Annotated in this window: 105 protein-coding genes, 4 tRNA genes and 1 other RNA gene (2 of these 110 cut by a window edge); 43 read left to right on the plus strand and 67 right to left on the minus strand. The window is 72.2% G+C overall.

Translation table 11 applies throughout. The features are described from left to right. The 7 genes from ACFQ53_RS03435 to ACFQ53_RS03465 form a co-directional block, all read right to left on the minus strand. Positions 1-687 carry the 5' portion of an FKBP-type peptidyl-prolyl cis-trans isomerase gene (locus tag ACFQ53_RS03435; protein WP_249480160.1) on the minus strand. It extends 318 nt beyond the left edge of the window, so the window shows 687 of its 1005 coding nt (coding positions 1-687); it begins with the start codon at positions 685-687; its stop codon lies beyond the left edge, outside the window. 108 nt (positions 688-795) lie between these two features. Beyond that, positions 796-2181: a Pup--protein ligase gene (pafA, locus tag ACFQ53_RS03440; RefSeq protein WP_377855357.1), complete on the minus strand. Its 1386-nt coding sequence runs from the start codon at positions 2179-2181 to the stop codon at positions 796-798. Between the two features lie 4 nt (positions 2182-2185). Further along, positions 2186-2374, minus strand: a complete 189-nt coding sequence (locus ACFQ53_RS03445; protein ID WP_249480158.1) for a ubiquitin-like protein Pup — start codon at positions 2372-2374, stop codon at positions 2186-2188. Then, complete coding sequence (dop, locus tag ACFQ53_RS03450; protein WP_377855362.1) at positions 2371-4155, minus strand: depupylase/deamidase Dop; 1785 nt, start codon at positions 4153-4155, stop codon at positions 2371-2373. The genes ACFQ53_RS03445 and dop overlap by 4 nt, the downstream gene beginning before the upstream one ends. Then, entirely contained in the window at positions 4148-5740 is a 1593-nt protein-coding gene (gene arc / locus ACFQ53_RS03455; RefSeq protein ID WP_377855365.1) for a proteasome ATPase, read from the minus strand. Before arc ends, dop begins: the two co-directional genes overlap by 8 nt. Before the next feature lie 2 nt (positions 5741-5742). Further along, positions 5743-6849: a tRNA (adenine-N1)-methyltransferase gene (locus ACFQ53_RS03460; protein ID WP_377855368.1), complete on the minus strand. Its 1107-nt coding sequence runs from the start codon at positions 6847-6849 to the stop codon at positions 5743-5745. A 17-nt stretch (positions 6850-6866) separates the two neighbouring features. Further along, positions 6867-8000, minus strand: a complete 1134-nt coding sequence (locus ACFQ53_RS03465) for a M50 family metallopeptidase (RefSeq protein WP_377855371.1) — start codon at positions 7998-8000, stop codon at positions 6867-6869. 131 nt (positions 8001-8131) lie between these two features. Between ACFQ53_RS03465 and ACFQ53_RS03470 the strand changes: the two genes are divergently transcribed. Further along, a complete protein-coding gene (locus ACFQ53_RS03470) occupies positions 8132-8938 on the plus strand; it encodes a PAC2 family protein (protein ID WP_377855374.1) in 807 nt (268 codons plus the stop codon). A 73-nt stretch (positions 8939-9011) separates the two neighbouring features. Here ACFQ53_RS03470 and mshC read toward each other — a convergent pair whose 3' ends face one another. The 3 genes from mshC to ACFQ53_RS03485 form a co-directional block, all read right to left on the minus strand. Further along, positions 9012-10352 (minus strand): cysteine--1-D-myo-inosityl 2-amino-2-deoxy-alpha-D-glucopyranoside ligase, encoded by a 1341-nt coding sequence (gene mshC, locus ACFQ53_RS03475; protein WP_377855377.1) that lies wholly within the window; start codon positions 10350-10352, stop codon positions 9012-9014. Positions 10353-10455: 103 nt separating this feature from the next. Continuing rightward, positions 10456-11334: an undecaprenyl-diphosphate phosphatase gene (locus tag ACFQ53_RS03480; protein WP_377855380.1), complete on the minus strand. Its 879-nt coding sequence runs from the start codon at positions 11332-11334 to the stop codon at positions 10456-10458. Positions 11335-11482: 148 nt separating this feature from the next. After that, positions 11483-11836 carry a DNA primase gene (locus ACFQ53_RS03485; RefSeq protein WP_200500726.1) on the minus strand — a complete coding sequence of 118 codons (354 nt, stop codon included), beginning with the start codon at positions 11834-11836 and terminating at the stop codon, positions 11483-11485. A 124-nt stretch (positions 11837-11960) separates the two neighbouring features. On the opposite strand from ACFQ53_RS03485, the gene ACFQ53_RS03490 reads away from it, so the two are divergent. Continuing rightward, positions 11961-12254, plus strand: coding sequence for a DUF5703 family protein (locus ACFQ53_RS03490; RefSeq protein ID WP_377855384.1), 294 nt, complete (start codon positions 11961-11963; stop codon positions 12252-12254). A 97-nt stretch (positions 12255-12351) separates the two neighbouring features. Further along, the gene (locus ACFQ53_RS03495; protein ID WP_377855387.1) at positions 12352-12852 is read left to right on the plus strand and encodes a prepilin peptidase; all 501 of its coding nucleotides are present in this window, start codon (positions 12352-12354) and stop codon (positions 12850-12852) included. A gap of 20 nt (positions 12853-12872) precedes the next feature. Here the strand turns inward: ACFQ53_RS03495 and ACFQ53_RS03500 are convergent, their stop codons facing one another. Then, complete coding sequence (locus ACFQ53_RS03500) at positions 12873-13337, minus strand: tRNA (cytidine(34)-2'-O)-methyltransferase (protein ID WP_377855390.1); 465 nt, start codon at positions 13335-13337, stop codon at positions 12873-12875. A 195-nt stretch (positions 13338-13532) separates the two neighbouring features. Between ACFQ53_RS03500 and ACFQ53_RS03505 the strand changes: the two genes are divergently transcribed. Both ACFQ53_RS03505 and ACFQ53_RS03510 read left to right on the plus strand, forming a co-directional pair. Further along, positions 13533-14012, plus strand: a complete 480-nt coding sequence (locus ACFQ53_RS03505; RefSeq protein ID WP_377855393.1) for a hypothetical protein — start codon at positions 13533-13535, stop codon at positions 14010-14012. Positions 14013-14106: 94 nt separating this feature from the next. Next, positions 14107-14192 (plus strand) — tRNA-Leu (locus ACFQ53_RS03510). 93 nt (positions 14193-14285) lie between these two features. Here the strand turns inward: ACFQ53_RS03510 and ACFQ53_RS03515 are convergent. From ACFQ53_RS03515 to ACFQ53_RS03555, 9 genes are all read right to left on the minus strand, one after another. Then, on the minus strand, positions 14286-15161 hold the full coding sequence (locus tag ACFQ53_RS03515; RefSeq protein WP_377855396.1) for a shikimate dehydrogenase: 876 nt from the start codon (positions 15159-15161) through the stop codon (positions 14286-14288). After that, the gene (mltG, locus tag ACFQ53_RS03520; protein WP_377855399.1) at positions 15158-16738 is read right to left on the minus strand and encodes an endolytic transglycosylase MltG; all 1581 of its coding nucleotides are present in this window, start codon (positions 16736-16738) and stop codon (positions 15158-15160) included. Before mltG ends, ACFQ53_RS03515 begins: the two co-directional genes overlap by 4 nt. Next, positions 16735-17247 (minus strand): Holliday junction resolvase RuvX, encoded by a 513-nt coding sequence (gene ruvX / locus ACFQ53_RS03525; protein ID WP_377855402.1) that lies wholly within the window; start codon positions 17245-17247, stop codon positions 16735-16737. The genes mltG and ruvX overlap by 4 nt, the downstream gene beginning before the upstream one ends. Beyond that, positions 17247-19946 (minus strand): alanine--tRNA ligase, encoded by a 2700-nt coding sequence (gene alaS, locus ACFQ53_RS03530; protein WP_377855405.1) that lies wholly within the window; start codon positions 19944-19946, stop codon positions 17247-17249. Before alaS ends, ruvX begins: the two co-directional genes overlap by 1 nt. 188 nt (positions 19947-20134) lie before the next feature. Beyond that, positions 20135-20761, minus strand: a complete 627-nt coding sequence (gene rpsD / locus ACFQ53_RS03535; RefSeq protein WP_377855408.1) for a 30S ribosomal protein S4 — start codon at positions 20759-20761, stop codon at positions 20135-20137. A gap of 131 nt (positions 20762-20892) precedes the next feature. Beyond that, positions 20893-22269 (minus strand): replication-associated recombination protein A, encoded by a 1377-nt coding sequence (locus ACFQ53_RS03540; protein WP_377855411.1) that lies wholly within the window; start codon positions 22267-22269, stop codon positions 20893-20895. A 73-nt stretch (positions 22270-22342) separates the two neighbouring features. Continuing rightward, positions 22343-23440 (minus strand): quinone-dependent dihydroorotate dehydrogenase, encoded by a 1098-nt coding sequence (locus ACFQ53_RS03545; RefSeq protein WP_377855645.1) that lies wholly within the window; start codon positions 23438-23440, stop codon positions 22343-22345. Positions 23441-23511: 71 nt separating this feature from the next. After that, complete coding sequence (locus ACFQ53_RS03550) at positions 23512-24051, minus strand: hypothetical protein (RefSeq protein ID WP_377855414.1); 540 nt, start codon at positions 24049-24051, stop codon at positions 23512-23514. Continuing rightward, the gene (locus tag ACFQ53_RS03555) at positions 24048-24410 is read right to left on the minus strand and encodes a hypothetical protein (RefSeq protein ID WP_377855416.1); all 363 of its coding nucleotides are present in this window, start codon (positions 24408-24410) and stop codon (positions 24048-24050) included. The genes ACFQ53_RS03550 and ACFQ53_RS03555 overlap by 4 nt, the downstream gene beginning before the upstream one ends. A gap of 110 nt (positions 24411-24520) precedes the next feature. Here ACFQ53_RS03555 and ACFQ53_RS03560 point away from each other — a divergent pair, with 110 nt between their 5' ends. From ACFQ53_RS03560 to sucB, 3 genes are all read left to right on the plus strand, one after another. Continuing rightward, complete coding sequence (locus ACFQ53_RS03560) at positions 24521-25990, plus strand: leucyl aminopeptidase (protein ID WP_377855418.1); 1470 nt, start codon at positions 24521-24523, stop codon at positions 25988-25990. Positions 25991-26168: 178 nt separating this feature from the next. After that, on the plus strand, positions 26169-27572 hold the full coding sequence (gene lpdA / locus ACFQ53_RS03565; RefSeq protein ID WP_377855421.1) for a dihydrolipoyl dehydrogenase: 1404 nt from the start codon (positions 26169-26171) through the stop codon (positions 27570-27572). Between the two features lie 23 nt (positions 27573-27595). Continuing rightward, positions 27596-29434, plus strand: a complete 1839-nt coding sequence (gene sucB, locus ACFQ53_RS03570) for a 2-oxoglutarate dehydrogenase, E2 component, dihydrolipoamide succinyltransferase (protein ID WP_377855424.1) — start codon at positions 27596-27598, stop codon at positions 29432-29434. 115 nt (positions 29435-29549) lie between these two features. Here the strand turns inward: sucB and ACFQ53_RS03575 are convergent, their stop codons facing one another. After that, a complete protein-coding gene (locus ACFQ53_RS03575) occupies positions 29550-31061 on the minus strand; it encodes a hypothetical protein (RefSeq protein ID WP_377855426.1) in 1512 nt (503 codons plus the stop codon). 147 nt (positions 31062-31208) lie between these two features. On the opposite strand from ACFQ53_RS03575, the gene lipB reads away from it, so the two are divergent. The 3 genes from lipB to ACFQ53_RS03590 all read left to right on the plus strand — a co-directional run bounded on the left by lipB (position 31209) and on the right by ACFQ53_RS03590 (position 33746). Next, entirely contained in the window at positions 31209-31907 is a 699-nt protein-coding gene (gene lipB / locus ACFQ53_RS03580; protein ID WP_377855429.1) for a lipoyl(octanoyl) transferase LipB, read from the plus strand. A gap of 61 nt (positions 31908-31968) precedes the next feature. After that, entirely contained in the window at positions 31969-32991 is a 1023-nt protein-coding gene (gene lipA / locus ACFQ53_RS03585) for a lipoyl synthase (protein ID WP_249480135.1), read from the plus strand. A gap of 20 nt (positions 32992-33011) precedes the next feature. Next, positions 33012-33746, plus strand: coding sequence for a DUF4191 domain-containing protein (locus ACFQ53_RS03590; protein WP_377855432.1), 735 nt, complete (start codon positions 33012-33014; stop codon positions 33744-33746). 446 nt (positions 33747-34192) lie between these two features. Here ACFQ53_RS03590 and ACFQ53_RS03595 read toward each other — a convergent pair whose 3' ends face one another. Further along, positions 34193-34627, minus strand: a complete 435-nt coding sequence (locus ACFQ53_RS03595) for an RDD family protein (RefSeq protein ID WP_377855435.1) — start codon at positions 34625-34627, stop codon at positions 34193-34195. Between the two features lie 315 nt (positions 34628-34942). On the opposite strand from ACFQ53_RS03595, the gene glnA reads away from it, so the two are divergent. The 3 genes from glnA to ACFQ53_RS03610 all read left to right on the plus strand — a co-directional run bounded on the left by glnA (position 34943) and on the right by ACFQ53_RS03610 (position 38396). Continuing rightward, positions 34943-36373 (plus strand): type I glutamate--ammonia ligase, encoded by a 1431-nt coding sequence (gene glnA, locus ACFQ53_RS03600; RefSeq protein WP_377855438.1) that lies wholly within the window; start codon positions 34943-34945, stop codon positions 36371-36373. A gap of 116 nt (positions 36374-36489) precedes the next feature. Beyond that, positions 36490-37776: a sensor histidine kinase gene (locus tag ACFQ53_RS03605; RefSeq protein WP_377855441.1), complete on the plus strand. Its 1287-nt coding sequence runs from the start codon at positions 36490-36492 to the stop codon at positions 37774-37776. Further along, positions 37773-38396, plus strand: a complete 624-nt coding sequence (locus ACFQ53_RS03610) for a response regulator transcription factor (protein ID WP_249480131.1) — start codon at positions 37773-37775, stop codon at positions 38394-38396. The genes ACFQ53_RS03605 and ACFQ53_RS03610 overlap by 4 nt, the downstream gene beginning before the upstream one ends. Before the next feature lie 46 nt (positions 38397-38442). Here the strand turns inward: ACFQ53_RS03610 and ACFQ53_RS03615 are convergent, their stop codons facing one another. From ACFQ53_RS03615 to ACFQ53_RS03630, 4 genes are all read right to left on the minus strand, one after another. Beyond that, on the minus strand, positions 38443-39369 hold the full coding sequence (locus ACFQ53_RS03615) for a PD-(D/E)XK nuclease family protein (RefSeq protein ID WP_377855445.1): 927 nt from the start codon (positions 39367-39369) through the stop codon (positions 38443-38445). A gap of 154 nt (positions 39370-39523) precedes the next feature. Beyond that, entirely contained in the window at positions 39524-42661 is a 3138-nt protein-coding gene (locus ACFQ53_RS03620; protein WP_377855447.1) for a bifunctional [glutamine synthetase] adenylyltransferase/[glutamine synthetase]-adenylyl-L-tyrosine phosphorylase, read from the minus strand. Next, positions 42658-43995 carry a glutamine synthetase family protein gene (locus tag ACFQ53_RS03625; RefSeq protein ID WP_249480128.1) on the minus strand — a complete coding sequence of 446 codons (1338 nt, stop codon included), beginning with the start codon at positions 43993-43995 and terminating at the stop codon, positions 42658-42660. Before ACFQ53_RS03625 ends, ACFQ53_RS03620 begins: the two co-directional genes overlap by 4 nt. A gap of 138 nt (positions 43996-44133) precedes the next feature. Beyond that, entirely contained in the window at positions 44134-44796 is a 663-nt protein-coding gene (locus tag ACFQ53_RS03630) for a hypothetical protein (RefSeq protein WP_377855450.1), read from the minus strand. A gap of 262 nt (positions 44797-45058) precedes the next feature. On the opposite strand from ACFQ53_RS03630, the gene panB reads away from it, so the two are divergent. Beyond that, on the plus strand, positions 45059-45877 hold the full coding sequence (gene panB, locus ACFQ53_RS03635; RefSeq protein ID WP_377855648.1) for a 3-methyl-2-oxobutanoate hydroxymethyltransferase: 819 nt from the start codon (positions 45059-45061) through the stop codon (positions 45875-45877). 33 nt (positions 45878-45910) lie between these two features. On the opposite strand, the gene ACFQ53_RS03640 is transcribed toward panB, so the two are convergent. Next, the gene (locus tag ACFQ53_RS03640; protein WP_377855453.1) at positions 45911-46093 is read right to left on the minus strand and encodes an SPOR domain-containing protein; all 183 of its coding nucleotides are present in this window, start codon (positions 46091-46093) and stop codon (positions 45911-45913) included. A gap of 37 nt (positions 46094-46130) precedes the next feature. Here ACFQ53_RS03640 and map point away from each other — a divergent pair, with 37 nt between their 5' ends. Both map and ppgK read left to right on the plus strand, forming a co-directional pair. After that, positions 46131-47018, plus strand: a complete 888-nt coding sequence (gene map / locus ACFQ53_RS03645) for a type I methionyl aminopeptidase (RefSeq protein WP_377855456.1) — start codon at positions 46131-46133, stop codon at positions 47016-47018. Positions 47019-47191: 173 nt separating this feature from the next. Next, positions 47192-47971, plus strand: a complete 780-nt coding sequence (gene ppgK / locus ACFQ53_RS03650; RefSeq protein WP_377855459.1) for a polyphosphate--glucose phosphotransferase — start codon at positions 47192-47194, stop codon at positions 47969-47971. Between the two features lie 56 nt (positions 47972-48027). On the opposite strand, the gene rnpB is transcribed toward ppgK, so the two are convergent. Next, an RNA gene (gene rnpB, locus ACFQ53_RS03655) (RNase P RNA component class A) lies at positions 48028-48405 on the minus strand. Positions 48406-48499: 94 nt separating this feature from the next. Here rnpB and yaaA point away from each other — a divergent pair. Continuing rightward, the gene (gene yaaA / locus ACFQ53_RS03660) at positions 48500-49273 is read left to right on the plus strand and encodes a peroxide stress protein YaaA (protein ID WP_377855462.1); all 774 of its coding nucleotides are present in this window, start codon (positions 48500-48502) and stop codon (positions 49271-49273) included. A 64-nt stretch (positions 49274-49337) separates the two neighbouring features. On the opposite strand, the gene ACFQ53_RS03665 is transcribed toward yaaA, so the two are convergent. The 4 genes from ACFQ53_RS03665 to ACFQ53_RS03680 are packed head-to-tail and all read right to left on the minus strand — an operon-like array spanning position 49338 to position 52624. Then, positions 49338-49913: an AAA family ATPase gene (locus tag ACFQ53_RS03665; protein WP_377855464.1), complete on the minus strand. Its 576-nt coding sequence runs from the start codon at positions 49911-49913 to the stop codon at positions 49338-49340. Between the two features lie 4 nt (positions 49914-49917). Continuing rightward, the gene (locus ACFQ53_RS03670; protein WP_377855467.1) at positions 49918-50862 is read right to left on the minus strand and encodes a Nif3-like dinuclear metal center hexameric protein; all 945 of its coding nucleotides are present in this window, start codon (positions 50860-50862) and stop codon (positions 49918-49920) included. Beyond that, on the minus strand, positions 50859-51326 hold the full coding sequence (gene sufU / locus ACFQ53_RS03675) for a Fe-S cluster assembly sulfur transfer protein SufU (protein WP_377855470.1): 468 nt from the start codon (positions 51324-51326) through the stop codon (positions 50859-50861). Before sufU ends, ACFQ53_RS03670 begins: the two co-directional genes overlap by 4 nt. Positions 51327-51337: 11 nt before the next feature. Next, positions 51338-52624 carry a cysteine desulfurase gene (locus ACFQ53_RS03680; protein ID WP_377855473.1) on the minus strand — a complete coding sequence of 429 codons (1287 nt, stop codon included), beginning with the start codon at positions 52622-52624 and terminating at the stop codon, positions 51338-51340. 135 nt (positions 52625-52759) lie between these two features. On the opposite strand from ACFQ53_RS03680, the gene ACFQ53_RS03685 reads away from it, so the two are divergent. From ACFQ53_RS03685 to ACFQ53_RS03695, 3 genes are all read left to right on the plus strand, one after another. Beyond that, positions 52760-52990: a hypothetical protein gene (locus ACFQ53_RS03685; RefSeq protein ID WP_377855476.1), complete on the plus strand. Its 231-nt coding sequence runs from the start codon at positions 52760-52762 to the stop codon at positions 52988-52990. Positions 52991-52997: 7 nt separating this feature from the next. After that, a complete protein-coding gene (locus tag ACFQ53_RS03690; RefSeq protein WP_377855479.1) occupies positions 52998-53840 on the plus strand; it encodes a hypothetical protein in 843 nt (280 codons plus the stop codon). 321 nt (positions 53841-54161) lie between these two features. After that, a complete protein-coding gene (locus tag ACFQ53_RS03695; RefSeq protein ID WP_249480116.1) occupies positions 54162-54371 on the plus strand; it encodes a hypothetical protein in 210 nt (69 codons plus the stop codon). A gap of 78 nt (positions 54372-54449) precedes the next feature. Here ACFQ53_RS03695 and ACFQ53_RS03700 read toward each other — a convergent pair. Both ACFQ53_RS03700 and ACFQ53_RS03705 read right to left on the minus strand, forming a co-directional pair. Next, a tRNA-Val gene (locus tag ACFQ53_RS03700) sits at positions 54450-54523 on the minus strand. Between the two features lie 72 nt (positions 54524-54595). Further along, on the minus strand, positions 54596-55015 hold the full coding sequence (locus tag ACFQ53_RS03705) for a DUF3052 domain-containing protein (protein ID WP_249479990.1): 420 nt from the start codon (positions 55013-55015) through the stop codon (positions 54596-54598). Positions 55016-55357: 342 nt separating this feature from the next. On the opposite strand from ACFQ53_RS03705, the gene aceE reads away from it, so the two are divergent. The 6 genes from aceE to ACFQ53_RS03735 all read left to right on the plus strand — a co-directional run bounded on the left by aceE (position 55358) and on the right by ACFQ53_RS03735 (position 62404). Next, the gene (gene aceE, locus ACFQ53_RS03710; RefSeq protein WP_377855482.1) at positions 55358-58105 is read left to right on the plus strand and encodes a pyruvate dehydrogenase (acetyl-transferring), homodimeric type; all 2748 of its coding nucleotides are present in this window, start codon (positions 55358-55360) and stop codon (positions 58103-58105) included. 17 nt (positions 58106-58122) lie between these two features. Then, complete coding sequence (locus tag ACFQ53_RS03715) at positions 58123-58602, plus strand: GntR family transcriptional regulator (protein ID WP_377855485.1); 480 nt, start codon at positions 58123-58125, stop codon at positions 58600-58602. Positions 58603-58685: 83 nt separating this feature from the next. Then, the gene (locus ACFQ53_RS03720; RefSeq protein ID WP_377855488.1) at positions 58686-59708 is read left to right on the plus strand and encodes an ACP S-malonyltransferase; all 1023 of its coding nucleotides are present in this window, start codon (positions 58686-58688) and stop codon (positions 59706-59708) included. 1 nt (position 59709) lies between these two features. Further along, a complete protein-coding gene (locus tag ACFQ53_RS03725; RefSeq protein ID WP_377855491.1) occupies positions 59710-60711 on the plus strand; it encodes a beta-ketoacyl-ACP synthase III in 1002 nt (333 codons plus the stop codon). A 130-nt stretch (positions 60712-60841) separates the two neighbouring features. Continuing rightward, positions 60842-61090, plus strand: a complete 249-nt coding sequence (locus ACFQ53_RS03730) for an acyl carrier protein (protein ID WP_152352887.1) — start codon at positions 60842-60844, stop codon at positions 61088-61090. A gap of 72 nt (positions 61091-61162) precedes the next feature. Further along, the gene (locus ACFQ53_RS03735) at positions 61163-62404 is read left to right on the plus strand and encodes a beta-ketoacyl-[acyl-carrier-protein] synthase family protein (protein ID WP_377855495.1); all 1242 of its coding nucleotides are present in this window, start codon (positions 61163-61165) and stop codon (positions 62402-62404) included. A 190-nt stretch (positions 62405-62594) separates the two neighbouring features. Here ACFQ53_RS03735 and ACFQ53_RS03740 read toward each other — a convergent pair whose 3' ends face one another. From ACFQ53_RS03740 to ACFQ53_RS03755, 4 genes are all read right to left on the minus strand, one after another. Continuing rightward, positions 62595-63086: a DUF3145 domain-containing protein gene (locus tag ACFQ53_RS03740; protein ID WP_200500769.1), complete on the minus strand. Its 492-nt coding sequence runs from the start codon at positions 63084-63086 to the stop codon at positions 62595-62597. Positions 63087-63173: 87 nt separating this feature from the next. After that, positions 63174-63677: a peptide deformylase gene (gene def / locus ACFQ53_RS03745; protein WP_377855499.1), complete on the minus strand. Its 504-nt coding sequence runs from the start codon at positions 63675-63677 to the stop codon at positions 63174-63176. Further along, positions 63674-64165, minus strand: a complete 492-nt coding sequence (locus tag ACFQ53_RS03750; RefSeq protein WP_377855502.1) for an OsmC family protein — start codon at positions 64163-64165, stop codon at positions 63674-63676. Before ACFQ53_RS03750 ends, def begins: the two co-directional genes overlap by 4 nt. 110 nt (positions 64166-64275) lie before the next feature. Next, positions 64276-64351 (minus strand) — tRNA-Asn (locus ACFQ53_RS03755). Between the two features lie 160 nt (positions 64352-64511). Between ACFQ53_RS03755 and ACFQ53_RS03760 the strand changes: the two genes are divergently transcribed. Further along, positions 64512-65741, plus strand: coding sequence for a M20 family metallopeptidase (locus ACFQ53_RS03760; protein WP_377855505.1), 1230 nt, complete (start codon positions 64512-64514; stop codon positions 65739-65741). 31 nt (positions 65742-65772) lie between these two features. Here ACFQ53_RS03760 and ACFQ53_RS03765 read toward each other — a convergent pair whose 3' ends face one another. Further along, entirely contained in the window at positions 65773-66981 is a 1209-nt protein-coding gene (locus ACFQ53_RS03765) for a NupC/NupG family nucleoside CNT transporter (protein WP_377855508.1), read from the minus strand. A gap of 138 nt (positions 66982-67119) precedes the next feature. Here ACFQ53_RS03765 and ACFQ53_RS03770 point away from each other — a divergent pair. Next, positions 67120-67196, plus strand: a tRNA-Ile gene (locus ACFQ53_RS03770). Between the two features lie 208 nt (positions 67197-67404). Here ACFQ53_RS03770 and ACFQ53_RS03775 read toward each other — a convergent pair. Next, a complete protein-coding gene (locus ACFQ53_RS03775) occupies positions 67405-68151 on the minus strand; it encodes a MerR family transcriptional regulator (protein ID WP_377855511.1) in 747 nt (248 codons plus the stop codon). A 137-nt stretch (positions 68152-68288) separates the two neighbouring features. Here ACFQ53_RS03775 and ACFQ53_RS03780 point away from each other — a divergent pair, with 137 nt between their 5' ends. Together ACFQ53_RS03780 and ACFQ53_RS03785 are read left to right on the plus strand one after the other, a co-directional pair. Beyond that, on the plus strand, positions 68289-70181 hold the full coding sequence (locus ACFQ53_RS03780) for a S9 family peptidase (protein WP_377855514.1): 1893 nt from the start codon (positions 68289-68291) through the stop codon (positions 70179-70181). Between the two features lie 127 nt (positions 70182-70308). Continuing rightward, positions 70309-71670 (plus strand): M48 family metallopeptidase, encoded by a 1362-nt coding sequence (locus ACFQ53_RS03785; protein WP_377855516.1) that lies wholly within the window; start codon positions 70309-70311, stop codon positions 71668-71670. Positions 71671-71692: 22 nt separating this feature from the next. Here the strand turns inward: ACFQ53_RS03785 and dnaG are convergent, their stop codons facing one another. Genes dnaG through dusB form a run of 3 tightly spaced genes read right to left on the minus strand, consistent with a single transcriptional unit; the run spans position 71693 to position 76336 of the window. Continuing rightward, entirely contained in the window at positions 71693-73711 is a 2019-nt protein-coding gene (gene dnaG / locus ACFQ53_RS03790) for a DNA primase (RefSeq protein ID WP_377855519.1), read from the minus strand. A 55-nt stretch (positions 73712-73766) separates the two neighbouring features. Beyond that, positions 73767-75110, minus strand: coding sequence for a deoxyguanosinetriphosphate triphosphohydrolase (locus ACFQ53_RS03795; protein WP_377855522.1), 1344 nt, complete (start codon positions 75108-75110; stop codon positions 73767-73769). An 8-nt stretch (positions 75111-75118) separates the two neighbouring features. Continuing rightward, complete coding sequence (dusB, locus tag ACFQ53_RS03800; protein ID WP_377855524.1) at positions 75119-76336, minus strand: tRNA dihydrouridine synthase DusB; 1218 nt, start codon at positions 76334-76336, stop codon at positions 75119-75121. Positions 76337-76532: 196 nt separating this feature from the next. Between dusB and ACFQ53_RS03805 the strand changes: the two genes are divergently transcribed. Then, complete coding sequence (locus ACFQ53_RS03805) at positions 76533-77612, plus strand: LLM class flavin-dependent oxidoreductase (RefSeq protein WP_377855526.1); 1080 nt, start codon at positions 76533-76535, stop codon at positions 77610-77612. A gap of 38 nt (positions 77613-77650) precedes the next feature. Next, positions 77651-78472: a potassium channel family protein gene (locus tag ACFQ53_RS03810; RefSeq protein ID WP_377855529.1), complete on the plus strand. Its 822-nt coding sequence runs from the start codon at positions 77651-77653 to the stop codon at positions 78470-78472. Here the strand turns inward: ACFQ53_RS03810 and ACFQ53_RS03815 are convergent. Further along, positions 78426-79817, minus strand: a complete 1392-nt coding sequence (locus ACFQ53_RS03815) for a glycine--tRNA ligase (RefSeq protein ID WP_377855532.1) — start codon at positions 79815-79817, stop codon at positions 78426-78428. The genes ACFQ53_RS03810 and ACFQ53_RS03815 overlap by 47 nt on opposite strands. Positions 79818-80126: 309 nt before the next feature. Between ACFQ53_RS03815 and ACFQ53_RS03820 the strand changes: the two genes are divergently transcribed. The 4 genes from ACFQ53_RS03820 to ACFQ53_RS03835 are packed head-to-tail and all read left to right on the plus strand — an operon-like array spanning position 80127 to position 83273. Next, complete coding sequence (locus ACFQ53_RS03820; RefSeq protein WP_377855535.1) at positions 80127-81176, plus strand: metal ABC transporter substrate-binding protein; 1050 nt, start codon at positions 80127-80129, stop codon at positions 81174-81176. Further along, positions 81173-81928 carry a metal ABC transporter ATP-binding protein gene (locus ACFQ53_RS03825; RefSeq protein WP_377855538.1) on the plus strand — a complete coding sequence of 252 codons (756 nt, stop codon included), beginning with the start codon at positions 81173-81175 and terminating at the stop codon, positions 81926-81928. Before ACFQ53_RS03820 ends, ACFQ53_RS03825 begins: the two co-directional genes overlap by 4 nt. Further along, positions 81925-82836 carry a metal ABC transporter permease gene (locus ACFQ53_RS03830; RefSeq protein ID WP_377855541.1) on the plus strand — a complete coding sequence of 304 codons (912 nt, stop codon included), beginning with the start codon at positions 81925-81927 and terminating at the stop codon, positions 82834-82836. Before ACFQ53_RS03825 ends, ACFQ53_RS03830 begins: the two co-directional genes overlap by 4 nt. 20 nt (positions 82837-82856) lie before the next feature. Next, positions 82857-83273 (plus strand): Fur family transcriptional regulator, encoded by a 417-nt coding sequence (locus tag ACFQ53_RS03835; protein ID WP_377855544.1) that lies wholly within the window; start codon positions 82857-82859, stop codon positions 83271-83273. Between the two features lie 446 nt (positions 83274-83719). Here the strand turns inward: ACFQ53_RS03835 and ACFQ53_RS03840 are convergent, their stop codons facing one another. From ACFQ53_RS03840 to ACFQ53_RS03855, 4 genes are all read right to left on the minus strand, one after another. Then, the gene (locus ACFQ53_RS03840) at positions 83720-84610 is read right to left on the minus strand and encodes an isoprenyl transferase (protein ID WP_377855651.1); all 891 of its coding nucleotides are present in this window, start codon (positions 84608-84610) and stop codon (positions 83720-83722) included. Between the two features lie 51 nt (positions 84611-84661). After that, entirely contained in the window at positions 84662-85393 is a 732-nt protein-coding gene (gene recO, locus ACFQ53_RS03845; protein ID WP_249479699.1) for a DNA repair protein RecO, read from the minus strand. A 67-nt stretch (positions 85394-85460) separates the two neighbouring features. Continuing rightward, positions 85461-86249, minus strand: a complete 789-nt coding sequence (locus ACFQ53_RS03850) for a methyltransferase domain-containing protein (RefSeq protein ID WP_377855548.1) — start codon at positions 86247-86249, stop codon at positions 85461-85463. Between the two features lie 53 nt (positions 86250-86302). Further along, on the minus strand, positions 86303-87223 hold the full coding sequence (locus ACFQ53_RS03855; RefSeq protein ID WP_377855551.1) for a LysR family transcriptional regulator: 921 nt from the start codon (positions 87221-87223) through the stop codon (positions 86303-86305). Positions 87224-87335: 112 nt separating this feature from the next. Between ACFQ53_RS03855 and ACFQ53_RS03860 the strand changes: the two genes are divergently transcribed. After that, on the plus strand, positions 87336-88466 hold the full coding sequence (locus tag ACFQ53_RS03860) for a DMT family transporter (RefSeq protein WP_377855554.1): 1131 nt from the start codon (positions 87336-87338) through the stop codon (positions 88464-88466). Between the two features lie 27 nt (positions 88467-88493). Here ACFQ53_RS03860 and ACFQ53_RS03865 read toward each other — a convergent pair whose 3' ends face one another. From ACFQ53_RS03865 to ACFQ53_RS03895, 7 genes are all read right to left on the minus strand, one after another. Then, a complete protein-coding gene (locus ACFQ53_RS03865; protein WP_377855557.1) occupies positions 88494-88907 on the minus strand; it encodes a DUF1801 domain-containing protein in 414 nt (137 codons plus the stop codon). 252 nt (positions 88908-89159) lie between these two features. Beyond that, on the minus strand, positions 89160-90869 hold the full coding sequence (gene leuA / locus ACFQ53_RS03870; protein ID WP_377855654.1) for a 2-isopropylmalate synthase: 1710 nt from the start codon (positions 90867-90869) through the stop codon (positions 89160-89162). A 347-nt stretch (positions 90870-91216) separates the two neighbouring features. Then, complete coding sequence (gene era / locus ACFQ53_RS03875) at positions 91217-92191, minus strand: GTPase Era (RefSeq protein WP_249479691.1); 975 nt, start codon at positions 92189-92191, stop codon at positions 91217-91219. Then, positions 92184-93557: a hemolysin family protein gene (locus ACFQ53_RS03880; RefSeq protein WP_377855561.1), complete on the minus strand. Its 1374-nt coding sequence runs from the start codon at positions 93555-93557 to the stop codon at positions 92184-92186. Before ACFQ53_RS03880 ends, era begins: the two co-directional genes overlap by 8 nt. Beyond that, positions 93554-94021 (minus strand): rRNA maturation RNase YbeY, encoded by a 468-nt coding sequence (gene ybeY / locus ACFQ53_RS03885; protein WP_228358367.1) that lies wholly within the window; start codon positions 94019-94021, stop codon positions 93554-93556. The genes ACFQ53_RS03880 and ybeY overlap by 4 nt, the downstream gene beginning before the upstream one ends. Further along, positions 94018-95133, minus strand: coding sequence for a PhoH family protein (locus ACFQ53_RS03890; protein WP_377855566.1), 1116 nt, complete (start codon positions 95131-95133; stop codon positions 94018-94020). Before ACFQ53_RS03890 ends, ybeY begins: the two co-directional genes overlap by 4 nt. Continuing rightward, positions 95130-95522, minus strand: coding sequence for a histidine triad nucleotide-binding protein (locus ACFQ53_RS03895; protein WP_377855657.1), 393 nt, complete (start codon positions 95520-95522; stop codon positions 95130-95132). Before ACFQ53_RS03895 ends, ACFQ53_RS03890 begins: the two co-directional genes overlap by 4 nt. A 148-nt stretch (positions 95523-95670) precedes the next feature. On the opposite strand from ACFQ53_RS03895, the gene ACFQ53_RS03900 reads away from it, so the two are divergent. Continuing rightward, positions 95671-96213: an NADPH-dependent FMN reductase gene (locus ACFQ53_RS03900; protein ID WP_377855569.1), complete on the plus strand. Its 543-nt coding sequence runs from the start codon at positions 95671-95673 to the stop codon at positions 96211-96213. Positions 96214-96345: 132 nt separating this feature from the next. Here the strand turns inward: ACFQ53_RS03900 and ACFQ53_RS03905 are convergent, their stop codons facing one another. The 7 genes from ACFQ53_RS03905 to hrcA form a co-directional block, all read right to left on the minus strand. After that, complete coding sequence (locus ACFQ53_RS03905) at positions 96346-97224, minus strand: ABC transporter permease (RefSeq protein ID WP_377855573.1); 879 nt, start codon at positions 97222-97224, stop codon at positions 96346-96348. Next, positions 97217-98080, minus strand: a complete 864-nt coding sequence (locus tag ACFQ53_RS03910; RefSeq protein ID WP_377855576.1) for an ABC transporter permease — start codon at positions 98078-98080, stop codon at positions 97217-97219. The genes ACFQ53_RS03905 and ACFQ53_RS03910 overlap by 8 nt, the downstream gene beginning before the upstream one ends. Next, positions 98077-99081 (minus strand): ATP-binding cassette domain-containing protein, encoded by a 1005-nt coding sequence (locus ACFQ53_RS03915; protein WP_377855579.1) that lies wholly within the window; start codon positions 99079-99081, stop codon positions 98077-98079. The genes ACFQ53_RS03910 and ACFQ53_RS03915 overlap by 4 nt, the downstream gene beginning before the upstream one ends. Next, positions 99078-99206 (minus strand): hypothetical protein, encoded by a 129-nt coding sequence (locus ACFQ53_RS03920; RefSeq protein WP_377855582.1) that lies wholly within the window; start codon positions 99204-99206, stop codon positions 99078-99080. The genes ACFQ53_RS03915 and ACFQ53_RS03920 overlap by 4 nt, the downstream gene beginning before the upstream one ends. 97 nt (positions 99207-99303) lie before the next feature. Further along, positions 99304-100104, minus strand: coding sequence for a 16S rRNA (uracil(1498)-N(3))-methyltransferase (locus tag ACFQ53_RS03925; protein ID WP_377855585.1), 801 nt, complete (start codon positions 100102-100104; stop codon positions 99304-99306). A gap of 26 nt (positions 100105-100130) precedes the next feature. After that, a complete protein-coding gene (dnaJ, locus tag ACFQ53_RS03930) occupies positions 100131-101261 on the minus strand; it encodes a molecular chaperone DnaJ (protein WP_377855588.1) in 1131 nt (376 codons plus the stop codon). Positions 101262-101337: 76 nt separating this feature from the next. Continuing rightward, positions 101338-102366, minus strand: a complete 1029-nt coding sequence (gene hrcA, locus ACFQ53_RS03935; RefSeq protein WP_377855591.1) for a heat-inducible transcriptional repressor HrcA — start codon at positions 102364-102366, stop codon at positions 101338-101340. A gap of 82 nt (positions 102367-102448) precedes the next feature. Here hrcA and ACFQ53_RS03940 point away from each other — a divergent pair, with 82 nt between their 5' ends. Together ACFQ53_RS03940 and ACFQ53_RS03945 are read left to right on the plus strand one after the other, a co-directional pair. Then, positions 102449-103339 carry a DUF3097 domain-containing protein gene (locus ACFQ53_RS03940; RefSeq protein WP_377855594.1) on the plus strand — a complete coding sequence of 297 codons (891 nt, stop codon included), beginning with the start codon at positions 102449-102451 and terminating at the stop codon, positions 103337-103339. Positions 103340-103489: 150 nt separating this feature from the next. Next, positions 103490-104623 (plus strand): DUF4870 domain-containing protein, encoded by a 1134-nt coding sequence (locus tag ACFQ53_RS03945; RefSeq protein WP_377855597.1) that lies wholly within the window; start codon positions 103490-103492, stop codon positions 104621-104623. 108 nt (positions 104624-104731) lie between these two features. Here the strand turns inward: ACFQ53_RS03945 and ACFQ53_RS03950 are convergent, their stop codons facing one another. The 3 genes from ACFQ53_RS03950 to lepA form a co-directional block, all read right to left on the minus strand. Then, positions 104732-105115 (minus strand): iron chaperone, encoded by a 384-nt coding sequence (locus tag ACFQ53_RS03950; RefSeq protein ID WP_377855600.1) that lies wholly within the window; start codon positions 105113-105115, stop codon positions 104732-104734. Between the two features lie 84 nt (positions 105116-105199). Then, positions 105200-106396 (minus strand): radical SAM family heme chaperone HemW, encoded by a 1197-nt coding sequence (gene hemW / locus ACFQ53_RS03955; protein WP_377855603.1) that lies wholly within the window; start codon positions 106394-106396, stop codon positions 105200-105202. After that, on the minus strand, positions 106393-108279 hold the full coding sequence (gene lepA, locus ACFQ53_RS03960; protein WP_152352850.1) for a translation elongation factor 4: 1887 nt from the start codon (positions 108277-108279) through the stop codon (positions 106393-106395). Before lepA ends, hemW begins: the two co-directional genes overlap by 4 nt. A gap of 242 nt (positions 108280-108521) precedes the next feature. Here lepA and ACFQ53_RS03965 point away from each other — a divergent pair, with 242 nt between their 5' ends. Both ACFQ53_RS03965 and rpsT read left to right on the plus strand, forming a co-directional pair. Further along, positions 108522-109163: a type II toxin-antitoxin system PemK/MazF family toxin gene (locus ACFQ53_RS03965; RefSeq protein ID WP_377855608.1), complete on the plus strand. Its 642-nt coding sequence runs from the start codon at positions 108522-108524 to the stop codon at positions 109161-109163. Positions 109164-109445: 282 nt separating this feature from the next. Next, entirely contained in the window at positions 109446-109712 is a 267-nt protein-coding gene (gene rpsT, locus ACFQ53_RS03970) for a 30S ribosomal protein S20 (protein ID WP_152352848.1), read from the plus strand. A gap of 69 nt (positions 109713-109781) precedes the next feature. Here the strand turns inward: rpsT and holA are convergent, their stop codons facing one another. Both holA and ACFQ53_RS03980 read right to left on the minus strand, forming a co-directional pair. Next, positions 109782-110768, minus strand: a complete 987-nt coding sequence (gene holA, locus ACFQ53_RS03975) for a DNA polymerase III subunit delta (protein WP_377855613.1) — start codon at positions 110766-110768, stop codon at positions 109782-109784. A 125-nt stretch (positions 110769-110893) separates the two neighbouring features. After that, positions 110894-111169, minus strand: partial view of a ComEC/Rec2 family competence protein gene (locus ACFQ53_RS03980; RefSeq protein ID WP_377855616.1) — the end only. The gene runs 2097 nt beyond the window's last position; only the last 276 of its 2373 coding nucleotides appear in the window; the start codon falls outside the window, past its right edge; the stop codon is at positions 110894-110896.

Genomic DNA, 111169 nt, shown 5'->3' on the forward strand with positions numbered 1-111169 from the left:
GATGAGCACCTCGCGGGTGGTCTTCGACGGCGGATCCCCCTCGGGTTTGCCCTCGAGGGACGGGGCGCCGTCCTTGCCGAGCTTCACGGCGGGCAGGTCGCCCGAGGGCTTCTGCTCCTTGCCCTTCGCGCGCAGCGGGGAGACCACGCGGTCGATGTCGGCCACCTGGATGAGCGAGACCATCGAGCCGCTCGCGTCCTGCTGCCAGCCGGCAAGGGCGACGCGAGAGCCCACGGTGGCCGTGACCAGGAAGTCCGCGGCCTTCTCGCCGATCTGGTCGGTGGAGACGGTGACGCTGCCGGCGGGGCCGTCCTCCCACCAGGACTGCTTGGTCTTGCCGCTGCTCGCGTCCACGTAGAGGGGGCGCCAGATGATCGTGTCGCCCTCGGCGATCTGCGCGCCCTTGCCGGCGACGATCGTGCGGGCGTCCGGCTGGTCGATGCTGAGCGGGGTCTTGAACTCGACCTTCGGCGCCTTCTTCAGGTCCTTGCTGACGGTGACGCCGTCGAGCGCGGGCGTCGCGCTGTCGGACGCGCCGCCGCCGTCCGAGGAGCCCGAGCCGTCCTGGTCGTCGGAGCAGGCGGCGAGGCCGATCGCGGCGGATGCCGCGAGGGCGGAGCTGAGCAGGGAGCGGCGAGAGATCACCAGGGGGCCTTTCGTGTCGGGGAGGCCGCGGCGGCGGCCCATGCCCTCAGAGTACGGGGTCGAGGTGGGGCCGGGCTGGAAGAGGAACGGGCCCACGGGCGGTGGGAGAACGGCGTCGATCCGCTGAGCGGGCGCGCTCCCCCGCGGGGTTCAGGCGGGTGGTGCCGCGTCCGTCGATCCGTCTGCGCGGATCTGGGCGATGAGCGCATCCACCTGCTCCGATTCGGTCTGGAACGGGTCCATGACGCTCACGGGCATCGCGCCCTGGCGCACGAGCCGCATCGTGGTCCAGTCGGCGACGTGGTCCACGTGCGCCTCCTCGGACGCGGTGACGAAGCGCCCGCGCAGGTGGGCGCGGGTCGTCGCGGGCGCTGCGGCACGTGCGGACTCGATCGCCGTCTCGGAGAGCACGGAGGGCGCCTGTCCGCGCCGGCGCAGCGAGGCCGCGAGGCCCTGCTCCGGGTCGATGTCGTGGTAGGCGAGGTCGAGGCGCTCGATGCGCGGATCGCCCAGGTCGAGCCCGTGGCGCGCGGCGACCTGGGTGAACAGTCTCTCCTTGATCGCCCAGTCCAGGGTCTGCGCGGCCCAGGAGCGGTCGCCGGTGAGGACCGCGTCCAGGGCGCGCTGCCAGGTCTCCAGGACGTCGTGCTCGTCCTCGCGGGCGACGGGCGCGACGAGGTCGAGATAGCGCTGCTGGATCTGCAGGGCGCTCGCGGTGCGGCCGCTCGCGAGCGGCAGCGGCTCGGTGCCGGGGAGGTCTCGGGCGACGACGCGGATCGCGGAGATCGTGTCCTCGAGCTCGGGGACGTCGACCGCGCGGCCGGACTCGATGAGCCGCAGCACGAGGTCGGTGGTCGCGAAACGCAGCCACGTGGAGACCTCGGACATGGTCGAGTCGCCCACGATCACGTGCAGACGGCGGAAGCGCGTGGGGTCCCCGTGGGGCTCGTCGCGCGTGTTGATCAGCGGGCGGGTGCGGGTCGTCGCCGAGGACACGGCCTCCCACATGTGGTCGCTGCGCCGCGAGAACACGAAGCGGGAGGCGCCGTCCTCCTCGGTGACCACGCCGCCCGCACCGGTGACGATCTGGCGGGTGGCGAGGAAGGGCAGCAGGATCCGCGGCAGCCGGGTGAACTCGCCGCGACGGTCCACGAGGTAGTTCTCGTGGCTGCCGAAGGAGTTGCCCTCGTGGTCCACGTTGTTCTTGAACAGGTGGATGCGGGCGTCCTCGCCGCGCTCGGCGAGGGCCGCGTTCGCGCGCGCCATGAGGTCGGCGAGGATCCGCTCCCCCGCCTTGTCCTGCGCCACCAGCTCCCACCAGTCGTCGCACTCGGCCGTCGCGTACTCGGGGTGCGAGCCGACGTCGAGGTAGAGGCGGGCGGCATTGCGCAGGAACACGTTCGAGGAGCGGCCCTGGGCGACCACGGGCCGGAACAGCTCGCGCGCGGCCGCCTCGGGCTCGAGGGCGCGCGTGCCGTCGGCCCTCACGCACACGAGCCCGAACTCGGTCTCCAGTCCCCCGATGCGGCGCTCCATCAGCTCACTGACCGCCCTTCTGGACGAAGGAGCGCACGAACTCCTCGGAGTTCGACTCGAGAACCGAGTCGATCTCGTCCAGGAGATCGTCCGCGCCCTGCGCGGAGGCGAAGACCTGGCCGCCGGCCAGGGTCTCGTCGTCGCTCTGCTCGTCGTCCGACGGGCCGGATCCGCTGAGGCTCTGCTGTGTCATCTCGTCTCCTCCGGGGGGATGTCCGATGGGGTGGGGGCTGGGGTCGGTGCTGCGGTCGGTCGTGGGGCCGGCTCCGACGGGCCCTCAGCCGCGCGCGCGAGGGCCTGGAGCACCTCGGGCAGCGGAGCGGCGGGGTCGAGCCCGCGGGCCTCGCACCAGGCGCGGGACCCGGCGCGCGGATCGGCGAGCCGCACGCGCGAGGTCGTCGCCGCGTCGCCGCCGGGCGCCTCGCCCGCGAGGGTGATGACGTCCCATCCCGCCGACGGCACCCGCGCCTGGTGGTGGCGCACGAGGCCGCCGCGCAGATGGGCTCGCGTGGAGGCGGGCGGGGCGAGCACGGCGTCCAGCACCTCCTGCTCGCCGACGAGGGTGCGCACGCGACCGGCCGCGCGCAGCTTCGCGAAGAGGCCGCGCTCCGGGCGCAGATCGGTGAACTGGAGGTCGATCGCGCGCAGGCGCGCGTCGTCCCACTCCAGCCCCCCACGGACGCGGTAGCTCTCGAGGAGCTGGTGCTTGGCGACCCATTCGATGCGGTCCGCGGCGCGCGCGGGGTCCGTCTCCAGCGCGTCCAGGAGGTCGCGCCACAGGTCCAGGACCTCGGCGGTCTCGCGGTCCGTGCGGTCCGCGCGCGCCGAGATCGCCTCGAGGTACGCGCGCTGGATCTGCAGCGCCGTGACCTCGTCGCCCTCGGCAGTCATCACCGTGGTGCGCAGGGCGGGGTCGTGGCTGATCGAGCGCAGCGCCTGCACCGGGTCCGCGAGCGCGATCCCGGGCAGGATCCGCTCGCCGCTCGCGTGCTCGGCCTCGAGGGCCGCGAGCACGAGGCTCGTCATGCCCATCTTCAGGAAGGTGGAGACCTCGAGCATGTTCGCGTCGCCGATGATCACGTGCAGCCGGCGATGCCGCGCGGCGTCCGCATGGGGCTCGTCGCGCGTGTTGACGATCGGTCGGTCCAGCGTGGTCTCGAGGCCGACCTCCTCCTCGAAGAAGTCGGCGCGCGAGGAGATCTGGAAGCCCGGCTCGCCGCCGCGGGTGCCCAGGCCCACGCGTCCGGCGCCGACGAGGATCTGGCGGGTCGCGAAGAACGGCAGCAGCGCCTCGACCACGCGGTCGAAGGGCACCGACCTCTCCAGGAGGTAGTTCTCGTGGGTGCCGTAGGAGGCGCCCTTGCCGTCGGTGTTGTTCTTGTACAGGGCGACGTCCGGGACGTCGTCGGCTGCGCGCAGCACGTCCATGGCGCGCTGGGCGACGACCTCCCCCGCGCGGTCCCAGACCACGGCTTCGCGCGCCGTGGTCACCTCGGGAGAGGAGTACTCGGGGTGGGCGTGGTCGACGTAGAGGCGGGCGGCGTTGACCAGCACGCTGTTGCCGATCGACCGGCGTCCCGCCCAGGCGAGGACGTCGGCGTCCGATCCCTCGGGCGCGACCTCGGGCGCGGGCAGCGGCATGTCGAGGTCGATGCTGGGGAGGTGGGCGTCGTGCACCTGGTCGGTGAGCTGGCTGGGGTGCGCGGCGGCGCGACGGATCTCGAAGCCGCGGGCGTCCTGCAGCGGCGACTCGTCGCCGTAGTCCCAGCGCACGCGCCGGCCCCGCGCGCCCTGGTCGGGGTGCAGGAGGGCGTAGGCGCCGACCACGAGATGGCTGAGCGCGATCGAGCTCGAGGCCTCGCCGCTGCGTGCGCCGAGGTCCGCGTGCAGGATGCCGAACTCGGTCTCGATGCCCATCACGCGCTCGGTGACGAGGGGGCGGGCGGCTCCGGTGGGGTCGGTGGCCTCATGCATCGCGAGGCTCCTCCCCCGTCGGCCCGTCGGCCTCGTCCTGCGCGGCGGGCACCCCGCCCGCGCGCAGCGGCACGACGTGCTCCACGCGGCGGCCGCGGCGACCGGAGATGCGGGCCCAGTCATCGGGGTGCGCGCCGGAGGGCAGGTCCTCGTTCTCCGCGAACTCCTGGGCGACCGCGGCGCTGAGGTGCGCGCCGGCGATCCCGGGCACGCCCGTCTCCAGGTAGTCCTTGACGGCGTACTTCTTCGCGCGGTCCACGATGTTGCGCAGGGTCGCGCCGGAGACGAAGTCGCGGAAGTGGAGGGTCTCCGCGGTGCCGTCGGAGTACTCCAGGCGCACGAAGGCGGTGTGCTCGCCCTCGGCGTAGATCTCGGAGACCGTGAGGTCCAGCAGCGCGTCGCGGTCCTCGCGCAGGGGCACGCCCGCATCGAGGTAGAGCCCGAGGATCTCGCGGGCGGCGTCCGCATCCGGCCGGCGGATGCGGATCTTCACGTCCAGGCGGCCGGGGCGCAGGATCGCCGGATCGATCATGTCCTCGCGGTTCGAGGCGCCGATGACGATGACGTTCTCGAGGGATTCGACGCCGTCGATCTCGGCGAGCAGCTGGGGGACGATCGTGGTCTCGACGTCGCTCGAGAGCCCGGTGCCGCGGGTGCGGAACAGGGACTCCATCTCGTCGAAGAAGACGACCACGGGGTGCCCGGACTCGGCGTGCTCGCGGGCGCGCTCGAAGACCAGGCGGATCGAGCGCTCGGTCTCGCCGACGTACTTGTTCAGGAGCTCGGGGCCCTTGACGTTGAGGAAGAAGGAGCGCTGCAGAGCCTCCTGGACGCTCACCCCGCGGGCCTCGGCCGAGCGCACGGCGAGCTCGTGGGCGACGGCCTTGGCGATCATCGTCTTGCCGCAGCCGGGAGGGCCGTACAGCAGCACGCCCTTGGGCGGGCGCAGCCCGTACTCGCGGTAGAGGTCCTGCTGCAGGAAGGGCAGCTCGACGGCGTCCCGGATCGCCTCGATCTGCTCGCCGAGCCCGCCGATGCGGGAGAAGGAGGTGTCGGGCACCTGCTCGAGGACGAGGTCCGTGATCTCCGCACGATCGATGCGCTCGAGGACGAGCTGGGCGCGCAGATCCGCGAGCACGTGGTCGCCCGCGTCCAGGGTGATCTCGGCGACGGCGCCCGAGCGCCGGAAGGCACGCAGGTCGTCGGGCCCGACCTGCACGAGCACACGGCCGTCGGCGAGGGCCTCCTCGACGACGATCACGCTGCCGGTCTCCTGGGCGTCGACCACCTCGACCACCGCGAGGCCCTCGTTCAGCCGCAGCTCCGCGCCGGGGCGGAGCGCCTCGAGGCCGATGTCGGCGCTGGTCGCCACGCGCAGACGGCGACCGTTGTGGAGGACGTCCACGGTGGTGCCCTCGGCACGGCGCAGGAAGGTCGCGTACGAGTTCGGCGGATCGCCCACGCGCTCCAGATCGCTCTTGAGGTCGACGATCTGGGCCCGCGCGGAGCGCAGGCTCGTCACCAGACGGTCGTTCTGGGCCGCGAAGCGCTCGAGCTCCTCGGTCATCTCCTGGTAGGTCTTCATCCTCACCGGTCCCTGCCCTGGCGGATGTCCCGCAGGGCTCGCTTGATCTTGCGGGGCGCGACGCCGCGCTCCCCCAGGTCCTCGCCGCCCCACTCGGTGGTGGAGCCGCCGAAGCCCTCGTTGTCCGGATGGTTCACCTCGGCCTCGTCCTGCGAGCCCGGCGCGGGCCGACGCGTGCGCCGCAGGGCCTGGGTGCCGTGGGCGGTGCGGCGCGCAGTGAGCAGGAAGCCCGTGTGGGCGTTCATGCGGTGCTCTGGACGCACGGCGAGGCCCTCGAGGTGCCAGGGCCTCACGAAGCTCTCCCAGGCGGAGGGCTCGGTGAACTCGCCGTGGTCCCGCAGCGCCTCCGCAGTGCGTGAGAGCTGGGTGACGGTCGCGACGTAGGCGAGGTACACGCCTCCCGAGACGAGGACCTCGGCCGCGGCGTCCACGCACTCCCAGGGCGCGAGCATGTCCAGGACCACGCGGTCCGCGCTCTCCCCCTCGCGGGCCATCTGCGCGGCGACGTCCTGGAAGTCCCCGATCCGCAGGTCCCAGGTCGAGGGCGCGCCGCCGAAGAAGGTCTCGACGTTCTCGCGGGCGACCTGCGCGAACTCCTCGCGGCGCTCGATCGAGCGCAGGCTCCCGTGCTCGCCGATCGCACGCAGCAGCGCCGTGGTGAGCCCGCCCGACCCCACGCCCGCCTCGAGCACGCGGGCGCCGGGGAAGATGTCGCCCCACATGAGGATCTGCGCGGAGTCCTTGGGGTAGATGATCGCGGCGCCGCGGGGCATCGAGAGCATGTAGTCCGCATAGAGGGGCCGGAGCGCCTGGAAGGGGTTGCCCTGCGAGTCCTCGACGATCACGCCGTCCTCCGCGCCGAGCAGATCGGCGTGGCGCAGGACGCCGCGATGACTGTGGAACTCGCCGCCCTCGCGCAGGGTGATCGTGTGCAGACGGTTCTTGGAGTCGGCCAGCTGGACCTTGTCGCCGAGGACGAAGGGCCCCGTGCGGTCCAGTCCCGGCCGCTCCGCCCGCGGGGCGGGCTGGGGCGACTGCGGCTGCGGGGTGCTCTGCGGAGTCTCCTGCGGAGCCCTGTGCAGGGGGGTCTCATCGGCGGCTGAGGTCATGCACACCAGTCTAGGCGTCAGCCCTGCTGGAGGGCGCGATCGATCATCGCCGTGGTGACGACGCCGACGATCTCCCCGCTGTCCCCGATCACGAGGTGCACGGCCCGGCGCTGGGTCTGCACCGCCTCCACGAGGTCCTCTCCCGAGAGGTCCTCGGAGAGTCGCCCGGGGGCGCCGAGCCAGGTGGTCACCGCGCCCGTCGGGACGGCAGGGCGCTGGGCCTCGGGCACGGAGGCGAGGGCCTGCTCGTCGAGGACGCCGACGCCGTGCGACGGGTCCAGCACGAGAAGGTGCGGGACCCCGCGCTCGGTGGCGTCCGCGGGCTGCGCGGCCGCGTAAGGATCCTCGGCCCCGGAGGGCAGCGAGGTGAGCGGTGCGTCGGCCCGCACGAGGGGGATGCGGACCATGAGATCTCCTGCGCGCAGCGCGAGCACGCGCTCGCGCAGACCCGCCTCGCGCAGGGCGTCGCCGGCGCCGCGCCAGAGCATCATCCCGATCATCACGCCCCACAGCACGAGGATCAGGCTCGTGCTGCCGGGGAACCGGAGCGCGGCGAGCAGCGGGCCGGCGACGACCACGATCGCGATCACCCGTCCGATCCAGGCGGTGATGCGGGTGGCCGTGCGGGGGCTGCGCAGGAGCGCGCCGAGCAGGGACTCGAGCGCCCGGCCGCCGTCCATCGGCAGCCCGGGCAGCACGTTGAACACCGCGAGCGCCCAGTTCAGGCTCGAGATCATCGTGAGCAGGTGGGAGCTGCCGGCACCGGGGGCCGCGCGCTCGGCCAGCGCCGCCGCGACGGCGATGACGAGGTTCACGGCGGGACCGGCGAGGGAGATCAGGACCGAGGGCAGGGATCCCACCCGTCGGGCCCGGTAGGTGGTGTGGCCTCCCCACAGGGTGAGCGCGATGTGGTCGACGTGCGCGCCGGAGGCCCGCGCGACGAGGGCATGGCCGATCTCGTGCAGGGCCACGGAGACGACGAGCGAGACGCCGACGGCGAGGGAGAGCACCAGCACCTCGGCCGAGGTGATGCCGGGGATGATGCGGAAGCCCGGGGCGGCGAGCAGGGTGATCACGGCGACCATCACCAGTGTCGCGCCGGAGATCCGGATCGGCGGCAGTCCGGGCAGGCGCAGGCTGGGCGCGGGCATCGATCCTCCGGCGTGGTCGCAGGCGGGCGGCGGACGGACCGTGCGGGCGGTCGGCATCCGGGTGGCGTCGCAGGTGACGGCCACGTCACCGCACCCTACGCGGGCGACCTGGAGGGTCCTAGACTGCGGGGATGACCCGCATCGCGATCTGTGCCTTCAGCGGCTGGAACGACGCCGGCGAAGCGGCGACCGGGGCCATCGAGCACCTGCTGTCGGCCTGGCCCTCCCGCACCATCGCCCGGATCCCGGCCGAGGAGTTCGTCGACTTCCAGGTGCACCGCCCCGAGCTGCGCCTGGACGCCGACGGCCGCAAGGTCATCGACTGGCCGGACACCCGGATCGAGCTGGTGACCCCTCCCCGCGGACCCGAGCTGCTGCTCGTCCACGGCGCCGAGCCGTCCCTGCGCTGGGGCGCGTTCTGCCGTCGGGTCCTCGACCGCCTGCTGGGGGCCGACGCCACCCGGCTGATCTCCCTGGGCGCGCTCCTGGCCGACGCCCCGCACACGCGGCCGCTCCCGGTGAGCGACCAGATCGAGCCGGGCACCGCCGAGCAGGCCGACGCCGAGTCGTACGAGGGGCCGATCGGCATCCCCACCGTGCTCGCGCGCGCGGCCGTGAGCCTGGGCGTGCGGACCTCGAGCATCTGGGTGCAGGTCCCCCATTACGTCTCGCAGAACGCCTCGCCCAAGGCCGTGCTCGCCCTGGTGCGAGCGCTCCAGGACCATGTCAGCGCGCCGCTGCCGATGCAGGAGCTCGAGGAGGACGCCGAGGCCTGGGAGCGCGGGGTCGAGGAGCTCTCGCGCAACGACCCGGACATCTCCGAGTACGTCGCGCGGCTCGAGGAGGCGCAGGACGCCGAGGACCTCCCGGAGGCCTCGGGCGATGCGATCGCCAAGGAGTTCGAGCGCTTCCTGCGCCGCCGCGAGGGCGAGGACTGAAGGCCCAGGGCGCACCCGGAGGAGCGGAGCCCCGCAGGATCGACCGGGAGGCTCCCTCCGAGCGCGGCGGCGGTCAGTCCAGGACGATCCCGAACAGCGCGTCGAGCGCCGCGGGGACGTCGGACGGCTGCTCGGAAGCCCGATCGCCCTCGTCCACCGAGCGCGCCGGGGCGGCCTCGGCGTCCTCGGCAGGCGCGGCCAGGCGGGCGTCGAGGGGGCGGCCGGCGGCCCAGTCGTCGAGCACCGCGAGCGCGGTCGGGGTGTCGAGGTCCTCCCGCAGGGCGTGGCGCAGCGCGGCGACGATCTCCGTGCGGGGCGACCCGGCCTCCCCGTCGGCCGCGGAACCGCTGCGCTCGGCGTCGTGGGCGGCGGCGCGGTAGGCGGCCAGGCGCTCCTCGGCCGCGGCCAGCTCGGCGTCGGTCCACTCCCAGTCGGAGCGGTAGTGGTGGGCCATGAGGACCAGGCGGATCGCCATCGGATCCGTTCCCGCCCCGACGAGCTTGGAGACGAAGACGAGGTTGCCCAGCGACTTGCTCATCTTCTCGCCCTCATAGGCGACCATCCCGGTGTGCGGGTAGACGGCCGCGAAGGGGCGGCCGAGCGCCGTGGCGTGCGCGGCGCACATGTCGTGATGGGGGAAGACGAGATCGCGCCCTCCGGTCTGTACGTCGACGGGCAGGCCCAGGGCGTCGCGGGAGATGCACACGCACTCCACGTGCCAGCCCGGGCGGCCGCGGCCCAGCTCGCCTGCGTCCCAGGCGGGCTCGCCCTCGCGCTCCGCGCGCCACAGCAGAGGGTCGAAGATGCCGCGCTTGCCGGGCCGCTCGGGGTCTCCCCCGCGGTCGGCGAAGACCTCGAGCATCTGCTCCTCGCTCCACCCGCAGACCGCGCCGAGGGAGCCGTCCATCGCCAGATCGAGGTACCAGTCCTCGCCCGCGGCGTCGGGGGTGGGGACCTGGTAGGCGCGGCCCGCGCGCCGGATCCCGTCGACGAGGCCGATGATCCCGTCCATCGACTCGCTCACCGAGCGGTAGGTCTGCGGGGCGAGGATGCGCAGGTGCGCCATGTCCTCGCGGAAGAGGTCGGTCTCCCGCTGGGCGAGGTCGCGCCAGTCGATGCCGTCGCGGTCGGCGCGCTCGAGCAGCGGGTCGTCGACGTCGGTGACGTTCTGGGCGAGCTCGACCTCGAGTCCCTGATCGAGGAAGGCGCGGCGCATGAGGTCCGCCGCGTGGTAGGTCGCGGCGTGGCCCAGGTGGGTCGCGTCGTACGGGGTGATGCCGCAGACGTACAGGCGCGCGCGCCCCGGGGTCAGCACGGGCACGGGCTCGATGCGACCGGTGCGGGAGTCGTGTAGCCGCGGCGGGAGCCCGGAAGCGGGAAGCGGGCTGATCAGGGGCGAGTTCCAGGAGCGCACCCGATGATCATACGGACCCCGTCCCCCGGCCCGGCGGGGCGGGAGGGATGGACCACACGACGCGTCCGCGGCACGGGCCGCCGACGGCGGGAGCCGCCGTGCGTCAGGCGGTCGAGCCCGCGAGCGGGTCGAGCACGCCCGTGGTCAGCAGCACCAGCAGCAGCGCGCCGGCGGCGATGCGGTAGGCCACGAAGGGCAGGTAGGAGCGGTTCTCGATGAGCTTCATGAACCAGACGATGACCGCGTAGCCGATGCCGAAGGCGACCACGGTCGCGATGATGATCGCGAGCAGCGAGGGCTGTCCCGAGGCGGCCGCCGCGGCGCGGCCGTCCGCGCTCAGCAGCGGCGGCACCTCCTTGGCCGCCTTGTAGAGGCCCGAGGCGAAGACCGCGGGGACCGCGAGCAGGAAGGCGTAGCGCGCGGAGGCCTTGCGGGTGTAGCCCATCGCGAGACCGGCGGTGATGGTGCCGCCCGAGCGGGAGACGCCGGGGATCAGCGCGAGGGCCTGGGCGAGGCCGAACAGGATGCCGTCCCTCCAGCTGAGCTCGGTGAGCTGCTTGCGCTGGGGCCCGAGGCGGTCCGCGGCGGCGAGGAGCACGCCGAACAGGATGAGCATCGCGGCGGTGATGTACAGGTTCCGCAGACCGCTGTCGATCTGCTCCTCGAAGGCCAGCCCGAGCACGCCGATCGGGATCGAGCCGATGATCACCAGCCACCCCATGCGCACGTCGGGGTCCGACTGCGGGACCCTGCCGACCAGCGCCCGGAACCAGCGGCCGATGATCCGCGTGATGTCCTTCCAGAAGTACAGCAGGACGGCGGTCTCGGTGCCCAGCTGCACGATCGCCGTGAAGGCCGCGCCGGGATCCTGGCCGGGCATGAGCAGCTCGCCGACCACGCGCAGATGCGCGCTCGAGGAGACGGGCAGGAACTCGGTGAGCCCCTGGACGATGCCGAGGATGATCGCATCGAGGATGGACACGCGTTCTCCTGCAGTGCTCGGGGACGGAGGCCGGGCGCTCAGCGCCCCGCACACAGTACGCGGCGCCCGCCTGTGGGGCGGGCGCCGCGCGCCGTGGAAGCCGGAGGAGTAGGGAAGGTCTCCCCGTCAGCCGGTCGGGAAGGTGCTCTCAGCGCTCCAGGTCCTGGGCGCCGTCGAACTCGCCCTCACCGTCGGGACCCTCCTCGCCATCCTCGTCGTCCTCGAAGCCGTCGTCGTCCAGATCGTCGTCATCGAGGTCGTCGTAGTCGTCGTCGTCCTCGTAGTCGTCGTCCTCGTCGTCCCCGTCGAAGACGATGAGCGGCGTCGCCACGTCGTAGGCGTCGAACAGGGCATCGTCGTACGCGTCGAAGGCCGTGGTCAGGCCCTCAGTTGCCGCCTCGAGGGCGGGGTCGTCGTCGCCGCGCGAGGAGGCGGCGGCCTCGTAGTGTCGTTCCAGAGCGGCGATGAGTGCGGCGAGGGCCGAACGCGGGTCCGTGTTCATGGTTGGACCGTACCCCGTCGCCGGGCAGAATGGACAGTCCCCGTCGACACCGGACGGCACCCGGACGCGAGCCGCGCCCTGCCGCTCGGCGCCGCGCCGATCCGCTCCTGTGAGGAGAGTGCTCGTGCCCCGTCCGCAGGGTCCCCCGCCGTTCCGCCGCCTGCCCGTGCCCTCCCTGATCGGGGGCCGCGATCTCCCCGTCGAGAAGGGCCGCTCCCCCGACGACTACGAGTTCCAGGTCCTCGCCGTCCCGCGGGGGACCTCGATCCGCAGCGTGCGCACGGCGCTCGCGGCCGAGTCCGAGTACGGGCGCTGGGACCTCGTGCGCACGCGCCACTACTACGGCGGCGAGAAGCGGGTGTGGATGCGACGCCGGATCATCCGCGTCTCCTCGACGCTCCCCGTCCCCGTGCGCTGACCCGCCGCGCAGGGCCGACGGCCCTCCCCAGGGGGCGTCGTCCACAGCGCGGCGATGAGTCGGTGCCCGCGCGCCGCGCATCTGCTGGAATGAGCGCGTGAGCCCCGTCCCCGAGATCCTCCTGGTCCCGCTGCTCGCGGTGTACCTCCCCCACGCCGTCGTGCTCAGCGCGATCGACGGCGCCCAGCACCGCCTGCCCAACCGCTGGGTCGCCTCGCTCACGGTCCTGCTCGCGCTCGTCCTGGGCGTGCTCGCGCTTCTCGAGCCGGCGCTGCGTCCCCGGCTCGGCGCGGCCGCGGTCTTCTCACTCGTGGTGGCCGCGGCGGGGATCGGGATCGCCCTGCTCGCGCCGCAGCTGATCGGCATGGGGGATGCGAAGACGGCGCCGGCCGTCGTGCTCATGAGCACGGCGCTGGGACCCGAGGTGCTCATCGCGGGCGCGCTCGGCACCGCTCTGCTGGGCGGGATCATCGGGGTCGCGGTGATGATCGCGACCGGCTCGGGCGGATCGCGCTTCGCCTTCGGCCCGGTGCTGCTCGCGGGTCCCTTCCTGGGGCTCCTGGGCGCGCCGCTCGTGCGGTCCGCGCTCGGGATGTGAGCCGCCGGCGAGGGTCAGGGTCAGGCGCCGCCGGGATACCCCTGCTGTCGCCACGCCTCGTAGACCGCGATCGACGCGGCGGCCGCCAGGTTGAGCGAGCGCCGGGCGGGGAGCATGGGGATGCGCACCTGGGCGGTGATGCGCGGATGGGCCAGGACCTCCTCGGGCAGGCCCGTCGGCTCCGCACCGAACAGCAGCACGTCCTCGTCCCGGTACTCGACGTCCGCGAAGGAGTGCTCGATGTGGGAGGTGAAGGCGAAGACGCGGGACTCCGGGAGCGCCGCGAGGGCCTCCTCGATGTCAGGGTGCACCGTCGTCGTGGCGAGATCGTGGTAATCGAGTCCCGCGCGACGCAGCTTGGAGTCCTCGAGGTCGAAGCCGAGGGGCTCGATGAGGTGCAGAGGCGCGCCGGTGACCGCGGAGAGCCGGATCGCGCTGCCCGTGTTGCCCGCGATGCGCGGCTCGTGGAAGAAGACATGGACCATGAGCAGAATCCTTCCACCCTTGCGGACTCGTCACCGACACGCGGCCGTGGCGCGCCGCGTGGTCCCCCACTCATGGACTTCCCAGTAAAGGATGAGTAAAGTTCTGTTCTGGTGGCGATGCCCGGCGTCCACCGCAGCGCCCCGGAGAGGGGTCGGCGGACAGCGGGCACACCGAGGACCCACATGGAGGTGGACATGTCCGCGATCGCGACGACCCACGAGGGCTCGTTCCGACCCGTCGCCCCTGCCCTCGCTGAGCAGGATGTGCTCGACGCAGGCGCTCTGCTGCCCGGGGAGTCGACCATCGAGGCCGCTGAGGTCGCCGCGGTCCCCGAGATCGCCTCCCCGATCGTCGCCCGGCCGCGCCCCGCGCGGACCGACGAGCTGCTGCGCCGCTGCGCGTCCCTCGCGGCTCGTGCGCGCGTCGACGCGATCACGGATCTCGAGGCGACGAGCCTGCACGAGCTGCGGGCGGTGCTGGCCGAGATCCATGTCGCCGTCGAGTCCGGGGAGGCTCCTCCCCGCGCTCCGCTGCCCTGCCTGGCTGCGGCGGCGCTCGAGGACCTCCGCCACCAGCTCGACCAGCAACGCGAGGATCCGTCGGCGGCTCGGGCGCTCGACGAGATCGACCCCGTGCTCAGCCTCCTCGAGGGCATCCGCGCTGCCGCCGAGTGACTCTGTTCACGAACGGGCCGGATGGGCGTATGCGGAGGTGGCACGGCCCTTTCTCCGTGCTAGAGTCTCCATGTCGCCGACACGGTGACCACCTGTCCGGGTGGCGGAATTGGTAGACGCGCTAGCTTGAGGTGCTAGTGGCCGTATTAGGTCGTGGGGGTTCAAGTCCCCCCTCGGACACCCGCACGAAGGCCCCTGATCTGCACTGCAGATCGGGGGCCTTCGCCGTGCGAGGAGCCGGACCGTCGCGCGCCCGGACCGCCGTGCGTCGGGTCAGGACTGCGCGGGATCGGCCTGCTGCGCGAGCGCGCTCCGTGCGGCCTCCCGCATCGCCTCCAGCGGTGCGCCGGAGATACCCAGCATCGAGCGCAGCTGCATGCCCGCCTGGTGCACGAGCATCTCGAGGCCGCTGGCGACCTCTCCCCCGTGCTCGACGACGATCGCCGCGAGCGGGGCCGGCCAGGGATCGTAGAGAGCGTCGAGGAACACCGGCGGCACGGAGTCGATGCCCTGCCTCCGCCAGTCCTCGGCGATGCGCCGGGCGCCGTCGATCGCGAGGGCGCTGACCACCGCGTCGGCGCCGAGCACCTCGCGGCTGCGGGAGAAGGGCACCTCGCGGCTGCCCATGCCGAGGTCGCGGGCGAGGGTGCGCAGGGGCGCGAGCTTCTCTGGGCTGCGGGCCGTCAGCAGCACCTCGGAGGCGCCGAGGCGTGAGGCCGCCGCGAGCGCCGAGACCGCCGTCGCCCCCGACCCCAGGACGCCCACCGTGCGACAGGCGCTCAGGGAGTGGTCCCCGAGGGCCGCGACGATCCCGTGGACGTCGTGGTTCTCCGCCCGCCAGTCGCCGGACGGCGTGCGCACCAGGGTGTTCGCGATCCCCAGCATCCGCGCCGTCGTGTCGCGGGAGGACGCGAGATCATGCGCCTCGGCCTTGCCGGGCATGGTCACGCTCAGCCCCTGCAGGCGCGCGCCCTCCTCGGTGCTCAGGAAGTCCCGCAGTTGCCCGGAGGGGACCTCGAAGCGGCCGTACTGCGCGTCCTCGATGCCCAGCGCGCGGTAGGCGGCCGTGTGGAGCACCGGCGAGAGCGAGTGAGCGATCGGCGAGCCGACCACGGCGAAGCGTCGGGGCCCGTGCTCGGGCGCGCTCATCCGTCCGCGTCCTTCGTCGCCGCCCGCTTTTTCCACTCGGCCACGTTCTTCTCGTGCTCGGCATAGGTGTCGGCGAACTTCGTCTCGCCCGTGCTGGTGTCGACGGTCACCCAGTACAGCCACTTGCCCTGGGGCGGATCGGCCGCCGCCTCGAGGGTCGCCTTCCCGGGGTTCGAGATCGGGCCGGCCGGCAGCCCCTCGTGCAGATAGGTGTTGTACGGGCTGTCGGTCTCGCGCTGCTTCGGCGTGGTGGAGATCGAGTCGCTGCCCGAGAAGTAGGCGACCGTGGAGTCGAGCTGCAGCTTCATGGGCTTGCCGTGGGCGTCGCCCGCCCCCTCGAGGCGGTTCTCGAGAGTGCGCACCACACGGCCGTAGTCGTCGGGGTCGCGCGCCTCCTTCTCCGCGATCGACGCGAGGGTGAGCACCTTCTCGCGGTCCTCGGGGGCGACGTCGAGGTCGTCGAGCTCGGTCTCCATCCGCTCCCACATCATGGTGAGGACGTCGCCCGCGGAGGCATCCTCGGGGATGTCGTAGCGCCCCGGCCACAGGTACCCCTCGGGGCTGTCCGCCTTGTTCTTCGGGATGCCGTAGTCGGTGTAGTTCTTCGCGGCCTTCTCGAAGTCCTTCTCCGGGATCCCGGTGGTCTTGGAGACGCGCTCGAAGATGTCCTTCATGCGCATGCCCTCGGGGATGGTGACGCGCAGACCGGTCTGGCTGGAGGGATCCAGGAGCGCCTCGAGCGCCGAGGCGGAGGACATCTTCGTGTTCACCCGGTACGAGCCCGGCTGGATCTTGCTGGCCTCCTGGCTGGTGCCGAACAGGCGCACGAAGGGGGGCGCGGACTTGATGACGCCCTTGTCCGTGAGGGTCTCGGCGATGTCGGACCCGGTGTCGCCCTCGGAGATCTCGATGACGACCTCCTCGTCGCTGCCCGTGCCCGTGAAGTCGTCGTCCTGCGCCTGGCCCACGCTCACGTTCCCGCGCAGCCAGGAGTAGCCGTACACCGCGCCGGCCCCCACGGCCAGGACGACCACGAGCACCAGCAGGACGGGCAGGATGTGCAGGGGCGAGCGGCGCTTCTGCTCGTGCGCGAAGCCGTCGAAGGGGTGGGCATCGCCCTCGTGGTCCTCGACCTCCTCGTCGGACTCGTCGTCGTCCTCGTGGTGCGCATCGACGGACTCGTGGTCGTCGCGGTGGTCGTGGTCCGGCTCCGGGCCGAGGTCCTCGTGCGGGTGCGCATCCCCGTGCGCCTGCGGCGCGGGCGTGAGCGCAGGCTCGAGCTCGGGCCGGGCCGCGGCCGCGCGATGGCCGCGCGGGAGGTCGCCGCTCGCCGCGGGCGGGGTCTCGGGGGCGGCGTCCTCGCCCCGGCGCACGCGCAGCGCGTGACGGGCCTCCTCGAGCGCGCGCCGCTGCTCGTCCGAGCGGCCCGGGGCGACATCCGGGGTCGAGCCGTCGGGGTCGGCGCCGGGCTCGGCGGCGGGATCGATCCGGCGGGCGCGTCGGCCATGGGGGCGAGGCCGACGCACATGGCGCGAGCCCGCGGGCTGCTCCGGCGACTCGCGGTCGTCCTCGCTCATAGGCCCTCTCCCTCGGTGTCCGGCGCGGCCTCGAGCAGCTCGCCGGGGGCGCGCCCCGTGCTGCGCTCGACCTCCAGCGCCTGCTGCAGGATCATCACCGCCGCCACCTGGTCCACGACGGACCTGTGCCGGCGGCCCTTCCGCCCGGAGCGATGGAGGGCCTGGTGGGCCGTGACCGTCGTCAGACGCTCGTCGACGAAGCGGATCTCGGCCTCGACGCCCTGCGTTTGCAGTGCATCGGCGAGCTCGTCCGCGAACGCACGCGCCTTCGCGGCGGCCGGCCCCTCCTGCCCGCTCAGCGAGCGCGGAAGCCCGACCATGATGGCACGGGCCTCGAGCTCGCGGGCCTGCGACACGACGCCCGCGACCGCGCCGTCCCGCGGCAGGGTCTCGACCGGCGTGGCGAGCAGCCCGTCCAGATCGCTCCGGGCGAGGCCCACCCGCACGTCTCCGACGTCGACCCCGAGCCGTACGAACCGCCGGGAGGTCTCCTGCGGATCCTCGGGCATCAGGCGTCGGCGCCCAGCGCGGCGGTGATCGCGTCCAGGGCCTGCGAGGTGCGCTGCGGATCGCCGCCGCCGCCCTGGGCCATGTCGTCCTTGCCGCCGCCGCGGCCGCCCATCGCCTCCGCGCCGGCCTTCAGCAGCGCACCGGCGCGACGGCCGCCCTCGCGCGCGGCCGCGTTCGTCGCGACCACGAGCGCCGCCTTCGGCCCGTCGGCCCCGACGACCGCGACCACGGCCGGGGAGTCCTCGCCGAGACGGTTGCGCAGATCCTGGACCAGGGTGCGCAGGTCGCCCGCGGCGATGCCCTCCCCCGCATCGTGCAGGAGCACGCGGGTGCCGTTGATCGTGCGGGCGCTCTCCACGAGCCGCCCGGCCTCGGCCTGCAGCTGGGCGCCGCGCATGGCGGCGAGCTGCTTCTCGGTGTCCCGCAGGCGCTGGGTCAGCGAGCGGACGCGCTCGGGCAGGTCGTCGGCGCCCACGTTCATGATCTCCGAGAGCTGGGAGACCAGCGCCTTCTCCTTGGCCTGGTGGCGGTAGGCGTTCAGGCCCACGAGGGCGTCGACGCGGCGCACGCCCGACCCGATCGAGGACTCCCCGACCAGGTGGACGGAGCCGAGAGCACCGGTGGTGGGCACGTGCGTGCCGCCGCAGAGCTCTCGCGACCAGTCCCCGCCGATCGAGACCACGCGCACGATGTCGCCGTACTTCTCGCCGAACAGGGCCTGAGCGCCCAGCGCCTTCGCCTCGTCGATGGGCATCTGGGCGTCGGTGACCTCGAGCTCCTGCTGCAGCAGGGTGTTCACGCGGCCCTCGACCTCCTCGAGGCTGGACTTCGGGACGGCCTGGCCGAAGCGGAAGTCGAAGCGCATGCGCCCGGGCGAGTTCTCGGAGCCGGCCTGGGTCGCGCCCTCGCCGAGCTCCTCGCGCAGCGCCTGGTGGACCATGTGCGTCGCGGTGTGCGCGCGGGCGATCGCGCCGCGTCGCTCGAGGTCGATCGTCGCGATCGCGCTCTCCCCGGGGTGCGCCTCGCCCTCGACGAGGCGGCCGCGATGCACGGGCAGTCCCTTGACGGGCGCCTGCACGTCGTCGACCTCGATGATCCCGCCGCCGGTGAGGGAGATGCGGCCCTGGTCGGCGAGCTGGCCGCCCATCTCCGCGTAGAACGGGGTGGAGGCGAGCACGACCTCGACGTCGGCCGGGGCCCGGACGGTGTCGACGAGCGCCCCGTCGACCAGGACGGACTCGAGCGTCGTGGCGACCGAGGACTCGGTGTAGCCGAGGAAGGGCACGGCCTCCCCGCGCTGGCCGAGCAGCCTGTTGTAGAGCGCTGTGTCGGTGTGGCCGGTCTTCTTCGCCGCGGCGTCGGCGCGAGCGCGCTCGCGCTGCTCGGACATGGCCGAGCGGAAGCCGTCCTCGTCCACGCTGAGGCCCACCTCCTGCGCCATCTCGAGGGTCAGGTCGATGGGGAAGCCGAAGGTGTCGTGGAGGCGGAAGGCGTCCTCGCCCGCGATGCTGCGGCCGCCCTGCTCGCGGACCCCACCCACCAGCTGGTCGAAGATCGTGGTGCCCGAGGCGAGGGTGCGGCGGAACGCCTCCTCCTCCGCGTAGACGACGTCGCTGATGCGCGAGAAGTCGCTCTCCAGCTGCGGGTAGGACTCCTTCATGACGTCCTTGGAGACCGGCAGCAGCGCGGGCATGGAGGGATCGTCGTAGCCGAGCAGGCGCATCGAGCGCACCGCGCGGCGGATGAGGCGGCGCAGCACGTAGCCGCGGCCCTCGTTGCCGGGCTTCACGCCGTCGGCCACGAGCATGAGGGCGCTGCGCACATGGTCGGCGACCACGCGCAGGCGCACGTCGTCCTCGCCGTCGGCGCCGTAGACGCGGCCCGAGAGCTCCTGCGCCTTCTCGATGACGGGGAACACCTGGTCGATCTCGTACATGTTGTTCCTGCCCTGCAGGATGTACGCGAGACGCTCGACGCCGAGGCCGGTGTCGATGGACTTCTGCTCGAGCTCGCCCAGCAGCGGGTAGTCCTTGCCCTTGCCCTCGCCGCGCAGGAACTGGTCGAACACCAGGTTCCAGATCTCGATGTAGCGGTCCTCGGCCTCCGGGGACCCGGGCCACTCGGGAAGGACGCCGCGCGGCGCGTCGGGCCCGAACTCCGGGCCGCGGTCGTAGTGCCACTCCCCCGTCGATCCCGCCGGGCCGGGCTGGCCGGTGTCCCAGCAGCTCTCCTCCCAGGGCAGGCGCACGATGCGCTCGGCGGGGAAGCCGACGACCTCCACCAGGTGGTCGAAGGACTCCTGGTCCTGCTCCCACAGGGTGATCCACAGGCGCTCGGGATCGAGCCCGTACCCGCCCTCGTCCTGCGAGCCGGTCAGCAGTTCCCAGGAGAAGTCGATCGCGCCCTTCTTGAAGTAGTCGCCGAAGGAGAAGTTCCCGGCCATCTGGAAGAAGGTGCCATGGCGGGTGGTGCGCCCGACGTTCTCGATGTCATTGGTGCGGATGCACTTCTGCACGCTCACGGCCCGTGCGTACGGGGCCTTCTCGGTCCCGACGATGTACGGGATGAACGGGACCATGCCGGCGATCGTGAAAAGGATCGACGGATCGGAGGAGACCAGCGATGCGCTGGGCACGACCTCGTGCTGCTTCTTCGCGAAGAAGTCGAGCCAGCGGCGATGGATCTCGGAGGTGCGCATGGAGGTCGGGGTCCTTCCTGGGCCGCCGCGGGGGCGGAGTGGGCATGGGGCGCGGGATGTCGTGCGGGCAGGATCGTCGGGATCCTGCCCGAGGACGACGAAGCCCCGGTCAGGGTACGTGAAGCACACCTGCCGGGGCACGTTCCGGACGGGCCAGGGCCCGCCCGGGACGACGTCGTCGCGAAGGGTCAGCGAGCGTAGTACTCGACGACCATCTGGACCTCGCAGGTCACGGGGACCTCGGAGCGCTTGGGGCGCGCCACGAGCTTCGACTTGAGCTGGTCCAGCTCGACCGACAGGTAGGAGGGCGTGGCGGCGAGGACGTCGCTGTTGCCCCCCTCCGCGGCGATCTGGAAGCCCTCGACGGCCTGCGAGCGCGGCTTGACCTGGATGGTCTGCCCGACCTTCACGCGGTAGGAGGGGCGGTCCACGATCTTGCCGTCCACGAGGATGTGGCGGTGGGTGACGGCCTGGCGGGCCTGCAGGGTGGTGCGGGCGAAGCCGGAGCGCAGGACGAGCGCGTCCAGGCGCATCTCGAGCAGCTCGACCATGCTCTCACCGGTCAGGCCGGCCTCCTTGCGCGCATCGAGGTAGATGCGGTGCAGCTGCTTCTCGCGCAGCGCGTACTGAGCGCGCAGACGCTGCTTCTCCTTCAGACGCACCGCGTAGTCGGACTCGGTGCGGCGGCGGGCACGGCCGTGCTCGCCCGGCGGGTAGGGGCGCTTCTCGAAGTACTTGACGGACTTCGGGGTCAGCGGGAGCCCGAGGGCTCGGGACAGGCGCGCCTGGCGACGCGCGCGGGTGACGTTGGTCACGAGGTATACCTCTGTTCGCGTGGTGTGAATCCAGTAAGGCAGCCGCGGATTCAGCGGCCCAGTCTATCCGCGCCCCGACCCGCCCTCAACTCACCTGCGCCGATGTCACGCCGTCAGGGCTGTGGAGTCGGTCACGAGGAGGGGCCCTCCCCGCGGACGATGCGCCGCAGCTCGGGGAGGCTGCGGGCGATAGGGCCCTCCGCCCCGCGCGAGGTCGGCTCGTAGTAGTGGGAGTCGGCGAGGTCGTCGGGAAGGTACTGCTGCCGCGCCACGCCGTGCGGGGCGTCGTGCGCGTACCGGTAGCCCTCGCCGTGGCCCAGGGATTCCGCTCCTCCGTAGTGGGCGTCGCGCAGGTGCGCGGGGACCGAGGCCCCCTTGCCCGCCCGCACGTCGGCGATCGCGGCGTCGAGTGCCTGGTAGGAGCGGTTGGACTTCGGGGCGGTCGCGATGTGGACGACGGCCTGGGCGAGGGGGATGCGACCCTCGGGCATGCCGAGCATCTGCACCGCCTGCATCGCCGCGACGGCGACCTGCAGGGCCTGGGGGTCGGCCATGCCGACCTCCTCGCTCGCGGCGATCACCACGCGCCGGGCGATGAAGCGCGGGTCCTCCCCCGCCTCGATCATCCGCGCCAGGTAGTGCAGTGCGGCGTCGGGATCCGAGCCGCGCATGGACTTGATGAAGGCGCTGGTGACGTCGTAGTGCTGGTCGCCGTCGCGGTCGTAGCGCAGGGCCGCGCGATCGACGGCCTGGGCGAGGGTGTCGGCGTCGACCTCGTGGGCGCCCTTCATGAGGGCCGCGCCGGCCGCCGCCTCCAGCGAGGTGAGGATCTTGCGGGCATCGCCCCCGCCGAGGCGCAGCAGGGAGGAGCGGGCGTCGTCGGTCAGCCTGATCTCGCCGCCGAGCCCGCGCTCGTCGGTGAGAGCCCGTTCGACGAGCTCCTCGAGGTCCTCGGTCTCCAGCGACTCGAGCGTCAGCACGATCGAGCGGGACAGCAGCGGAGAGATCACCGAGAAGAAGGGGTTCTCCGTGGTCGCGGCGATCAGGGTGACCCAGCGGTTCTCGACGCTCGGCAGCAGCGCGTCCTGCTGGGACTTCGAGAAGCGGTGCACCTCGTCGACGAACAGGACGGTCTCGCGTCCCGTGGTGCGCAGGCGCGAGCGCGCCCGGTCGATCACCTCGCGCAGATCCTTGACGCCCGCGAGCACGGCGCTGACCTCAACGAACTCGCGGTCACCGGAGGTTGCGACGACATAGGCGAGGGTGGTCTTGCCGGTGCCGGGCGGGCCCCAGAGGATCACCGAGGCGGGGGCGGTGCGGGCGTCGTCGGCCGCGACGAGCCGCCGCAGCGGACTCCCGGGATCGAGCACCTTGTGCTGGCCGACGACCTCCTCGAGGCTGCGCGGCCGCATGCGCACGGCGAGCGGCGCCCGATGGTCCCGGTTGCCCTCGGAGAGCGTGCGCGGCGCGGGCGCATCGCCCGAGAGCGTGAAGAGATCCTCCTCCATCGCTCCGCTCCCTCCTCTCCAGGATGCTGATCTGCTCCGCGCCGTCGCGCCCGGGCCGTCGGGGCCCGCGGGCTCAGTCGCGGCGGTCCCGCCGCCCGCGCCCGAGGGCGCGGGCGATCCGTCCCGGCCAGGCCGGGCCCTCGTAGATGAGGGACGTGTAGCCCTGGACGAGGTCGGCGCCGGCGTCGAGGCGCTCCTGCACGTCCTCGGCGGTGACGACGCCTCCGCAGCTGATGATCGTCATCTCCGCGGGCAGCTGCTCGCGGAGGATCGCGAGGACCTCCCGCGAGCGGTGGGCGAGGACGGGCCCCGAGAGCCCGCCGGCGCCGATGCGCTCGATCCGGTGACGGGCCGTGCGCAGGTCCCGAGGCCGGTCGATGGTCGTGTTGGTCGCGATCACGCCCGCGAGTCCCAGGTCGCGCGCGAGGGCGGCGACCGCGCGCACGTCCTCGTCGTGCAGGTCGGGGGCGATCTTCACGAGCACCGGCACCTCGCGGCCGAGCCGCGAGCCCACGGCCCCGGCCTCCTCGAGGACAGCGGCGAGGATCGGGCGCAGCGCGTCGGTCGACTGCAGGTCGCGCAGCCCCGGCGTGTTGGGACTGGACACGTTGATCGCGAGGTACGAGGCGTAGGGCGCGAGCGTGCGCGCGCTGAAGCGGTAGTCCTCGGCCGCGTCGGCGAGCAGCGTCGCCTTGGTCTTGCCGATGTTCACGCCGATCACGGCGCGCTGTCCGCGCTCGGTGCGGCGCACCAGGGCGAGCCGCTTGGCGGCGGCCGCCGCTCCGTGGTTGTTGAAGCCCATGCGGTTGACCAGAGCGCGGTCGGCGAGCAGGCGGAAGGAGCGCGGACGCGGATTGCCCGGCTGCGGCTTCGCCGTGACGGTCCCGACCTCGACGTGCCCGAAGCCCAGGTCCAGCAGGCCGAGCGGGACCTCGGCGTCCTTGTCGAAGCCGGCGGCGAGGCCGAAGGGCGTCGGATGCTCGTGCCCGAGCGCATGCACGGGTGCGTGCCCGCGGCCCAGAGGGCGCGGGGTGCCGAACAGGGTGCGCAGCGCGAGATGCCCGCCGGGGACCGCCTGCGCGAGGCGCAGCGCCTGCACCGTGAGGCGGTGCGCGCGCTCGGGGTCCAGGCGCGTCAGCACGTGGTCGAAGAGCACCGCGTAGGGCCGCACGGCGCGGGGCGGTGCGCCGGCCGGGACCGGGCGGGCCGACGTGCGGGAGCGGGGGTCCGGGGTCGAGGAGGTCACGCGCTCACCGTACGTCCTGCGCCGGACGTCCCGCGCGCGGCCGCGCGGCGGTGCACGAGCAGGTAGACGATCGCGACGATCGGCAGCAGCAGCGGCACGAAGCCGTAGCCCGAGCCGAAGTGCGACCAGACCGTCGAGACCTCGAAGAGGCCCGGGGCGAAGGTCGTCAGCGAGCCGACCACGAGGATGCCGACAAGCTCGATGCCGCACACCCAGAGCGCCGCACGGGAGCGTGCGCCCCGTCGCACCAGCAGGACCGTCACCACGACGTACGTGAGCGCCGAGACCAGCGAGAGGGCGTACGGCAGAGGGGCCTCGGTGAACTTCGTGGCGAGCTCGTAGGTCGCGCGGCCCGTCGCCGCGAGGGCGAGGATGCCGTAGACGACGATGAGCAGCGTCGCGAAGCCCCGCTCGCGTCGGCGCACCGACCCCGTGGGGTCGACGGCGTCCCGGCGGGACGCGTCGCGGCGGTCCGGACCCCCGGCGGGCGCGGGGCCGGCGGATGCGGGACCGGTGGACGTGGGATCGGAACTCATGCGGGGCCTCCGGGCCAGATCTGGGGCAGACGCATCTGCAGGACGAGCTGGGTGATCGCGGCCAGGGCGATCCCGGCGCTGCCCCAGCGGGTGCGCTCGGTCGCTCCCAGCCAGGCGGCCCCCAGCGGCATCACGAGACCGGTCAGCAGGTAGCCGTACAGGGTGATCCGATCCGGCGCGGGGCCGACCGTCATGTCCCGGTAGGCCCACACCAGCCCCTCGATCAGCCAGACGAGCATGATCGCGGCGGGGCCGGCGAGCAGCAGGAAGTCCGCGGCGAGCGACTTGGCGACGTACAGGAGGGCCAGCGCGGCGGTGAGGCCGGAGAGCGCGTACACCGCGACGGCGAGCACGCCCACGCCCACTCCTGTTCCGCGATCGCATGGTGCGCGATCGCCTGCCGCCGACGGATCCGAGGTCCGGGCGCCGACCGGTCGAAGGGCCGCGGACCTCCGCATACGATAGTGGAATGGTCTCCATCACCACATCCCCCAGCACAGTTCAGTCCGTCACGGCCGACGTCCTGATCCTCCCGGTCCTCACGGGCGAGGAGGGCGCGGGCCCCGCCGTCGTCGGCCTTCCCGAGCTCTCCCCCGTCCTCGTCGCCGTCGGCGCGTCCGGCGCGCAGGACGAGCTCACGCGCCTGCCCGCGCCCGAGGGCGTCGCCGCGTCTACGGTCCTGCTCGCGGGCCTGGGCACGCGCAGCCTCGCCGACGCCGACGCGGTGGTCCTGCGCCGCGCCTTCGGCGGCGCGACCCGCTCGCTGAGCGGCGTGGGCAGCGCGGCCGTGGCCGTGCCGGGCGGGACGGGCGAGCAGCTCGCCGCCGCGGCCGAGGGAGCGGCGCTCGGCGCCTACTCCTTCACCGCGCACAAGTCGGACGCGTCCTCGTCGTCCGCTCCCCTGCAGCAGATCGTGCTCGTCGCGGACGAGGGGACGGCGGACGACTGCGCGGCAGCGGCCTCCGAGCGCGCCGGGATCCTCGCCGACGTCGTGAACGTGACCCGCGACCTCGTCAACACTCCCCCGAACCTGCTGTACCCCGAGTCCTTCGCGCAGCGGGTCGGCGAGATCTCCGAGAGACTGCCCCTCGAGGTCACCGTGCTCGACGAGGAGCAGCTCGCCGCCGGCGGCTACGGCGGCATCGTCGGCGTGGGCCAGGGCTCGGCCCGTCCGCCGCGGCTCGTGCGCGTCCAGTACGCGCCCGAGGGCGCGACGGGCCACGTGGCGCTCGTGGGCAAGGGCATCACCTTCGACACCGGCGGCATCTCCCTCAAGCCCGCTCCCGGGATGGACGACATGACGTCCGACATGACCGGCGCCGCGACCGTGCTCGCCGCGACCGTCGGCGCCGCCCGCCTCGGGCTCCCCGTGAAGGTTACGGCCTTCCTCGCCATCGCCGAGAACATGCCCGGCGGCGGAGCGCAGCGTCCGGGCGACGTGGTCACCATGCGCAACGGCCGCACCGTCGAGGTGCTGAACACCGACGCCGAGGGCCGTATGGTGATGGCCGACGCCCTCGTCGACGCCGTCGCCGAGGAGCCCGACCTGGTGATGGACGTCGCGACCCTCACGGGCGCGGCCGTGGTCGCGCTCGGAGACCGGACCGCCGCCGTGATGGGCACGGACGAGGCGCGCACGGAGGTGCTCGCCGCCGCCGACGCCGCCGGCGAGCCGTTCTGGCCGCTGCCCTTCCCCGAGGAGCTGCGGGCGGGCATCGACGGTCGCGTCGCCGACCTGCGGAACATCGGCGCGGGCCGCGCCGGCGGCGCGCTCACCGCAGGCATCTTCCTGCGCGAGTTCGTGGGCGGCACGCCGTGGGGCCATCTGGACATCGCCGGCCCCGGCTTCGCCGACTCCCCGCAGGGGTACATGGGCAAGGGCGCGACCGGCATGAGCGTGCGGACCGTGCTCGCGGTGCTCGAGGCGCGCGCCCGCTGATCCCCGCCCCGACGCATCCGGCGCCGGGCGGCGCCCGCCGCCGGTGAGACGTGCCCGACCCCACCGTGCTCGGCCCCGAATCATGCCCACCCCGGGCTGTGAGGTGGCCTAGCATGGTGGGGTATGGGCACGGCCGCCACGGCCCGTGCCGGTTCGGACGACCCGAGGGAGCTCACCGGTGACGGAATCACCCACTGACCAGTTCGACATCGTCATCCTCGGAGGCGGCAGCGGCGGCTATGCGGCCGCGCTGCGCGGCGCGGAGCTCGGCAAGAGCGTCGCGCTCGTCGAGAAGGACAAGCTCGGCGGCACCTGCCTGCACCGCGGCTGCGTGCCCACCAAGGCCCTCTTGCACGTCGGCGAGGTCGCCGACAACGCCAAGGAGGGCGGCACCTTCGGTCTCGACATCGACGTCAAGGGCGTGGACGTCCCGCAGATGCTCGGCTTCAAGGACAAGGTCATCGGCCGCCTGTACAAGGGCCTCCAGGGCCTCGTGAAGAGCCGCAAGGTCGAGTACGTCGAGGGCTTCGGCCGCCTCACCGGTCCGAAGACCATCACGGTCGAGACCGAGAACGGCACCCGCACTCTAACCGGCGAGAACATCGTGCTCGCCTCCGGGTCCTACTCCAAGTCGCTTCCCGGCCTCGAGCTCGGCGGGCGCGTGCTGGACTCCGAGGCGGCGCTGCGGCTGCCCGAGATCCCGAAGAACCCGATCATCCTGGGCGGCGGCGTGATCGGCGTCGAGTTCGCCTCGGTGTGGAAGTCCCTCGGGGCCGAGTCCGTGACGATCGTGGAGGGCCTCCCCCACCTCGCCGCCAACGAGGACGAGTCGCTCTCCAAGGCCCTCGAGCGCGCCTTCAAGAAGCGCGGCATCGCCTTCTCGCTCGGCATCTTCTTCGAGAAGTGCGAGCAGACCGACACCGGCGTGAAGGTCACCCTGGCGGACGGCACCGTCTACGAGGGCGACTACCTCCTGGTGGCCGTCGGCCGCGGGCCCAGCACCAAGGACCTCGGCTACGAGGAGCAGGGCATCGAGATGGACCGCGGCTTCGTGCTCGCGAACAAGGAGACCCTCGAGACGAACGTCCCCGGCGTCTTCGCCGTCGGCGACATCGTGCCCGGCCTCCAGCTCGCCCACCGCGGCTTCCAGCAGGGCATCTTCGTGGCCGAGCGCATCGCCGGCCTGAACCCCGCCCCGATCATCGAGTCCGGCATCCCGCGCGTGACCTACTGCGAGCCGCAGCTGGGGTCCGTCGGGCTCTCCGAGAAGCAGGCCAAGGAGGAGTTCGGCGACGAGGGCGTCGAGACCTACGAGTACGGCCTCGGCGGCAACGGCAAGTCCCAGATCCTGGGAACGACGGGCTTCGTCAAGCTCGTCCGGGAGAAGGACGGCCCGGTCGTGGGCGTCCACATGATCGGCACCAACATGTCCGAGCAGATCGGTGAGGCGCAGCTCATCGTCAACTGGGAGGCCTACCCCGAGGACGTCGCCTCCCTCATCCACGCCCACCCGACGCAGAACGAGGCACTGGGCGAGGCGCATCTCGCGCTCGCCGGCAAGCCTCTGCACGCCCACGCCTGAGCCGCCCCCAGGAGGAGAAGAACATGTCCGAAACCGTGAAGATGCCGGCACTCGGCGAGTCCGTCACCGAGGGCACCGTCACCCGGTGGCTCAAGTCCGTCGGTGACACCGTCGAGGTCGACGAGCCCCTGCTCGAGGTCTCGACCGACAAGGTCGACACCGAGATCCCCTCCCCCGTCTCGGGGACGATCGAGAAGATCCTGGTCGAGGAGGACGAGGACGCCGAGGTCGGCGCCGATCTCGTCCTGATCGGCGCCGGCTCGGGCTCCGGCGACTCCGACTCCGGGGACTCGGGTGCGAGCGAGGACGCGTCGCAGGACGGCGGTGAGGACCTCGGCTCCGACGAGACCGCCGCCCCCTCGACCGAGCAGTCCGCCTCCGAGCAGCCCGCCTCCTTCGACGACTCCGACTCCTCCCAGGACGAGGGCTCGGCGGGTGCGGCCCCGGCGGGCGGCTCCGCGAGCGGCACCGAGGTCTCCATGCCCGCGCTCGGCGAGTCCGTCACCGAGGGCACCGTCACCCGCTGGCTCAAGTCGGTCGGCGACAGCATCGACGAGGACGAGCCGCTGCTCGAGGTCTCGACCGACAAGGTCGACACCGAGATCCCCTCGCCCGTCGGCGGCACGCTGCTCGAGATCCGCGTCCAGGAGGACGAGGACGCCGAGGTCGGCTCCGTGATCGCCGTCATCGGCGACGCCTCCGGCGCCTCCTCCGCCCCGGCCGCCCCGGCGGCCGCTCCCCAGGAGGAGCCCGCGCAGAAGGCGGCGGAGGAGCCTGCGGAGAAGGCAGAGCCGAAGCCCGAGGAGAAGGCGGAGTCGAAGCCCGCTGAGAAGGCTCCCGAGTCCGCCCCGGCACCCAATGCCGCGCCCGCCGCGTCGTCGAGCCCGGCCCCGAAGGCCGCTGACGCCGTCTCCGGCGCCGAGGCCTCCGGGTACGTGACGCCCCTCGTGCGGAAGATGGCGGCCGATGCGGGCGTCGACCTGTCCACGGTGACCGGCTCCGGTCTCGGCGGCCGCATCCGCAAGCAGGACGTCCAGAAGGCGATCGACGAGCAGAAGGCGGCGTCCGCCCCGGCCGCGGCGCCCGCCGCCGCTCCGGCGTCGGCGGCCCCGTCCGGCCAGGCTCCCAAGGTCGAGGTCTCCCCGCTGCGCGGCACCGAGGAGAAGATGTCGCGTCTGCGCAAGATCGTCGCCTCGCGGATGGTCGAGTCCCTGCAGACGCAGGCGCAGCTGACCACGGCGGTCGAGGTCGACATGACCCGCATCGCGAAGCTGCGCACGCAGGCCAAGGACTCCTTCGCCCAGCGCGAGGGCGCCAAGCTGACCTTCCTGCCGTTCATCATGCAGGCGGCCGTCGAGGCGCTGAAGACGTACCCGAAGCTGAACGCGGAGATCGACGGCGACGTCATCAAGTACCACGGCTCCGAGAACATCGGCATGGCCGCGGACACCGATCGCGGACTCGTGGTCCCGGTCATCAAGAACGCCGGCGACCTGAACCTAGCGGGCCTCGCGCGCCAGATCGGCGAGCTGGGGTCGAAGGCCAAGGGCAACAAGCTCGGTCCGGACGACCTTCAGGGCGCGACCTTCACGATCACGAACACCGGCTCCGGCGGCGCCCTGTTCGACACCCCGATCGTGCCGAACCCGCAGGTCGGCATCCTGGGCTGCGGCACCATCGTCAAGCGTCCCGCGGTGATCACCACCGAGGAGGGCGACGAGGTGATCGCCGTCCGTTCGATGATGTACCTGTTCCTCTCCTACGACCACCGCCTGGTCGACGGCGGGGACGCGGCGCGCTTCCTGTCCTTCATGAAGCAGCGCCTCGAGGGCGGGGCCTTCGGGTCCGAGCTCGGCCTGTGACGGTCTGATCCGCTGCGGCTGATCCGCCGCAGCGCACCGCACCGCGAGAGCCCGGCACCGTGATCGGTGCCGGGCTCTCGCGCGTCTCGGGGCGTTCCTGCCGGGCGCTCGCGGACTAGGCCTCGACGGGGCCTGCGGCGCGCACCCGCCAGCTGCCGTCCTCGCGGACGAGGTCGAGGACGACCTCCCGCTCACCGGCCGCAGGCCGGACCACGACCGCGCCGTCGCTCGTGGTGAGCCGCAGCTCGCCCTGGTCGAGCGTGGCCCGGACACGCGCGGTCCCGTCCTGTTCGTCGAGCTGCTCGATCTGCGCGCTCGTCACCGCCGGCCCCTCCCCCTCCACCTCGACGTCCTGGTAGGCGCCGCGCAGGGCCTCGTCCTGCGCGGCGGCGGGACTGCCCTGGGCGCACACGGTCGTCTCCGCCCGTCCCGTCACGTAGCGGTGGCGGCCGAGTGCGAGCTCCTGCACGAGCGCACGGGGGTCCTCGACCCCGGTCGCCTCCGCCACGGGCGCATCGGCGGGGGCGTAGGAGGCCGTGTCGGAGGACGCCGAGGTCTCGGTCGCCATCGGAGTCTCGGACGGCACCGGGGACGCGACGGGTGCCGGAGCGTCGCGGTGGACCAGTGCGGTGCCGACTGCTGTCGCGCCGCCTCCGAGCACGAGCACGGCGGCAGCGGCCACGAGCACCATGCCGCGCCGCGGAACCCACCAGCGCGGGCGCCGATGGCGGGTGGGACCGCTCCGTCCGCGGGCCGGGCGCCGCCCGCGGAGGGATCTCGGCGAGAGGCCCCGTGGTGCAGGGTCACGGGCCTCCGGGCCGAGGATCCCCTCGTCGGACACGAAGGCCTGCGTCGGGTCCGTGCCGCGTGCGAGACGCGCCCGCCACCCCTCGGACCACGCCGGGGGCGGGGCAGGGACGGGAGGGTCCGGAGCGGACGGGGACGCAGGAGACGAAGGAACGGGCACGGGAGGAGAAGGGGATGCGGCGGGCGCGGGCGCCGGCGAAGCGGTCTCCTTCGCGGCGTGGGCCGTCGTGTGTCCTGGGAGCGTGTCGAGCCGCCTGCGCAGCGTGCGTCCCTGATCCTCGAGCACGGAATCGAGCCAGTGCTGGTCCTGCATGCGGGCGCCCACCGATCCCTCGCGCCGCAGTGCGCGCAGGTCCGAGATCACCACCGTGCCGTCGGGCCTCGCCCCCAGTCCCGCGCCGGGCGCGAGGCCGACCACCCAGCCGCGCGCATGCAGTGCGCTCACGAGGCCTTCGAGGTCCTCGCGGGCATCGTGCAGCGCATGCCGCTCGAGCGTGGGCGGTGTCGACTCCTCGGGCTGGGCCCGGCGCCTGCCGCCGCCCAGGCGCAGCGGAGCATGCGGCTCCAGGAGCAGCCCGGCCGGGTCCTCGCCCCGCAGCCGCGGCGCCGCCCTCACCCCGTCCGCCCCGAGGGCGTCCAGAAGGCGCGCGACGTCGCGCAGATGCGCCCTCTCCTCGCGCGTGGTGGCACGCACCCGGCACCATCGCCTCCCGTCCCGCTCGACCAGCAGCACCTCCTGGTCGCCGTGCGAGGACACGACGGCGAGCACGGCCTCGGACGGCTCCTCGCCGCCGACCTCGGGCTCCTCATGCGCAGTCATGGGCACAGTGAACACCTGCGCGTGGCCCGCCCCTCCCCGTCATCCACAATCCGCAGGCAGCGGGGCGGGGGCACGGTCCCCGGAGCCGCGCAGGGCGGGTCCTGGACGCGTCCGTCGGCCGGTCCCCTCGGCGGTACGCTGGAGGGCGTGCTCGACGTCATCCGCCTCGGTTTCAGCGAAGACCTCCCCGGAGGGGACCAGCACGACGAGTTCGGGCTCCCCCCGGGCCCCGTCGAGTACCACGCCGCCTGGGACGTGCAGAGGCAGGTCCACGCCGATGTCGTGGCCGGGCGTCGGCCGAACTCGCTGATCCTGCTCGAGCACCAGAGCGTCTTCACCGCCGGCAAGCTCACGTCCGAGAACGAGCGCCCCCGCGACGGCGCCCCCGTGGTCGACATCGATCGCGGCGGCAAGATCACCTGGCACGGCCCCCAGCAGCTCGTCGGATACCCGATCGTCACCCTCCCCGCGCCGATCGACGTCGTCGGCTTCGTGAGGGCGCTCGAGCAGGCGCTCATCGGCGTGGCCGCGGCGTTCTCGCTCGAGACGGCGCCGGTCGAGGGCCGCAGCGGCGTCTGGGTGGTCCGCGAGGGGGAGGAGGACCGCAAGCTCGCAGCGATCGGCATGCGCGTCTCCAAGCGCACGACCATGCACGGCTTCGCCCTGAACTGCGCGAACGACCTCTCCTGGGCCGAGAACGTCATCCCCTGCGGGATCGACGACGCCGGGGTGACGAGCCTGAGTGCGGAGCTCGGCCGGAGGGTTCCGGTCGCCGAGGTCATCGACGTCGCCGAGGCCGCCATGACCGATCTCGTGGCGGAGCGCACGTCGGCGCGCTCACGCTGACGCGGCCGCGCGGCGCGCGCGCCACTAGACTGGACCGACACCGCGAACGGAGGAGGAACGCGTGACGATCGCTCCCGAGGGACGCCGTCTGCTCCGCGTCGAGGCACGCAACGCCGAGACCCCCATCGAGCGCAAGCCCGAGTGGATCAAGACCCGCGCCGTGATGGGCCCGGAGTACACCGCCATGAAGAAGCGGGTGCACGGCCGCGGCCTGCACACCGTGTGCGAGGAGGCGGGCTGTCCCAACATCTTCGAGTGCTGGGAGGACCGCGAGGCCTCGTTCCTCATCGGGGGTGATCGCTGCACGAGGCGCTGCGACTTCTGCGACATCGCGACGGGCAAGCCCGATCCGCTGGATCCGATGGAGCCCTTCAAGGTCGCCGAGTCCGTCAAGGAGATGGGCCTGCGCTACTCGACCATCACGGGCGTGGCCCGCGACGACCTGGCCGACGGCGCCGCCGGGCTGTTCGCCGAGACCTGCACGCAGGTGCACGCCCTGAACCCCGGCTGCGGGGTCGAGCTGCTGATCGACGACATCAAGGGCTCGGACACGGCGCTGCAGAAGGTCTTCGACGCGCGCCCCGAGGTCTTCGCGCACAACCTCGAGACCGTGCCGCGGATCTTCAAGCAGATCCGTCCGGCCTTCCGCTACGAGCGCAGCCTCTCGGTGCTCTCGATGGCGAAGTCGGCCGGCATGATCACGAAGTCGAACCTGATCCTCGGCATGGGCGAGACGCCCGACGAGGTCGTCGACTCCCTGCAGAGCCTGCACGACGCCGGCTGCGACATCATCACGATCACGCAGTACCTGCGCCCCTCGAAGCTGCACCACCCCATCGACCGCTGGCTCAAGCCCCAGGAGTTCGTCGAGCTCTCCGAGATGGCCGAGGAGATGGGATTCCTCGGCGTCATGGCGGGGCCGATGGTGCGCTCCTCGTACCGCTCGGGCCGACTGTGGGCGCAGGCGATGAAGAAGCTCGGCCGCGAGATCCCCGAGAACCTCCGGCACCTCGACCAGGACACCCCCGCCCGGCAGGAGGCGGCGAGCGTGGTCGCTCGCATGTCCGCCGCGCAGGCGGGCTGACACCTCATTTAGGAAGAACCATGGCACGCACCAAGGACACGGACGCCACCGCGGCGAAGCCCAAGAAGCAGGGCCGCATCAAGCAGATGGTGGAGGTCTTCAAGGTCACCCAGGAGGCCGACCGCTCGACCCTGCCCTGGATGATCGGCGCGCTGGTCGTCTCGATCCTCGTGCTGACGATCCTCAGCAAGCTCATCCTGGGCATGGTCTGGTACGGGATCTTCCTGGGCATCGCCGTGGGTCTGCTCGCCGCGATGTTCATCCTCGCGCGCAAGGCGGAGTCCGCCGCGTTCAACCGGATCAAGGGCCAGTCCGGCGCCCCGCTCGCGGCCATGCAGTCCATCCGCCGCGGCTGGAACGTCGAGGAGGAGCCCGTGCAGATGGACCCGCGCTCGCAGAAGATGATCTTCCGCGCCTCCGGCCGCGCAGGCGTCGCGATCGTCGCCGAGGACGGCTCGGGCCCCTCGATGCGGATGCTCGAGAAGGAGACCCGTCGGGTCAAGCGCGTGCTGAACAACGAGCCGATCCCGATCCATCGGATCGTCGTGGGCGACGGCGAGGACCAGACCCCGCTGCACAAGCTCCCCTCGTACCTGACGCGCATGAAGAAGACGCTCACCAAGGACGAGTCCGCTGCCGTGGGCAAGCGCCTCGCGGCCCTCACGCCCTCGCTGCGCACCGCGGTCCCCAAGGGCATCGATCCCACGCGCACCCGCGGCATGAGCAAGAAGGCCATGATGCGCGGAGGGCGCTGAGCCCTCCCGCCCCAGCGCTCACGTCCGAGCGCGTCCCGCGACCACCCGGCGCCCCCGCCGCCCTGCCGTCCACGACGGCACGGACGGCGGGGGCGTTCGCGTGCCGTGAGGGAGCGAGAGGCCGTGAACGCCGTGCCGCGTCGTCCGCCGGGCCCGTCGTGATCGGCTCGCGCCGAGGCCGTTACCGTTCCGTGATATTCGTTATCCAAACGTGATCTGAATGGAAGTGCAGGTCAGAGCATTGATTCCGACGGCTGGTGGACAGCGAGGGGGCCGGGTCGCGAGTGTCGGGAGGACCGCGCCGAGCGCGTGAGGGCGGGGTGAACGGAGGACGGCTGCGCCCTCCCCCGTCCTCGCCGGTGCCGTGACGGACACGCGGGCGTCCACGCCGGTTGCGCGGCATCGCGGTCGCGCCCCCGGGTCGGCACCGGGGGTCGAAGGCTCTGTCAGGCGCGGACGACGGCCGTCGCCGCGGCGACGTCGTGCAGGGGCTGGCGATCGCGGTTCCAGATGATCCCCGGGATCACCAGGAGCAGCAGCGCGGTCCGCAGGAGGGAGCGCACGAGGATCGGCATCCGGCCCGCGGCCGGCGTGACGCGCACGCGCATGACGAGCTGACCGACGGTGAGGCCGAACAGGCTGATGAGCAGGATGTTCTCCGCAGCGAAGAGGGCCAGCGTGGCCATCGGCGCGCCCTTCGCGGTGAACTGCGAGATCAGCAGGCACAGCCCCCAGTCGATCAGCAGCGAGAGCACGCGGCGACCGAACGGCGCGACCGATCCCGAGCCCTCGGCCGGAAGCCCCAGACGGGAGCCGGGGACGTACTCGGCATCCACCGGCGGGCCCTCGAGCCAGGCACCCAGATCCTTGCGTTCGATCACCGCCCCAGCCTACTGAACCCATCTCCGACGGCGGCGCGCGCATGCGCTCGCGAGTCCGTGAGAGCGGCCACGGGGACCGCTGCGAGGGCGCATCGACCCGTCCGCAGGGCCGGTCGGCCGCTGTGCCGACGCCGCTCCGCGGCGCCGTCGGGTCCTCCGGCGGGCGCGGGGACCTCTCGGGCGCGCGTCCTAGACTTCGGGGAGCAGGGTCGCGGTCCGCCGCGATCCAGGACGGCGGTCAGCACCGCGCGCGTCGTCCGGTGACCGCCCCCAGGGGTTCAGCAGCGCATGCGGGAGCATGCGGATGGAGGAGACGTGTTCAGCAATCCCAGTGAGGCCATCAAGTTCATCGAGGAGGAGGGCGTCGAGTTCGTCGACATCCGCTTCTGCGACCTCCCCGGTGTGATGCAGCACTTCAACGTGCCGGCGAGCACCTTCGACCAGGACGCCATCGCGACCGGCCAGCTCTTCGACGGCTCGTCGATCCGCGGCTTCCAGGCGATCCACGAGTCGGACATGAAGCTCGTGCCGGATCTCGACACCGCGTACGTGGATCCCTTCCGCGAGCGCAAGACGCTCGTCATCAACTTCTCGATCGTCGACCCGTTCACCGATGAGCCGTACTCGCGCGACCCGCGCACCGTCGCCACCAAGGCCGAGGAGTACATGCGCTCCACGGGCATCGCCGACACAGCGTTCTTCGCGGCCGAGGCGGAGTTCTACATCTTCGACGACATCCGCTTCAAGACCGAGATGCAGGGCGCGGGCTACCACATCGACTCGGACGAGGCCTCGTGGAACTCCGACCGCGACGAGTCGGACTTCGGCGGCAACCAGGGCTACAAGACCCGCGTCAAGGGCGGGTACTTCCCGGTCTCCCCCAACGACCAGATGGCGGACCTGCGCGACGAGATGGTCGTGCGCCTGCACGAGGTCGGCCTGAACGTCGAGCGCGCGCACCACGAGGTGGGCACCGCCGGCCAGCAGGAGGTCAACTACACCTTCGACACGCTGCGCAAGGCCGCGGACGACGTCATGAAGTTCAAGTACGTCATCAAGAACTCGGCCTGGGAGAACGGCAAGACCGCCACCTTCATGCCCAAGCCCCTGTTCGGCGACAACGGCTCGGGCATGCACACCCACCAGTCGCTGTGGAAGGACGGCGAGCCGCTGTTCTACGACGAGCGCGGCTACGGCGGCCTCTCGGACCTCGCCCGCTGGTACATCGGCGGCCTCATCGAGCACGCCCCCTCGCTCGTGGCCTTCACCAACCCCACGGTGAACTCCTTCAAGCGTCTGGTGCCCGGCTTCGAGGCGCCCGTGAACATGGTCTACTCGGCGCGCAACCGCTCGGCCGCGATCCGCATCCCGGTGACCGGCACCTCCCCGAAGGCGAAGCGCCTGGAGTTCCGCGCGCCCGACCCGTCGGCGAACCCGTACCTGTCCTTCGCCGCGCAGCTGATGGCGGGCCTGGACGGCATCCGCAACCGCATCGAGCCGCCGGAGCCGATCGACAAGGACCTCTACGAGCTGCCCCCGGAGGAGCACGCGCAGATCAAGCAGCTGCCCGAGTCCCTCGGCGCCGCCCTGGACGCCCTCGAGGCGGATCACGAGTACCTCACCGAGGGCGACGTGTTCCCCCAGGACCTCATCGAGACCTGGATCAGCTACAAGCGCGAGAACGAGATCGACCCGTTCCGCTTCCGCCCGCACCCCTTCGAGTTCGAGCTCTACTACGACATCTGAGCCGACCCCTGCGGTGATCTGACGAACCGGCCCTCGACCTGCGGTGACGCGTGTCGGGGGCCGGTTCGTCACGTCCGGGTGCGATGAGCGGGGCGTGCACTGGATACGATCGTTGCATGCCCGAGCGCGCCCTGCCCTCACACACCCCGTACGCGCTCGCCCTGCGCTGGCTCGTGCACGTGCTGCTCTACCTGCTCGTGGTGGTCGTCGCCCTGCGCACCCTGGGCGATCTGCCCTCCGCGAGCGCCCTGGCCCGCCTGGTGCTGCTGATCGTGCTCGTGAGCGTCTACTCGATCGGGGCTCGCCGGACCGCCGGACGCGGCGCCGACCACCGCGGATCGTGGCGCGCGCTCGGCCATCTCCTGCCCGCGGTCCTCGCCTGGGCCGCGTGCCTCGCCCTCACCCCCGATGCGACGTGGATCGCCTTCGGACTCGACTTCGCCGTCCTCTATGCGCTGCCGCTCGCCGGCGGGATCGTGGGCCTCGTCCTGGTCACGGCGATCGCCGTCGGAGGCTTCGCCGCCTGGCAGGGCGCACTTCCGGTCGCGGGCGTCGTGGGCCCGGTGATCGGCGCCCTCGTGGCACTCGCGGTGGTGCTCGCGGTGCGCGCCCTCCAGGAGGAGATCGACGAGCGGACCCGCCTCGCGCGCGATCTCCTCGCCGCGCAGGAGGATCTCGCGCGCACCCAGCGCGAGGCGGCCCGTGCGGAGGAGCGCACGCGCATCGCCCGCGAGCTGCACGACACCGTCGCGCAGTCGGCGCTGTCCATCCAGATGCTGCTGGACGCCTCGCGCACCGCGCTCGAGGGCGGTGACTCCCCCACTGCCCTCGGACACCTGGGCGAGGCCCGGAGGACGGCCGCGCTCACGAGCCGGCAGACCCGCTCCTTCGTCGACCAGGAGGCGGCCGACGAGCGCGAGGGCATGGGCCTCGAGGAGCGCCTGCGCGCCGTGATCGATGAGACGGCGCCCGCGGCAGGAGCCTCTCCCGTCGTCTCCCTCCGCTGCGAGCTCGACCCCGGGACGCCGGGCCTCGTGCCGGAGCGCACGGCGAGCGGCCTCGAGCGGATCCTGCGCTCGCTGCTGGGCAACGTCCTCCAGCACGCCGATGCCGCCCGCGCCGTCGCGACGCTCTCCGTGCAGGACGGCGACCTGGTCCTCGACGTGGTCGACGACGGCGTGGGGATGGCGCCGGGGAGTCCCGAGGGAGCCGCCGAGGGCTTCGGGCTGCGCACGGTGAGGGCGCGCGCCCGGGCGCTCGGAGGCGCCATGGCCCTCGAGAGCGCTCCCGGTGAGGGGACGGCGGTGCAGGTCCGCGTGCCGCTCGGCGCACCGCCGACGCGCGCAGGTGCAGCCGACGGGCACGACGAGCGGACGACGAACGAGGAGGGAGAGCAGCGATGATCCGGATCCTGGTGGCCGACGACCACGCGATCGTCCGCCGCGGCCTGGTCTGGGTGCTCGACGCGCACGAGGACCTGCAGGTGGTCGCCGAGGCCGACTCCCCCGAGGCCGCCCGTGACCGTGCCCGGCGCGGTGACGTCGACGTGGTGCTCCTGGACCTGCAGTTCACGACGAGCCGTCTGCGCGGCAGCGCCGTGATCCCCGATCTGCGGGCGGTGGAGGACCCGCCCGCCGTCGTCGTGCTCACCACCTACGACAACGACCAGGACGTGCTCGAGGCGATGGAGGCGGGAGCCTCCGGCTACCTGCTCAAGGACTCCTCGCCCGAGGAGCTGGCGACCGCGGTGCGGCGCGCCGCGCTCGGCTCCCGGGTGGTCGACGAGCGGGTGCGCTCCCGCCTGGACCCCACGGGGCCCGAGGCGCTCAGCGAGAGGGAGCGGGAGGTGCTGCTGCTGGTGGCCGCGGGCCGCACGAACGCGCAGATCGCCGCCGAGATGTTCCTGTCCCAGGCGACGGTCAAGACGCACCTCGTGCACGTCTTCGACAAGCTCGGGGCGGGCAGCCGCACCGACGCGGTCGCCAGAGCGCGGGCGCGAGGGATCCTGCGGCCCGACGGCTGAGCGGGGGTGAGGGGAGACCGCCGGCCGCCGACCGGGCGCGGGCGGATCAGCCGAGGGCGTCGATCCCGCCGAGCCCGCCCTTGGACTTCAGCAGCGAGACCAGCAGCTGCTGGGGCTGGCTGCAGGTCTCGAGGACGCAGTCGTCGGCCTCGAAGGCCCAGATGCGGCGCAGCGCCGTGAAGGCCTCGAACTCCTCGGGGCCCGTCTTCAGCGGGACGACGGAGTATCCGCCGGCCTCGGGGAGATGGATGATGAACGCACCCGTGAGCTCGGGCATCTCGCGCACGGTGCCGTCCTCGTCGAGCAGCGCCTCGGCGTTGACGACGGCGACGCCCTGCAGCGCGTAGTCACCGCGCACCTTCTTCGAGGTCTTGATGTCGCCGCTCAGCAGTGCGCCGCCGACCCGGACGATGCAGTCCGTGGTGCCCGCGTAGCCCACGGTGTGGTTGACGACCGTCTGCTCGACCTCGACGAACTCGGGCTGGAACTCCTCGAGGAACCTCCCGTAGCCGTCCAGGCGCACTGCCGCGCGCGCGAGGAGGTTCTCGGCGCTGGGCTCCCTCGCGAAGGCGCCGTCCTCACGGCGCATGTCCTCGGCGATCGCGGAGACCTGGTCTGGCGTCGGCCGCTCACCGGCGCGTCCCCATTCCTCGCAGGCGGCATGCACGAGGGTGCCGAACTCGGAGGCGATGCGGGTGTGCTCCTCGGCCGCCGCGGCGATGCGCTTCTGCGTGGCCCAGCGATCGCGCGAGACCCGGGAGATCTCGGAGGCGGCGCGATCGGGGTTGCGGTCCAGCCAGGCGTACATGTCCAGCGCCCGCTTGGAGGCCATGGTCGCGTACCAGCCCTGCAGATGGTCCTTCGCGCGCATCCCGGCGACCGTGGTGATCGAGGGATAGACCGGCTTGCCGTCCGGCTCGATGCGGTACATGCGCCCGCGTGCGGTCTGCTCGCTCAGCTTGGGTGTGGTCATGGCTCCTCGGAGGGACGACGGACGGGACGGCCCTGCTCAGCGTACGGCGATCGGCCGCCTGCGGGCGGGACGCTGTGGACGGGCGAGCGGCGGATGTGTGCTCGCTCTCCGTGCGCGCCCCGTCCCGCTCGCGATCCCGACGGGACGGGTCCGATCAGTCGCCGTCCCCGAAGATGATCTCCTCGGCGACCGTGCGCGCGTGGCGGGTCGCGCGCAGGTAGTTCTCCTCGAGCTCGGAGGCGCTCCCCTCGTCGCCGTCCACGAGCACGGCGACCGCGTACAGGTCGATGCGGTCGGCGGGCAGCACGTCGCCCTCGCGGCCGCGCCACAGGAAGATCGCGCGGCGCATCTGCCAGGCGAGCGTCCAGGCCACCGTGAGGTCCTCCTGCTGCCGCGGGGTGAGCAGCTCCGCGTGCCGGGCCTCCTCGAGGATCCGCAGGGTGGTGGTGCTGCGCAGCTCGGGGACGTCGTGCGCGTGCTCGAGCACGAGCAGCTGGGCGACCCACTCGACGTCGGTCATGCTGCCGCGGCCGAGCTTCAGATGGCGGGCCGGATCCGTGCCGCGGGGCAGGCGCTCGGACTCCACGCGCGCCTTCATGGTCGCGATCTCCCTGCGGGCCGGTTCTCCGAGGCCGCCGCGGGGATAGCGGTGGAGGTCCATGGCGGCCTCGATCTGCTCCTGCAGATCCCGCGAGGCGACCACGACGCGCGCGCGCACGAGGGCTTGCTTCTCCCAGGTCAGGGCGTCGCGCCGGTAGTAGTCGCGCCAGGCGTCGAGGCTGCGGGCGAGCAGTCCGTTGCGCCCCTCGGGGCGCAGGTCGGCGTTGACCTTCATGTCCGCGCCCGCCGAGGGTGCGTTGAGGATCCGCTGCACCTGGGTCGCGATCGCGACCGCGATCGTGCCCGCCTGCTCCCCCGCGCCGCGGTCGACGAAGACGAACTGGACGTCGGCGTCGGAGGCGTAGCCCATCTCCCGGGCCCCGAAGCTGCCCATCGCCACGAGGGCCATCTCCACGCCGAGCGCCCGCGAGGGGTCCGAGCGCCGCTCGCGCAGGTCGCGGGCGCTGAGCTCGAGGTCGTCGCGCACGGGGGCGACGTCCTCGCCGATCGCCCCGCGCTCGCGCGCGACCGCGTGGTAGGAGACCAGGAGGCCCGCCTCGAGGACGGCCTCGGCGAGGTCGGTGAGGCCGCGGGCGGCGGCGCGCGCGTCGAGCAGGCCCAGCAGGTGCGCCATGGAGATCCGCAGCAGCTCGCGCAGTCGGGCGCGTCGCAGCAGGTCCTGCGCGGATTCGATCGAGTCGACGCGGCGGATGACGGCGAGGAACTCCTCGTGCAGCTTCTCGCGGCTCAGCGGCCGCAGGGTGTCGTCGCGGCCCAGCCACCGCACGGCTTCGGGGACCTTCTCGAGCTGCTCGCCGACGAACCGGGAGCTCGAGAGCACGCGGGTCAGGCGCCGGGCGGCGACGCCGCTGTCGCGCAGCAGGGCGAGATACCAGTGCGCGGAGCCGATGGTGTCGGACAGCCGCCGGAAGGCGAGCAGGCCCAGGTCGGGATCGATGCCGTCGGCGAACCATTCGAGCAGCGCCGGCAGCAGCTGGCGCTGGATCGCGGCGCGCCGGGAGATGCCCTCGGTGAGCGCCCGGATGTGGTCCACGGCCCGGCGCGGGTCCCGGTAGCCGATCGCCGCGAGCCGCGCCCGCGCGGACTCGGCCGAGAGCCGCACCTCGTCGTCGCTGAGCTGCGAGGAGGTCAGCAGCAGCGGCCGGTAGAAGATCTCCTCGTGCAGCTGGCGGACGCGACGCCGGGTGCGCTCGTAGACGCCCCGGAAGTCCTGCGGCGCGATGTGGACGCTGCGCGCGAGGCGCCGCAGGTCGGCCTCCGCCGTGGGCAGCACCTGGGTGCGGCGCATCCGATGCAGCTGCAGACGGTGCTCGACGGTGCGCAGGAAGCGGTACGCGCCGTCGAGCTCGACGACGTGGCGACGCGAGATGTAGCCGCCCGCGCCCAGGCGCTCGAGGGCCGGCAGGGTGCCGCGCACGTGCAGGGACTCGTCGGTGCGCCCGTGGACCATCTGCAGGAGCTGCACGGTGAACTCGACGTCGCGCAGCCCCCCCGGGCCGAGCTTGATGTTGCGGTCGGCCTCCGCGTGCGGGATGTGGGCGATGACCCGTCGGCGCATGGCGCGGCTGTCCTCGACGAAGCCGTCGCGGGTGGCGGCCTGCCAGATCCAGGGCTCGACCATCTCCTCGAAGGCGCGGCCGAGCTCCGCGTCGCCGGCGACGAAGCGTGCCTTCAGCAGGGCCTGGAACTCCCAGGACTCCGCCCAGCGCTGGTAGTACCGGCGGTAGGAGTCCAGGGAGCGCACGAGCTCGCCGTCCTTGCCCTCGGGCCGCAGGTTCGCATCGACCTGCCACAGGGACCCCTCGCCGGTGCGGTCCGCGCACACCCGGGCGAGTTCGCGACAGAGTGCGGAGCCGACGGCGGTCATGGTGCGCTCGTCGACGTCCTCGGCGGCGGGCGCCGCGACGTAGACGACGTCCACGTCGGAGATGAAGTTCAGCTCGCGGGCCCCGGTCTTGCCCATCGCGAGGACCGCGAGGCGCACCGACTCCTGGTCGTCGACGGCCGTGCGGGCGATCGCGAGCGCGGCCTCGAGGGACGCCCCCGCGAGGTCGGCGAGGGAGGCGGAGACGAAGGGCTGGATGGCGACGGGGTCGGGCGCGGTGACGTCGGCCGCGGCGATCTGCAGGAGCCGCTCGTGGTAGGCGATGCGCAGGGCGTCGCGGCCCTCGCGGCCGCTGAGCGAGGCGAGCGGGATCTCGGCGCCCGCGACGGCGCCGACCGCGCCGAGCATGCGCGCGCGGACGTCCGCCGCGTCGAGCGTCAGCGTGTCCTCTTCGCTGTGCAGGGCGACGGCCCGATCGGGGTGGCGGGTGAGGAAGTCGCCGAGTGCCGCCGAGGTGCCCAGCACCCGGATCAGCCGCTCCCCCGGGCCGCCGCGCTCCCCGACGCTGCCGAGCAGCTCGCCGAGCTCCCGCTCGCGGCCCGCCTCGAGGGAGGCCTCCGCGAAGCGGAGCAGGCCGAGGACGGCCTCGTCGGGATCGGGGACGCGGCCGATGGCCTCCGCCGCCCGGGGGCCGAGGCCCGCGAGAGCGGGCTCGGCGAGGAAGCGCTGGACGCGGTCGGTGCGGGTGAAGCCGAGGCGCGCGAGCGCTCCGGTCGTGCTCGGCGGCTCGGCCGACGAGGACGCGGCCGACGGCGAGGGGGACGGGGACGGGGGTTGCGGGGTCATCCTGCGAAGAAGGAGGTCTCGAGCTCCCGCGAGGTGACCTGTTCGCGGTAGCGCCGCCACTCGTCGTGCTTGTTGCGCAGGAAGAACTCGAAGACCTGCTCGCCGAGGGTCTCCGCCATCAGCTCGCTGCTCTCGAAGACCTCGAGCGCGCGGTACAGGTCGGTGGGCAACGGCTCGATGCCCATCGTGCGGCGCTCGCGGTCGGTGAGCTCCCAGACGGTGTCCTCCGCGCCCTCCGGCAGCTCGTACTCGTCCTCGACGCCCTTCATGCCCGCGGCGAAGAGCACGGCGAAGGCCAGGTAGGGGTTGCACGACGAGTCGGTGCCGCGGAACTCGACGCGCGAGCTGGTGCCCTTGGTGGGCTTGTGGAACGGCACGCGCACCAGCGCCGAACGGTTGTTGTGCCCCCAGGTGATGAAGCTCGGCGCCTCCTGCGCGCCCCACAGGCGCTTGTAGGAGTTCACGAACTGGTTCGTGACGGCGCAGTACTCGGAGGCGTGCCGCAGCAGACCGGCGATGAACTGGCGGCCCGTGCGCGAGAGGCCGTACTCGGCGCCGGGCTCATGGAAGGCGTTGCGGCCGCCCTGGAACATCGAGAGATGTGTGTGCATGCCCGAGCCGGGATGCTCGATCATCGGCTTCGGCATGAAGGTCGCGACCTGGTCCATGCCCAGGGCGACCTCCTTGACCACGGTGCGGAAGCTGAGGATGTTGTCCGCCGTGGTGAGCGCGTCGGCGTAGCGCAGGTCGATCTCGTTCTGCCCGGGCCCGTTCTCGTGGTGGGAGAACTCGACCTGGATGTTCATCTGCTCGAGGTATTTGATGACCGTGCGGCGGAAGTCCTGGCCCTGCCCCTTGTGGACGTGGTCGAAGTAGCCGGCGTTGTCGACGGGCTGCAGCGGGCGACCCGGCGCCCACGGCTCCTTGAACAGGTAGAACTCGATCTCGGGGTGCGCGTAGAGGTCGAGTCCCTGGGCCGCGGCCCGGTCGGCGACCTGTCGCAGCACGCGCCGCGGGTCCGACGCCGCGGGCTCGCCGTCGGGCGTGAGGACGTCGCACATCATCCTGCCGGTGCCCTCGACCTCGCCGCGCCACGGCAGCATCTGGAAGGTCGCGGGGTCCGGACGCAGCAGCATGTCGGACTCGTAGGCCCGGGTGAAGCCCTCGATCGTGGAGCCGTCGATGCCGATGCCCTCGTCGAAGGCGGTCTCGAGGTCCTCCGGCGAGATCGCGATGGACTTCAGCGTCCCCACCACGTCGCAGAACCAGAGGCGAATGAACCGCACGTCCTTCTCGGCGACCGTGCGCAGGACAGCATCGTGGTGGCGTTCCATGGGTCCAGTGTGCCGCATGGGTGCGCTCCGGCGGCCCGTCCCACGTGGCAGTGGAACCGTGCGGGCGCGCAGACGACGAGAGGGGCGGGCACCGCGCGGTGCCCGCCCCTCTCGTGGTGAGGCTCTCGAGGCTCAGCCTCAGGAGTCCATCCCCGTCTGCAGCAGATCGATGCGGAACTCGCCGTCGTCGTCGCGGGCCATGTAGAGCTTCTGGTCCCCGGCGCCGCTGACGGTCACGACGATCGTGTCGCTGCCCTTGGGCGTGGTCTTGAAGTCGACCTGGTCGATGTACTTGGCGATGTCATCCGGGTAGCTGCCCGATGCCTGCTTCAGGGTGCTCGCACACGTGTCGTCGGTGAGCCCCATGGAGTCTTCCTTCTTGACGTACTTGCACGCCTTCTCGTAGTCGTCGTCGTCCATGGCGACGTAGAAGCTCTTGAGGTTCTTGACGGCGGCCTTCTCGTCGCTCTTCGTGATCTCCTTGCCGGAGGAGTCGTCGGAGGAGGAATCGTCCGAGGCGCTCGAATCATCGCTCGCCGAGTCGTCCGAGGCGGAGGAGTCGTCGGAGGTCGAGGAGTCGTCCGCGGCCTCGTCCGAGCTGGTGTCGTCGGCGGCCGACGAGTCCTCGTCGCTGCTGCTGTCGGAGTCCGTGGGCTCCCCGGCCTTCACCTTGCCACCGCCGTCGTCGCCTGACGCGTCGTCGGAGCTGCTGCCGCCGCACGCGGCGAGCGAGAGCGCCAGCGCGAGCGAGCCGGTCCCCACGGCGAGGCCCTTGGCGATTCCTCGGATCCTGGTCTTCATCGTTCTACCCCTCGTGATTCGGTGAGTGCCGGCCACGGACGTGGCCGCCGAGTGACTGAATACTTGCATGGACCCTGGGAGCCCGCCATGGGGAGAAGTGCCCATGGGACGGGGCACCGGACGTCGGCCCTGCGAGCAGGTCGCACCGGCGCCCGCCGCAGAGCCCCGCGGCGGCTAGGCTGGGACGGCCCTGCCGCCGCCGGCAGGCCCCGCATCCGTCGCCGCCCCGTGGAGGATCCCCGTGAACACGTCTGCCGTCCCGATGCCCTCCGAGCGGTCCCCCCGCCCCGCGAAGGTGCGCCTGCGCCATCTGCAGGAGGCGAAGGAGGCGGGACGCACGTTCTCGATGCTCACCTCGTACGACGCGCTCAGCGCGCAGGTCTTCGAGGAGTCCGGGATCGACGTGCTGCTGGTGGGCGACTCCGCGGGCACCACTGTGCTGGGCTATGACTCGACCGTGCACACCACCCACCAGGACATGCTGACATTCACCGGCGCCGTCTCCCGTGCGGTGCGTCGCCCCCTGGTGGTCGCGGACCTCGCGTTCGGCACCTACCAGGTCGACGCCGCCGAGGCCGTGCGCCACGGCGTGGAGCTCCTGCGCGCGGGCGCCGAGGCCGTGAAGCTCGAGGGTGGGGCCGCGCGCGCCGACACCGTCCGCGCGCTGGTCGACGCCGGGATCCCGGTCATGGGCCACCTGGGCTTCACGCCCCAGTCGGTCAACGCCCTCTCCGGGCACCGCGTGCAGGGTCGCGATCACGCCGCCGCGGACAGCCTCGCCGAGGACGCCCGTGCCCTGCAGGAGGCGGGCGCCTTCGCGGTCGTCCTCGAGCTCGTGCCCAGCGAGGTCGCCGGACGCATCACCGAGTTCCTCGAGATCCCCACGATCGGGATCGGCGCCGGCCCCGACTGCGACGGGCAGGTGCTCGTGTGGCAGGACATGGCGGGTCTCTCCGGGTTCGAGGGCCGCTTCGTCCGCCGCTTCGCCGATCTGCGCGGCGAGCTGCTGCGCGCGGCGAGCGACTACCGCACCGCCGTCGAGAGCAGGGAGTACCCCACGGCCGAGCACTCCTTCGAGTGAGCTCCTCGCTCGGGTGACGGCCGTGGGGACGCCTCACTCCTCGTCCCAGTCCTCGTCCTCGCCCTCCCAGGCCTCGTTCCTCTGGGCGGCGGTCCTCAGCGCGGACGACGCCTTCTCGCGGGTCGCGTAGGGACCCATGAGCTCGCTGCCCGAGGACTGCTTGCCCTCCTCGACCTCGCCGGTGTCCATGTTGTAGTAGAACTCGCTCTGGCTCATCGACTGCTCCTGACGTGTGCGGTGAGAGACTGCCCCCATGACTGTAGAGCAGCGATGGATCCGTCCGGAGGGCCGCGAGGTCCTGGTCCCCGGGAGGGTGGGGCCCTCGCGGGCGGTGCCGGCCTCGATCGAGCGTCCGGAGTACGTGGGCAAGGACGAGGCGGTCTCCGATTCCGGCCCCCGCGTGCAGAGCCCGGAGATCATCGAGCGCATGCGCGAGCCCTCCCGGATCGCCGCTCTCGCGCTGCAGGCCGCGGGCGAGGCCGCCGTCCCCGGCGCCACGACCGACGACATCGACGCCGTCGTCCATGACGTCATGGTCTCCCACGGCGCCTACCCCTCGACGCTCGGCTACCTGGGCTTCCCGAAGTCCTGCTGCACGAGCCTCAACGAGGTCGTCTGCCACGGCATCCCCGACTCGACCGTCATGCAGTCCGGCGACATCCTCAACGTCGACGTCACCGCCTTCAAGAAGGGCGTGCACGGGGACACCAACGCCACCTTCCTCGTCGGCGAGGTCGATCCCCGCGTCGCCGAGCTCGTCGAGCGCAGCCAGGAGTCCATGATGCGCGGGATCCGCGCCGGCCGCGCCGGGAGGCAGGTCAACGTGATCGGCCGCGTGATCGAGAAGTACGTGGGCCGCTTCGGCTACGAGTCCGTGCACGACTTCACGGGCCACGGCGTCGCCGAGGGCTTCCACAACGGCCTGGTGATCCCCCACTACGACTCCGCGCCGATGTTCGACGACGTGATCGAGCAGCGCATGACCTTCACGGTCGAGCCGATGGTCACGCTCGGCTCCCAGGACTGGGAGCAGTGGGACGACGGCTGGACGGTGGTCACGAAGGACCGCTCCTTCACCGCCCAGTTCGAGCACACGCTCGTGATCACCGACGACGGCTACGAGCTGCTGACCGTCGTCTGACCACGCGCGGCACGGCATCTCGGCATCCGCCCCGCGCGTGTCCTGCACGCGGGCGATGTCCGGTTCATCCCGTCCGCTCTGTCACACTGTCCTCAGCTCGCGGGCACCGGCCCGGACGGAGCGCCATCGGAGGGCCCGCATTGCTCGGATCGCGGCCCGTGCGAGGAGAGATCATGAGCAAGGAAGCATTCGGCATCGACATCGGCGGCAGCGGCATCAAGGGCGCCCCGGTCAATCTCAAGAAGGGGAAGCTCGCCGACGACCGGCTGCGCATCCCCACCCCGCAGCCCTCGGTGCCCGACGCGGTCGCCGACACCGTCGCCCAGCTCATCGGCTCCTTCGACATCGACGAGGACATGCCGGTGGGCGTCACGTTCCCCGCCGTCATCCAGCACGGCGTCGCCAAGACCGCGGCGAACGTGGACGACTCCTGGATCGGCACCGACGTGGACGCGCTGCTCACCGAGCGCACGGGCCACGACGTCTTCGTGGTCAACGACGCCGACGCCGCCGGCATCGCCGAGATGGAGTTCGGGGCGGGCGCCGGCCAGAAGGGCGTCGTGCTGATGACCACGCTCGGCACGGGCGTGGGCAGTGCGCTGTTCAACGACGGCGAGCTCGTGCCGAACACCGAACTCGGCCACATCCTGTACAAGGGCGAGAGCTACGAGAAGTACATGGCCGACTCCGCGCGCGAGCGCAGCCACCTGAGCTGGGCGGAGTGGGCCGAAAGGCTGCAGGGCTACTACGAGCTGCTCGAGTTCCTGTTCACGCCCGACCTGATCATCGTCGGCGGCGGGGTCTCGAAGAAGCACGAGAAGTTCCTCCCGCTGCTGGACCTGGAGGCCCCGATCCTCCCCGCGGCGCTGCGCAACGAGGCCGGGATCATCGGCGCGGCCGTGCTCGCCCGCAAGGAGCGCAAGAAGGCCAAGAAGGGCAAGAAGAAGGACTGACCTGTATGTCCGAGGGAAGCAGCCGCACGGGGCATCCGTGCGGTGCGGCGCCGGGGCGGACCAGCCGGCCTGTAAGCCGGGTTCTGTGATCGGCAGTCATCCCTCTCGGATCGCCGTTGCCGACGACCTCCAGCGGCCTACCCGGGGACTCGGTCCGGCGACCTGCGTGCGTCCCCTGTCTGGCCTTGCTCCCGGTGGGGTTTACCGTGCCGGCCCTGTCACCAGGACCGCGGTGGTCTCTTGCACCACCCTTTCACCCTTACCGGCCCGCAGCACGAGGCTGCGGGCAGGCGGTCTGCTCTCTGTGGCACTGTCCCGCGGATCGCTCCGGGTGGGTGTTGCCCACCACCGTGCCAGAAGGAGCCCGGACTTTCCTCGGCTCCGCGGCGCATCCCGGAGGATGCGCACGAAGACGCGACTGCCCGGCCGACTGGTCCGCCCACGATCCTAATGCCCCGCGGGCACTGCCCTGCACCACGGGATCCGCCTCACCCCCACCACCCTCACCACCCCTGGAAGGACCGCCTGGTGCTCATCCTGCTGCCGCCGTCGGAGACCAAGACCCGACCGGAAGCATCCGCTCCTCCCCTGGCTCTCGACGAGCTCGCACATCCCCCGCTCCAGGTCCCTCGCGAGCGCATGCTGCGCGCCGCGCGCGCGACAGCTCGGGGGCGCACGGCCGCGGAGGACCTCGGCGTCCCCGCGAGCGCCCCGGATCTGGTCGAGCGCATGGCCTCGATCGACGAGGAGCCCGCGGCCGCCCCGCTCTCCGTCTACTCCGGGGTGCTCTTCGACCAGCTCGGCGACGCCCGTCCCGGCCCGGACCGTCGCGTGCTCGTACAGAGCGCTCTGCTGGGACTCGTCGACGCGGGAGCCGATCGGATCCCGGCCTACCGGCTCTCCGCCGGCTCTCGCGTGCACCGGCTCGGGAAAGCGTCCTCGTGGTGGCGCGCGCATCTCTCGCCGCTCGTGCCGGGCATCCTCGAGGAGGTCGCGGCCTCGCCCTCGCCCTTCGTGCTGGACTGCCGGTCCGGCTCCTATCGCACGATGATGCCGGTGAAGGCCCGTGCGGGGGTGCACGTCCTCGAGGTCGCGCCCGTGAAGGAGGCGGGCGGGAAGCGCACGGTGATCTCGCACGACGCCAAGCGCTTCCGCGGCCTGCTGACGCGCGCCCTGCTCGAGGATCCGCGGCCCCTGCCCGACGAGGATGCGCTCATCGCGTTCCTCCAGGAGGCCTTCGCCGGACGGCTCGGGATCGAGATCGAGGGCAGTCGTCTGGTGCTCGTGGACCGCGGGCAGTAGCGGCGGAGGCCGGAGCGGCTCGGGCCCGGCGATCGATCCGGGCGGTTCGATCGGGGCTGATCGCTCAGCGCCGCTCGGTGTCCCCTGCGAGGAGTGCGCGCACGGCATCGGCGGTCTCCTCGAGGTCGCCGCGCGCGTCGACGCTCTGCATCTGCGGTCGGGCGCCGCGCATCGCGTCGAGGGACGCGAGCAGGCGCTCGGCGTCCTCCGGGCCGACGAGGCGGGCGTTGACCGCCTGCTCCGGCCTCGCGGGGTCCGCCACACGGGCGGCCAGGCGCGCGGCGAGCGTGCGCTCGTCGACCTCCAGGAGGAGCTCCCGGAACTCGGCGCCCGCGCGGGCGGCCGCCGCCTCGAGCTGCTCGGGGAAGGCGGTGCGGGCGAGGTACTGGCCGAGGATCACGTCCTGCCCCGCACCGAGCTGGACGTCGATGAGGGCGAGCGCGAGCTCCCTGGCACGCATTCCTGAGGCCGCGGTGTCCTCCTCCCAGCCGCCGAGCGCGTGCTTGAGCTGGTCGACGTCCACGGCGAGGGTCAGCGGACGGTCCTCGGCGAGCAGCCGCGCGAGCGTCGACTTGCCGGCGCCGGGCGCTCCGTTGAGCAGGACGAGGCGGGGCGTGCGTCCGGGCGCGGCGGGAGGCATGGGCTCAGTGCGCCCGGCCGGTGGAGGCGCCGCGGGCGCTGGGCGCATCAGGGACGGCGGGGCCGGCGCGGCCGGTCCACGGGTCGGTGGAGAACTCGGAGATGCTCACGGCGATCCCCGGCATCGCGGCGGCGAGGAGCTCTCGGGCGAGCGGCAGCCACAGCGCCTCGCTCGCCGCGTGGGCGACGTCGATGAGGGCGGGCACCGCCCTCTCGTCGGCCGCAGACTCGAGGTGCTCGAGCGCCGGGTGATGGCGCAGGTCGGAGGTGATGAAGACGTCGGCGCCGCTCGCGGCCGCCGTCTCCAGCAGGGAGTCGCCGGCGCCCGGGCAGACGGCCGCGCGGCGCACGGGCCGCTGCGGGTCGCCCGTGAAGCGCACGCCCTGAGCGGTCGCCGGGACCAGGGCGGCGATGCGGTCGGCCAGGGAGGCGACGGTGCTCGCAGCCTCCGTCCCCGCCTCCCCCAGCGAGCCGACGACGCCGAGGCCGATGAGCTCCGAGCCGTGCGCGGCCTGTGCGGCCCCGCCCTCCGTCGGCCCCGCCGCGAGGGGCCGCACGTCCTCGAGGCCGAGCGCGCGGATCCAGGCGCCGACGGTGCCGAGGCTCGAGCGGTCGACGTTGGTGTGCCCGCACCACAGGGACATCCCGGCGCGGACGAGCTCGGCGACCGCCGCGCCCTTGCCGGTGTCTGAGGGCAGGAAGGACGCACCGCGCAGCAGCAGCGGGTGATGGGTCACCAGCAGCTGCGCGCCCGCTGCACGCGCCTCGCGCACGACGGCGACGGTCGGGTCGACGGCCAGGTGCACGCGGTCCACGGAGTGAGCCGGATCCCGGCGGTCGCCGACGACGAGCCCGGGACGGTCCCAGTCCTCCGCCCAGCGCAGCGGATAGGCGCCCTCGAGGACCTCGAGCACCTCGGCGAGGGTGGGGGCGGAGTCGCCGCCGTTCATGCGCGGGCCCCCTCGAGGGGCCCGCCGGCCTCGATGACCGCGGCGTGCAGTGCCTTCCAGGACATGAGGACGCACTTCACGCGGTTGGGGAACTTGGAGGCACCGACCAGGGCGACCGCATCGCCCAGCAGGTCCTCATCGCCCTCTTCGCGTCCGCGTGAGTGCATGACGGCGTCCATGTGCGCGGAGACGGGCTCGATCTCGTGCAGCGTCCGCCCGATCACGAGATCGCTCATCGTCGAGGCCGAGGCGCGGCTCATCGCGCAGCCGGTCGCGTCGTAGGAGACGTCCTCGATGCGAGGGTCCTCGGGGTCGCCCGCGAGGTGCACGCGCAGGGTGATCTCGTCCCCGCAGGTGGGGTTCACGTGATGCACCTCCGCCTCGTAGGGCTCGCGCAGGCCTGCGTGGAGGGGCCGCTTGTCGTGCTCGAAGACGATGTCGGTGTACAGGGAGGTGAGGTCCATGGGAGCTCCTCTCACTCGAAGCGGGCGAAGAAGTCGATGACGGCGCCCATGCCCTCGACCAGCGCGTCGACCTCCGCGAGCGTCGTGTACACGGAGAAGGTCGCGCGGGTGGTCCCGGCGAGGCCGTACCTGCGGTGCAGGGGCCATGCGCAGTGGTGGCCGACGCGCACCTCGACGCCCCGGGCGTCGAGCACCTGGCCGACGTCGTGCGGGTGGCGGCCCGCGAGGTCGAAGGAGACGGCTCCGGCGCGCTCGACGTCGAGCGAGGGTCCGATGATGCGCACGCCGGGCAGCTGCTTGAGGCCCTCGATCGCGCGGCGGGTGAGATCGCGCTCGTGGGCCGCGACGGCCTCCATGCCCAGGGCGTCGAGGTAGTCGCAGGCGGCGGCGAGGCCGACGGCCTGGCTGATCGGCGGGGTGCCGGCCTCGAAGCGCGCGGGCGGCTCGGCGAAGGTGGTGCGCTCCATGGTGACGGTCTCGATCATCGAGCCGCCCGTGAGGACCGGGGGCAGCTGCTCCAGCAGCTCTCCCGCGCCCCAGAGCACGCCGATCCCCGTCGGCCCCAGCATCTTGTGCCCGGAGAAGGCGGCCGCGTCCACACCCAGCGCGGGCAGGTCGGTCGGCATGTGGGGCACCGACTGGCAGGCGTCGAGCACCACGAGCGCGCCGACGGCGTGGGCCTTCGCCGCGAGCTCGGCGACCGGGTTCAGCGTGCCCAGCACGTTCGACTGGTGGGCGAGCGCCAGCACCTTCGTGCGCTCGGTGAGCAGCGACTCGAGCCCGGAGAGGTCCAGGCGGAAGTCCTCGTCCAGCGGGATCCAGCGCAGGGTGGCGCCGGTGCGTCGGGCGAGCTCCTGCCAGGGGACGAGGTTCGCGTGGTGCTCCATCTCGGTCACGAGGATCTCGTCGCCCTCGCGCACGCGCAGGTGCTCGGGGGCGGTGGGGTCGCCGAGCGCGAGGGCGAGCACGTTCAGCGCCTCGGTCGCGTTCTTCGTGAAGGCGATCTGCTCGGGACGGCGGACGCCGACGAACGCGGCGATCCGGTCACGGGCGCCCTCGTAGGCGTCGGTCGCGGCCTCGGCGAGGCGGTGGGCGCCGCGCTTGACGGCGGCGTTGTCCCGGGTGAGGAAGTCGACCTCGGCGTCGATGACCTGCCGGGGGCGCTGGGAGGTCGCTCCCGAGTCGAGATAGACCAGCGGGGTCGTCCCGTCGAGCATCCGGTCGAGGATCGGGAAGTCCCCGCGGATCGCGGCGACGTCGAGCGGTGCAACAGCGGTGGGCGCCTGGGGCGCGGGCATACGGAGCCTTCCGACGCGAAAGGAGCAGCGGGAGGACGGCCCCTCGGAAGGAGCATGCGCGCCCCGCTGCCTGGCCCTTCAGTATAGGAACGCGGGGTGCACCGCGTCAGGGTCGGGCCGTGAGAGGGTGTGGCCGTGCCCACGTTCATGTTCCTGGTCTTCGGCGTCGTCATCCTCGGCGCGCTCGTCGCCGCGATCATCCGCATGGTCCAGCGCCTGCGGTCCGACGCCGCCGCGCCGGAGCGGCCCCGCACTCCGGCCGAGAAGCAGCACGACGCCCGCACGGCCGTCATCTGGGTCGTGGTGCTCGTGGTGCTGATCGCCGTGCTCCTCGCGGCCTACGCGCTCACGCGCCTTCCCAGCTGACCGGCCGATGGACGAGCTGCCCGAGGGCGACGAGCTCGTCGTGCGGCTGCGCGCGGCCGGGAGCGTCTTCGCCGAGGAGGAGGCCGCGCTCCTGCGCTCCCACGCGCGGGACGTCGACCACCTCGAGGAGACGGCGGCCCGGCGCATCGCCGGGGAGATGCTCGAGCACGTGCTCGGGGAGGTCGGCTTCTGCGGGCTGCGGCTGCAGGTGCGCCCCGGGACCTTCGTGCCGCGCCGACGCAGCCGCCTGCTCGCGCGCCTCGCCGTGGCCGCAGCCTGCACCGCCGCACGGCGGTCGGGCCGCGATCCTGTGCTGCTCGAGCTGTGCGCTGGGGTCGCGCCGATCGCGAGCGTGAGCGCCGCGCGCGTGCCCGGGATCCGCCTGCATGCCGCCGACGTCGACCCGCTCCCGCTCGAGAGCGCGCGGGCGAACCTCCCCTCGAGCGCGCAGCTGCACCTCGGGGACCTCTTCGCGGCGATGCCCGTCGTCCTGCGCGGCGCGATCGACGTGATCGCGGCCGTCCCTCCCTATGTCCCGGACGGTGAGCTCGCACTGCTGCCCCGCGAGGCGCGCGAGCACGAGCCGCCGCGAGCCCTGCGCGGCGGGGCCGACGGACTGGACGTGGCGCGCAGGATCCTCTCGGAGGGCCCGTACTGGCTCGCACCGGGAGGGCGGATCCTGCTCGAGATGCATGTGGACCAGGCGCGCACGCTGCGCCGCGAGCATTCGGAGGCCGTGACGGCCGCGACGGCCGGGTCGGTGTTGCGGGTGCATGCCGGGGCCGACGGCCGCACCGCGGTGTGCGAGGTCACGCCGTCACCTGCGGAAACGGGCCTCGAACGGGAATAGACGTGCGCTCGGCGGCGTTGTGAGGGATCGTGGTGGCGCAGCGCCGCCCGATGGACCGTTCCCACGGGGCCGTCACGCAGCGAGCCGTCACCGGCGAGCGAGCGGGACGCGCATGAGGCGCTGCGGCAACGGGCAGATGTGCGAGCTCCGCCTCTCGTGGAGGAGACCACGGAGCACACGCACCGTCCGCGTGCAGCTGACGCGCAGATCGCGTCGCGCACCCGCCACCCGCCGCCGGGCACCCTCGGCGGCGCACCGAACCTCGCGTCGGCTCCGCCGACGCCGTCATGCGTCGGCCCTGCCGGCGCCGAAGGAGAACAGATGCACACCACGACCACCATGCGCCGCATGCCCCGCAGCGCCCAGCGCCCCGTCGTCCTGCGCGACCAGAGCGCCGGCCTGCGCTACCTGAGCCTCTCGGACCGTTCCACCGACCTCTCCACCACGTGGAAGGACGGCAAGGTCTACCCCGTCATCGAGGTGGACCTCTCCTCCGAGCACCGCCCGGAGCCCCAGCCCGAGCTGGTCTGAACGATCGACCGCTGAGCGATCGACCACGAAGGCCCCCGGCCCGCGCATCCGCGCGGGTCGGGGGCCTTCTTCTGCGTGTGGGTCAAGAGGGACTCGAACCCCCGACATCCACGGTGTAAACGTGGCGCTCTGACCAGCTGAGCTATTGACCCGAGGACGGACCCGCAGGCCCGTCGGTGCGGACGCGGGAGCCGTCGGAGCGGACCCGCGGGCCCGTCGGCCGTTCAGGCCTGGCGACTCGCGAGCCGCGTGCCCGACCACTCGGGGGCGAGGTTCTGGTTGCCCATGGTGCGCAGACCCGAGGTGCTCGCCGCCTCGTCGATCTCCGCGGGCAGCACGTGGCCGTCGCGGCCGGCCTTCGGGGTGATCACCCAGATCGGGCCGCCTGGGGACAGCATCCCGAGGCAGTCCACGAGGGCATCGGTGAGATCGCCGTCGCCCTCGCGCCACCACAGCACGACCGCATCGACCATCTCCTGGCTGTCCTCGTCCTCGAGGTCCGCGTCGATGAGGTCCTCGATCGCATCACGCAGCCCGAGGTCGACGTCGTCGTCGTAGCCGAACTCCTGGACCACCTGGCCCTTGCTCAGCCCGAGGCCCTCTGCGGTGGGACCGGACGCGGTGGCGTCTGCCGACGGTGACAACGAAATGCTCCTTCTCAGCTGGGGACAACGATGGGAGGAGGACGTGGGCCCCCTCCTGCTCGCGCCGAGTCTATGCCAGGACATCGCGCCGGTCACATCGTCGTCGCCGAGAACGGCCGATCAGGGGCGATCTGCGCCGATACGGACCGCCCCGCGAGCGCGGCCCCGCCTCGAGCGCGACGTGAGCGAGTCATCAACCACACCCGTCCCACCGGGGCCTTCCGGCCCGCGCCCCGCGGGTACGCTGTCGGAAGACGAGGTCCGGGGTCTGGTCCCCGATTCGCGAATCGCATCGGCGCGACCCCCGGATCCACGCCCTGCTTCGGAAGAGAGAAGGACAGCGTGACCACGAACGACACCCCGCGTCCCATCGGCATCAACCTCCCCGCGCACGCGGAGGATCCGGATCCCGAGGAGACCAGGGAGTGGCTCGACTCGGTCGACGAGCTCATCGAGCATCGCGGCGACGACCGGGCGACCGACGTCCTCCAGCACGTGATCCAGCACGCGCGCCAGGCCGATCTCCATCTTCCCGACTCGCTGATGACGGACTACGTCAACACGATCGAGGTCGAGGACCAGCCGGAGTACCCCGGTGACCTCGCGCTCGAGAAGGAGATCCGCAACATCATCCGCTGGAACGCGGCGATGATCGTGCACCGCGCGCAGCGTCCGGGCGTGGGCGTCGGCGGGCACCTCTCCTCCTACGCGTCGATCGCCTCGATGTACGAGGTCGGCTTCAACCACTTCTTCCGCGGCCGCAAGCACGAGGGCGGCGGCGACCACGTCTTCTTCCAGGGTCACGCCTCCCCCGGCATCTACGCCCGCGCGTTCCTCGAGGGCCGCCTGTCCGAGGAGCAGCTCGACGGCTTCCGCCAGGAGAAGTCCAGCGCCACGGGGATGCCCTCCTACCCGCACCCGCGCGCGATGCCGGACTTCTGGGAGTTCCCGACCGTGTCCATGGGCATCGGCCCGGTCAACGCGATCGAGCAGGCGTCCTTCGACAAGTACATCCAGAACCGCGGCCTCAAGGACACCTCCCAGCAGCACACCTGGGCGTTCCTCGGCGACGGCGAGATGGACGAGGTCGAGTCCCGCGGCGCGCTGCACATCGCCGCCAAGGAGCACCTGGACAACCTCACCTTCGTGGTCAACTGCAACCTTCAGCGCCTGGACGGGCCGGTGCGCGGCAACGGCAAGATCATCCAGGAGCTCGAGGCGCAGTTCCGCGGCGCCGGCTGGAACGTCATCAAGGTGGTGTGGGGCTCCGGCTGGGACCCGCTGTTCTCCTCCGACGACGACGGGGCGCTCGTGGACCTCATGAACGCCACTCCCGACGGCGACTTCCAGACCTATCGCGCCGAGAACGGCGGCTTCATCCGCGACAACTTCTTCGGCCGCGACCCGCGCACGAAGGCGCTCGTGGAGTCGATGAGCGACGACGACATCTGGTGGAAGCTCAACCGCGGCGGCCACGACCCGGAGAAGATCTTCGCCGCCTTCCAGGAGGCGCTGGCGCACAAGGGCCAGCCCACCGTGATCCTCGCGCAGACCATCAAGGGCTACCGCCTGGGCAAGAGCTTCGCGGGCCGCAACGCGACCCACCAGATGAAGAAGTTCACCCTCGAGGACCTCAAGGCGCTCCGCGACACCCTGCAGATCCCGATCGACGACGAGCAGCTCGAGTCGGGCAGCGTCTACGACGCCCCCTTCTACATGCCGCCGGCGGACTCCCCCGCCATGCGCTACCTGGAGAAGCGCCGCGACGTCATGGGCGGCGGGGTCCCCGAGCGCAATAACGTCCACAAGGCCATGGACCTCCCGGGCGACAAGGCCTACGAGGTCGTCAAGCGCGGCTCCGGCAAGCAGGAGATCGCCACCACGATGGCGCTCGTGCGGCTGCTGAAGGACCTCATGCGGGACAAGGAGACCGGCAAGCGCTGGGTCCCGATCATCCCCGACGAGGCCCGCACCTTCGGCATGGACTCGCTGTTCCCGACGGCGAAGATCTACAACCCCGACGGCCAGAACTACATCTCCGTGGACCGCGACCTGCTGCTCGCGTACAAGGAGTCGGCCCAGGGGCAGATCAAGCACATGGGCATCAACGAGATCAGCTCGACCTCGGCCTTCACCGCCGCGGGCACCTCGTACTCCACGCACGACCTGCCGATGATCCCGTTCTACATCTTCTACTCGATGTTCGGGTTCCAGCGCACGGGCGACTTCTTCTGGGCCGCGGGCGACCAGATGGCCAAGGGCTTCGTGATCGGCGCGACCGCCGGCAAGACGACCCTCGCCGGTGAGGGCCTGCAGCACATGGACGGCCACTCGCCGATCCTCGCCTACACGAACCCCGGCACCGTCATCTACGACCCGGCCTACGGGTACGAGATCGGGCACATCATCCGCGACGGCCTCAAGCGCATGTACGGCGAGGACGACCGCCTGCAGGAGGTCTTCTACTACATCACCGTCTACAACGAGCCGATCGTGCAGCCGGCCGAGCCCGAGGGGCTCGACGTCGAGGGCCTGCTGAAGGGCATGTACGAGCTCGAGCCGGTCTCCGAGGGCGACGGGCCCACGGTCCAGCTCCTCGCCTCCGGCGTCGGCGTGCCGTGGGCCCGCCATGCCCGCGAGATCCTGGCCGAGGACTGGGGCGTCCGCGCCGCGGTGTGGTCGGTGACCTCGTGGACGGAGATGCGCAAGGACGCCATCGAGGCGGACGACCACAACTTCCTCCACCCCGAGGAGGAGCCGCAGGTCCCGTGGATCTCGCAGCGCCTGGAGGGGACCGAGGGCCCGTTCGTCGCCACGAGCGACTACGACTACCTCGTGCCCGACATGATCCGCGAGTGGATCCCGGGCCGCTACGGCGTGCTCGGGGCCGACGGCTTCGGCTTCTCGGACACCCGCCCGGCCGCCCGCCGCTTCCTGAAGATCGACGCGCACTCGATGGTCGTCAAGGCCCTCCAGCTGCTCGCCAAGGACGGCAAGGTCGACCCGGCCGTGGTGTCCCAGGCCATCGCCAAGTACGACCTGCTGAACTCCAACGCCGGCGAGTCCGGCTCGTTCGGGGGCGAGTCCTGATCTCCGCCGCCGACACCGTGTCCGACACCCTGTCCGACACCGCCGCAGCGCCCCCGGCGGGAGCGACCGGCCCGGCCGGCGGCGACGTCGGGTCCGCGTCGACGCGGACGGTCCTCACCGGGATCGTCCGCGTCGACCGGACCTCGCTCGACTCCCCCGCCCAGCAGATCTACCAGTGCATCGCACGCGCCATCCAGGACGGAAGGCTCGTCCCCGGCACGCGCCTTCCCACCGTGCGGGCCCTCGCGGCCGACGTCGAGGTCGCGGTCAACACGGTCGCCAAGGCGTTCCGCCGGCTCGGCGAGGCGGGGCTCGTGATCACCCGTGGTCGCGCCGGCACCGTCGTCGCGCCGCTGGACACCGCGGGCTCCCGCGCCGAGCGCGCCGCCCGCGAGTACGCGGCCGCGGTCTCCGAGCTCGGCTACGACGCCGAGGCCGCCGCGAAGCTCCTCGCCGCCGTCTTCGCCGAGACCGCCTCGGCCGTCGGCCGCGACTAGCATCCCCGGGCTCCGCTCGACCGCATCGCCCGCCCGCATCCCGCGCATCCACCATCTTCCATCCGCACCCCGGAGGTCCTCCCGTGCTCGCCATCGTCTGCCCCGGCCAGGGCGCCCAGAAACCCGGATTCCTCAGCCCGTGGCTCGAGCTTCCCGGTGCCCGTGAGGCGCTCGGCGCCCTCAGCGAGGCCGGCGAGGTCGACCTCGCGACCCACGGCACCGTCTCCGACGCCGACACCATCCGCGACACCGCGGTCGCCCAGCCGCTGCTGGTCGCCGCCGGGATCCTCGCGGCCGACGCCCTCGCGGCGCAGGCCGCCGACGGGTCCGCCGCGGGCGGCGTCGTCCCGGGCGCCTTCGCCGCGGCGTCGCCCGCCGACCTTCTGGCCGGGCACAGCGTCGGCGAGGTCACCGCGAGCGCCCTGGCGGGCGTGCTCTCCGCGGCCGATGCCATGCGGCTGGTCGCCGTGCGCTCGCGTGCGATGGCGACCGCGGCCGCTGCGGAGGAGACGTCGATGGCGGCGGTCGTCGGCGGCGTGCGCGAGGAGGTCCTGGCGGCGATCGAGGCCGCGGGCCTCACCCCGGCGAACATCAACTCGGCCGCCCAGGTCGTCGCGGCGGGCAGCGCCGCGGGCGTCGCCGCGCTCGGCGAGAACCCGCCCGCCCGCGCCCGGGTGATCCCGCTGCAGGTCGCCGGCGCCTTCCACACCCCGTACATGGCGGGCGCGCGCGAGGAGCTCGCCGCCTTCGCCCCGCAGCTCTCCCCCGCTGCCCCGTCCGTGCCGCTCGTGACGAACGCCGGCGGAGAGAGCATCACCGACGGTGCGCGCTACCTCGACCTCATCGTCCAGCAGGTCGCCTCCCCCGTGGACTGGCAGGCCTGCATGGCGACCTTCGCCGAGCGCGGCGTCACCGGGATCCTCGAGGTCAACCCCGCCGGCACCCTCACCGGGCTCGCCAAGCGCGAGCTGAAGGGCGTGGGCCTGCAGAACCTCAACTCCCCCGATGACCTCGAGGCCGCGCGCGCGTTCGTCGAGGAGCACGCGGGCGCCGCGTCCGACGCCGCCGTATCCGAGGGCGGTTCGTCCGACGGCGCGGAGCGCTGACGTGACGATCTCCCTGCGCCCGCACCCCACCGTCGCGGGCTCGAAGGTGCTCGCCTACGGCGCTGCTCGCGGCGACCGCACCGTGCCCAACGAGGAGCTCGTCGGCCCCATCGACTCCTCCGACGAGTGGATCCGCCAGCGCACGGGCATCGTCACCCGTCGCCGCGCGAGCGCCGAGGTCGGCGTCGCGGATCTCGCCGAGCAGGCCGGTCGCGAGGCGATCGAGGCCAGCGGCGTGGACGCCTCGCAGATCGACGCGATCATCGTCTCGACGATCAGCTTCCCCTACGCGACGCCCTCGCTCGCGACGCTGCTCGGCGCGAAGCTCGGCTCCCCGGCCGCGATCGCCTACGACATCTCCGCCGCCTGCGCCGGCTTCTGCTACGGCATCGGCCAGGCGGACGCGCTCATCCGCTCCGGCAGCGCCCGTCACGTGCTCGTGATCGGCGCCGAGAAGCTCTCCGACTTCGTGGATCCCGGCGACCGCTCGATCTCGTTCCTGCTCGGGGACGGCGCCGGCGCGGCGGTGCTCGGCGCCTCGGACGTCCCCCTCGTCGGCCCCACCGTGTGGGGCAGCGACGGCGAGAACTGGAGCACGATCCGCATGACCGGCTCCCTCACGGACTTCCGCGACGGCAGGACCCCGTGGCCGACGATGGAGCAGGACGGCCGCACCGTCTTCCGCTGGGCCGTATGGCACACGGCCGAGCGGATCCGGCAGATGCTCTCCGAGGCCGGCCTCACGGTCGACGACATCGACGTGTTCGTCCCCCATCAGGCGAACATGCGGATCATCGACGAGCTCGCCAAGCAGCTGAAGCTGTCCGAGAGCGTCGTCGTCGGACGCGACATCGCCGAGACCGGCAACACCTCGGCCGCCTCCATCCCCCTGGCCACCCACCGGCTCATCCAGGAGGGCGCGGCGCGCAGCGGCGACGTCCTCGTGCAGTTCGGCTTCGGCGCCGGCCTCGCCTTCGCCGGCCAGGTGCTCGTCCTGCCCTGATCCCGTACCCCGGGGCGCCGTGCACGGGTGATCAAGGCCCTGCGCGTCGCATCGTGCAGGTGCGCATGCGCCGACGCCGTCCCGGGTAGTCTTTCCCTGCCAGCAGTACCCAGACCGAAGGAGAACCCCCATGGCTCACACCGAAGACGAGATCCTCGCGGGCCTCGCTGAGATCGTCAACGAGGAGACCGGTGTCGAGACCTCGGACGTCCAGCCCGAGAAGTCGTTCACGGACGACCTCGACATCGACTCGATCTCGATGATGACCATCGTGGTGAACGCCGAGGAGAAGTTCGAGGTGCGCATCCCCGACGAGGAGGTCAAGAACCTCGTCACCGTCGGCGACGCCGTGAAGTACATCGCCGGCGCCCAGGCCTGACCCACCTCGGACGCCCGGAGCAGTTGCTCCGGGCGTCCCTCGTCATCCCCACCTTCCCGGAGGACATCCCGCATGTCAGCTGATCGCACCCGCGTCGCCATCACCGGTCTGGGCACCGTCAACCCGCTGGGCGGGGACGTCGCCTCGACCTGGGAGGCCGCACTCGCGGGCACCTCGACGGCGCACACCCTCGACAACGACTGGAAAGAGCGCTACGGCCTCTCCGTCGACTTCGCCTGCCAGGTCGGGATCGACCCCCTCACGATCCTCTCGCGCCCCGAGGCCAAGAAGCTCGACCCCTCCGGTCAGTACGCCATGATCGCGGCCCGCGAGGCGTGGGCCGACGCGGGGGCGCCCGACGTCGACCCCTACCGCCTCGGCGTGGTCGTCGGCACGGGCATCGGGGGCGTCTGGACGATCCTGGACCAGTGGGACGTCGTCAAGGAGCGCGGCGCGCGCCGCGTGAACCCCTTCACGGTCCCGATGCTGATGGCCAACTCCTCGAGCGCGCACATCGAGATGGACCTGGGCGCCCGTGCCGGCGCCCACACGCCCGTCTCCGCGTGCGCCTCGGGCTCCGAGGCCGTCGCCCAGGCCTTCGACATGATCCGTTCCGGCCGGGCCGACGTGGTCGTCTGCGGCGGCACCGAGGCGTGCGTGCATCCGCTGCCCCTCGCCGGCTTCGCGAACATCCGCGCGCTGTCCACGCGGACCGACGACCCCGAGCACGCCTCGCGGCCCTACGACGTGGACCGCGACGGCTTCGTCCTCGGCGAGGGCGCCGCGATCCTGGTCCTCGAGTCCGAGGAGCACGCGAAAGCGCGCGGGGCGAAGGTCCATGCCTATGTGGCCGGCCGCGGCATGGCCTCGGACGCCCACCACATCTCCGCTCCCCTGCAGGACGGCCAGGCGCACGCGATCAGCGAGGCGGTGGAGGACGCGGGGATCACCGCCGCGGACATCCGCCACGTGAACTCCCACGGCACCTCGACCCCGCTCGGCGACATCGGCGAGCTGCAGGCCGTGCGCCAGGCCCTCGAGGACGAGACCGATCAGATCGTCGTGAGCTCGACGAAGTCGATGACCGGTCACCTGCTGGGCGGCGCCGGCGCGATCGAGTCGCTGTTCAGCGTGCTCGCCCTGCGCGAGCGCCTCGCCCCGCCGACGATCAACATCGAGAACCTCGATCCCGAGACGCCGATGCAGATCGCCCAGAACACCCCTGTGGCCCTCCCCGAGGGCGACATCGCCGTGCTGAACAACGCCTTCGGCTTCGGCGGTCACGACGTCGCGGTGGTGTTCACGAACTCCTGAGCCGACGCGCCCGCGGGTTCGCGCCCCGGAGCGCGAGCGCGCGGACGCAGGCTCCGCGGAACGCACGAGGAAGGGCCCCGCACCACCCGAGGTGGTGCGGGGCCCTTCCTGCATCGGAGAGCGGCGCGGTGTCCGGATGCCGGCCCGGTGCCCGTCGGTGCGGGCGGACGGGACGACGGTCGCGGCGGGGTCAGCTCACGCGGTGGAGCCAGCGCATGGGCACTCCCTCGCCGCCGTAGCGGTAGATCTCGAGGTCCTCGTCCCAGGGCTCGCCGAGGGCGACACCGATCTCGTGGCGCATGCGCTGCGGATCCATGCCCGCACGCTCCATGCATCCGCGCAGATGGTCCTCGGTGAGCACGGTGTTGCCGGCGCGGTCGGTGACGGCGTGGTGGGCGCCGAGGTCCGGGGTGAAGCTCCAACGGGCGCCGTCCGCCTGCGTGGTCGCCTCCTGGGTGACCTCGAAGCGCACGTCGCCCATGCTGCGCAGGGCGCTCACGAGGCGCGCGCCGGTGTCCTCCCGGCCTCGCCAGCCGAGTTCGGCGCGCACGAGGCCGCGATGCGCGGGCTGGTCCTCCCAGCGCAGGCGTGCGGGCACGCCGAGTACTCCCTGCGCGGCCCATTCGATATGCGGTGCGAGGGCTCGCGGAGCGGAGTGGATGAAGAGCACACCCTGGGTCATGACGCCCCTTCCGATGTCCGATGCGTCTTCCCCAACGAATCGGCGCTCAGCAGAAGGTGTGCTGTCCCTGGTCGTGCAGGGTAGAGCCTAGAGCCTCTCGCGGATGTCGCGCAATGCCCGCTTCTTCACAGGACGCTCGAGGCCGTCGATGAACAGGTGCCCGTCGAGGTGCCCGACCTCGTGCTGGATGAGGCGCGCGACGAGGTCCTCGCCCTCGAGGACGACGGGGCGGCCCTCGAGGTCCGTGCCCTCGCAGCGGGCGAAGGCCGCACGGGTGCGGGGGTACCACAGGCCGGGCACAGAGAGGCAGCCCTCCTCGCCGTCCTCCTGGAGCTCCTCGGAGAGCTCGGTGATCTCGGGGTTCAGGACGTAGCCGAGCGTGCTGGTGCCGTCCTCGTCCTCGAGGCGCCAGGAGAAGGCGCGCAGGTCGACGCCGATCTGATTGGCGGCGACGCCGGCGCGGCCCTCGTCGTCCACGGTGTCCAGGAGATCGGCGACCAGGGTGCGCACCCCTTGGGTGATCTCGCGGACGGGATCGCAGACCGTCCGCAGCACGGGGTCACCGATCACGCGGATGGGACGGATGGTCATCGCTGCTGCTCCTCGTCCTCGTCGTCCTCGAGGGCGGAGTCCAGGCCGAGGATCTCGTGGTCAACCCCGACACCCGGGACCACGGTGCGCTGCACGGTGCAGGAGGCCTCGATGGAACGGTCGATGACCGCGCGGAGCCGGCGGAGCTCGTCGGCGGAGAGCCCGTCGAGGTCCAGCTGGATCTGCTCGTGGATGGCCTCGTAGCGGTTGGACGTCTCGTCGGAGGTGCCGTGGGCCCACAGCCGCACAGCGAAATCCTCCCCCAGGCGCCGCGAGGTGGGGATGTCCATGCTCATCCCCGCGCAGCCGATCAGTGCGATCTTCAGCAGCTCTCCCGGGTCGACCTGCCCCTCGCCCTTGCCGATCGGGATCTCGACCCCGCGGCGGTTGCGCCCGACGAGCGAGCGCTCGCCCACGCGGTCCACCCACACGCTGCCCTCGCCGAACTCGTCGGGGAGCGGGAACGTCGCCTCGGGAACGCTGGTCATGATCGCCTCCGGTCTGCCGACGGTGGGGACCGCCGCTGCGCCGGGGGCCGTCCCCGCCGCGCGCAGGAACAGGTCAGCCCCGGCCGTGACCGGGGCTGACCTGTTCCTTCTGGCTCCCGCGACTGGACTTGAACCAGTAACCGTTCGATTAACAGTCGAATGCTCTGCCGATTGAGCTACGCGGGATCGCGACCTGCACGACTCTAGCAAAGCGCGCTCGGGCGCGCACCCCGGAAAGCGGCTCCAGGCGGGGATTATGACGCAGTCCACGTTCGCTCCGGGGCCGTCGGGGCGACCATGCCGAGGCGGTGTGCACGGCGAGGGATCGCGGGCGTAGCGTGCCGCGGTGACCACTTCGGAGAACACCCCCGCACCGATCCCCTCCTACGCGCAGGAGGCGGTCGACCACCTCGACGACCTCGTCGGCCTGCGCCGCGCCCTGCACCAGGACCCCGAGCTGGGACTGGACCTCCCCCGCACCCAGGAGCGCGTGCTCGCGGCCCTGCAGGACCTGGGCCTGCGCATCACGACCGGCAGGGACCTCAGCAGCATCGTGGCCGTCCTCGAGGGCGGACGCCCCGGCCCCGTCGTGCTGCTGCGCGCGGACATGGACGCGCTCCCCCTGCGGGAGCGGACCGGGCTCCCCTACGCGTCCCCCACGGACCGCATGCACGCCTGCGGCCATGATCTGCACACCTCGGCGCTGGTCGGCGCCGCCCGCCTGCTCGCGGCCCACCGCGAGGATCTCCCCGGCCGCATCGTGTTCATGTTCCAGCCCGGCGAGGAGGGCCCCGGGGGCGCCGAGCCGATGATCCGCGAGGGCGTGCTCGACGCCGCGGGCGAGCGACCGATCGCCGCCTACGGCATCCACGTGGGCCCCGGGCCCCGCGGCACCTTCATCACGCGCGCGGGCACCGTCATGGCGGGCGCCGCGAACCTGCGCGTGCGCGTGCACGGCGCCGGAGGCCACGGGTCCCAGCCCATGCGGGCCATCGACCCGGTCGCGCCGCTGGTCGAGATCGCGGGCTCCCTGCAGACGATGATCTCGCGACGCTTCTCCTCCGCGGATCCCGTGGTGGCATCGGTGACCACGCTCGAGGCGTCCAGCGCCATCAACGTCATCCCGGACTCCGCCGCCCTCGGCGCGACGGTGCGCACGATGACGGCGGAGTCCGCCGACCGCTTCGGTGAGCTGGTGCGGCAGTTCGCGGAGAACATCGCCCGCGCCCACGGAGCGCGCGCCGAGGTCGACTGGGAGATCCTCTACCCGGCGACAGTCAACGACGACGCGGAGGAGGCGTTCGCGGTCGCAGAGCTGCGCGAGGCCTTCGGTGAGGAGCGCGTGCACGAGTCGCCCCAGCCGCTGATGGGCTCCGAGGACTTCTCCTACGTGCTGCAGGAGGTGCCCGGCTGCTTCGTGTTCCTGCTGTGCTCCCCCGATGACCTGCCCGAGGGGGAGCTCGCGGTCAACCACTCGGCCGAGGTGCTCTTCGACGACTCGGTGCTGGCCGATCAGGCGGCGGCGCTCGCCTCGCTCGCCCACGGTCGGCTGCGGAAGGCGGCCGCCGGCTCCTGAGCCGAAGAGGAGGGCGCCGCGGCGGTCGGGATCAGACGATGATCCCGACCACCGTGGCGCTCACGAAGGACACCAGGGTCGCGCCGTACAGGAGACGCAGACCGAAGCGGGCGATGGTCTCGCCCTGCTCGGGGGCGAGGGACTTCGCAGCGCCGGCGATGATGCCGATCGAGCTGAAGTTCGCGAAGGAGACGAGGAAGGTCTGGGCGATGGCGGTGGCCCGGGCGGACAGCTCGAGCTTCCCACCGGGGTTCGCGTCGGTGAAGGAGAGCATGGCCACGAACTCGTTGGAGATGAGCTTGGTGGCCATCAGCCGGCCGACGTCGACCGATTCCGAGATCGGCACGCCCGTGAGCACGGCCAGGGGCGCGAACACGTAGCCGAGCAGCTGCTGGAAGCTGATGCCCAGGACGGAGTCGAAGATCCCGTTGAGGATCGCCATCAGCGCCACGAAGCCCACGAGCATCGCGACGACCGACAGCACGACCTTGCCGCCGTCGGTGATGTACTCGCCCAGCACCTGGAAGAAGGACTGCTTCGAGTGCTCGGGCTCGACGATGACGTCCTCCTCCTCGGTGAGCGTGTAGGGGTTCAGGAGCGAGACGACGATGAAGGCCCCGAAGAGGTTCAGCACGATCGCGGCGACCACGTACCGGGGCTCGATCATCGTCATGTACGCGCCGACGATCGACATGGACACCGTGGACATCGCCGAGGCCGCGATCGTGTAGAGCCGGTGCTCGGGCAGCGTGGGCAGGATGCGCTTGATCGCGATCAGGTTCTCCGACTGCCCGATCATCGCCGAGGAGACCGCGTTGAACGACTCGAGCTTGCCCAGGCCCGTCACCTTCGACAGGACCAGGCCGACGCCCCGGATCACCAGGGGCAGGATCCGCAGGTACTGCAGGATGCCGATGAGCGCGGAGATCACGATGATGGGCATGAGCGAGGTGAAGATGAAGGGGCCGCTGCCGTCCGCCTCGACGTCGATCAGCCCGCCGAACACGAAGCTCACGCCCTCGCGCGCGTATCCGAGCAGGGTCTCGAAGACCGCGGCGATCACGGAGATGACCGCCTGCCCCACGCCGGTGCGGAGCATCAGCAGACCGAGCACGAACTGCAGCGCGAGCATGATCCCGATGTAGGGGGCCTTCTTCTTCAGCATCCCCACGTCGTGGGAGGGCAGGAAGGCGAGCGCGAGGAAGACGACGAGTCCGGCGATGCCGACGAGGACGTGCATGAGGGTCCGATCCCTGGGAGGCGGTGGCCGCCAGGCACCCTACTCGCCCCGCGCACGGAGCAGCATTCCAGGAATCGGGGCGATGGGACGGTGGACGGGCGCGCGGCGCGGAGACGATATGCTCGCTCCCGTCGTCAGGGGCCAGTAGCTCAGCCGGTCAGAGCAGCGGACTCATAATCCGTCGGTCGCGGGTTCAAGCCCCGCCTGGCCTACCAGGGAGCCATACGGTCTCCATCTCGAACAGCGACGACTGCTCTCCGGTCGATCGCTCCGCAATCTCCCGCACTCGGCGTCGGCAGCTCGCCGAGGCGGGCGGGAGGAGCGTCTCCTTCGCGCATGGCGCCGCCGTGACCGCCGTGCCGCCTCCCAGGTGAACCGCGCTCATCGGACCCGAGGACGGGCCCGGGCCGACGTCCCCGTCGATCAGTCGTGGTCCGTCCTGCGCATCCCGTGCTCGGTGTCCTCACGCGCGCGGCGATAGGCCCGGCGCAGCACCTCGAGCTGCGCGGGGTTGTAGAGGTCCGTGACGGCCTGGTTCAGCGCCTCCCTCACGGCCTGCTCGCGGTTCCCGACGGCGGTCGGCGGCGTCAGCGTGCTCGGGTAGCGCTCGTGGATGGCCCGCAGAACCGTGGCCATCTGCGCCGCCACGGCGCTCACGGTGTCGTCGTCCGCATCGGGCGCGAGCGCGTTGAAGTCCTCGTCGGCTTCCTGATGATCCGCAACGATGCTGTGCAGCTCGCGCATTCCCGAGTCGTCATGGAGCGCCCCGCTGATCGTGATCATCGCGCGGTCCGCGGCGGTGAGGCTGTCGGCGACGCTCTCGAAGCCGGCCGGCACGTCCGGTCCGGCGGAGTGGACCATCAGGTCCGCCAGCTCTGCGCGGACGGCCTGCTGACGCGCGATCGAGTCGGCGAGTCGGGCGTCGAGCGCCTGCACCGCCTCGACGTAGCTCTCGTCGGACTCCCCGGCCTCCGCGATGTCGGCGAGGGACATCCCCAGGTTCCGCAGCCGAGTGATCTGCAGCAGGCGCACCAGCTGGGACGTGCCGTAGTGCTTGTACCCGTTCGCCGACCTGCCGGGTTCCTCGAGCAGACCCACGGCATGGTAGTGGCGCACGCTCTTCACCGTGGTGCCGGCCAGTTCCGCGAGTCTGCGCGTGCTCCAGGTCATCGGGAGCTCCTCGTCGACGCGACCATTCCCCCATCCTCGCGGACCGGGCGGCGATGGGGAAGACACGGTTTGACCGTGCCCTGAGGGCACGGTCTCTGATGGTCCGTCCGAGCCCGCCACCCGGAGGAGAATTCCGTATGACCAGCATTCCGCACCGACCGCGCCCGCTCGAGGCCGAGGAGCTCTTCGCCGATCCGGAGTTCTCGAGCCCGATGATCTCTCCGGACGGCGCCCTGCTCGCCTATGTCGCCCCCGCGCACGGACGGCGCAACATCTGGGTGCGCGGGATCGACGAGGGCCATGAGGACGCCCGCTGCGTGACCCATGATGATCGGCGCGGCATCTCCACGTTCTTCTTCTGCGAGGACCCGCGCTGGCTGCTGTACCTCCAGGACACCGACGGGAACGAGGACTGGCACCTGTTCCGGGTCGATCTGCGCTCCCCCAGCACACCGGCCGTCGACCTCACCCCGCTGCCCGCGGGATCGCGAGTCTTCGCCGCGGAGCCGCTGCGGTCCCGTTCCGCCACGGTGCTCGCCACGATGAACCGCCGTCCCGCCGCGCTGGACACGTTCCTGATCGATGTGGCCTCCGGCGAGACCACCCTCCACCATGAGCAGCCCGGCCCCGGGCAGGACCTGCTCCTGGACGGCGAGGGCACCCCGGCGTTCCTCGCCCGCGTCACCGACGAGGGCGACACGCAGTTCTCCGCGATCGATCCGGTCTCCGGGGAGCACCGTGCTCTGCTGCGGGTCGGGGGCGCGGACCACCCGATGGGGGTCGAGATCCAGCAGTCGACGCCCGACGGCACCGGGCTCGTGCTCGGCAGCTACCTCGAGGGCGACGACCTGCAGCTGGTGCGCGTGGACCGCGCGACCGGGGAGATCCGCGTGCTCGCCGCCGTGGAGGGCTGGAGCCTCGACATCCTCAGCGTGCTGGCACCCGGGGTACTGCCGCCGACGCTGTACACGGACCGACGCAGCGGCGAGATCCTCGCGGCCCGCTTCACGGGCCCCAGGCCCCGGATCGTAGTGATCGATCCCGGCTTCGCCGAGGTGCATGCGGCGCTGTCCGCGCTGTCCGACGGCGTCCTGGGTGCGCTGTCCTCGGATCTCTCGGGTCGCCGCTGGGTGGCGACCTTCCACCACGACCGGGAGCCGGACGTGGCCTGGTTCCACGACCGCACGACCGGTGAGAGCCGCCGACTCTCTCCTTCCTCGCCGCACCTGGACCCGCAGGATCTCGCCCCCATGGAGCCCGTCTCGCTCACCGCCCGGGACGGTCTGCCTCTGCACGGCTTCCTCACCCTGCCGCCCGGACGCCCGCCGCGGGACCTGCCCCTCGTGCTCGAGGTGCACGGCGGGCCGTGGGTGCACGACAGCTGGGGCTTCAGCCCCCAGTCGCAGTTCCTGGCGAGCCGCGGGTATGCGGTGCTGCAGGTGAACTTCCGCGGCTCCTCCGGGTACGGCAGGCGCCACACCCTCGCCGCGGTCGGCGAGTTCGCCGGGGCGATGCACGACGACCTCCTCGACGCGGTGGACTGGGCGGTCTCCCAGGGGATCGCGGATCCTGACCGACTGGGCATCCTCGGCGGCTCCTACGGCGGCTATGCGGCACTGGTCGGTGCCGCCTTCACCCCGGAGCGCTTCTCCGCGGCCGTGGACATCGTCGGCATCGCCGACCTCGCGAGCTTCCTGCGGAGCCTGCCGCCGGTGAGCCGCCCCTACCTGCGCAGCAACTGGCTCACCTACGTCGGCGATCCCGAGGACGCGGCGCAGGAGGCGGAGATGCGCTTCCGCTCGCCGCTCACCCACGTCGACCGGATCCGCACGCCCCTGCTGATCGCCCACGGCGCGAACGACGCCCGGGTCCAGCGCACCGAGTCCGACACGATCGTCGCCTCACTGCGCGAACGCGGCGTCGCGGTGCGCTATCTGCTGGCCGACGACGAGGGGCACGGGTTCGGCAACCCGGAGAACCGGATCCGCCTTCAGCACGCGATCGCGGAGCACTTCGCGACCCACCTGTGACGGCGACCCCCTGCAGGGCCGCTCGACTTCCGACGAGGGCAGACCGGTCATCGACCGAGGTCGATGTCGCATGGAACGTTCCGAGCGCTACCGTGTGATCGCACCGTCGACCTCCGAGGAGCCCTCCATGACGTATCCCCCGTCCTCCCCGCTGGGGCAGCCGTCCGCCGGCGACCCCGCCTCCGCCGGTGAACCGTCCTTCGCGGGCGGTTCCGGCTCGCCGGGCGCGCCCGGGTACCCCGTCGGTCCTGGGTCCCCCGGCGGCCCCGGTTCGCCGGGCGGCCCGGGAACGCCCGGCGGTCCTGGCCTCCCCGGTGGTCCGCCGTCGGGCGGAGGCTTCGGTCCCGGCGGCGGCGCATCGCCCGGCGGACCGTCCGCGCCGAACCTCGTCAACGGCGCGACGACGCACGGGATCCTCGGCCGGCGGGGCATCCGCCACCCGTGGGAGATCCCGCTGCTGATCGTGGGTATCGTCGTGACCCTCAGCGCCTACCTGTTGTGGACGATCCTCGTGGTGATGAGCATCGTCAACGCGATCCGCGGGGAGGGGCCGACGCTCCTGGACCTGCAGACGGGTCCCTTCGGCTCCCTCGTGATCCAGCTGTTCGCGATCGTGATGCTGCTCCCGCTCATCCTCTGGATCTCCCGCGCACTGCTGTACGCGCAGCAGCGCGCCTCGGGCATCCGGATGTCGCCCACCCAGTTCCCCGAGGGCTACCGTATGGTGGCCGAGGCGGCCGCCCACCACGGTCTGCGGCGCGTGCCCGATGCCTACGTGGTCCTGGGCAACGGTCTGATCAATGCCTTCGCCTCCGGCCACGGCTTCCGTCGCTTCGTGGTCGTCTACTCGGACCTGTTCGAGGTCGGCGGCGCCGTGCGCGACCCGGAGGCCCTGCGGTTCGTGATCGGGCACGAGGTGGGTCACCTGGCCGCGGGCCATGTGTCCTACTTCCGTCTGCTGTTCAGCAATCTCCTGGCGCAGATCCCGCTCCTGGGCACCGCCTACTCGCGGACGCAGGAGTACACGGCGGACAACTTCGGCTACGCCTTCTGCCCCCAGGGCGCCCCGGGCGTGATGGCCGTGCTCGGTGCCGGCAAGTACCTCAATGCCGACGTCAACGTCAACGAGCTCGCCGACCGCGCCGCCACCGAGAAGGGGCTCTGGCTGCACATCGCCAACTGGCAGGCGAGCCACCCGATCAACACCTGGCGCGCCCATGCGCTGCGCGACCGCACCCGACCGGGCCACCTGTGGTTCCGGCCCGGGCTGTTCGGCGCCGGCGCGGGCGCCTGGTACCCGCCGGTCCTGCCCGCGGGGAGCTCGTTCAGCGACCGCTACCCGACGCCCGACCAGGCCCTCTCCCTGCTCGAGCGGGCCGAGGCGCAGCACGCCTCCGCCCGCACCGACCAGTTCGGGCGCTTCCCCGGCGTCGACTACGCCCGGCAGCCGAGCGTGCGGGAGGTGCAGACGGCCTCGCCCGTCATCTGATCGGCTTCCGTCCCTCGGGCCCTCACTCGTCGCGCGAGTGCAGGGCCCGTCGGCGTTCCTGGGCGGCGGTGAGCTGGCCGAGAATGCGCTGGTACTCCTCGGGGTCCGCACCGGCGTCGGTGCGCTGCAGGCGCTGGCGCAGCACGGAGAACTCGCGGGTGATCGAGAGCTCGGTGAGCCTGTCCAGCAGCGAGGTCGCGAGGCGCTGGAGGTCCTGCTCGTCGCGCGCGGGGAGCTCGACGTTGGCGATCTCGATGATGAGCGGGCGCACCGTCTCCCCCGCGATCTCGAGCACCTGATCGATGAAGCGGGCCGCCTCGAGCGTTCCCTCGACCGCGTCGAGCAGGGTGCCGGTCGCCAGGATCACGTCCCAGACCCCCTGCAGGGCCGGGACGTGGAAGGAGTCGTCGGGCAGGGAGCCGACGCGCTCGACGTCGAGCATCCGCGGCACCTGCAGCATCACGGCGAGGGACTGCAGCTCGACCTGGCCGACGGGATCCCGGCGGTTGACGACGTCCGCGAGGCGCATGATCGGGATGCCGGCCGCGGCATCGTCGGCGCCCGTGCGGGCCCCGTCGGCCGAGGACCCCTGAGCGCCGGTGCCCTGTCCGGCCCCGGCCTGGGGCGCCGACTCCCCCGGACGCTCGGCGTGCCGGCCCTGCTGCGGGGCGGTGCGGGCGGCGTCGTGGACGGCGCGCAGCACCGTGCGCTCGTCCATCCCGAGCCAGCCGGCCAGGCGCCGGGCGTACTCGGGGCGCATGGCGCGGTCGCGGATGCGGGCGATCACCGGTGCGGCCATCCGGAGCCCGGAGACCTGGCCCTCGACGGTGTCGAGGTCGACCTGGGCGAGGACGGAGCGGATGGCGAACTCGAAGAGTGGCTTGCGGGAGTCCACCAGATCGCGCACCGCCGCATCGCCCTGGGCGATCCGCAGCTCGCAGGGATCCAAGCCGCCGGGCTCGACCGCCACGAAGGTCTGGGCGACGAAGCGCTGGTCCTCCTCGAAGGCGCGCAGCGCCGCCTTCTGACCGGCGGCGTCGCCGTCGAAGGTGAAGATGACCTCGCCGCCGAGCCCGCGACCGTCGGCGTTCAGGCGCAGTCCGGCCGAGGGGTTCGTGTCCCCCATGATGCGGCGCACCACCTTCACGTGGTCGGCGCCGAAGGCGGTGCCGCAGCTCGCGACGGCCGTGGTCACGCCCGCGAGGTGCGCAGCCATGACGTCGGTGTACCCCTCGACGACGACCACGCGGTGCTGGGAGGAGATCTCCTTGCGGGCGAGGTCGAGCCCGTAGAGCACCTGGGACTTGTGGTAGATCGGGGACTCGGGCGTGTTGAGGTACTTGGGGCCCTGGTCGCTCTCCAGCAGCCGGCGGGCGCCGAAGCCGATGGTCTTGCCGGTGACGTCGCGGATCGGCCAGACGAGCCGGCCGCGGAAGCGGTCGTAGACCCCGCGCTGGCCCTGGGAGACCAGGCCGCTCGCGGTGAGCTCGGGCTCGGTGAAGCCGCGTCCGCGCAGGTGCCCCAGCAGGCTGTCCCAGCCCTCGGGGGCGAAGCCCACGCCGAAGCGCTCGGCGGCCTCGCGGTCGAAGCCGCGCTCGGCGAGGAAGCGCCTGCCCACCTGCGCGCTCGCGGTCGCGAGCTGCTCGCGGAAGTACTCCTCGGCGATCGCGTGGGCATCCAGCAGGCGCTGCCGGGTGCCGAAGTCGGGGCGATCGCCGCCTCCGCGGCCGACGTCCTCGTAGTGCAGCTCGACGCCGTAGCGGCCCGCGAGCATCTCCACGGCCTCGACGAAGCTGAGGTTGTCGATCTTCTGCACGAAGGAGATGACGTCGCCGCCCTCCCCGCAGCCGAAGCAGTGCCAGTGGCCCAGCTGGGGACGCACGTTGAAGCTGGGCGTCTTCTCGTCGTGGAAGGGGCACAGGCCCTTCATCGAGCCGATGCCGCCGCTGCGCAGGGTGACGTGCTCGCCGATGACCTCGTCCAGGCGCGCGGTGCCCCGGACCTTCTCGACGTCCTCGCGGCGGATCCTGCCCTGGCTCATCGGCTCCTCGTCCCCTCCTTCGGTCCTTCTCGTGGTGCTGCGGGCGCTCCCGCCGCTACAGGTCCGAGCCGAGGCCCGGGAGCGGCGTGTCCGCGGCGGTCACGTGCGTGGTGCCGCCGCGGTAGAGCGTCTCGTGCAGGCGACGCGCGGTGACGTCGGTGAACGAGGCGATCTGGTCGATGACCACGCGCGCTCTCCCGGCGTCGTCCTGGGCATCCTCCCAGAGCTCGGAGAAGATCGGGCTGAGATGCACGCTGCCGGTGTTCCAGAGGTGCGCGTACAGGTCGCGGAGGATCTGCTCCTGCTGCGCGTAGACCGGCCGCTGGGCCGCGGAGCTCATGACGTAGGCGGCGGCGAGCCCCTTGAGCACAGAGATCTCCAGCCGCGTCTCCTCGGGGACGACGACCTCCCCGGCGAAGCGCGCGATCGGGCCCTCTCCGTGGCGCTCGCGCGTCGCCTCGACGACCGCGTGGGTGAAGCGGCCGATGAGCTGGCTGGCCATGTCCTTGAGCGCGGCGGCGTCCCGCATCGAGCCGGTGTAGCGCAGCACCCACCAGGGCTGGTCCTCGAGGCGGGCGAGGGCCGCGTCCAGAACGTCGATCGGGTCGGTCGGCGTGTACCAGTCCTGGACGACGTAGAGCGCGGCGGCGCGCTCCATCGGGTCGGCGAGGAGCGCGAGATCGAGTGCGCCGCCGGTCACCGAGTCCTCGATGTCGTGCACCGAGTAGGCGATGTCGTCGCTGATGTCCATGACCTGCGCCTCGGAGCACTTGCGGATGCCCGGAGCGCCGTCGCGCGCCCAGTCGAAGACGCCCTGGTCATCGGGGTAGACGCCGAACTTCGAGGAGGCGGGGTCCGGCCCTTCGCCGCGGCGCCACGGGTACTTGATCGCGGCGTCGACCGTGGCGCGGGTGAGGTTCAGCCCGAAGGGGCGGTCGGCCCCGATGAGCTTGGGCTCGAGGCGCGTGAGCAGACGCAGGGTCTGCGCGTTGCCCTCGAAGCCGCCGATGCCGGACGCGAGCTCGTCGAGCACCTTCTCGCCGTTGTGGCCGAACGGCGGATGGCCGAGGTCGTGCGAGAGGCAGGCGGCGTCGACCACATCGGGATCGCAGCCGAGGGCAGCGCCGATGTCGCGGCCCACCTGGGCGACCTCGAGCGAGTGGGTGAGGCGGGTGCGCACGAAGTCGTTGGCGCCGGCGCCCAGGACCTGGGTCTTCGCACCGAGGCGTCGCAGCGCCGACGAGTGCAGGACGCGCGCGCGGTCCCTCTGGAACGGCGTGCGCGTGTGCGACTTGGGAGGCTCCTCGCCCCAGCGCTCCTGGTCGGAGGTCGTGTACCCCGGCGGCAGGGCGACCAGCGGGGAGTCCGCGGAGGTGCCCCGCTGCGTCAGGTGCTCCATGCGGGCGCTCATCCTCCCGAGGTGTCCAGCTCGGCCTCGTGGAGGCGGGCGCGGTGCTCGTCGCTCAGCTCCCGGGACTCCATCCATCCCTCGGGGCAGACCGCACGCTTGGGGGTGCCGGCGCGGCCGCGGGGCCCCTCGGCGTCGGCCCCGGGGTAGGGCGAGTCGAGATCCAGCTCGGCGAGCTTCGCGTCGAGATCGGCGAGCGACTCCATGGTCGCCAGCCGGTGCCGCATCTCGCCGCCGACGGGATACCCCTTGAAGTACCAGGCGACGTGCTTGCGCAGGTCGCGCATGCCGCGGCCCTCGTCCTCGAAGAACTCCACGAGGAGCTCGCCATGACGGCGCATGGTGCGGGCGACGTCGCCGAGGGTGGGACGGATGCGCTCGGGACGGCCCGCGAAGCCGGCGGCGAGATCGGCGAACAGCCACGGGCGTCCCTGGCAGCCGCGGCCGACGACGACCCCGTCCGCGCCGGTCTCCTCGACCATGCGCAGGGCGTCCTCCGCCGACCAGATGTCGCCGTTGCCCAGCACGGGGATGTCGGTGACCAGCTGCTTGAGGTCAGCGATCGCCTCCCAGTGCGCCTGCCCGCTGTAGTGCTGGACGACGGTGCGGCCGTGCAGCGCGATCGCGGACGCGCCGACCTCCTGGGCGATCAGACCGGCGTCGCGGTACGTCAGATGGTCCTCGTCGATGCCCATGCGGGTCTTCACCGTGACCGGGACGTCGCCGGCGGCCTCGACCGCGCCGCGGACGATGCGCGTGAACAGCTCGGTCTTCCACGGCAGGATGCCGCCCCCGCCGCGGCGCGTCACCTTGGGGACGGGGCAGCCGAAGTTCAGGTCGATGTGGTCGGCGCGGTCGCGCTCGACGAGCATCTCGACCGCGCGGCGCACGGTCGTCGGGTCCACGCCGTAGAGCTGGACCGAGCGCGGCGTCTCGCGCTCCCCCATCGTGACCAGGCGCCATGACTCCGCGTGGTCCTCGACGAGGGCGCGGGAGGTCACCATCTCGGAGACGAACAGCCCGCCGTCGTCCTCCGAGTGCAGCGCGCCGAACTCGCGGCACAGAAGGCGGAAGGCCATGTTCGTGATGCCGGCCATCGGCGCGAGCACGACGGGCGTGTCGACGGTGTGCGGGCCGATGGTGAGGGTGCGCCGCTGCGGCTCCGCGGTCGGGGACGCCGGGGAGCTCGGTGCGGTGGGGGCGTCGAGGGTGGTCATCACCGCCGATTGTCCCATCCCCTGTGCCGCACCGGGAGGCCCGGCGAGGGTGATGTGCATCGGAGGGGCATGGGGAGGACCCGTGTGACGGCATCCGCCCGTGAGCGGACCTGCGCGCCTACGATGCGGCTATGCCCCAGGTGAGCGTCCAGCAGCACGTTCCCGCGGCCCCACCTGACTCCCCGACGGAGGACCGATGACCACGCAGACGCACTCCCCCGATCGCCGCCGACCCGGGAGCCTGGGCTTCCTCGCCTTCGTCGACCACAGGGGCATCGAACCCGCCAGCACCGCGGGAGCGCGCTCGCAGGGTCTCGACGACGGGCTCGATCTCTTCGAGCGGGCCGAGGGCATGGGGATCGACGCGGGATACGTCCGGCACCGCCATCTCCAGGACTTCCTGTCCGCGCCGCTCCCGTTCCTCGCCGCGGCCGCTCAGCGCACGCGCACGATGGCGCTCGGGACGGCTCTGATCCCACTGCGCTTCGAGCAGGCGGGCCGCCTCGCCGAGGATGCCGCGACCACCGACCTCCTCGCCGGCGGCCGCCTGCGCCTGGGCGTGGGATCGGGGTACGCGAAGCAGGACGCCGTGAACGAGCGCGCGTTCGGCACGGTCGACGGCGACGTGCGCGCACGGGTGGACCAGGTGCTCGAGGACCTGCTCGCCTTCGTCGACGGGGAGGTGGTCGCGACCGCCGACGAGTTCTTCGAGACCGAGGACGCCGGCACACCCCTGCGCGTGCGCCCGCAGGCCCCCGGCCTGCGTTCGCGCATCGCCTACGGCGCCGGCTCGATCGCGAGCGCCGAGAGGGCGGGCCGTCTCGGGATCGGTCTGCAGGTCTCGACGCTGCAGCCGGCCGACGGCTCGGGCCGCTCGTTCGAGGAGCTGCAGAGGGAGCTGATCGAGGCCTACCGCGCCGCGAGCCGGACGGCCGGCCACGGCGAGGGCCACGTCTCGGCGAGCCGGCAGGTCCTCCCCGTCACGCGGCGGTCGGACCTGGACGACTTCGCGCACCTCATCGAGCGGGACCGGGAGCGGCAGGCTGCGATGCGCGAGGGCACGGCGCTGATCGGCGGGCGGCCCGCAGCCTTCGGGCGCGTGGTCGCGGACTCCCCCGAGGAGGTCGCGCGCTTCCTCGCCGACGACGTCGCCCTGCAGGCGGCCGACGAGGCGATCCTCGCGCTCCCCTTCGGCCATCCCTACGACGTGGTCCGACGGATCACCACCGTCTTCGCCGAGCAGGTGGCACCGCCGCTGCGGCAGGCATGGGCCTGAGGCGCATGCGTCCGGGATCCGAGGACGTCCCGCACGGCATGAGCACGGCTCGCGGGGATCGGGCGGCGCGCTGGGAGAGGACGACGCGATGGCCGCTGCTCTCGGTCTCGCTGCTGTTCCTCGCGTCCTATTCCGTGCAGGTGATCGCCCAGCCGGACGGGCTCGTGCGCCATCTGCTGAACGGCATCACGTGGGTCGTGTGGGCGGCCTTCGCCGTCGACTACGTGGTCAGCCTCGTCCTCGCGCAGCACCGCCTGCGCTGGATCGTGCGCCATCCGCTCGACCTCGCGCTGGTGGTCTTCCCGGGCCTCGCGATGCTGCGCCTGGCGCGGTTCATCTCGCTGGTGGTGCTGCTGCAGCGGCACGCGGGCGCCCTCGTGCGCGGGCGCGTGGTCACCTACGTGGTCGGCGCCTCGTCCCTGGTGACGTGGGTGGCCGCCGTCGGGGTGCTCGACGTCGAACGCGGCGCGCCCGGAGGGAACATCGAGACCATCGGCGATTCGCTCTGGTGGGCGATCGCGACCATCACGACCGTCGGCTACGGCGACTACACACCGGTGACGCTGCCGGGTCGCCTGATCGCCGTCGGCCTCATGATCTGCGGGATCGCCCTCGTGGGCGTCATCACCGCGACCTTCGCCAGCTGGCTCATCGGCCCGGTCCGCACCCCTGCACCCGCGGAGCTGGGAGGGTCCGCGGGCCCGGAGGCGTCAGCAGGTCCGGACGCACCCGCGGAGTCGGACGCGCCTGCCGGAACGGGGATCACGGGGCACGACGCCCCGCAGCCCCCGGCCGACGACGACCGGCCCTCCGTCAGGCCCCGATCAGACGCTGCGCCAGGTAGCCCTTCACCTCGGTGAGGGCCACGCGGGTCTGCTCCATCGAGTCGCGCTCGCGGATGGTCACGGCCTGGTCCTCGGCGGTGTCGAAGTCGACGGTGATGCAGAAGGGCGTGCCGATCTCGTCCTGGCGGCGGTAGCGGCGGCCGATCGCCTGGGAGACGTCCATCTCGACGTTCCACAGCGGGCGCAGCTCGTCGGCCAGGGCGCGGGCGCGCGGCACCAGGTCCTCGCTCTTGGACAGCGGCAGCACCGCGACCTTGACGGGCGCCAGGCGCGGGTCGAGGCCCAGCACGGTGCGGGTGTCGACGCCGCCCTTGGTGTTGGGGGCCTCGTCCTCGCGATATGCGTCGACGAGGAAGGCCATCATCGAGCGCGTGAGACCGAAGCTGGGCTCGATCACGTACGGGGTGTACCGCTCGCCCGAGGCCTGGTCGAAGTACTGCATCTTGGTGCCGGAGACCTCGGTGTGGCGCCCCAGGTCGAAGTCGGTGCGGTTGGCGATGCCCATGAGCTCACCCCACTGCCCGCCCTGGAAGCCGAAGCTGTACTCGATGTCGATGGTGCCGTCCGAGTAGTGGGCGCGATCCGCCTCGGGGACGTCGAAGCGGCGCATGTGGTCGGGATCGATGCCCAGATCCACGAACCAGTTCCAGCAGTCCTCGACCCAGCGGTCGAACCACTCCTGGGCCTCCTCGGGCGGGGTGAAGAACTCGATCTCCATCTGCTCGAACTCGCGGGTGCGGAAGATGAAGTTGCCGGGGGTGATCTCGTTGCGGAAGGCCTTGCCGACCTGACCGATGCCGAAGGGCGGCTTCTGGCGCGCGGCGGTCACCACGTTCAGGAAGTTCACGAAGATGCCCTGCGCGGTCTCGGGCCGCAGGTAGTGCAGCCCGGACTCGTTGTCGACGGCGCCCAGGTAGGTCTTCATGAGCCCCGAGAACTGCTGCGGCTCGGTGTACTCGCCGCGCGTGCCGCAGTTCGGGCAGGGCACCTCGGCCAGCCCGCCCTCGGGGGCGCGGCCCTTCTTCTCCTCGAAGGCCTCGAGGAGGTGGTCCTCGCGGAACCGGCTGTGGCAGCTGCGGCACTCCACGAGCGGATCGGTGAAGGTCTTGACGTGCTCGGACGCCTCCCACACGCGCGTGGGCAGGATGATGGCCGAGTCCAGGCCGACCATGTCCTCACGGCCCTGCACGAAGGTGCGCCACCACTGCTTGCGGATGTTCTCCTTGAGCTCGACCCCGAGGGGACCGTAGTCCCAGGCGGAGCGGGTGCCGCCGTAGATGTCGCCCGAGGGGAACACGAACCCGCGCTTCTTGGCGAGGGCGATGACGTTGTCCAGGGTGCTGGCGGGGGCCTTGGCCACGGTGTGACTCCTGCGATGCGGCGGTGGGGCGCTCCGCGGTGGCCGCTGGCGCCGGCCCCTCGCGAGGACGCGGAGGGGTGCGACGGATCCAGGTGCGGCGTGGGCCGCGACGGCGGGCGGAGCGCCAGGACGAGCGCCCAGCATATCGACGAACGGGCTCGGCGGCGCAGCGCGGCCGGAGCGCCACGGCGCGCCGCTGGGGAGCCTGATCCTCCGGCGGCCGACGGGGCGCGATGCGCGCCACATCCCGCGGCTCCTCGCGCACCGCGAGCTTGCACTCGAGCGAGCTCAACTCTGATAATCACTCTCATGTTCGCCACGCCCCGCTCCCCCCGCCGCTCCTCGTCCGCACACCCGTCCGGCGCCGCCGCGGCGTCCGTCCTCGCGCGGCCCGTGACGACCACGCGGCGATCGCTGCTGGGCCTCGCGGGCATCGGCGCGGCCGGCCTCGCGCTGAGCGCATGCGGGGGGACGTCCGGCTCCTCGGGGAAGCCCGTCATCATCACGGGCTGCTACGGCCTCACGTATGCCGCGCAGCAGGTCGCCGGTGACCTCGCCGAGGTCGTGAGCCTCGCCCAGCCCGGCGTCGACCCGCACGACCTCGAGCTGTCCGTCGCCCAGGTCGCGCAGGTCCAGGAGGCGACGCTGATCCTCCAGATCCCGGACTTCCAGGCCTCCCTCGACGACGCGATCTCCTCGAAGGACCTCTCGGACGCGACGCTCGACGTGTCCACCGTCGTCACCATGCTCTCGGGCAGCGGCGAGGAGGACGAGCACGACCACGGCGACGAGGAAGGCGAGGACGGGGCGTCCGACGAGGGCGGGCACGAGGACCACGACCACGGCGCCCTCGACCCGCACTTCTGGAACGACCCCGCGCGCCTCGGGAAGGTCGCCGAGGCCATCGGCGAGCACCTGGCGAAGGCCGATCCGGACAACGCCTCCACGTTCCGGGAGAACGGCGCGAGCGCCCGCAAGGCACTCGAGGACCTCGACGCCGAGCTGAAGAAGGAGTTCGACGCCGTGAAGGGCGACAAGCCCTTCGTCACCAGCCACACCGCCTTCGCCTACCTCGCCGAGCGCTACGGGCTCGAGCAGATCGGCATCACCGGGATCGATCCCGAGGTCGAGCCCTCCCCCAAGCGCCTGCTGCAGCTGCAGAAGGTCATCGAGGACCAGCACGTGACCACGGTGTTCTTCGAGACCACCGCGTCGCCGAAGGTCGCCGAGACGCTCGCCGACAACGTGGGAGCCGAGGCCGAGGAGCTCGACAACCTCGAGACCCAGCTCTCCGAGGACGCGGACTACCCTGCCGTCATGCGCGAGAACTGCTCCAAGCTCGTGGCGAGCTGGTCATGACGCCCTCCCCCGCGACGCCGGCGGTCGCCGTCGAGCACCTGGACGTGGACCTCGGCGGCGCCCCGGTGCTGCACGACGTCTCCCTCGAGGTCGCCCCCGGCGAGCTCGTCGGCCTGCTCGGCGCGAACGGCTCCGGCAAGTCGACGCTGCTGCGCGCGATGGTGGGCGTCCAGGCCGCGAGCGCCGGCACGATCAGCCTCTTCGGGCGTCCCGTGAAGGACCGCAAGGTCCATGCGAAGGTCGGCTACGTCCCGCAGTTCGCCGCGGGCGGCGGATCGATCCCGGCGACCGCCCGGGAGACGGTCGCCACCGGGCTGCTCGGGCCCGGCCGCTGGTTCTCGCGCCTGCACGATCCCCGCGTGGACTCCCTGCTCTCCGACGTCGGCCTCGCCCCGATGGCCGACCGCCCGATCACCCAGATGTCAGGCGGACAGCGCCAGCGCGTGATGATCGCGCGCGCCCTCGTGCGCTCCCCGCAGCTGCTCGTGCTCGACGAGCCGTTCTCCGGCGTCGACGTCGCGACGCAGGACGCGATCGCCGCGATCTTCCGCCGTCTCTCCCAGCGCGGCACCACGGTCGTCGTGGTGCTGCACGAGCTCGGCCCGCTGAGCGAGGACGTGCGCCGCGCCGTGGTCCTGGACCGCGGCCGCGTCGTCCACGACGGAGCGCCCGAGGATCGCCCGCTGTTCGACCCCGGGCACGACCACCAGCCGCTGCACGAGGAGTGCCTGGGACAGGAGATCCACCCATGACCATCGCCCCCTGGGACCTGCTGACCAGCGACATCATGCGCTACCCGCTGATCATCGCCGTGCTCATCGGCCTCACCGCCCCGATCGTGGGCACCTACCTGGTCCAGAAGAACCTCTCCCTGCTCGGCGACGGACTCGGGCACGTGGCGCTCACGGGAGTGGCCGTCGGCTGGCTCGTCGGCGCCTGGATCAGCGCCTCCCCGCAGGACCTGCTCGCGATCCCCGGCGCGCTCGTCGCCTCCGTGATCGGCGCGGTCGTCATCGAGATCGTGCGCGAGGTCGGGCACACCAGCCGCGACGTCGCCCTCGCGATCCTCTTCTACGGCGGCATCGCGGGCGGCGTCGTCATCATCCAGCTCGCGGGCGGCGGCTCGCAGAGCCTCGTCGGCTACCTCTTCGGGTCGCTCGCGACGGTCACCGCGACCGACCTCGTGATCGCGGTGGTCCTCGCCGTGATCGTCATGGTCATCGGCATCGGGCTGAGCCGCGTGCTCTACACGGTGACGGGCGACGAGGAGTTCGCGCGCGCCTCGGGCCTCCCCGTGCGCGCGATGAACATCCTCATCGCCGTGATCGCGGCGCTCACCGTGACCCTCGCGATGCGCATCGTCGGCGCGCTCATGGTCTCCGCCCTCATGATCGTCCCGGTCGCCGCGGCCCAGAGCGTGGTCGTGGGCTTCACCCGCACGATGCGCACCGCGATGGGCATCGCGGTGGTGTGCGCGCTGGGCGGCCTCGTGCTCACCGCCTATGTGGACCTGCCGCCCGGCGGCGTCATCGTGCTGCTGACGATCGCCTGCTACGCCGTGAGCCTGATCCTGCGGCCGATCGTCCAGCGCCTGCGCGCGCGCCGGGCCCAGGTCGAGAGCCGTTCCGGCGTGAGCGAACCGATGCCCGCGGACGTCTGAGTCCTGGGATGATGGTGAGCATGCAGCGAAACACGAGGCAGCGCACCGCGATCCTCGACGCGCTCGGCCGTCAGGACGACTTCCGCAGCGCGCAGCAGATCCACGAGCAGATGCGGGCCGACGGCGAGACCGTGGGCCTTGCCACCGTGTACCGGAACCTGCAGACCATGTCCCAGGGCGGTCAGGTCGACGTGCTCGTCACCGACGACGGCGAGTCCATCTACCGCCAGTGCGCCGAGAGCGGCCACCATCACCACCTGGTGTGCCGCGAGTGCGGGCGCACCGTCGAGTTCCAGGCGCCCCAGGTCGAGGAGTGGGCGCGCCGCGTGGCCCGTGAGCACGGCTTCACCGAGGTCGACCACACGATGGAGATCTTCGGGCTGTGCCCCGAGCACTCGGACTCCTCGTCCGGCGCCTCCCCCGCCTCCGGGGCGTGACGGCGTGCTCGAATGGATCGGCTCGCTCCCGCTGCTGCCGGCCGTCGGCCTGCTCTGGGTGATCGTGCTGTGCCGCGCGGGCGGCACCTACCTCGTGGGCCGCGGGGCGCATCGGCTCGCGCACCGGGGCCGGCTCGCACAGATGATCGAGAGCCCGTCGGTGGATCGCGCGATCACCATCGTGAACCGATGGGGCGCGCCCGTCGTGGCGCTGAGCTTCCTCACCGTCGGCTTCCAGACCGCCGCGAACCTCTCGGCCGGCCTCACCCGCATGCCGGCCGTGCGCTACGTGCCGGCGCTGCTCATCGGCGGCCTCGCCTGGGCCGTCATCTACGCGACGATAGGACTGGCCGTCGTGATCACCTGGATCGAACTGTTCCTGCTGAGCCCCTGGGTCGCGATCCTGGTGCTCGCGCTCGTCATCGCGCTGGTCGTCCTGCTCGTGCTCAGACGCCGCCGGTCGCGCGAGAGTCAGGAGCAGCAGTCGATGGAGCAGCCGCGGGAGCAGGAGAGCCTGCCTCGGGAGTCGGAGCGTCCACCGCTCCCCCGTAGCGACGATCCCTCCGCGCGTACTCGGTGACCGCGCGCCACAGCACCCGGCGGTCCACGTCCGGCCACAGCTCGGGCACGAACACCAGCTCGGCGTAGGCGGCCTCCCAGAGCAGGAAGTTCGAGGTGCGCTGCTCCCCGCTCGTGCGCAGGAACAGGTCGACCTCGGGCATCTCGGGGTCGTCGAGGTACCGGCGGAACGAGGACTCCGTGATCGCGCGCGGGCTCAGACGGCCCTCGCGGGCGAGCGTCGCGACCTCGCGGATGCCGTCGACGATCTCGGCGCGGCCGCCGTGGTTCACGCACATGTACAGGGTCATCCGGGTGTTGCCCGCGGTGAGGCGCTCGGCCTCCTTGAGCTCCTTGATGACGGAGCTCCACAGCCGCTGCTCACGGCCGATCCACCGGATCCGCACGCCCCAGGAGTGCAGGGTGTCGCGCTGACGGCGCAGCACGTCGCGGGAGAACCCCATGAGGAAGCGGACCTCCTCCGGGGAGCGCTTCCAGTTCTCCGTGGAGAACGCGTAGGCCGAGAGATGGGTGACGCCGATCTGCAGGGCCCCCGCGACCACATCGAGCAGCGCCGCCTCGCCGGCCTCGTGGCCCGCGGTGCGGGGCAGCCCGCGCTGGTTCGCCCAGCGCCCGTTGCCGTCCATGACGACCGCGACGTGCCCGGGGATGGTCTGCGGCGGCAGCTGCGGGGGCCGGGCCCCGCTGGGATGCGCGAAGGGCTCGGCGGGACGGCGCGGGGCGTCGACGGTGCGACGTCCGCCGTCACCGGCGCTCACCGCGCCGGGCCGTTCCCTCCGCTGCGTGCTCCTGCGTGCCACGACTGCTCCTCAGCGCTCGACGTACCCCAGGGAGCGGACCGATCGCTCCAGGTGCCAGGTGATCGTATCGGCGATCAGGCGGCTGGCCTCCTCGCGGGTGGTCTGCTCGGAGTCCAGGACGTTCTCCCAGTCGCCCGCCATGAGGAAGATCATGTGCTCGATCGCCGCCTGACGGACGGCGACGGCCCCGGGACGGCGGCACGCGCTGCAGACGAGGCCGCCCGCGGAGACGTCGAAGGCGTGGTGGGGACCGTCGGCCCCGCACGTCGCGCACACGCGCAGCTCGGGCGACCAGCCGGCGAGGGCCAGGGTGCGCAGAAGGAACGAGTCGAGCACGAGCGAGGCGGGGATCGCTCCCGCGGCGACGGTGCGCATCGCCCCCACGAGCAGCAGGAATCCTCGCTGCGAGGGATCCACGACGTCGTCGGTGAGGCGGTCGGTGGTCTCGAGCATCGCGGTGGCCGCGGTGAAGCGCGAGTAGTCCGCGGCGATGGCGCCCGCGAACCCCTCGATGGTCACGGCCTGGGTGACGGTGTGCAGGTTCCGTCCCGCGTGCAGCTGCAGGTCCACCAGGGTGAACGGCTCCAGGCGCGCCCCGAAGCGGCTGCCCGTGCGCCGCACGCCCTTGGCGACGGCGCGCACTTTCCCGTGCCGGCGCGTCAGCAGGGTGATGATGCGGTCGGCCTCGCCGAGCGGGTGGGTGCGCAGGACGATCGCGTCGTCCCGGTAGAGCTTCTGCATGATGGGTCGAATCTACCGCCGGGGGCCGACGGTCGGCGCCCGCCGCGCCCCGTCGGGCGGCGTGGGATCAGGCCCGTCTGCGCGCGACGGCGAAGACCCGGCGGAACGGGAGGACGACCCCCTGGCCGTCGTCGGGGTAGGCCTCGCGCAGCCGCTGCTTGAACGCGGCGACGAAGCGCTCGCGCAGCCCCGCCGGCAGGGCCTGCAGGGTGGGCCGGGCGCCCGTGCCGCTGACCCACTCGAAGACCGGGTCCTCGCCGTGCAGGACGTGCAGGTAGGTGGTCTCCCATGCGTCGACCTCGCAGCCGGTGTCCTGCAGCGCGCGCAGGTAGGTCGCGGCGTCGTGGGACGCGGGGCTCGCGATGCCCTCGAGGTGCTCGGCGAAGGGGTCCTGAGACGCGAGCTCGCGGCGGATCGCGTGGCTGGGCTCGTCGAAGTTGCCGGGCACCTGCATGGCGAACCATCCCCCGGGCGCGACCTGGTCGATCAGCTGCGGCAGCAGTTCGAGGTGGCCCGGGACCCACTGCAGGGCGGCGTTGGTCACCAGGACGTCGACCGGACGCGGCGCGCGCCACGCGGCGAGGTCCGCGAGCTCGGCGCGCACCCCGTCGACCGTCGCGGCGCGCTCGATCATCGCGGGGCTCGAGTCCACGGCGATCACCTCCGCGCCGGGCCAGCGCCGGGCGAGCAGGACGGTGAGCGTCGCCGGCCCGGCGCCGAGGTCGACGACGAGCCCCGGGTCCTGCGCGCCGATGCGTGAGGTGAGGTCGAGGAACGGGCGGCCGCGCTCGTCGCCGAAGGCGAGGTACTGCGAGGGGCTCCAGCTGTGCGGCGGGACGGGCGCTGGGGGCGTCATCGGCGGACTCCATCCGTGGGTGCGGTGCGATGCGAGCCCACTTTATCTTGATCTCAAGAGAGTTTCGGCGGAACCGCGGAATCCAGCGTGGCGGCGGCCTCGGCGAGGGCCGTGCGCAGCGCGCGTGTGGCCGGATGGTCGCGGCGGCCGCTGCGCACCGCCGTGTGGAGCCGACGGCGCGGCGCGCCGGCGAGCTCGAGGAGCCGTGCGGGTCCCAGGTGCTCGCGCGCCACGAGCCCGGGGAGGATCGCGACCGCGTGCCCCGAGCGCACCAGATGGGCCTGCAGGAGCAGGTCGATGGTCTCGAAGCGAACGCGCGGCTCGAGGCCCAGCCGGCGCAGGTGGTTGCGCACCCAGACCCCGGGCATGACGGTCTCCGGGTCCGCTGTCCAGCTGGCGTCGGCGAGATCCTCGATCCGCGCCGGTTCGCACCAGGGCCCTGACGACGGGACGGCCAGCAGGAGCGGGTCCTCGAGCAGGGGCTCGCGCTGGACGCCCGGCCTGTGCGGCTCGTCGAGCCCGGGATACTCCTCGCCGAGCACGAGGTCGAACTCATGGGCGAGCAGGCCCTCGTACGCGGGCTCGACCTCGCGCTGGTGGACCTCGATCTGCAGGTCGGGATGTGCAGCGGAGAGCACCGTGAGCGCGGGAGGGATGAGCGAGAGCATGACCGACTGGAAGGAGGCGACCCGCAGCACTCCCGAGAGCACGGGCCGGGTCGCTGCGAGGTCCGACTCGGCGCGCTCGACGCCCTCCAGGAGCACCGCGGCGTGCTCGGCGAGCAGGCGTCCCGCGTCGGTGAGGACCAGGCGTCTGCCCATCTGCTCGGTGAGGCGCGCACCGGTCTCCTTCTCGAGCTGGGCGAGCTGCTGGGAGACCGCGGACGGCGAGTACGCGAGGCTGCGCGCGACCGCGCCGACGGTCCCGAGGCGCGCGAGCTCGTGCAGTGTGCGCAGCCGGGAGAGGTGGAGCATCGGACCTCCTGAGGGCCTTCGAGCTACCATTCAGCAACGCTTCACGATATCGCGCACGAATCCTCGCGCTGCTGATCTTCCACGTGCCGGTGATCGCGCGGAGAATCGATGTGTGACCTCCTCGTCCGCGCCCTCCACCGCAGCCGCCCAGCCCGGTGCCGCCTCGACCGCACCCGCGCAGCCCTCCCCCGCGTCCCCCGTCGCTCCCGCTGTGCTCATGATCCTGGGCTCGTGCACCTCGCTGCAGTTCGGGGCGGCGCTCGCCGCACAGCTGTTCCCCGCGCTCGGCTCGTGGGGCGTGACGTGCCTGCGCCTGGGGATCGCGGCGATCGTCCTGCTGGTCCTCGTGCGCCCCGCCGTGCGCGGCTGGAATGGCGGGCAGTGGCGTGCAGTGCTCGCCTTCGGCCTCGCACTGGGCGCCATGAACGGCAGCTTCTACGCGGCGATCGAGCGGATCCCGCTGGGCACCGCGGTCGCGATCGAGTTCCTGGGCCCGCTCGTGCTCTCGGCGATCCTCTCGCGCCGCGTCGCCGATCTGGCCTGCGTGGTGCTCGCCCTGGCGGGGATCGGGATGTTCGGGCTCGAGAGCCTCGCGGGTGCCGGGGCGCTCGATCCCATCGGCGTCCTGTTCGCGCTGATCGCCGCCGTGTTCTGGGGGTTCTACGTGCTCGCGAGCGCGCACGTGGGTCGGCACGTCCCCGGTCAGGGCGGCCTCGCGGTCGCACTCGCGATCGGGGCTCTCGCCCTCCTCCCGCTCGGTGCGGGCGGCGCGCTCACCGCCGTCACGCGCCCGGGGCTGCTGCTGCTCGCCGTGGCCACCGCCCTGCTCGCCTCGGTCATCCCCTACACCCTCGAGCTCGCGGCGCTGCGGCGCCTGCCCCGTCACGTGTTCGGGATCCTGCTGAGCCTCGAGCCGGCGATCGCCACGATCGCCGGGCTCGTCCTGCTCGCGCAGGTGCCCACCGTCTACGGGCTGCTCGCCGTGGTGCTCGTGGTCGCCGCGAGCGCAGGAACCACGATCACCGCCCGGCGCGCCCAGTCCCGCGGCGCGGACGATGCGGACCGGGCGGAAGGCCGCCCCGCGCCGAGCGACGGCGAGCTCGAGACGCTCCCGGTCGACGAGTACCCCGCCGCGCTGTCCGTGCAGGCGATCGCCGAGCCGGAGGCCGTCACCGGGCAGTTCCCGGTCCTCGACCCTCAGGAGCGCGAGGCCGACGACGTCGGCGGGCCTGACCGTCCCTGAGGGCCGCCGGGTCCGGTCCGCGCCGAGTCAGCAGCCCGCGGTGCCGCTGCTCCAGCCGAGTGCGACGAGCTCGCGCAGCACGTCCTCGTCGACGTCCGTGAGGCCGTTGACGTACACGCAGCCCGCGCCCTGTCGGTGTTTGTCGAGCGTCTCGAGCAGCGGCGCCGACCGTGCGTGATCCTGCAGGCCGTACAGGGAGATCGCGGCCTTCCGGGGACTGAAGCCGACCCGGAACCAGGTGCCGTGCGAGGTCCGGCCGCGGTACTCCCTCTCGCCGTAGCCGATCATGCTCGGGCCCCACATGACGGGCGTCGCCCCGGTCACCTCGCCGAACAGGTCGAGCAGACGGGCGCCCTCGTCGCGCCGCCGAGAAGTCGGCAGAGCGGCGCAGTAGGCGACGGGGTCCTCCTGCGTGGGCTTCGTCTTCACCTCATGGGCCATGGCGCGAGCCTACTCAGGTTCCGGGAGCTGGAGGGCACGCGGAGAGCGGCGGCCTGCCAGAGGTCGGCCCCGTGCGCCGGCCGTGCGGTGTCGTGGAAGGGCCGTTGGTGGGGAGCCATGGCGTATAGGGCACGGCTCGCCACCAGCGGCCCGTGGAGGCCGCGTCGGGCCGAGAAGGCCGTCTCCAGAGGGCACGAAGGGGCCGACGGGAATGCCCCGTCGGCCCCTTCCTCGGCACCATGCCGCGCCCGGTCAGCCCTTCGCGCGCTCGGCCCGGTTCAGCGCCGAGACGATCGCCTGCAGCGAGGCGCGGGTGATCGAGCCGTCGATGCCGACGCCCCAGAAGATCCGGTCCCCGATCTCGCACTCGATGTACGAGGCGGCCAGGGAGTCGTCGCCCTCGGTCAGCGCGTGCTCGGCGTAGTCGAGGATGCGCAGCTGCACGCCCTGGCCGGCCAGGGCCTTGACGAAGCCGTCGAGCGGGCCGTTGCCGTACCCCTCGACGGTCTCCTCGTGGTCGACCACGCGCAGCTCGACGGTGATGCGGTCCGAGCCCTCGCCCGCGGACTCCTGGTGCACACCGTGGAAGCCGAAGCGCCCCCAGGTGCGGGCGGGGTCCTGCGCGGGCAGGTACTCGTCGGTGAAGCAGTCCCACAGGGAGGCCGCGGAGACCTCGCCGCCCTCGGAATCGGTGATGTTCTGGACGATGCCGGAGAACTCGATCTGCAGACGGCGCGGCAGGTCCAGACCGTGCTCGGTGCGCAGCAGGTAGGCCATGCCGCCCTTGCCGGACTGCGAGTTCACGCGGATCACGGCCTCGTAGGAGCGGCCGATGTCCTTGGGGTCGATGGGCAGGTAGGGCACCCGCCACACGATGTCGTCGATGTCCTTGCCGGCGGCCTCCGCGTCGGCGCCCATGCGGTCCAGGCCCTTGTTGATGGCGTCCTGGTGGGAGCCGGAGAAGGCGGTGAACACGAGGTCGCCGCCGTAGGGCACGCGCTCGGGCACGCGCATCTGGTTGCAGTGCTCGACGGTGCGGCGCACCTCGTCGAGGTCGCTGAAGTCGATCTGCGGGTCCACGCCCTGGCTGAACAGGTTCAGGCCCAGCGTCACCAGGTCCACGTTGCCGGTGCGCTCGCCGTTGCCGAACAGGCAGCCCTCGATGCGGTCGGCCCCGGCCATGTAGCCGAGCTCGGCGGCGGCGACGCCCGTGCCGCGGTCGTTGTGGGGGTGCAGGGACAGCACGATGGCCTCGCGGGGCTCCAGGTGGCGGCTCATCCACTCGATCGAGTCGGCGTAGACGTTCGGGGTGGCCATCTCGACCGTCGCCGGCAGGTTCACGATCATCTTGCGCTCAGGGGTGGGCTTGATGATCTCGGCGACCGCGTTGCACACGCGCACGGCGTACTCGAGCTCGGTGCCCGTGAAGGACTCCGGCGAGTACTGGTAGGTGATCTGCGTGTCCGGGACCGTCTCCTCGTACTTCTTGCAGAGCAGGGCGCCCTGCACGGCGATGTCGAGCACGCCGTCCTCGTCGGAGCGGAAGACCACGTCGCGCTGCACGATCGAGGTCGAGTTGTACAGGTGGACGACGGCCCGCTTCGCTCCGGCGATCGCCTCGTACGTGCGCTCGATGAGGTGCTCGCGGGACTGGGTAAGCACCTGGATCGAGACGTCCTCGGGGATCCGGTCCTCCTCGATGAGCGTGCGCACGAAGTCGAAGTCGGTCTGGCTCGCGGCGGGGAAGCCGACCTCGATCTCCTTGTAGCCCATGCGCACGAGCAGCTCGAACATCCGCAGCTTGCGCTCGGCGTTCATGGGGTCGATGAGGGCCTGGTTGCCGTCGCGCAGGTCGACCGCGCACCAGCGCGGGGCGCGGGTGATACGCACGTCGGGCCAGGTGCGATCGGGCAGCTCCGCGCGGATCTGCTCGTGGAAGGGCAGGTACTTGTGGATCGGCATGCCCGAGGGCTGCTGGGGCGCCTCGCCGTCGGAGCCGACGACGGGCAGCGACGGGTCCGCGATCGCGGCGCGGGCCGGTACCGGGGGAACCTCGCCGGTGTGCGCGTCGGTGCGGGGATCAGCGGGGGCCGACGGGGCGCTCGCGCCGGAGGCGGAGGGCTGAGAGGTGCTGGTCGCAGTGGTGTTCACGGAAGATCCTTCGTCTGCTGATGCGGGTCGCCGGGTGGGCAGAGGAGCAGCCGCGGCGAGGTCCCGGCGTATCAGGCCTCGACGCGGCGGCTAAGCAGGAGGATCGTTCCCAGCACGTGAGACACCGTACACCCGGCGCGGCGCACCCGATCCCCGTCTCAGAATCCGAGCCGCCCGAGCTGGCGGGGGTCGCGCTGCCAGTCCTTGGCGACCTTGACGCGCAGGTCGAGGTGGACCCGCCGGCCCAGCAGCGCATTGATGCCCTCGCGGGCGTGCGCGCCGACCTCCCTCAGCCGCGAGCCGCCGCGGCCGATGATGATGCCCTTCTGGCTGTCGCGCTCGACGAAGAGGCTCGCCCGCACCACCAGGCGCCCCTCTCCGGGGGCGACCTCGGCGAAGGGATCGCCGTCGGGATCGGTCTCGGCGATCTCCTCGACCACCACGGCGATCGAGTGCGGGAGCTCGTCGCGCACGCCCTCGAGGGCGGCCTCGCGAATGAGCTCGGCGATGCGGTCCTCGTCGCTCTCCTCGGTGAGCTGCCCGTCGGGGTACAGCTGCGGGCTCTCCGGCAGGAGGCCGGCGATCACGCCCACGAGGTCGTCGATCTGCCGTCCGGTGACGGCGCTGATCGGGACGATCGCGTCGACGTCGAGCAGCTGGTCGACGTCCATGAGGTGCTCGGCGATCCGCTCGGGTCGCACCAGGTCGCACTTGGTGACGATCGCGACCACCTTCGGGCCGCGCCGGCCCTGGCGCATCTCGGCGAGGTCCTCCGCGATGAAGCGGTCGCCGGGGCCGATCTTCTGATCGGCGGGAAGGCAGAAGCCCACCACGTCGACCTCGGTGAGCGTCTCGCGCACGAGGTCGTTCAGGCGCTCCCCCAGCAGCGTGCGCGGGCGGTGCACGCCGGGGGTGTCCACGAGGATGATCTGGGCGTCCTCGCGGGTGAGGATGCCGCGGATCGCGCGGCGCGTGGTCTGCGGCTTGGAGGAGGTGATCGCGACCTTCTCCCCCACCAGGGCGTTGGTGAGCGTCGACTTGCCGACGTTCGGCCGGCCCACGAGCGCGACGAACCCCGCCCGGTGCTCGAGAGGACCGTCGGCCTCGCCGCTCCCGATGCTGCTCTCAGCCATGGTGCTCCTCCTCGGAGACGGCGTCGCCGCTCTCGTCCTCGTGCGCGGCGATCACGGGCACCGCGCCGGTACGGGTGTCCTCGCGCTCGTCCTTGGGTGTGCGGCTGACGAGCACGGTCGCGAGCTGCTTGCGGCGCCCGCCGGTGCGGTCGGCCTCCAGGTGCAGGCCCAGCGCGTCGGCCTCCGCGCCGAGGATCGGGATCCGCCCGAGCGCCTTGGCGAGCAGGCCGCCCACGGTGTCGACGTCCTCGTCCTCGATGTCCAGGCCGAAGAGCTCGCCGGCGGCCCCGATGCTCTCGCGCGCCGGGACGCGGAACACGCCCTCGCCGAGGTCCTCGATGCGCAGCTCGGCGCGGTCGTGCTCGTCCGCGATCTCGCCCACGATCTCCTCGAGGACGTCCTCGATGGTGACCATCCCGGAGACGCCGCCGTACTCGTCGACCAGGATCGCGATGTGCACCCGACGGGTCTGCATCGCATGCAGGACCTCGTCGGCCCCGAGGAACTCGGGCAGCACCATCGGTGCGCGCATAATCTCGGCGACGGGCCGCTCGGGGCGGGGATCCCACGGGGAGTGGATCGTGCGCATGACGTCCTTGACGTAGAGGACGCCCTGGAGGTCGTCGACGGTCTCGCCGACCACGGGGATCCGGGAGTACCCGGAGCGGACGAACAGGCGCATGGCCTTCTCCGCGGTCGTGTCCGCGGTGACCGTGACGATGTCCGTGCGCGGCACCATGATCTCGCGCACCAGCGTGTCGCCGAGGTCGAAGACGCCCTGGATCATGTCGCGCTCGGAGTCCTCGAGCTCCTCGTTCTCCATGGCCCGGTCCACGTACTGGCGCAGCTCCGCCTCGGTCGCGTACGGGCCGCCGGAGATCTTGCCGCCGGGTGTGAAGGCCGAGCCCACATGGATCATGAGGCGCGCGAGCGGGCCGAGGAGGCTGCGCACCACGCCGATCAGGCCCGAGAGCAGCGTCGAGAAGCGCTCGGGCCGGCGCCGTCCCACCGTGCGCGGGGACACCGAGACCACGAGGAACGAGCCGACGACCGCGATCGCCACGGAGATCAGGGTGGGCAGCACCCAGCCGTCCATGGTCTCGAACACGATCGCGGTGATCGCGACGGCCATGATGGATTCGGAGATCACGCGGCCCAGGCCGATCGCGGCGAGGGTGTGCGGGGCGTCCTCGTGCTGGTGGAGCACGCGTCGGCGCACGCGCTCGGGGGCCTCGGCCTCCTCGAGGTGGCGTTCGAGCGCCGCGCGGGAGGTGCCCAGCAGAGCGGCGTCCGCCGCGGAGAGCAGACCGCCGCAGACCATGCCGAGCACGGCCAGCGGGATGAGGACGAGGAGCAGCGCCGTCACTCGGCGTCCTGGCCGCGCGTGGAGAGGAAGGTGAGCAGCAGCCGGCGCTGGAGGTCGAACATGACCTTCTTCTCGTCCTCCTCGGCGTGGTCGTAGCCCATGAGATGGAGCATGCCGTGCGTGGCCAGCAGCAGCATCTCCTCGACCGCGCTGTGCCCGGAGGAGGCGGCCTGCTTGGCGGCGACGCTCGGGCAGATCGCGATGTCGCCGAGGAGGCCCTCGGGGGCGGCCTGGTCCTCGGTGCCCGGCGTGAGCTCGTCCATGGGGAAGCTCAGCACGTCCGTGGGCCCCGGCTCGTCCATCCACTGGATGTGCAGCTGCTCCATGGCCGACTCGTCCACGAAGAGGATGGAGAGCTCGGTGAGCGGGTGCATCCGCATCTTCTCGAGCACGAAGCGGGCGAGGTCGACGAACTCCCGCTCGTCGATGCGGGTGGTGGTCTCGTTGCGGACCTCGATGCTCATCGGCCGGTGCTCCTGCTCTCGTGCCGGCGCTGGCCGGATCCTCCGCGGCCCCCAGAGGAGCCCCTGTTCGTGCGCCCTCCCGTGCCGCCGGGACCGCCGCGGGCGTCGCGGCCGCCGATCTCCCAGCGGCCGTAGGCCTCGACGATCTCGGAGACCAGCCGGTGGCGCACGACGTCCTGCGGCGTGAGGCGGCAGAAGGAGATGTCGTCGATCCCCTGGAGGACCTGTTCGACGACCTTGAGCCCGCTGGGCTGGCCGCCGGGCAGGTCGACCTGGGTGACGTCGCCGGTGACGACCATCGTCGAGTTGAAGCCGAGGCGGGTGAGGAACATCTTCATCTGCTCGGGGCTCGTGTTCTGGGCCTCGTCGAGGATGATGAAGGCGTCGTTCAGGGTGCGCCCGCGCATGTACGCCAGCGGCGCCACCTCGATGGTGCCGGCGCCCATCAGGCGCGGGATCGACTCGGGGTCGAGCATGTCGTGCAGCGCGTCGTAGAGGGGGCGCAGGTAGGGATCGATCTTCTCGTTGAGGCCGCCCGGGAGGAATCCGAGCCGCTCCCCCGCCTCGACCGCGGGCCGGGTGAGGATGATGCGGTCGACCTGCTTGGTCAGCAGCATGCGCACCGCGACGGCGACGGCGAGGTAGGTCTTGCCGGTGCCGGCGGGGCCGATGCCGAAGGTCACGGTCGAGTTCTCGACGGCGTCGATGTACTGCTTCTGGCCGAGGGTCTTGGGGCGGATCGTGCGCCCCCGCGAGGAGAGCACGGCCTGCGAGAGGACGGTGTCGATGCGCTCGCCCGCGGCGCGCTCGTCGCCGTAGAGGGCGGCCGCGCGGCCGACGGCCTCGGGGGTGACGGTCTGGCCCTGCTGCGCGATCTGGATGAGCGAGCGCACGATGTGCTCGCCGCGGCGCACGGCGTCGGCGGTGCCGCGCAGTGTGACCCGGTGACCGCGCACGACGATGTCCGCCTCGGGGACCGCCCCCTCGAGGGCGTCCAGGGCGCTGTCGGACTCGCCGAGCACCTGCAGGGGGCTGAGGTGGTCGGGGATCGAGAGGTGCCTCTCGGTGAGGGCGGGCTCGGGGCCCGGTGCGGGAGTGGCGGGGTCGCTCACATCTCTCCTTCTGCGAGCTCTCCGCCCGCGAGCACGTGCGCGTGCACGTGGAAGACGGTCTGGCCGGCCTGTGCGCCGGTGTTGAAGACGAGGCGGAAGTCGCCGTCCGCGAGCTCGGCGGCGAGGTCGCCGGCCACGGAGGCCACGTGGGCCAGCAGGGACGGCTCGTCCGCGAGCTCGCGGACGTCGCGCAGGTGGGTGCGCGGCACGACGAGGACGTGGACGGGCGCCTTCGGCGAGAGGTCCTTGAAGGCGATCACCGACTCGTCCTCGTGGACGCGCTCGGAGGGGATCTCCCCCGCGATGATCCTGCAGAAGACGCACTCGGGGTCGACGCGGATCGCGGCCGCGGAGCCGGGCGTCGGGGCGCTGGCGGGCTCGGTGCTCATCATGGTCTCGATTCTACGGGCCGCGGGCCGACGGGGCGTGCGCGTGGGGTCGACCACAGCTGGTTCATGATCCTGGCTTTCGAGGGTGCCAAGGAGTTGACTGGCCCCGACTGGTTCAGTTGTCAACTATTTTCGTGAGGTCCCCGGAATGCCCAAGCTCGGAATCATCCTCTCCAGCGCCCGCCCGAACCGCGTCGCCGACCACGTGGCGCGCTGGGTCGCCGATGCGGTCGACGACCGCTTCGAGGTGGACCTGATCGATCTGCGCGAGGTCGCGCTGCCCGCCTTCGACGAGCCGCAGTCCCCGAAGTCCGGGGCCGACAAGACCACCGACCACGGCCGGACCTGGGGCGAGCGCATCGCCGCCCTCGATGCCGCCGTGATTCTCACCCCCCAGTACAACGGCTCGTACCCCGGCGCCCTCAAGAACGCCGTCGACTTCCTCTACGGCGAGTGGAGCGGCCTGCCGCTTCTGCTCATCGGCTACGGGTGGAACGCCGCGAACGAGGTGCTCCCCCTCCTGGAGACCCTGATGACCCGCGTCGGCGCCGACGTCGTCGACACGCTCGGGCTCGGCTTCCGCGAGGACCTCTCGCTCGAGGGCGAGCTGTTCGTCGGCGAGGAGAAGGTGGCGCGTCTGGCCGCGGACCTCGCCTCCCTCGAGGAGAAGGCGCTGCAGCCGGCCGCCTGAACCGCAGGGCGCGCGCAGGAATGCGCGCAGCCGCGAGCAGCGGCATCGACCACCGGGCGGGCCCGGGATCCCCGAGGGGTCCCGGGCCCGCCTGTGTCCGGGCGCGGGCGGGGACCCGGTCGGCGGAGGGCCTCAGTTCCCGGGGCTCGTGTACCAGCGGGACATGAGGCGGAAGCAGAGCACGCCCGCCACCAGCAGCACGGGCCCCGCGAGCGGCGAGAGCACGGCGACCGCCGACGGGACCACCGCCTCGTCGGCCCGTCCGAGCACCACGGTGATCGGTAGGTACGCCATGAACGCGAGCGGGATCAGCGCCGTCAGCAGCCAGCCGCCGACGACCCCGAAGATGCTCATCGGGTAGGCGCCGAAGTCCGTGAGGATGCGGTCGATCGTGTCCTTGACGCGAGTGATCGGCCCCCAGCGGAAGTCGAGTCCCGAGATCGCGATCTGCATGCCCGCCTCCACGAGGCCGCCGCCTATCGCGGCGAGGGCGAGGTAGACGATGCGGCCCGGCGTCCAGGCGACGTCGACCATCCCGGCGGCGGTCACGAGGATCGCGAGGCCCAGCACCAGGTCGCCGATCGTGCCCGGGTTGAACATTCGGGTGAGCAGCTGCATGAGCGGCGGCGCGGGCCGCAGCAGGAAGCGGTCCCAGATGCCGTCGCGGATCGCCTGGGCGCTCCCGCGGTGCTGGCCGAAGTTGATCGTGCAGACACCGTGCGCGGTCAGACGCAGCCCGTAGAGGAGAGCGACCTCCCCCACGCTCCAGCCGGCGATGGCGCCGAATGCGTTCAGCAGCACGCCGATGAAGGCGAGCTGCGTGCCCTGCAGCGCCGCGCTGCCCAGGAACGTCATCGCGAGGTTCACGCGGTGCACGCGCATGCTGCGCCAGGTCGCGCGCACCAGGATCGTGTACGTGCGCCAGGCGGGGACGGGTCTCGCGAGGGTCTCGGCCCGACGCGCGGCCCCTGTCGGCCCGGCGGGTTCCGAGGTTCCGTGCGTCTCAGCCACCGAAGATCACCAACCGTCGGATCGCGCGGCGCCAGACGAGCGCCGCCAGCACGATCAGCAGTCCGATCCACAGCAGCTGGCCGCCGATCGCGCTGACGGTGTGCCACCCGGGGTCGGGGTCCACGTAGAGGGAGATCGGCACGAAGATCTGCGCGGAGAACGGCAGCCAGCCGAGCACCGCGCGCAGGGCGCCCGGCATGAACCACAGCGGTATCAGCGCTCCGGAGCTGAACTGGGCGAGCATGCGGTAGACGAGGAATGCGCCCCCGACCTCGAGCGTCCAGAAGCCGACGAGGCCCACGGTGAAGTTCATGATCTGGGCGATCACGAGGCCCAGCGTGATCGAGACCGCGAAGGCGACGCCCGAGGCGAGCGTGGGCGGAGGATCCACGGCGCCGAGGGCGAGTCCGACGACGAGCGCGCAGCCGGCGGCGGGCAGCTGCGCGAGGCTCGAGCCGAGCTGCTGGGCCAGAGCCATGGGCACCGCGGAGACCGGCCGCATCACGTCGAAAGCGATCGCGCCGGTGCGCAGCCTGCCGTATAGGGTGTCGAAGACGAAGGGCTGGAAGACGAGAGTGGCGAGCACGCCGAGGACGGCATAGGTGATCGCGACGGACTGGTCGACCCCGGCGACGCTCTCCCGGCTGCCGTAGACCGCGGTCCACACCAGGTGCACGAGGATCACCTGCAGAACGGCCCCGACGATGCCGCTCCACATGGAGGCCCGGAACACGAACTGCGAGCGCCAGGACTGCCCGCAGGCGGCAGCGAGCGCGCGCGCCGCGAGAGGCAGTGGCAAGGAGCTGCCCCCGAGGGGCGTGTCCTGCGCAGGGATGGTCTGCGCGCCGGATGTCATCGGCCGCTCCGTCCGACGCTCCCGCTGAGGTAGATCCGGCGGATCACGTCCTCGACGCCCGGCTCGCGGGAGGTGATGTCGAGGACCTCGAGCGCGTCGGAGAGCCTGCTGATCGCTGCCGGGGCGGGGATCCGCTCCGGGTCGAAGCGGAAGGCAGTGAGGTGGTCGTCGCCGTCGGGCCGGGTGGTCGTGCGCTCGATGTCGCCGACGTGCGCGAGCGTCGGCTCCTCGCGCGTGCGCACGACGATCTCGCGGTAGGGCGCGTACTCCCGACGGAGCTGGGCGAGCGTGCCGTCGTAGAGGATCCGCCCCTCATCGATGATCACCACCCGGTGCGCGAGCTGCTCGATGTCGGCGATGTCGTGCGTGGTCAGCAGCACTGTGGTGCCGGCGTCCCGGTTGCGCTGGGCGATGAACTCGCGGATGCGCACCTTGGCGACCACGTCGAGCCCGACAGTGGGCTCGTCGAGGTACAGCACGGGCGGACGGTAGAGCATCGCCGCGACGATGTCGCCGCGCATCCTCTGGCCGAGGGAGAGCGAGCGCACCGAGGTGTCCATGAAGGACCCCATGTCCAGCAGGTCGACGAACTCGTCGAGGGCTCGGCGGTAGTCCTCGCGTCCCAGTCCGTAGAGCCGGGAGATCAGTTCGAAGGAGTCCCGCAGGGGCAGGTCGGTCCACAGCTGGGTGCGCTGGCCGAAGACGGCGCCGATGTTGCGTGCGTTCGCACGCCGGTCCTTCCAGGGCACGATCCCCTCCACCTCGACGTGCCCGGAGGTGGGCACGAGGATGCCGGTGAGCATCTTGATGGTGGTGGACTTGCCGGCTCCGTTGGGGCCGAGATAGCCGACGATCTCGCCGTCGTCGATCCGCAGCGAGATGTCGTCGACCGCGCGGGTGAGGACGCGGCGCGTGCTGAACAGCGAGCGCACGGAGGACAGGGGCCCCTCGACGCGCGCGGGCCGGGAGAACTCCTTGACGAGGTGCTCGGCGCGAATCATCCGCCGAGCATCCCGGCCGCCGCTCCGCCGTCGGTCCCCGATCCCGTCGACAGCGGGACGCCCGGTGGGATCACGGTGCGCCGGATCATCGAGGAGGGGAGGGACGGAGCGGCGCGCAGCGACATGGGTCGCTAGGCTTCCATGGCGTGACCCAGCACACAAGGACATTCGGTGCGTGCCCCGGGGTCGGGCCACACATCGAGCCCGCTCAGAGGGCCGCTCTCAGCCCCAGCGGCCGATGAGTGCGCTGATCACGGAGAGGGCCGCGGGGCCTGCGGTCGAGGAGCGCAGCACCTCGGGGCCCAGCAGCACGGATCGCGCCCCGGCCTCCTTCAACTGCGCGAGCTCCTCCGGGGAGATGCCGCCCTCGGGGCCGACGACGACCACGATCTCGGGCACAGCGGCAGGCACCTCGTCGGACCGGAGGGCCCGCAGCTCCTCGGCGAGTCCCATGAGCCCCACCGACTCCTGCTCGTGCAGCACGAGGAGCAGGGCGCCCGCCGCGGAGCGCGCACGCAGATCCTCGACGAGCTGGGCGCTCGTGCGCGCCTCGTCGACCACGGGGATCCCGCGCCGACGGCACTGCTTGACGGCCGCACGCACAGTGTTCTCCCAGCGGGCATGGCCCTTCCGCAGCTTCTCGCCCTTCCAGACGGACACCGAGCGGTGCGCGATCCAGGGCGTCACCCGGTCCACGCCCAGCTCGGTCGCCGACTCGATCGCCTGCTCGTCGCGTCCGCCGGTGGCCAGCGCCTGCACGAGGGAGAGGCGCGGTGCGCGGGTCACCGGATCCGAGGGCGCCTCGAGCAGACGCAGGGACAGCTCCTCCTTGCGCGCCTCGGTCACCTCGGCGCGGGCCTGACGGCCGGCCGCATCGCTCAGCAGGATCCGCTCCCCCGCGCGGATGCGCGCGACCTTCGCCGCATGCCTGCCCTCCTCGCCCGCGAGGTCGTACATCGAGCCCTCGCCGAGCGCGGCGAGGGCGTCGTCGAGCACCAGGAAGGCGGCGGGGGTGTCGGGCACGGCGTGGCTCCTCGGCGGATCGGGTCTCAGCGCTCGCGGAGGCGATCGCGCAGCTTGCCGAACACGCCGTGGGATCCGCGCCGGCCGGACGTGGCGGCGGGCTTCTCCTCGTCGCGGACGCTCGCGAGCTTCTCGAGCAGCTCGCGCTGCTCGTCGTCGAGCCGGGTGGGGATCTGCACGTCGAGCTCGACGCGGATGTCGCCGCGGGTGCTGCGGCGCAGCGGGGTGACGCCGAGGCCCTTGAGGACGATCTCCTCGTCGGGCTGGCTGCCCGCCTGGATCTCCACGGTGCGCTCGCCGTCGAAGGTCTCCAGGGGGATGCTCGCGCCGAGCGCGGCGGCGGTCATCGGGATCCGCAGACGGGTGACCAGGTCCGAGCCCTCGCGCACGAAGACGTCGTGCTCAGCGACGGAGAGCTCCACGAAGAGGTCGCCCGCGGGGCCGCCGGCCTCCCCGACCTCTCCCTCACCGCGCAGCTGGATGCGGGTGCCGTCCTCGACGCCCGCCGGGATGCGCACGGTCACCGTGCGCTCGCTGGGGGTGCGACCGTGGCCGGAGCACTGGGTGCAGGGGGATTCGATGACGTCGCCGTGGCCGCCGCAGACGGGGCAGGGCGCCATCGTCACCATCTGGCCGAGCAGCGACTGGGCGACGCGCTGGACATGGCCGCTGCCGCTGCAGTTGGTGCAGCGGGTGGGGCTCGTGCCGGGCTCGCAGCAGGAGCCCTGGCAGCGGTCGCAGGTGACGGCGGTGCGGAAGGTGACGTCCTGCTCGGTGCCGAAGACGACGTCGCGCAGGCTCACCTCGGTGCGCCGCAGCACGTCGCCTCCGCGGCGCTGGCGCGGGGTGGGGCCCTGTCCGCGGCCGCGCATGCCCGAGGCGCCGGCGAACATGTCGAAGATGTCCGAGAAGTCGAAGGACGCCCCGCCGGGGAACCCGCCCATGCCGGGGCCGCCGCCCATGTCGTACTGGCGACGGCGGTCGGGGTTCGAGAGGGTCTCGTAGGCCTGGGAGACCCGCTTGAACTTCTCCTGCGCCTCGGGGTCGGGGTTGACGTCCGGGTGCAGGGTGCGGGCGAGCTTGCGGTAGGCCTTCTTGATCTCGTCGGTCGAGGCCTCGCGGCTGACGCCGAGCAGCTCGTAGTAGTCGTCGTTCACGAAGGGGTCCTTGCTGTGGCGGTGGTTCGGTGGGGCGCGGGCGGAAGCGTCGGGTGCCTCATCTCGGGGACGAGCATCAACCCAGGAAGCGGGAGACGTAGCGCGCGAGGGCCTGGACGGTCGAGATGCCGGTCACGTAGTCCATCCTGGTGGGGCCCAGGATCGCCAGGTGCGAGCCGTCACGGTACCCGGCGCCCACGAGGGACGCCTGGGTGAGCGCGTGCTCGGGGATCTCCTGGCCGATGCGGACCTCGACGGCTCCGGGCTCTGCGCGCATCGAGCCCAGCAGGCGCAGCAGCACGAGCTGCTCCTCGAGCACGTCCAGGAGGGGCTCGACCTGGGTGGTGAAGTCCCCGGCCGAGCGCGCGAGGTTCGCGGCGCCGGCCATGATGATGCGGTCCTCGGTGCGGCTGTCGGCGAGCCCCAGCAGGGCGTCGACGACCTCGCGGCACGCCTCCTGCACCGCGGCAGGGCTGCGGCCGACGAGCTCGGCGAGCGGCCCGTGGAGATCGGTGACCTCGCGGCCGACGACCGCCTGGTTCATGCGCGCGCGCAGGTCCGCGTAGAAGTCCGTGTCGAACTCGGAGGAGCGTCCCGCGAGGAGCGGGATGGTGCGCTGGTCGACCTGACCGGACTCGGTGATGAGGACGACGAGCAGGAGCGCGTCGGCCACCTTCACGAGCTCGACGTGGCGCACCCGGGCCTGCCGCACCGCCGGGTACTGCACGAGGGCGACCTGGTGGGTGAGCTGGGCGAGCAGACGGACGGTGCGCGTCAGCAGCTCGTCGAGATCGCCGGCGTCGTCGAGGAAGGAGCGGATCGCCCGCTTCTCCGGCGAGGACAGCGGCTTGATCGCGGCGACGTGGTCGACGAAGGCGCGGTAGCCCTTGTCGGTGGGCACGCGACCGGCCGAGGTGTGGGGCTGGGTGATCAGCCCCTCCTCCTCGAGCAGCGACATGTCGTTGCGGACCGTCGCCGCCGAGACCCCCAGATCGTGGCGGTCCAGCAGGGATTTCGAGCCCACGGGCTCGCGGGTGGCGACGTAGTCCTCGACGATCGCGCCCAGGATCTGCAGCCTGCGCTCCTCCACGTGCTCACCTCCCATGCGCTGGCACTGTTCGCTTCCGAGTGCCAATCCTACGCGTCACCGACGCCGCTCCACGAGAGGCGTTCGCCACCGGTGTACGGTGTCGGCCGTGTCACCGCGATCCTTCCCCGACCGCTACGGCCAGGACGTCCTCTCCTCGCCCGCGCCCTCCCACCACCGCCGCGCCCCGCAGGCCGCCGATGTCCCCGCGCAGCGGGATCTCGTCGTCGAGGAGGCGTCCTCGGGCTTCACCGGTGCGATCGTGCGCCTCGAGAAGATCGCCGGCGAGCTCGTCGTCGAGCTCGAGGACGGACGCGGCCGGCGCCGCGGCTTCCCGATGGGCCCCGGCTTCATGATCGACGGCAGACCTGTGCGCCTGGTCCCGCCGCAGCGCGCCGCGGCCGCCGCCCCTGCCCGGCAGCGCTCGGCCTCCGGCTCCGTCTACGTGCAGGGCGCGAAGGCCCGCACGGCCCGCGCCTCGCGGATCTGGGTCGAGGGCAAGCACGACGCCGAGCTGGTGCAGAAGGTGTGGGGCCACGACCTGCGCATCGAGGGCGTGGTCGTCGAGATGCTCGACGGGGCCGACAACCTCGCCGAACGCGTGCGCGACTTCGCCCCCGGCCCGGGCCGGCGCCTGGGCGTGCTCGTCGACCACCTCGTCAAGGGCTCGAAGGAGACGCGTCTGGCCGAGGAGACCATGCGTCTTCCCGGGGCGCGCGGGAACGTGCTGATCCTGGGCCACCCGTACGTCGACGTCTGGCAGGCCGTGCGCCCCGCGCGCGTCGGACTCCAGGCATGGCCCCACGTGCCCCGCGGCACCGACATCAAGGTGGGGACGCTGCGGGCGCTCGGCTGGCCGCACGCCGAGCAGGCCGACATCGCCGAGGGCTGGCAGCGGATCCTCTCGACGGTCCGCTCCTACGCCGACGTCGAGCCGACCCTCTCCGGACGCATCGAGGAGCTCATCGACTGGGTGACCACCGAGTCCTGAGCCCGGCGATCGGGGGCTTTCCCCCGGGGGACGCCGCGGAACTCCCCCGCGCGCGGTCGTGATCCGCCCGATAGGCTCGTGGCGCACGTGAACCCGCTCGGCCTGCGCGACCGCGCTGCGGAGCGATCGAACCGGACGAGGAGCGATCCCATGAGCGAGAACAACGGACCCGTCGACCCGTATCGGCCGACGCAGGAGGGCACGGACGAGAGCGCGTGGACTGCCGGCCGCCCACAGGCCGACGCCGCACCCGAGGGCGCCCCCGGCGCCGAGGGGGCGGATGCGCCCGGCGGCGGTGCGACCGCAGAGAGCATCGCCGCGGACGGTGCGCCCTCGGCGGGCGCCGCGGACGGCACGTCCGCCGACGAGGGCGGGGCCTACGCCGTGGAGAACGAGTTCTCCGCTCCGCGTCCGGCGGACGACGGACAGGCATCGGACCCGACCTGGGGACCGGCTCCGGATCCGGCGACGGCGTCCGACGAGTCCTCGGCGTACGGCCAGGCGTCGCCCTACGGGCAGGCCTCTCCGTACGGGCAGGCCACTCCGTACGGGCAGGCCTCCCCCTCTGGGCAGGCGTCTCCCTACGGCGCGGGCGAAGCGACGCAGTCGTCCGCCGCGGGCGCGGCTCCGAACGGTGAGCAGAGCGGCTACGGCTACGGCCACGGCGGGCCCGCGCAGAGCTCCGGGCAGGCCGGCCCCCAGGGCGCGGCTCACCCGAACCCCGCCGATGGGCAGGGCGGATACCAGGAGAACTCCGGGTACGCGCAGAACACCGGATACCCGCAGGGTGCGAGTGGGCAGCAGGGCGCCTACCAGCAGATCCCGGGCCCGACCCCCGCGGGCGACTGGTCGAACACTCCCCCTCCGCACATCAAGGGCGTGTACCCGGGGCCGCTCACCGGGCAGCCCACGGCCGAGTCCGACGTGAAGCTGTGGTCGATGCTCGCGCAGCTCGCCGTGGTGATCGGGTACATCGTCAGCTTCGGCACGCTCGGCTGGCTCGGGCCGCTGATCATCTTCCTGGTCTTCAAGGACCGCAACCGCTTCATCCGCTTCAACGCGGCCGAGGCGCTCAATGCGGCGATCGCCGTGGTCATCGCGGAGATCGTGCTGACGATCGTGTGCGGGATCCTCGCCCTGATCTCCCTGGGGATCCTCTCGTTCCTCTTCGTGGTGGTCGCCGTCCCCGCGGTCCTGCACATCATCTTCGCGATCATGGGCGCCGTGAAGGCGAACGACCGCCAGTGGTGGAACTACCCCATGAACATCCGCCTCGTGAAGTGAGCCGGTAACCGCGCGAGCGGTCGCCGTATCGGACGACGGGAGGGCCCGGGATCATCTGGATGATCCCGGGCCCTCCCGTCATCCGCACGATGCCGGTGCCGGCGTCCCCTACCTCCAGGTGACGCCGTCCACCTCGTACTCACGGAGACGATGACGCATCATCTCGCGCAGCAGGTCAACCGGGGCCGGCCGCCCGTACGGGAGCTTCACGGTGCCCTTGCCGGTCTCGAAGTCCTCCAGCTGCGCATCGAAGGCCTCGCGGGTGCTGGGCGTGAAGGCCGCGTTCGCGTGCTTCGCGTGGGTGCTGACCACGAACAGGATCATGCCCTGCGGATGCACCCAGGCGATGTTGCCCCACTTCAGCTGCTCGCTCGCCTCGGGGACGACCTCGCGCGCGAGCTCGCGCAGCTGCTGGGCGAGCTCGAGGGCGGGGCCGTCCAGCCCGGCGAAGTACTCGTCGACGGTCTTCGGCTTTCCGGTGCGCGCGGTCATGCCAGCAGTCTGGCACCGGCCCTGCGCCCGCGCACGGGATCCCGTGCATCCACCCGGAGGACGCGGCGCCGGAGGCCCTTGACGTCAGGGCACGAGGTCGCGGATGACGGCGTCGGCCAGCAGGCGGCCCTCGCGCGTGAGCACCGCCCGGCCCTCGACGAGGGCGTCCGGATCGAGGTGACCGCGATCGCGGTGGACGGCGAGCATCCCGCGGGTCTGCGCGGGGACCTCCTGGACGGGAAGCCCGTCTGCGATGCGCAGCTCGAGCATGATCCGCTCCAGGAGGCGATCCTGCTCGCTCAGCTGCTCGGACTCCTGGACGGGAAGGACACCCTGGGCCAGGAGCCCCGCGTAGCGGCTGGGGTGCTTCACGTTCCAGGCCCGCATGCCGCGGCGATGCCGGTGCGCACCGGGGCCGATCCCCCACCAGTCCGCACCGCGCCAGTAGGCGAGGTTGTGCCGGCAGCGCTCGGCGGTGGTGCGCGCGAAGTTCGAGACCTCGTACCACTGCAGACCGTGCGCCCTGGTGAGGTCGTCGATGAGCTCGTACTTGTCGGCCATGTCGTCAGGATCGGGCTCGGAGATCTCGCCGTGGCGCAGCCGACGGGCCATCGCCGTGTTCCCCTCGATGATCAGCGAGTAGGCGGAGAGATGGTCGACGTCGCAGGCCAGGGCCGCGCGCACCGACGTCTCGACGTCGGCGACGGTCTCCCCCGGCGTCCCGTAGATCAGATCGAGGCTCACCGAGAGCCCCGCCTCCTTCGCCCAGGCGACGGCCTGCGGGACCCGCTCGGGATCATGCGTGCGGTCGAGCGTCGCGAGCACGCTGCGCACCGCGGACTGCATGCCGAAGGAGACACGGGTGATGCCGCCCTCGACGAGGGTGCGCAGCGACTCGGGCGTGACCGAGTCCGGGTTCGCCTCGGTCGTGACCTCGACGTCCGGCGCGAAGGGCACGAGGGAGCGCAGATGGGAGAGCATCGCGACGAGATCGTCGGCGGGCAGCAGGGTGGGCGTGCCGCCGCCGAAGAACACCGTGGAGACCCGGTCGTAGTCGATGCCGTGGGCCGCGTCGTCCGCGAGGGTCAGATCCATCTCGCGCATGGCGTTGGCGGGGTACTCGCGCTGGGACCCGCCGCCGCCCAGCTCGGTCGCGGTGTAGGTGTTGAAGTCGCAGTATCCGCAGCGCACCGCGCAGAACGGCACGTGGATGTAGACCGAGAGGTCTCCGACGCCGTACGGCGTGGAAACCGATGAAGGGACAGCGGAGACCGCGCTCACTTCTTCTTCGCGTCCTTGCTGCCGCTGTCGCCGCCGCCGTCCGAGGAGAGCGCGGCGATAAAGGCCTCCTGCGGCACCTCGACGGAGCCGATGTTCTTCATGCGCTTCTTGCCCTCCTTCTGCTTCTCCAGCAGCTTGCGCTTGCGCGAGATGTCGCCGCCGTAGCACTTGGACAGCACGTCCTTGCGCATGGCACGGATGTTCTCGCGGGCGATGATGCGGGAGCCGATGGCGGCCTGGATCGGCACCTCGAACTGCTGGCGAGGGATGAGGTTCTTGAGCTTGCCGGCCATCTCGACGCCGTAGTGGTAGGCCTGCTCGCGGTGCACGACGGCGCTGAAGGCGTCGACCGGCTCGCCCTGCAGCAGCATGTCGACTTTCACGAGGTCGGCCGCCTGCTCCCCCTCGACGTCGTAGTCGAGGGAGGCGTAGCCCTTGGTGCGGGACTTCAGCTGGTCGAAGAAGTCGAAGACGATCTCCGCGAGCGGCAGCGTGTAGCGCAGCTCGACGCGATCCTCCGAGAGGTAGTCCATGCCCAGCAGGCTGCCGCGCTTGGACTGGCACAGGTCCATGATCGCGCCGATGAACTCGCTCGGGGCCAGCAGCGTGGCCCGCGTGATCGGTTCGCGGATCTCGCGCACCTTGCCCTCGGGGAAGTCCGAGGGGTTGAGCACGTCGACCTCGGTGCCGTCCTCCATGGTCACGTGGTAGATCACGCTCGGAGCGGTGGCGATGAGGTCGAGGTCGAACTCGCGCTCGAGGCGCTCGCGGATGATCTCGAGGTGCAGCAGCCCCAGGAAGCCCACGCGGAAGCCGAAGCCCAGGGCCGTGGACGTCTCCGGCTCGTAGTTCAGGGCCGCGTCGTTGAGCTTGAGCTTGTCCAGCGCGTCGCGCAGGTTGGGGTAGTCCGAGCCGTCGATCGGGAACAGGCCCGAGAACACCATCGGCTTGGGATCCGAATAGCCCGCGAGGGGCTCGGTGGCGCCGCGGCGCGCGGAGGTGACGGTGTCGCCGACCTTCGACTGGCGCACGTCCTTCACGCCGGTGATGAGGTAGCCGACCTCGCCCGGGCCCAGGCCCTTGGTGGGGATCGGCTCCGGGGAGATCACACCGAGCTCGAGCAGGTCGTGCTCGGCGCGCGTGGAGAGCATCTCGATGCGCTCGCGGGCCGAGAGCCGGCCGTCGAAGACGCGCACGTAGGTGACGACGCCCCGGTAGGTGTCGTACACGGAGTCGAAGATCATCGCGCGGCAGGGGCCGTCGGCGTCGCCCGTCGGGGCGGGCAGGGTGCGCACCACGTGGTCGAGCAGCTCGGGCACGCCCACCCCGGTCTTCCCCGAGACGCGCAGCACCTCGTCGGGATCGACGCCGACGAGCTGGCCGATCTCGGCCGCGTACTTCTCGGGCTCGGCGCCGGGGAGATCGATCTTGTTGAGCACCGGGATGATGGTGAGGTCGTTCTCCATCGCCAGGTAGAGGTTCGCGAGGGTCTGCGCCTCGATGCCCTGGGCGGCGTCGACCAGCAGGATCGCGCCCTCGCAGGCGGCGAGCGAGCGGGAGACCTCGTAGGTGAAGTCGACGTGCCCGGGGGTGTCGATCATGTTCAGCGCGAAGTTCGTCCCGTCGACCTGCCAGGGCATGCGCACGGCCTGGCTCTTCACGGTGATGCCGCGCTCGCGCTCGATGTCCATCCGGTCGAGGTACTGGGCGCGCATCGCCCGTTCGTCGACCACGCCGGTGAGCTGGAGCATGCGGTCGGCCAGCGTCGACTTGCCATGGTCGATGTGGGCGATGATGCAGAAGTTCCGGATGCGCTCCGAGGGCGTCGAGGCGGGCTGGATGTCGCTCGCGGCATCGGCGGGGATCCTCGGGGTCACCGGCATCTGTCCTCTCATCGTGGCGCCGACGGGCACATCCCGGGGCGCGCGCTGGCAGCACCAGCCATGGTCTCATGGCGGGCGCTGATCGCGAGGCGGCGGGGCCGCTTGGGGGCGCACATCACCCGGGTCCCCCGTCGTGCGTGAGGCGGCGACGACGACCGCGCTCCCCGCCGTCCGCCACCGGGAGGCTGTCTACGATGGGCGCGATCCGCACGCCTTCGCACCGACCGCACAGGAGGACACGCATGTCCCTCGGCTCCCGACTCGGCTCGATCCTCACCCGCGCCGCCCGCTCCCGCACGGTGCGCCGGGCCGCGCGCGAGCTCGGACGCAGCGCCGCGGACGCGCTGCGCAGCGGCGAGGGGAACGGGTCCCGCGAGGGCGGGCACAGCCCACACGGGCGCAGCCGCGATCGGGCGGACGGCTCCACCGGCGAGCACGCGGTGCTGCGCGACCGCTCCTCCTCCCCCGCCCCGGCCATCACCTATGCGCCGAGCGCCGACGGGGACGCCGATCCCGGCGAGATCGTCTGGGCGTGGGTCCATTTCGAGGAGGACGTCCATCAGGGCAAGGACCGCCCCGCGCTCGTCCTCGCCCTCGAGGACGCGTCGGTGGGCGGCGCCGACGGCTCGGGGCAGGCGGTCGTCGCCCTCATGCTCACCTCGCGCGATCGCGGACAGGGCACCCACACCGACACCCGCGGCGCGACCTGGGTCGACATCGGCACCGGGTCGTGGGACTCCCAGCACCGCCCCTCCGAGGTGAGGGTGGACCGTCTCCTGAGGATCCCCGCCTCCGCGGTGCGCCGGGAGGGCGCGCGCGTGGACCGCGAGCGGTTCGACGCGGTCGTCGCCGAGGCCCGCCGGGTGCACGGCTGGTCTGCCTGACCGAGGGCCCTGCGCGACCTGGGCGCGACACGTCACATGGTCGCGGGATTCCGGGCCGGCTGCTGGTAACCTCGTCTGCTGTATGTGTGACATACCGCCCGGTGTGCGCACACCCGGTCGCCCGCCGTGTCAGGGCCGATCGGAGTGAGCGTCTCGGGTGCGTGACCGCGGCAGCGACCCGGCACCGACGTCTCCAGGCGATCCCCACCGCCCGTCCCCGTCGTGGCCGTTCCTCTGCAGCTGCGGACGTTCCACCACATCCCAGAGCAAGAGAAGAGTCCCGTGGCAAACATCAAGTCGCAGATCAAGCGCAACAAGACCAACGAGAAGGCCCGTCTGCGCAACCGTGCGTACAAGAGCGAGCTGAAGACCTACGTGCGCAAGGTGCGCACCGCCGTCGCCGCGGGCGACGCGGATGCCGCGCAGTCGGCCCTGCAGGTCGCCGGGCGCAAGCTCGACAAGGCCGCCTCGAAGGGTGTCATCCACAAGAACCAGGCCGCGAACCGCAAGTCCGGTCTCGCGAAGCTCGTCGCCGGCGTCGCCGCCTGAGACGGCTCCACGCCTTCCACGAGGGCCCCGCACCGTTCGGTGCGGGGCCCTCGTGCATGCGGGGCGGGGTCAGCGGGTGCGTCGGGCGCGCGAGATCTCGATGATCATGCGCTGCACGGACCACTGCGGGTCCCGGCCCGCGCCCTTGACCTCGTGATCCGCCTGGGCGACGGCGTTCAGTGCGCGGGCGAGCGAGCGGTCGCTCCACCCGCGCGCGTCGCGGGAGAGGTTCTTGACCATCCACTCGGGCATGCCGAGGCTGCGTGCGGAGGCGCCGGGCGTGGAGACCTTCGTGAGGCCGCGCATCTTCGAGGCCATCGCGGCCACGAGCGGCACCGGGTCCGCGCCGGCCAGGCGGGCCTGCTGCAGCAGCACGAGGGCCTCGGCCTCGCGTCCGGCGATGGTGGCATCGGCGACGGCGAAGGCTGTGGTCTCCACGCGCCCGGCCGTCACCCCGCGCACGTGCTCGAGGGTGACGGGCGCCGCCTGCTCGCCGCCCTCCGGGGTGGTGTCCTCGATGAGCTGACGGCTGATGGCGGCGAGCTCCGAGAGGTCGGTGCCGAAGGCGTCGACGAGCGCGGCCGCGGCGTCGGGCTGGATGCGGCGTCCGGCGCGGGTGAACTCGGCGGTGACGAAGGTCTGCTTGTCGCCGGCGCGCTTGAGCGGATCGGCCGCGACGCGCTGGACCCCGGCCTTCTTCAGGGCGTCCAGGAGCTTCTTGCCGCGGTTCCCGCCGCGGTGGACGAGCACCAGGGTGACGTCGTCCTCCGGGGACCGGATGTAGCTGCTGACCTCGTTGACGAGCGACTCGGGCGCGGACTGCAGGTCGGGCACGAGGACGAAACGGCCCTCGCCGAACAGGGACGGGCTCGTGACCTGGGCGAGTGCGCCGGCGACGGCACTCTCGCCGCCGATCTCGTGGATCGCGACCTCCGGATCCCTCTCGCGCGCGAGGGCCTTCAGCCGCTCGAGGGCGCGCGCGGCGATCAGCGGCTCCGTCCCGTGGACGAGCACCACGGGCGCGAGGTCGACGCTGTGCCAGGCGACGTCGGCCATCGGCAGCTCCTTCGGGGTCGGCGGGTCGGATGGTGGGTGGCTTCGGGGGCGCTGGAGGCGGCGGACACGCCGCGACGGATGCGCGGGGAGCCGCTCCGGGCGCGGGCCGGGAGGCCCGCTCGATCCTATCCGGCCGGGCCGACGGCCCGGGGGCTCAGCGGGTCCTCGGCGGGGAGCAGGACGGTGCCGTCGACGTCCGTGCGGGCGGAGCGCGCCCCGAGTCTCTCGGCGATCGAGAGGGTCTGCGGCGAGGGATGGCCGAAGGTGTTGTCCTTGCCCACGGTGAACAGCATGAGCTGGGGTGACAGGGCGTCGTAGAGCCCGGTGGTCTGTCGCTTGGAGCCGTGATGGGCGGTCTTCACGATGGTCGCCGGGGCGGGCCGTGCGGCGAGCAGGCGCGC

It is taken from the genome of Brachybacterium sp. NPDC056505, from assembly GCF_042794925.1.
GTDB lineage: Bacteria > Actinomycetota > Actinomycetes > Actinomycetales > Dermabacteraceae > Brachybacterium > Brachybacterium kimchii.

Excerpts from the sequence above, each read along its gene's own strand:
- ACFQ53_RS03550 (WP_377855414.1), bottom strand. The coding sequence starts at position 24,051 with ATGAGTTCCGATCCCACGTCCACCGGTCCCGCATCCGCCGGCCCCGCG.
- sucB (WP_377855424.1), top strand. The coding sequence starts at position 27,596 with ATGTCCGAAACCGTGAAGATGCCGGCACTCGGCGAGTCCGTCACCGAG.
- ACFQ53_RS03795 (WP_377855522.1), bottom strand. The coding sequence starts at position 75,110 with ATGGAGCACCTGACGCAGCGGGGCACCTCCGCGGACTCCCCGCTGGTC.
- ACFQ53_RS03465 (WP_377855371.1), bottom strand. The coding sequence starts at position 8,000 with ATGCCCGCGCCCAGCCTGCGCCTGCCCGGACTGCCGCCGATCCGGATC.
- ACFQ53_RS03610 (WP_249480131.1), top strand. The coding sequence starts at position 37,773 with ATGATCCGGATCCTGGTGGCCGACGACCACGCGATCGTCCGCCGCGGC.
- ACFQ53_RS03945 (WP_377855597.1), top strand. The coding sequence starts at position 103,490 with ATGAGCGAGAACAACGGACCCGTCGACCCGTATCGGCCGACGCAGGAG.
- ACFQ53_RS03900 (WP_377855569.1), top strand. The coding sequence starts at position 95,671 with ATGCCCAAGCTCGGAATCATCCTCTCCAGCGCCCGCCCGAACCGCGTC.
- ACFQ53_RS03965 (WP_377855608.1), top strand. The coding sequence starts at position 108,522 with ATGTCCCTCGGCTCCCGACTCGGCTCGATCCTCACCCGCGCCGCCCGC.
- ACFQ53_RS03855 (WP_377855551.1), bottom strand. The coding sequence starts at position 87,223 with ATGCTCCACCTCTCCCGGCTGCGCACACTGCACGAGCTCGCGCGCCTC.
- ACFQ53_RS03895 (WP_377855657.1), bottom strand. The coding sequence starts at position 95,522 with ATGAGCACCGAGCCCGCCAGCGCCCCGACGCCCGGCTCCGCGGCCGCG.
- ACFQ53_RS03605 (WP_377855441.1), top strand. The coding sequence starts at position 36,490 with ATGCCCGAGCGCGCCCTGCCCTCACACACCCCGTACGCGCTCGCCCTG.
- dop (WP_377855362.1), bottom strand. The coding sequence starts at position 4,155 with ATGCATGAGGCCACCGACCCCACCGGAGCCGCCCGCCCCCTCGTCACC.
- era (WP_249479691.1), bottom strand. The coding sequence starts at position 92,191 with ATGGCTGAGAGCAGCATCGGGAGCGGCGAGGCCGACGGTCCTCTCGAG.
- ACFQ53_RS03670 (WP_377855467.1), bottom strand. The coding sequence starts at position 50,862 with ATGAACGGCGGCGACTCCGCCCCCACCCTCGCCGAGGTGCTCGAGGTC.
- ACFQ53_RS03730 (WP_152352887.1), top strand. The coding sequence starts at position 60,842 with ATGGCTCACACCGAAGACGAGATCCTCGCGGGCCTCGCTGAGATCGTC.
- ACFQ53_RS03640 (WP_377855453.1), bottom strand. The coding sequence starts at position 46,093 with ATGAGCCAGAGCGAGTTCTACTACAACATGGACACCGGCGAGGTCGAG.
- ACFQ53_RS03690 (WP_377855479.1), top strand. The coding sequence starts at position 52,998 with ATGGACGAGCTGCCCGAGGGCGACGAGCTCGTCGTGCGGCTGCGCGCG.
- ACFQ53_RS03505 (WP_377855393.1), top strand. The coding sequence starts at position 13,533 with ATGTCCGCGATCGCGACGACCCACGAGGGCTCGTTCCGACCCGTCGCC.
- ACFQ53_RS03920 (WP_377855582.1), bottom strand. The coding sequence starts at position 99,206 with ATGTCGCTGCGCGCCGCTCCGTCCCTCCCCTCCTCGATGATCCGGCGC.
- ybeY (WP_228358367.1), bottom strand. The coding sequence starts at position 94,021 with ATGAGCATCGAGGTCCGCAACGAGACCACCACCCGCATCGACGAGCGG.
- ACFQ53_RS03735 (WP_377855495.1), top strand. The coding sequence starts at position 61,163 with ATGTCAGCTGATCGCACCCGCGTCGCCATCACCGGTCTGGGCACCGTC.
- arc (WP_377855365.1), bottom strand. The coding sequence starts at position 5,740 with ATGAAGACCTACCAGGAGATGACCGAGGAGCTCGAGCGCTTCGCGGCC.
- leuA (WP_377855654.1), bottom strand. The coding sequence starts at position 90,869 with ATGCCGATCCACAAGTACCTGCCCTTCCACGAGCAGATCCGCGCGGAG.
- ACFQ53_RS03470 (WP_377855374.1), top strand. The coding sequence starts at position 8,132 with ATGACCCGCATCGCGATCTGTGCCTTCAGCGGCTGGAACGACGCCGGC.
- ACFQ53_RS03775 (WP_377855511.1), bottom strand. The coding sequence starts at position 68,151 with ATGACCTGGAGCACGCGCAGACTCGCGGAACTGGCCGGCACCACGGTG.
- ACFQ53_RS03560 (WP_377855418.1), top strand. The coding sequence starts at position 24,521 with ATGGTCTCCATCACCACATCCCCCAGCACAGTTCAGTCCGTCACGGCC.
- ACFQ53_RS03740 (WP_200500769.1), bottom strand. The coding sequence starts at position 63,086 with ATGACCCAGGGTGTGCTCTTCATCCACTCCGCTCCGCGAGCCCTCGCA.
- hrcA (WP_377855591.1), bottom strand. The coding sequence starts at position 102,366 with ATGGGAGGTGAGCACGTGGAGGAGCGCAGGCTGCAGATCCTGGGCGCG.
- ACFQ53_RS03865 (WP_377855557.1), bottom strand. The coding sequence starts at position 88,907 with ATGGCCCATGAGGTGAAGACGAAGCCCACGCAGGAGGACCCCGTCGCC.
- ACFQ53_RS03835 (WP_377855544.1), top strand. The coding sequence starts at position 82,857 with ATGCAGCGAAACACGAGGCAGCGCACCGCGATCCTCGACGCGCTCGGC.
- ACFQ53_RS03850 (WP_377855548.1), bottom strand. The coding sequence starts at position 86,249 with ATGACGCCCCCAGCGCCCGTCCCGCCGCACAGCTGGAGCCCCTCGCAG.
- ACFQ53_RS03575 (WP_377855426.1), bottom strand. The coding sequence starts at position 31,061 with ATGACTGCGCATGAGGAGCCCGAGGTCGGCGGCGAGGAGCCGTCCGAG.
- ACFQ53_RS03750 (WP_377855502.1), bottom strand. The coding sequence starts at position 64,165 with ATGACCAGCGTTCCCGAGGCGACGTTCCCGCTCCCCGACGAGTTCGGC.
- ACFQ53_RS03620 (WP_377855447.1), bottom strand. The coding sequence starts at position 42,661 with ATGACCCCGCAACCCCCGTCCCCGTCCCCCTCGCCGTCGGCCGCGTCC.
- ACFQ53_RS03590 (WP_377855432.1), top strand. The coding sequence starts at position 33,012 with ATGGCACGCACCAAGGACACGGACGCCACCGCGGCGAAGCCCAAGAAG.
- ACFQ53_RS03445 (WP_249480158.1), bottom strand. The coding sequence starts at position 2,374 with ATGACACAGCAGAGCCTCAGCGGATCCGGCCCGTCGGACGACGAGCAG.
- ACFQ53_RS03785 (WP_377855516.1), top strand. The coding sequence starts at position 70,309 with ATGACGTATCCCCCGTCCTCCCCGCTGGGGCAGCCGTCCGCCGGCGAC.
- ACFQ53_RS03805 (WP_377855526.1), top strand. The coding sequence starts at position 76,533 with ATGACCACGCAGACGCACTCCCCCGATCGCCGCCGACCCGGGAGCCTG.
- lepA (WP_152352850.1), bottom strand. The coding sequence starts at position 108,279 with ATGCCGGTGACCCCGAGGATCCCCGCCGATGCCGCGAGCGACATCCAG.
- holA (WP_377855613.1), bottom strand. The coding sequence starts at position 110,768 with ATGGCCGACGTCGCCTGGCACAGCGTCGACCTCGCGCCCGTGGTGCTC.
- mltG (WP_377855399.1), bottom strand. The coding sequence starts at position 16,738 with ATGAGCGAGGACGACCGCGAGTCGCCGGAGCAGCCCGCGGGCTCGCGC.
- ACFQ53_RS03810 (WP_377855529.1), top strand. The coding sequence starts at position 77,651 with ATGAGCACGGCTCGCGGGGATCGGGCGGCGCGCTGGGAGAGGACGACG.
- ACFQ53_RS03825 (WP_377855538.1), top strand. The coding sequence starts at position 81,173 with ATGACGCCCTCCCCCGCGACGCCGGCGGTCGCCGTCGAGCACCTGGAC.
- ACFQ53_RS03765 (WP_377855508.1), bottom strand. The coding sequence starts at position 66,981 with ATGCACGTCCTCGTCGGCATCGCCGGACTCGTCGTCTTCCTCGCGCTC.
- ACFQ53_RS03820 (WP_377855535.1), top strand. The coding sequence starts at position 80,127 with ATGTTCGCCACGCCCCGCTCCCCCCGCCGCTCCTCGTCCGCACACCCG.
- ruvX (WP_377855402.1), bottom strand. The coding sequence starts at position 17,247 with ATGCCCGAGGATCCGCAGGAGACCTCCCGGCGGTTCGTACGGCTCGGG.
- ACFQ53_RS03780 (WP_377855514.1), top strand. The coding sequence starts at position 68,289 with ATGACCAGCATTCCGCACCGACCGCGCCCGCTCGAGGCCGAGGAGCTC.
- ACFQ53_RS03665 (WP_377855464.1), bottom strand. The coding sequence starts at position 49,913 with ATGCCTCCCGCCGCGCCCGGACGCACGCCCCGCCTCGTCCTGCTCAAC.
- ACFQ53_RS03460 (WP_377855368.1), bottom strand. The coding sequence starts at position 6,849 with ATGACCTCAGCCGCCGATGAGACCCCCCTGCACAGGGCTCCGCAGGAG.
- ACFQ53_RS03830 (WP_377855541.1), top strand. The coding sequence starts at position 81,925 with ATGACCATCGCCCCCTGGGACCTGCTGACCAGCGACATCATGCGCTAC.
- dusB (WP_377855524.1), bottom strand. The coding sequence starts at position 76,336 with ATGACCACCCTCGACGCCCCCACCGCACCGAGCTCCCCGGCGTCCCCG.
- recO (WP_249479699.1), bottom strand. The coding sequence starts at position 85,393 with ATGCAGAAGCTCTACCGGGACGACGCGATCGTCCTGCGCACCCACCCG.
- ACFQ53_RS03625 (WP_249480128.1), bottom strand. The coding sequence starts at position 43,995 with ATGGAACGCCACCACGATGCTGTCCTGCGCACGGTCGCCGAGAAGGAC.
- ppgK (WP_377855459.1), top strand. The coding sequence starts at position 47,192 with ATGAGCAAGGAAGCATTCGGCATCGACATCGGCGGCAGCGGCATCAAG.
- ACFQ53_RS03910 (WP_377855576.1), bottom strand. The coding sequence starts at position 98,080 with ATGACATCCGGCGCGCAGACCATCCCTGCGCAGGACACGCCCCTCGGG.
- ACFQ53_RS03615 (WP_377855445.1), bottom strand. The coding sequence starts at position 39,369 with ATGACCACACCCAAGCTGAGCGAGCAGACCGCACGCGGGCGCATGTAC.
- ACFQ53_RS03500 (WP_377855390.1), bottom strand. The coding sequence starts at position 13,337 with ATGGTCCATGTCTTCTTCCACGAGCCGCGCATCGCGGGCAACACGGGC.
- ACFQ53_RS03515 (WP_377855396.1), bottom strand. The coding sequence starts at position 15,161 with ATGAGCGCGCCCGAGCACGGGCCCCGACGCTTCGCCGTGGTCGGCTCG.
- def (WP_377855499.1), bottom strand. The coding sequence starts at position 63,677 with ATGACCATCCGTCCCATCCGCGTGATCGGTGACCCCGTGCTGCGGACG.
- ACFQ53_RS03695 (WP_249480116.1), top strand. The coding sequence starts at position 54,162 with ATGCACACCACGACCACCATGCGCCGCATGCCCCGCAGCGCCCAGCGC.
- alaS (WP_377855405.1), bottom strand. The coding sequence starts at position 19,946 with ATGCGCACCTCCGAGATCCATCGCCGCTGGCTCGACTTCTTCGCGAAG.
- dnaG (WP_377855519.1), bottom strand. The coding sequence starts at position 73,711 with ATGAGCCAGGGCAGGATCCGCCGCGAGGACGTCGAGAAGGTCCGGGGC.
- ACFQ53_RS03915 (WP_377855579.1), bottom strand. The coding sequence starts at position 99,081 with ATGATTCGCGCCGAGCACCTCGTCAAGGAGTTCTCCCGGCCCGCGCGC.
- ACFQ53_RS03630 (WP_377855450.1), bottom strand. The coding sequence starts at position 44,796 with ATGAAGACCAGGATCCGAGGAATCGCCAAGGGCCTCGCCGTGGGGACC.
- sufU (WP_377855470.1), bottom strand. The coding sequence starts at position 51,326 with ATGGACCTCACCTCCCTGTACACCGACATCGTCTTCGAGCACGACAAG.
- map (WP_377855456.1), top strand. The coding sequence starts at position 46,131 with ATGACTGTAGAGCAGCGATGGATCCGTCCGGAGGGCCGCGAGGTCCTG.
- ACFQ53_RS03680 (WP_377855473.1), bottom strand. The coding sequence starts at position 52,624 with ATGCCCGCGCCCCAGGCGCCCACCGCTGTTGCACCGCTCGACGTCGCC.
- pafA (WP_377855357.1), bottom strand. The coding sequence starts at position 2,181 with ATGGAGCGCCGCATCGGGGGACTGGAGACCGAGTTCGGGCTCGTGTGC.
- ACFQ53_RS03485 (WP_200500726.1), bottom strand. The coding sequence starts at position 11,836 with ATGAACACGGACCCGCGTTCGGCCCTCGCCGCACTCATCGCCGCTCTG.
- ACFQ53_RS03950 (WP_377855600.1), bottom strand. The coding sequence starts at position 105,115 with ATGACCGCGCGCACCGGAAAGCCGAAGACCGTCGACGAGTACTTCGCC.
- panB (WP_377855648.1), top strand. The coding sequence starts at position 45,059 with ATGCCCTCCGAGCGGTCCCCCCGCCCCGCGAAGGTGCGCCTGCGCCAT.
- ACFQ53_RS03540 (WP_377855411.1), bottom strand. The coding sequence starts at position 22,269 with ATGGAGGAGGATCTCTTCACGCTCTCGGGCGATGCGCCCGCGCCGCGC.